The sequence below is a fragment of the Nostoc sp. 106C genome (genome assembly GCF_002154725.1).
Taxonomy (GTDB): domain Bacteria; phylum Cyanobacteriota; class Cyanobacteriia; order Cyanobacteriales; family Nostocaceae; genus Aulosira.
The window spans coordinates 1-85,593 of record NZ_MTAW01000098.1; the positions used below are offsets into that span (position 1 = coordinate 1).

General features: G+C 40.7%; 76 protein-coding genes and 2 pseudogenes. 34 read left to right on the forward strand and 44 right to left on the reverse strand.

The features are described from left to right. Both BV375_RS37590 and BV375_RS12485 read left to right on the forward strand, forming a co-directional pair. Positions 1 to 230, forward strand: a 230-nt coding sequence (locus tag BV375_RS37590) for a hypothetical protein (RefSeq protein WP_208099109.1), incomplete at its 5' end; no start/stop codon positions are given. A gap of 177 nt (positions 231 to 407) precedes the next feature. Beyond that, positions 408 to 2,411 (forward strand): serine/threonine-protein kinase, encoded by a 2,004-nt coding sequence (locus BV375_RS12485; protein ID WP_086760871.1) that lies wholly within the window; start codon positions 408 to 410, stop codon positions 2,409 to 2,411. A gap of 43 nt (positions 2,412 to 2,454) precedes the next feature. On the opposite strand, the gene BV375_RS12490 is transcribed toward BV375_RS12485, so the two are convergent. The 21 genes from BV375_RS12490 to BV375_RS12595 all read right to left on the reverse strand — a co-directional run bounded on the left by BV375_RS12490 (position 2,455) and on the right by BV375_RS12595 (position 27,384). Beyond that, positions 2,455 to 3,165 (reverse strand): response regulator, encoded by a 711-nt coding sequence (locus BV375_RS12490; protein ID WP_243713927.1) that lies wholly within the window; start codon positions 3,163 to 3,165, stop codon positions 2,455 to 2,457. Between the two features lie 578 nt (positions 3,166 to 3,743). Next, the gene (locus BV375_RS12495) at positions 3,744 to 4,361 is read right to left on the reverse strand and encodes a TMEM175 family protein (protein WP_086760875.1); all 618 of its coding nucleotides are present in this window, start codon (positions 4,359 to 4,361) and stop codon (positions 3,744 to 3,746) included. A gap of 10 nt (positions 4,362 to 4,371) precedes the next feature. Next, positions 4,372 to 5,163, reverse strand: coding sequence for a DevA family ABC transporter ATP-binding protein (locus BV375_RS12500; RefSeq protein ID WP_086760877.1), 792 nt, complete (start codon positions 5,161 to 5,163; stop codon positions 4,372 to 4,374). A gap of 167 nt (positions 5,164 to 5,330) precedes the next feature. Beyond that, complete coding sequence (devC, locus tag BV375_RS12505) at positions 5,331 to 6,500, reverse strand: ABC transporter permease DevC (protein ID WP_086760879.1); 1,170 nt, start codon at positions 6,498 to 6,500, stop codon at positions 5,331 to 5,333. A gap of 25 nt (positions 6,501 to 6,525) precedes the next feature. Next, positions 6,526 to 7,719: an HlyD family efflux transporter periplasmic adaptor subunit gene (locus BV375_RS12510; protein WP_086760881.1), complete on the reverse strand. Its 1,194-nt coding sequence runs from the start codon at positions 7,717 to 7,719 to the stop codon at positions 6,526 to 6,528. Between the two features lie 216 nt (positions 7,720 to 7,935). Beyond that, positions 7,936 to 8,988 carry an oxygen-dependent coproporphyrinogen oxidase gene (hemF, locus tag BV375_RS12515; protein ID WP_086760883.1) on the reverse strand — a complete coding sequence of 351 codons (1,053 nt, stop codon included), beginning with the start codon at positions 8,986 to 8,988 and terminating at the stop codon, positions 7,936 to 7,938. Positions 8,989 to 9,049: 61 nt separating this feature from the next. Beyond that, positions 9,050 to 10,039 carry a porphobilinogen synthase gene (hemB, locus tag BV375_RS12520; protein WP_086760885.1) on the reverse strand — a complete coding sequence of 330 codons (990 nt, stop codon included), beginning with the start codon at positions 10,037 to 10,039 and terminating at the stop codon, positions 9,050 to 9,052. A gap of 187 nt (positions 10,040 to 10,226) precedes the next feature. Further along, a complete protein-coding gene (gene hemC / locus BV375_RS12525) occupies positions 10,227 to 11,213 on the reverse strand; it encodes a hydroxymethylbilane synthase (RefSeq protein WP_086760887.1) in 987 nt (328 codons plus the stop codon). A 6-nt stretch (positions 11,214 to 11,219) separates the two neighbouring features. Then, positions 11,220 to 12,272 carry a uroporphyrinogen decarboxylase gene (hemE, locus tag BV375_RS12530; RefSeq protein WP_243713928.1) on the reverse strand — a complete coding sequence of 351 codons (1,053 nt, stop codon included), beginning with the start codon at positions 12,270 to 12,272 and terminating at the stop codon, positions 11,220 to 11,222. A gap of 31 nt (positions 12,273 to 12,303) precedes the next feature. Continuing rightward, positions 12,304 to 13,248, reverse strand: a complete 945-nt coding sequence (gene rfbA, locus BV375_RS12535) for a glucose-1-phosphate thymidylyltransferase RfbA (RefSeq protein WP_086760891.1) — start codon at positions 13,246 to 13,248, stop codon at positions 12,304 to 12,306. A 30-nt stretch (positions 13,249 to 13,278) separates the two neighbouring features. Next, complete coding sequence (gene rfbB, locus BV375_RS12540; protein WP_086760893.1) at positions 13,279 to 14,361, reverse strand: dTDP-glucose 4,6-dehydratase; 1,083 nt, start codon at positions 14,359 to 14,361, stop codon at positions 13,279 to 13,281. 64 nt (positions 14,362 to 14,425) lie between these two features. Further along, positions 14,426 to 15,580 (reverse strand): DegT/DnrJ/EryC1/StrS family aminotransferase, encoded by a 1,155-nt coding sequence (locus tag BV375_RS12545; protein WP_086760895.1) that lies wholly within the window; start codon positions 15,578 to 15,580, stop codon positions 14,426 to 14,428. Between the two features lie 2 nt (positions 15,581 to 15,582). Further along, positions 15,583 to 16,128 (reverse strand): FdtA/QdtA family cupin domain-containing protein, encoded by a 546-nt coding sequence (locus BV375_RS12550; RefSeq protein WP_086760897.1) that lies wholly within the window; start codon positions 16,126 to 16,128, stop codon positions 15,583 to 15,585. 756 nt (positions 16,129 to 16,884) lie between these two features. Next, the gene (hemF, locus tag BV375_RS12560; protein ID WP_086760900.1) at positions 16,885 to 17,889 is read right to left on the reverse strand and encodes an oxygen-dependent coproporphyrinogen oxidase; all 1,005 of its coding nucleotides are present in this window, start codon (positions 17,887 to 17,889) and stop codon (positions 16,885 to 16,887) included. A gap of 232 nt (positions 17,890 to 18,121) precedes the next feature. Beyond that, positions 18,122 to 19,501: a cytochrome P450 gene (locus BV375_RS12565; RefSeq protein WP_086760902.1), complete on the reverse strand. Its 1,380-nt coding sequence runs from the start codon at positions 19,499 to 19,501 to the stop codon at positions 18,122 to 18,124. A 57-nt stretch (positions 19,502 to 19,558) separates the two neighbouring features. After that, complete coding sequence (locus tag BV375_RS12570; RefSeq protein ID WP_086760904.1) at positions 19,559 to 20,827, reverse strand: glycosyltransferase; 1,269 nt, start codon at positions 20,825 to 20,827, stop codon at positions 19,559 to 19,561. A gap of 55 nt (positions 20,828 to 20,882) precedes the next feature. Beyond that, a complete protein-coding gene (locus tag BV375_RS12575; protein WP_086760906.1) occupies positions 20,883 to 22,091 on the reverse strand; it encodes an MFS transporter in 1,209 nt (402 codons plus the stop codon). A 139-nt stretch (positions 22,092 to 22,230) separates the two neighbouring features. After that, positions 22,231 to 23,601: a cytochrome P450 gene (locus BV375_RS12580; RefSeq protein WP_086760908.1), complete on the reverse strand. Its 1,371-nt coding sequence runs from the start codon at positions 23,599 to 23,601 to the stop codon at positions 22,231 to 22,233. A 53-nt stretch (positions 23,602 to 23,654) separates the two neighbouring features. Next, positions 23,655 to 24,968 carry a glutamyl-tRNA reductase gene (locus BV375_RS12585; protein WP_086760910.1) on the reverse strand — a complete coding sequence of 438 codons (1,314 nt, stop codon included), beginning with the start codon at positions 24,966 to 24,968 and terminating at the stop codon, positions 23,655 to 23,657. A gap of 278 nt (positions 24,969 to 25,246) precedes the next feature. Beyond that, positions 25,247 to 26,689, reverse strand: a complete 1,443-nt coding sequence (locus tag BV375_RS12590; protein ID WP_086760912.1) for an FAD-binding protein — start codon at positions 26,687 to 26,689, stop codon at positions 25,247 to 25,249. Between the two features lie 68 nt (positions 26,690 to 26,757). Next, entirely contained in the window at positions 26,758 to 27,384 is a 627-nt protein-coding gene (locus BV375_RS12595; protein WP_086760914.1) for an L-2-amino-thiazoline-4-carboxylic acid hydrolase, read from the reverse strand. 1,439 nt (positions 27,385 to 28,823) lie between these two features. On the opposite strand from BV375_RS12595, the gene BV375_RS12600 reads away from it, so the two are divergent. Continuing rightward, the gene (locus tag BV375_RS12600; protein ID WP_086760916.1) at positions 28,824 to 30,152 is read left to right on the forward strand and encodes an NB-ARC domain-containing protein; all 1,329 of its coding nucleotides are present in this window, start codon (positions 28,824 to 28,826) and stop codon (positions 30,150 to 30,152) included. Positions 30,153 to 30,256: 104 nt separating this feature from the next. Then, a complete protein-coding gene (locus BV375_RS12605) occupies positions 30,257 to 31,777 on the forward strand; it encodes an acyl-CoA synthetase (protein ID WP_086760918.1) in 1,521 nt (506 codons plus the stop codon). Between the two features lie 119 nt (positions 31,778 to 31,896). Here the strand turns inward: BV375_RS12605 and BV375_RS12610 are convergent, their stop codons facing one another. Together BV375_RS12610 and BV375_RS12615 are read right to left on the reverse strand one after the other, a co-directional pair. Further along, a complete protein-coding gene (locus tag BV375_RS12610; RefSeq protein WP_143842071.1) occupies positions 31,897 to 32,376 on the reverse strand; it encodes a hypothetical protein in 480 nt (159 codons plus the stop codon). A gap of 109 nt (positions 32,377 to 32,485) precedes the next feature. Further along, positions 32,486 to 34,753: a DUF1796 family putative cysteine peptidase gene (locus tag BV375_RS12615; RefSeq protein WP_086760922.1), complete on the reverse strand. Its 2,268-nt coding sequence runs from the start codon at positions 34,751 to 34,753 to the stop codon at positions 32,486 to 32,488. A 450-nt stretch (positions 34,754 to 35,203) separates the two neighbouring features. On the opposite strand from BV375_RS12615, the gene BV375_RS12620 reads away from it, so the two are divergent. The 4 genes from BV375_RS12620 (at position 35,204) to BV375_RS12635 (ending at position 39,234) form a co-directional block, all read left to right on the forward strand. Further along, a complete protein-coding gene (locus BV375_RS12620; protein WP_086760924.1) occupies positions 35,204 to 35,641 on the forward strand; it encodes a low molecular weight phosphatase family protein in 438 nt (145 codons plus the stop codon). Between the two features lie 268 nt (positions 35,642 to 35,909). Then, positions 35,910 to 37,283: a DUF2252 domain-containing protein gene (locus BV375_RS12625; RefSeq protein ID WP_086761003.1), complete on the forward strand. Its 1,374-nt coding sequence runs from the start codon at positions 35,910 to 35,912 to the stop codon at positions 37,281 to 37,283. Positions 37,284 to 37,631: 348 nt separating this feature from the next. After that, positions 37,632 to 38,744 (forward strand): hypothetical protein, encoded by a 1,113-nt coding sequence (locus tag BV375_RS12630; RefSeq protein WP_086760926.1) that lies wholly within the window; start codon positions 37,632 to 37,634, stop codon positions 38,742 to 38,744. A gap of 88 nt (positions 38,745 to 38,832) precedes the next feature. After that, on the forward strand, positions 38,833 to 39,234 hold the full coding sequence (locus BV375_RS12635; RefSeq protein ID WP_086760928.1) for a nuclease A inhibitor family protein: 402 nt from the start codon (positions 38,833 to 38,835) through the stop codon (positions 39,232 to 39,234). A 59-nt stretch (positions 39,235 to 39,293) separates the two neighbouring features. Here the strand turns inward: BV375_RS12635 and BV375_RS12640 are convergent, their stop codons facing one another. Continuing rightward, positions 39,294 to 40,136: a DNA/RNA non-specific endonuclease gene (locus BV375_RS12640; protein WP_086760930.1), complete on the reverse strand. Its 843-nt coding sequence runs from the start codon at positions 40,134 to 40,136 to the stop codon at positions 39,294 to 39,296. A 708-nt stretch (positions 40,137 to 40,844) separates the two neighbouring features. On the opposite strand from BV375_RS12640, the gene BV375_RS12645 reads away from it, so the two are divergent. Then, positions 40,845 to 41,114 carry a hypothetical protein gene (locus BV375_RS12645; protein WP_086760932.1) on the forward strand — a complete coding sequence of 90 codons (270 nt, stop codon included), beginning with the start codon at positions 40,845 to 40,847 and terminating at the stop codon, positions 41,112 to 41,114. Between the two features lie 202 nt (positions 41,115 to 41,316). Here the strand turns inward: BV375_RS12645 and BV375_RS12650 are convergent. Continuing rightward, positions 41,317 to 41,559, reverse strand: a pseudogene (locus tag BV375_RS12650) (methionine adenosyltransferase domain-containing protein); the annotation flags it as partial. Between the two features lie 228 nt (positions 41,560 to 41,787). On the opposite strand from BV375_RS12650, the gene BV375_RS12655 reads away from it, so the two are divergent. The 17 genes from BV375_RS12655 (at position 41,788) to BV375_RS12730 (ending at position 51,842) form a co-directional block, all read left to right on the forward strand. Continuing rightward, complete coding sequence (locus BV375_RS12655; RefSeq protein WP_243713929.1) at positions 41,788 to 42,033, forward strand: hypothetical protein; 246 nt, start codon at positions 41,788 to 41,790, stop codon at positions 42,031 to 42,033. Between the two features lie 32 nt (positions 42,034 to 42,065). After that, positions 42,066 to 42,503 (forward strand): nitrogen fixation protein, encoded by a 438-nt coding sequence (locus BV375_RS12660; RefSeq protein ID WP_086760936.1) that lies wholly within the window; start codon positions 42,066 to 42,068, stop codon positions 42,501 to 42,503. A 19-nt stretch (positions 42,504 to 42,522) separates the two neighbouring features. Continuing rightward, positions 42,523 to 42,840 (forward strand): Nif11-like leader peptide family natural product precursor, encoded by a 318-nt coding sequence (locus tag BV375_RS12665; protein ID WP_086760938.1) that lies wholly within the window; start codon positions 42,523 to 42,525, stop codon positions 42,838 to 42,840. A 40-nt stretch (positions 42,841 to 42,880) separates the two neighbouring features. Next, positions 42,881 to 43,234 carry a Nif11-like leader peptide family natural product precursor gene (locus BV375_RS12670; RefSeq protein WP_086760940.1) on the forward strand — a complete coding sequence of 118 codons (354 nt, stop codon included), beginning with the start codon at positions 42,881 to 42,883 and terminating at the stop codon, positions 43,232 to 43,234. 87 nt (positions 43,235 to 43,321) lie between these two features. Continuing rightward, entirely contained in the window at positions 43,322 to 44,578 is a 1,257-nt protein-coding gene (locus BV375_RS12675) for a nif11-class peptide radical SAM maturase 3 (RefSeq protein ID WP_086760942.1), read from the forward strand. Between the two features lie 24 nt (positions 44,579 to 44,602). Then, the gene (locus BV375_RS12680) at positions 44,603 to 44,797 is read left to right on the forward strand and encodes a hypothetical protein (RefSeq protein WP_086760944.1); all 195 of its coding nucleotides are present in this window, start codon (positions 44,603 to 44,605) and stop codon (positions 44,795 to 44,797) included. Positions 44,798 to 44,825: 28 nt separating this feature from the next. Further along, positions 44,826 to 45,023, forward strand: a complete 198-nt coding sequence (locus BV375_RS12685) for a hypothetical protein (protein ID WP_086760946.1) — start codon at positions 44,826 to 44,828, stop codon at positions 45,021 to 45,023. A 309-nt stretch (positions 45,024 to 45,332) separates the two neighbouring features. Then, entirely contained in the window at positions 45,333 to 45,494 is a 162-nt protein-coding gene (locus tag BV375_RS36845; protein ID WP_166507437.1) for a hypothetical protein, read from the forward strand. Between the two features lie 164 nt (positions 45,495 to 45,658). Then, on the forward strand, positions 45,659 to 46,792 hold the full coding sequence (locus tag BV375_RS12690; RefSeq protein WP_086760948.1) for an aminoglycoside phosphotransferase family protein: 1,134 nt from the start codon (positions 45,659 to 45,661) through the stop codon (positions 46,790 to 46,792). Positions 46,793 to 46,817: 25 nt separating this feature from the next. Next, the gene (locus BV375_RS12695; protein ID WP_086760950.1) at positions 46,818 to 47,924 is read left to right on the forward strand and encodes a T3SS effector HopA1 family protein; all 1,107 of its coding nucleotides are present in this window, start codon (positions 46,818 to 46,820) and stop codon (positions 47,922 to 47,924) included. Then, complete coding sequence (locus tag BV375_RS12700) at positions 47,924 to 48,940, forward strand: aldo/keto reductase (RefSeq protein ID WP_086760952.1); 1,017 nt, start codon at positions 47,924 to 47,926, stop codon at positions 48,938 to 48,940. The genes BV375_RS12695 and BV375_RS12700 overlap by 1 nt, the downstream gene beginning before the upstream one ends. Positions 48,941 to 48,963: 23 nt before the next feature. Beyond that, on the forward strand, positions 48,964 to 49,710 hold the full coding sequence (locus BV375_RS12705; RefSeq protein WP_086760954.1) for a peptidylprolyl isomerase: 747 nt from the start codon (positions 48,964 to 48,966) through the stop codon (positions 49,708 to 49,710). 285 nt (positions 49,711 to 49,995) lie between these two features. Further along, positions 49,996 to 50,211 carry a hypothetical protein gene (locus BV375_RS12710; RefSeq protein WP_086760956.1) on the forward strand — a complete coding sequence of 72 codons (216 nt, stop codon included), beginning with the start codon at positions 49,996 to 49,998 and terminating at the stop codon, positions 50,209 to 50,211. Between the two features lie 26 nt (positions 50,212 to 50,237). Then, the gene (locus BV375_RS12715) at positions 50,238 to 50,429 is read left to right on the forward strand and encodes a hypothetical protein (RefSeq protein ID WP_086760958.1); all 192 of its coding nucleotides are present in this window, start codon (positions 50,238 to 50,240) and stop codon (positions 50,427 to 50,429) included. 551 nt (positions 50,430 to 50,980) lie between these two features. Beyond that, positions 50,981 to 51,199, forward strand: a complete 219-nt coding sequence (locus BV375_RS12720) for a hypothetical protein (protein WP_086760961.1) — start codon at positions 50,981 to 50,983, stop codon at positions 51,197 to 51,199. A gap of 26 nt (positions 51,200 to 51,225) precedes the next feature. Further along, positions 51,226 to 51,417 carry a hypothetical protein gene (locus BV375_RS12725; protein WP_086760963.1) on the forward strand — a complete coding sequence of 64 codons (192 nt, stop codon included), beginning with the start codon at positions 51,226 to 51,228 and terminating at the stop codon, positions 51,415 to 51,417. A 167-nt stretch (positions 51,418 to 51,584) separates the two neighbouring features. After that, positions 51,585 to 51,842 (forward strand): hypothetical protein, encoded by a 258-nt coding sequence (locus tag BV375_RS12730; protein WP_086760965.1) that lies wholly within the window; start codon positions 51,585 to 51,587, stop codon positions 51,840 to 51,842. Between the two features lie 94 nt (positions 51,843 to 51,936). Here the strand turns inward: BV375_RS12730 and BV375_RS12735 are convergent, their stop codons facing one another. The 4 genes from BV375_RS12735 to BV375_RS12750 all read right to left on the reverse strand — a co-directional run bounded on the left by BV375_RS12735 (position 51,937) and on the right by BV375_RS12750 (position 57,835). Further along, positions 51,937 to 52,698, reverse strand: coding sequence for a peptidylprolyl isomerase (locus BV375_RS12735; protein WP_086760967.1), 762 nt, complete (start codon positions 52,696 to 52,698; stop codon positions 51,937 to 51,939). Between the two features lie 126 nt (positions 52,699 to 52,824). Then, on the reverse strand, positions 52,825 to 54,348 hold the full coding sequence (locus tag BV375_RS12740; RefSeq protein WP_086760969.1) for an HlyD family efflux transporter periplasmic adaptor subunit: 1,524 nt from the start codon (positions 54,346 to 54,348) through the stop codon (positions 52,825 to 52,827). A 117-nt stretch (positions 54,349 to 54,465) separates the two neighbouring features. Next, on the reverse strand, positions 54,466 to 57,216 hold the full coding sequence (locus BV375_RS12745) for a peptidase domain-containing ABC transporter (RefSeq protein WP_086760971.1): 2,751 nt from the start codon (positions 57,214 to 57,216) through the stop codon (positions 54,466 to 54,468). After that, the gene (locus BV375_RS12750; RefSeq protein WP_086760973.1) at positions 57,110 to 57,835 is read right to left on the reverse strand and encodes a helix-turn-helix domain-containing protein; all 726 of its coding nucleotides are present in this window, start codon (positions 57,833 to 57,835) and stop codon (positions 57,110 to 57,112) included. Before BV375_RS12750 ends, BV375_RS12745 begins: the two co-directional genes overlap by 107 nt. 660 nt (positions 57,836 to 58,495) lie before the next feature. Between BV375_RS12750 and BV375_RS36850 the strand changes: the two genes are divergently transcribed. From BV375_RS36850 to BV375_RS12765, 4 genes are all read left to right on the forward strand, one after another. Beyond that, positions 58,496 to 58,654, forward strand: a complete 159-nt coding sequence (locus tag BV375_RS36850; RefSeq protein WP_166507438.1) for a hypothetical protein — start codon at positions 58,496 to 58,498, stop codon at positions 58,652 to 58,654. Positions 58,655 to 58,925: 271 nt separating this feature from the next. Next, positions 58,926 to 60,692, forward strand: coding sequence for a peroxidase family protein (locus BV375_RS12755; RefSeq protein ID WP_086760975.1), 1,767 nt, complete (start codon positions 58,926 to 58,928; stop codon positions 60,690 to 60,692). A gap of 90 nt (positions 60,693 to 60,782) precedes the next feature. Further along, positions 60,783 to 61,649 (forward strand): GNAT family N-acetyltransferase, encoded by an 867-nt coding sequence (locus BV375_RS12760; RefSeq protein WP_086760978.1) that lies wholly within the window; start codon positions 60,783 to 60,785, stop codon positions 61,647 to 61,649. A gap of 127 nt (positions 61,650 to 61,776) precedes the next feature. Continuing rightward, positions 61,777 to 62,652, forward strand: a complete 876-nt coding sequence (locus BV375_RS12765) for a GNAT family N-acetyltransferase (protein ID WP_208099111.1) — start codon at positions 61,777 to 61,779, stop codon at positions 62,650 to 62,652. A gap of 58 nt (positions 62,653 to 62,710) precedes the next feature. Here BV375_RS12765 and BV375_RS12770 read toward each other — a convergent pair whose 3' ends face one another. The 6 genes and pseudogenes from BV375_RS12770 to BV375_RS12795 form a co-directional block, all read right to left on the reverse strand. Next, a complete protein-coding gene (locus BV375_RS12770) occupies positions 62,711 to 62,968 on the reverse strand; it encodes a hypothetical protein (RefSeq protein ID WP_086760980.1) in 258 nt (85 codons plus the stop codon). A gap of 295 nt (positions 62,969 to 63,263) precedes the next feature. After that, a complete protein-coding gene (locus tag BV375_RS12775; protein ID WP_015136553.1) occupies positions 63,264 to 63,614 on the reverse strand; it encodes a DUF1257 domain-containing protein in 351 nt (116 codons plus the stop codon). Positions 63,615 to 63,757: 143 nt separating this feature from the next. Then, a complete protein-coding gene (locus BV375_RS12780; RefSeq protein ID WP_086686794.1) occupies positions 63,758 to 65,269 on the reverse strand; it encodes an AAA family ATPase in 1,512 nt (503 codons plus the stop codon). A 90-nt stretch (positions 65,270 to 65,359) separates the two neighbouring features. Further along, positions 65,360 to 65,707 carry a hypothetical protein gene (locus BV375_RS12785; protein WP_086760982.1) on the reverse strand — a complete coding sequence of 116 codons (348 nt, stop codon included), beginning with the start codon at positions 65,705 to 65,707 and terminating at the stop codon, positions 65,360 to 65,362. Between the two features lie 304 nt (positions 65,708 to 66,011). After that, on the reverse strand, positions 66,012 to 68,960 hold the full coding sequence (gene pgmB, locus BV375_RS12790; RefSeq protein WP_086760984.1) for a beta-phosphoglucomutase: 2,949 nt from the start codon (positions 68,958 to 68,960) through the stop codon (positions 66,012 to 66,014). 795 nt (positions 68,961 to 69,755) lie between these two features. After that, a pseudogene (locus BV375_RS12795) lies at positions 69,756 to 70,061 on the reverse strand (heavy metal translocating P-type ATPase); the annotation flags it as partial. Between the two features lie 346 nt (positions 70,062 to 70,407). On the opposite strand from BV375_RS12795, the gene BV375_RS12800 reads away from it, so the two are divergent. After that, the gene (locus tag BV375_RS12800) at positions 70,408 to 71,118 is read left to right on the forward strand and encodes a haloacid dehalogenase type II (RefSeq protein ID WP_086760986.1); all 711 of its coding nucleotides are present in this window, start codon (positions 70,408 to 70,410) and stop codon (positions 71,116 to 71,118) included. 229 nt (positions 71,119 to 71,347) lie between these two features. On the opposite strand, the gene BV375_RS12805 is transcribed toward BV375_RS12800, so the two are convergent. The 5 genes from BV375_RS12805 to BV375_RS12825 form a co-directional block, all read right to left on the reverse strand. Further along, positions 71,348 to 71,602, reverse strand: a complete 255-nt coding sequence (locus tag BV375_RS12805) for a TIGR03643 family protein (protein ID WP_086760988.1) — start codon at positions 71,600 to 71,602, stop codon at positions 71,348 to 71,350. A gap of 241 nt (positions 71,603 to 71,843) precedes the next feature. Further along, on the reverse strand, positions 71,844 to 72,464 hold the full coding sequence (locus tag BV375_RS12810) for a hypothetical protein (RefSeq protein ID WP_086760990.1): 621 nt from the start codon (positions 72,462 to 72,464) through the stop codon (positions 71,844 to 71,846). Positions 72,465 to 72,586: 122 nt separating this feature from the next. Then, positions 72,587 to 73,402: a pentapeptide repeat-containing protein gene (locus tag BV375_RS12815; protein WP_086760992.1), complete on the reverse strand. Its 816-nt coding sequence runs from the start codon at positions 73,400 to 73,402 to the stop codon at positions 72,587 to 72,589. Between the two features lie 10 nt (positions 73,403 to 73,412). After that, on the reverse strand, positions 73,413 to 74,054 hold the full coding sequence (locus BV375_RS12820; protein ID WP_086686786.1) for a hypothetical protein: 642 nt from the start codon (positions 74,052 to 74,054) through the stop codon (positions 73,413 to 73,415). Positions 74,055 to 74,192: 138 nt separating this feature from the next. Next, a complete protein-coding gene (locus BV375_RS12825; RefSeq protein ID WP_243713930.1) occupies positions 74,193 to 75,407 on the reverse strand; it encodes a DUF4336 domain-containing protein in 1,215 nt (404 codons plus the stop codon). A gap of 317 nt (positions 75,408 to 75,724) precedes the next feature. Here BV375_RS12825 and BV375_RS12830 point away from each other — a divergent pair, with 317 nt between their 5' ends. Then, entirely contained in the window at positions 75,725 to 76,375 is a 651-nt protein-coding gene (locus BV375_RS12830; protein WP_086760994.1) for a PAP/fibrillin family protein, read from the forward strand. A 191-nt stretch (positions 76,376 to 76,566) separates the two neighbouring features. Here the strand turns inward: BV375_RS12830 and BV375_RS12835 are convergent, their stop codons facing one another. From BV375_RS12835 to BV375_RS12845, 3 genes are all read right to left on the reverse strand, one after another. Further along, entirely contained in the window at positions 76,567 to 76,848 is a 282-nt protein-coding gene (locus BV375_RS12835; RefSeq protein ID WP_086760995.1) for a hypothetical protein, read from the reverse strand. Positions 76,849 to 76,954: 106 nt separating this feature from the next. Further along, the gene (locus tag BV375_RS12840) at positions 76,955 to 79,294 is read right to left on the reverse strand and encodes a tetratricopeptide repeat protein (protein ID WP_086760997.1); all 2,340 of its coding nucleotides are present in this window, start codon (positions 79,292 to 79,294) and stop codon (positions 76,955 to 76,957) included. A gap of 523 nt (positions 79,295 to 79,817) precedes the next feature. Beyond that, positions 79,818 to 80,168, reverse strand: coding sequence for a histidine triad nucleotide-binding protein (locus tag BV375_RS12845; protein ID WP_086686783.1), 351 nt, complete (start codon positions 80,166 to 80,168; stop codon positions 79,818 to 79,820). A 55-nt stretch (positions 80,169 to 80,223) separates the two neighbouring features. Here BV375_RS12845 and BV375_RS12850 point away from each other — a divergent pair, with 55 nt between their 5' ends. After that, on the forward strand, positions 80,224 to 81,762 hold the full coding sequence (locus BV375_RS12850; RefSeq protein ID WP_086760999.1) for a YifB family Mg chelatase-like AAA ATPase: 1,539 nt from the start codon (positions 80,224 to 80,226) through the stop codon (positions 81,760 to 81,762). A gap of 747 nt (positions 81,763 to 82,509) precedes the next feature. On the opposite strand, the gene BV375_RS12855 is transcribed toward BV375_RS12850, so the two are convergent. Then, positions 82,510 to 82,737 carry a hypothetical protein gene (locus BV375_RS12855; RefSeq protein WP_086761001.1) on the reverse strand — a complete coding sequence of 76 codons (228 nt, stop codon included), beginning with the start codon at positions 82,735 to 82,737 and terminating at the stop codon, positions 82,510 to 82,512. 169 nt (positions 82,738 to 82,906) lie between these two features. Between BV375_RS12855 and BV375_RS12860 the strand changes: the two genes are divergently transcribed. Next, positions 82,907 to 85,423, forward strand: a complete 2,517-nt coding sequence (locus BV375_RS12860) for an NB-ARC domain-containing protein (RefSeq protein WP_243713931.1) — start codon at positions 82,907 to 82,909, stop codon at positions 85,421 to 85,423. The last annotated feature ends 170 nt before the right edge of the window (positions 85,424 to 85,593 follow it).

The window sequence follows — 85,593 nt, forward strand, 5'->3', positions numbered from 1 at the left end:
CATACTTTCATGCTTGGTTGTGGGATTTTCCCGTGATTGACTGCCTTGAAAATAGGGCAGGAGGCAGAAGAAAAGGAAGGGTTAAGATTTTCATTGTTCCTTGTGAACGCAGCTCATGGGGTCTCTTGCAAAAATATATTTTTGCAAGAGGGGGAAAGGGAAAAGGTAAAAGGGAAAGGGTTTTGAGTTCCTTTCCCTTTTACCGAATTCTGCAAGAAGTCTATTTGTGAAGAAACAAAGTCCATTTGTAAATCCTTCTTTCCTGTTCCCTGACTCAACGAGTAATTTCACAACTCCTACATGGATGGCTATAGGTTATTTAGGTTTTTATCTATACAAATAATTTTAGTCAGTATTAATACGCAAGCTATAATCGAATAATTCCGGATAAAACTATATTTATTTTCATGCATAGTCACCTTCTGGATGCACGTTACCGAATTTTGGCGGTTCTGAGTGTGGAAGAATTGGCGCAAACCTATTTGGTTGAAGATACTAATCTTCCTAACAGTCAATTTGTCTTGAAGCAACTACATCCTGCCAATAAAAATCCCCAAGATTTAAAAATACTGGGGCGCTTGTTTACAGGCGAGGCAGAAACGTTAGAAAAACTAGGTCAGGAAAACGATCAAATCCAGAAACTAGTTGCTTATTTTGAAGAAAATGAAGAATTTTATTTAGTTCAAGAATTCATTACTGGTAATTCTTTAACTGAGGAAATTCTCTTAGGAACACCCATAGAGGAAGACCAAGTGGTCAGTCTCTTATCAGAAACATTAGAAATTTTGGTATTCGTACATAGTCACGAGGTAATTCATCAGGATATTAAACCTACAAATATTATTCGTCGAGAGTCAGACAAAAAATTAGTTTTGATTGACTTCGGTTCGATTAAAGAAATAGTGACTACTATTGTCGGAAATCTCGAATATATACCTGTAGAGCAATTGCATGGTAACACCCAATATAACAGCGATATATATGCTTTAGGAATAGTGGCGATCGCATCGCTCATCGGTTTAACAGCAGAGGAAGTAGCTATATTACCAAGTCACAAAAATTTGCTGACAGGTGAAATTGTTTGGCGTCACCGAATTCCTTCAGTGAACCGAGAATTAGCAAGAATTATCGATAAAATGGTGTGCTTTGATTACCGTAAACGCTACCAGACTGCTCAGGAGGTTTTACATGACTTAAAACAGCTAAACAATCCTGAGAAAAAGCACGATAAGCACGAAAATAAAAAACCTTGGTTAATTTTAACAGGAATAGCTAGCTGTATTACTGTTGGCGTAGCAGCTTGGTTTTTCCTCATACCAAAATCTGTCAACGATCCAAAGTTATTATATCTACAAGGAGTGGAAAAATATGAATCTGGAAATTACAAAGAAGCAGTAAAAGATTTCAGTCAAGTTATTGAAATTAATCCCCAAAATGCTCTAGCTTATAATCGACGTGGTGATGCTTTTTATCGATTAGGAGATTACCAAAAAGCTCAATCAGACTCAAGCAAAGCTATAGAGCTAAATCCTCAAGATGCTAATGCTTACTACGATCGAGGCTTTTCTGATTATGAATTAGGAAAATATAAAGAAGCGATCGCTGACTATACCAAGGCAATTAATCTCAATGCCAAAAATCCCTATAATTACTATGGGCGAGGTCTAGCACGTACAAAGCTCAAAGATTATAAAGGCGCAATGACAGATTTCGGCAAAGCGATCGCCTTTAAGCCCAAGTATACCGAAGCATACTTGCAACGGGGTATTCTCCACCGTCGCTTGAGACATAAGCAAGCAGCAATTCAGGATTTTGATACAGCAATTGAGATGAATCCTAATGATGCTCAAGCTTACTATCAAAGAGGCTTAACTCAATTTGCATATAACCAAAATCAAGCTGCAATTCAGGACTATAACAGGGCCATTGACTTAAATCCCAAATATATAGAAGCTTACCTAAATCGGGCAGATGTTTATAGTGATATGGGAAAGAATCTAGAAGCTACTGAAGATTATAATCAGGTTTTACAGCTTAATCCCAAATTATCCATAGCTTACACCCATAGAGGTATGCACCGCTTCTCTGTAGGCGATTATCAAGGCGCAATAGCAGATTATACTGAAGCAATTAAGCTAGAGCCGAAAAATGCCGCAGCTTATAACAACCGAGGTAATGCTCATCTCGAACGCGGAAATAAAAAAGCGGCAATTGCAGATTACTCTCAGGCGATCACAGTTAATTCTAGTTATGCCTTAGCCTACTATAATCGAGGTTTGATTCGGGCTAAACAAGGCGATAAAAAAGGAGCGATCACAGATTTTCAAGCAGCAGCAAAACTATTTCAAAAAAAAGGGCAGAAAAATAGTTATCAAGATGCACAAAGAGAAATTAAAACTCTACAAAAATAGACAGTAACCGTTAAAGTTTCTTTCTCTGATATCGAAAAGTTGGTTAATAAATAGACTGCACTTTGCGCCAAATTTGTTGAGCTTGTTTACTAGCTAACTGAGCTTTTTCTATAACCTGTCGGGCTTGCTCCATAGCCAACTGGGCTTGCCTCCTAACCTGTTGAGCTTGCTCCCTTGCCAGATGAGCTTGCTTTTTTGTCTGTCGGGCTTGTTCAAGAAACTGGCAATACTCACTCTTTAACAACCGACTGTGTTGAGCGAACTGCCGCTGTTCCTGTGTTAAAAGTCGTTGTTTGTCACTTTGCTGTGCAAGTTTTGCGATCGTTGTAATTAGTGTATCTGGATGAAAAGGCTTAATAATAACCTCCTCAAACCCAGCATCGAGTGCTTTATTACGGTATTCCGGATATACATAACCTGTAAGAGCAACAGCAGGCAAAAACCTTCCTTGTTGTGCTTCTTGGTTTCTAATCCAGTTAATTAGAAAATAACCATCCTTACCAGGCATACTGATATCGCTAACGAGAACATCTGGTTTCCACTCTTGTATCACTGCTATAGCTTCATCCACAGTTTTTGCTGTCTTGAGTTGCACCTGGTACTCTTCAAGAAGAAAAACAACTAAACTCAGAGAATCATTATTGTCATCAACAACAAGTAACCGCAAGCCATCGATGGATAAAGACTTCCTTTGTGGCTTTCGCTTGAGAGATCCTCTATTTTTACGATGTGAGTTAGCAACTTTAAGTATCAAAATAGTTTAATATTTAACTAGTTAGTAGTAAGTAGCATACGTGGCAGATATTAGACAATATCTGCTAACATAACATGCATTTTTATAACATCTAAATTGAGTTTTTTACAATCCTTGATCTGAATATACATATCAGCATGGTAACTATAGCAATCCCTGTAGGATTTGTGAAATTACTCTTTGAGCCAGGGGGCAGAAAACAAGGATATACAACTGTACTTTATTTTTTCACAAATGATATAGAACTGCTATATCTATCAATAGCTTATACTATTTCACCAAAATCTGATACGGTCTATTCCTCCAGTTTGCCCAGCTTTCCCGTACTAATCCAGTTGGAGCGAATCTAGCTCACGGACTCAAGAGTGAAAAATCCGGTAGTGAACTTGTTCAAAGTTTTGTACCCAATGCCAAAGTAGTCAAAGCATTTACGATTTATGGGTTTGAAAACTTTGAGAATAATACCTATCCTGGTTTTGGAATCTAGAGTGAAAGACACGCCCTGAAAAGGAGCAAAGGTTTTATCCTGTTTAGGAGAATCAAAAGTTCGCTGATTCCCAGTCAACAATTGTCCCTAATCACATTGCTCCCGAATTCACCTTGAAGGCTTTATCGACGATAGCAGAGGTAACTGGAATTAAAAACCAAACCAAATCTGAAAAATCTGGGCTGATTATTGCGATTGGAATAGATATTAAAGCACAGCAAGGTTCAATCAAAGCCTTTGCTTTTACTAAGAGAATGATTTGACGATCTAGATTTTCATCAACTAGCCGATGTTTGTTTGTTGCGTACACCCAACTTATGAATGAAAGAAAACCAATCAAGCAAATATTAACACTAAACCAAACTTTAACAAAAACATTATTAGAAATGGTCAAGATCAGCTCATTAGAAAAAGGAATGACAAATAAACACATTAAGTAAAGTGTATGGATTATTAAATGAATTTCATTAGTTTTTTTGTAATAACTAAATTGTTGAATGTGACTAATCCAGTAAAATGCAACCAAGATAAAAGTGGTAATATAAATACCGAGTGATTTTAACTGTTCAAGAAGAAAATGATTAATTTCAATATTTGGCATTGATTTAATAGTTTCTGGCAAATTAAATCCCATAAAGGTGATTGCCATAACTAGTGCAAAAACACAATCATTTAATCTTGCCAAATGATCAATGAGATTAAGGCTCATGTTGCCTAGCCTAACAATTTCCTTGACTCTCCATTTTTCCCGCTTCTTCTACCACTCTTCCATCTTCCATGTGAATTATGCGGTCAGCAATATCAAGAATCCGGTTGTCATGAGTAACAAGCAAAATAGTGCTACCTTGTTCTTTGGCTAAACGCTGCATGATTTCTACGATATCTCGGCCCGATTTTTTATCAAGGGAAGCTGTCGGCTCATCTGCAAGGACTATTTTGGGATGACAAGCTAAGGCGCGGGCAATCGCCACTCGCTGCTTTTGCCCTCCAGAAAGACTGTCTGCGTAATAATCAACACGATCGCCCAAACCAACGGCATTAAGAATATTGATTGCCAGCCCATCTATATCTTGGTTTAGGTACTCATCATGTAGTTCCAAAGACATTCGCACATTCTGTTTTGCTGTAAGGAAGGAAAGCAAGTTGTGTGATTGGAAAATGTAACCAATCTGTCGCCGCTTTTGCATCTGTTGCCGCTTACTTGCACCGCGCATTTCCTGTCCTAAAATTGTCAGACTGCCTTCTTGTACTGAACGTAATCCACCTATTAGCGTCAGTAGTGTCGTTTTGCCAGAGCCAGAAGGTCCGGTCATAATGACAATCTCACCTGAATAAATATCGAGATTGATATCAAATAATGTCTGCTTGCAAAGTTCTTTTGTACCGAAGTAATGATTAAGATTGCGAACTGAAATTAGTAGCTTTTCGGGAGAGTTTTGAATTTCGACTTTTGGAGATTTTTGCTCTGGCGGTGGATTATTTTGAATTTCTAAGAGAGCTTCTTTAGACATTGATTTGAAGGTAATACAAATTTGTAATTCGTAATGACGCTCGTTCGCGTAACGTCTCCCCTTGGGAGCAGACTCGCTAACGTAATTCGTAAATAAGATAGCCAAATTGAATCGGGGCTTTCAGGTTTAAATTTGTTGCCAGATTTTAGAGAATTAGAACTCCAAGCTTAAAAAATATCAGCAGGATCGGCTGCTCGTAGCTTTCGTATAGCGATCGCTCCCGCACCAAAACACATGATAATTGTCAATCCCAGCACTGTTGTCGCGCGGCTGAGTTTCATGGCAAAAGGTAAAAGCGTCGCAGACTGAGCAATGGCATAAAATCCAGTTGAGATAAATATTCCAGGTAAAAATCCCAAAACTGCTAACACAAGAGACTCTTGGAGGACAACGCCAATAAAATACACATCACTATAGCCCATTGCCTTCAAGGTAGCGTATTCAGGCAAATGATCGGAAACATCTGTATAGAGAATTTGATAGACAATAACTGTTCCAATCAAGAACCCCATCGTTACGCCAAAACCAAAGATGTAGCCGATAATAGAACCTGTTTCCCAATACACACGTTCACGATTGACAAATTCAGCAAGAGTTAAAACGACTAAATCATCTGGCACAATTGCTTGTAAATCTGCCTGTACCTGCTTAACGCTTGCCTGGGATTTTACTTGAATAATACCCACATCAATTTCGTTGGCTTGACGCTGGGGAAAGAGTCGCAAAAAGGTAGAATCACTGGTAATGAGATTGCCCTCAGCCGCAAAAGAGGAACCAATCGTAAATAATCCTACAATTTTAATTTCAAAATCATTCACCTGAACGGAAAGCGAACTCTGCTTTCCCAACAAGCTAGGAACATCCCCAAGTAGGGGAAGTCCCCCAGCTTGATCAAATAGCCCTCGATTTATGAATTTCAGTTTATCCAAATATTGACTGAGTTCTGGTAAGTCAAATGCTGGCTGGTTCGGATCTATACCGTAAACAAAAATTTGCCGATTGGTTTTGTTCTCAGGGTTTCGCCAATCTGCCTGACCAATATACAGTGAGCTAACAGAGGCTACGCCGTTAATACCTGATGCCTGATAGAGATTGTCTCTGGAGAACTTTTTCACAGATTGCAGGTTATCAGACAATTTATTGATAACAAATAAATCCCCGCGAAGTTTGGCATAGGTGAGAACTTGCGAATCAAACAGTGAATCCTGGACGCCCAGTTGGACAAACATCAGCACATCTGCAAAAGTAATTCCTGCTATGGCAACTAGCAGACGTGCTTTTTCTCGGCTCACTTGCAGCCAGGCTATTGGTGTTTTGCGGAATAATTGACGAAACATGGATTCATCGGTGTTACACCGTTGACTAATTGTTAGTTAATGTTGCATTCGGTTGAATGGCAACCTGTACTTGCAAGTTGGTTAAATTAGCAACCCGGCGACTATCTTCTCGATTGAGTTGAATCCTGACTTCAATGACTTTGCGATCGAGATTTTCTCCAGGTTGACCGCTAGTAATTTCTTGTTTAATCACCTCTAGTCCAACAAGGCGAACGGTTCCACCTATTTGATTGGGAAATGATTCGCTGGTGATTACGACTTGTTGACCTTCACGAACTTTACCAATATCAGTTTGATAGACCTCTGCCACGACTTGCATCTGGTCAGTTTGTCCTAAGTCAACAATGCCTTTATCACCAACAACTTCCCCTGGTTTGGTGTAGATATTGAAAATCCGACCTGCGATTGGTGCGCGAATGTATGCTTCAGCTAAGTCAGCTTTAGCTTTATTAGCTGCCGAGATTGCCTTATCTACCTCAGCTTGGGCTGCTTGTATATCAACTGGGCGTACCTCAGCAATTTTGTTTAAGGTGGCTCTAGCTTGGCTGATTTCTTGACGAATTGTATCTACACTTTGATTTTGCTTGGCTTTAGCTTCATTAAGCTGTGTTTGTGCTGTTTCTAATGCTAGCTGCTTTTGCTCTAGCTCTAAAGAAGCGATCGCTCCTTGTTTGTAAAGTGACAAATAGCGATTGTAGTTAGAATTGGCAGTTCTCACCTCAGCTTGCCAACGAGCAATAGTGGCTTGTTGAGTAGCAATTTCACCTTTTAACTGCTCCTGTAGGCGAACAATTTCAGCTTTTTGAGCAGCAATTTCTCCAGATTTGGCTCCTGCTTTCACCTTTGCCAGTTCTGACAGGGATACCTTGACCTGTGCTTGGGCTTCAAATAAGGTATTTTGCAGGCGAGCTTGTGCATCCATAATCGCCATCACTTGGCCTGCTCTTACGCGATCGCCCCGTTGCACCAGCAGTCTCGTCACGCGATCGTTGCTCAATGTAGCAGGTACAGAGACTTTGATAACTTCCGTTGCAGGTTCTAGTCGTCCTAAAGCCGTGATTTGCCGAATAATAGGAGCAGCTTTTACAACGACCGTTGGCTTACTGGTTGGTCTTGATTGGGAAATGCCATAGAAAATGATTGTACCTGAGATAGTAGCAGCAGCCGCAATCAGGGCAAGCATCCATTGTGAACGCTTTGATAATATTTGAAGGTTCATCTTGATTCCTGCCCAAATTACGTATAAAAATATTATCCGGCTGTTTTGCCAAAACACTAGACACATCTGATGAGAAAATGGAATTTTGAAACTCAGCGTATATGCCTAGGTGCTTGTCGTTAGACATAGCCATTTCATTGCCGTCAGCCTGTCAATAAGACCCTTCTTTTTGGTGGTCAAATAGATGAAAAGCTTAATAGCAAGAGCTTTTAGTAGTCAAATTTCCTGTGCGGTAAGACTAGATGTCCAGCTAGCCCAATCTTGAGGTTTTAAGAAACTTTCTAACAACTCAGCTTCTGGTGTGTTGGGTTCTGGTTTATAGCCGTATTCCCAACGGACTAAAGGTGGTAACGACATCAAAATTGACTCAGTGCGTCCATTGGTTTGGAGACCGAAGATTGTGCCACGGTCATAAACCAAGTTAAATTCTACGTAGCGACCTCTGCGATAGAGCTGGAAATTACGTTGGCGATCGCCATATTCTATTAACTTTCGCCGCTCTACAATCGGTACGTATGCTGGTAAAAAAGCTTTTCCACACTCACCCACGAAAGCAAATAATTCTTCCCAGGTGCGCGAGGGTAGAGTACCAACTTGATTACTATAAGCAGCTGCTGCATTCTCTGGATGCGGACCCCGATACAGCAGACCTTGACCATCTTGATAGTCAAAAAATATACCCCCTATTCCCCGCATTTCCTGACGATGTTTGAGATAAAAATATTCGTCGCACCAAGGCTTAAACACTGGATAATACTCAGGATGGTGAGCATCACAAGCCTGTTTGAGGGTAGAATGGAAATGAGCGGCATCCTCAGCAAAAGGATAGTAAGGTGTTAAATCTATACCACCACCAAACCACCAAACTGGTCCTGCTTCAAAGTAGCGGTAATTGAGATGAACAGTTGGTACGTAAGGATTGCGGGGATGCAACACCATTGAAGTGCCTGTGGCGTAAAATTTATGTCCAGCTGCCTCCGGACGTTGTGCCAGAATTGAGGACGGAAGATGGGCACCCCAAACTTCGGAGAAATTTACTCCACCTTGCTCAAAAATAGCACCGTCACGCAAGACACGCGATCTCCCTCCACCCCCTTCAGAACGTTCCCATGTATCTTCTTGAAATGTGCCTGAGTGATCCAGTTGTTGCAAGCCCTGACAAATACTATCTTGCAACTGCTGCATGAATTGGCTGACTCTAGCCTTGGCATCAACTGGAGGTAAAGATTTGGATGCAGTTATTTGCGCACTCGAAGCAGTGGTAATCATCTCAACTTAATCTCCTGAAACGTGAATATCTGTGTTAACCAGTTCCGAGGGACTGCCTTGTTCAACTGCCTTTAGCTAACCAACGGGCAGCATCTTTGGCATGGTAGGTCAGAATCAAGTCAGCACCAGCACGTTTAAAGCTAGTCAATGTTTCCATAACCACTTTCTGTTCGTCTATCCAGCCGTTGAGTGCAGCAGCTTTAATCATGGAATATTCCCCAGAAACGTTGTAAGCAGCAACAGGTAAGTTAGTTGCTTCCTTAACACGCCAAATAATATCCATATAAGCCAAGGCTGGTTTGACCATCAGCATATCAGCCCCTTCAGCAACATCAAGTTCAATTTCTTTGAGGGCTTCACGGGTATTGCCAGGGTCCATTTGGTAGGTACGGCGATCGCCAAATTGTGGTACTGACTCAGCAGCATCCCGGAAAGGGCCATAATAAGATGAAGCATACTTCGCAGCATACGACAAAATTGGCGTGTCTGGGAAACTAGCTTCATCCAATCCGATCCGAATTGCTTGCACAAATCCATCCATCATTCCTGAAGGAGCGATGATATCCACACCAGCTTGAGCTTGAGAAACTGCTGTTTTCTTGAGTAATTCCAGTGTTGGGTCATTTAAGACGCGCCCAGTCAAGTCACCAACTTCCAGATAGCCGCAATGTCCATGACTGGTGTATTCGCATAAACAGGTGTCAGCAATAATAATTAATTCTGGCACTGCTTCTTTTACAGCAGTAGCGGCTTGCTGCACAATCCCACAATCATGCCATGCGCCAGTTGCTTCTAAATCTTTATCTTCAGGAATGCCAAACAAGATAATTGCCGGGATGCCGAGGTCGTAGATTTCCTTAGCTTCTTCTACGATTTTGTCTACCGATAACTGGTAAACACCAGGCATAGATTTGACTTCATTGGCAATTCCTTTACCAGGTACAGCAAAGAGAGGATAGATGAGATCGCTAGTTGTTAAAACAGTCTCACGCACCATCCGACGGAGTTGGGGATGATTTCTTAAGCGACGAGGGCGATGTATTGGAAACATAGTGATGATTCAAGATTAAAAAAGACGGATTGTAGAGGTGAGTTTTGCGATCGCAACCTTGTTTAGATTCAAGTTTTATCTACTCAACCCGCCTTTACAATTAGTCATTTATCAAACAGACTTTGATGCAACGAAACAATGCAAGCGATCCTACGTTCTTCGCAAATATGCTTCACAAGCGAATTTCTTAGCCTCGGTGGACTGTTTGAAAAATTTCTTCCAAAATCTCCTGCGCTCCTTGTTCTCGTAAACTTTGAGCTAATTGAATACCTAACTGTTCGGCATTATTAACTGCACCGATCACAGAGTCTTTTATCAACCGTTTACCATCCACACTAGCGACTAACCCTGTTAACGCGAGTGTATTTGCATTCAACTGCGTGTGGACACCAATTGGTACTTGACAACCACCTTCTAGTTCCCGCAAGAAGGCACGTTCAGCAAGAACGCGATCGCGTGTTGGTACGTGTTCAATTGCCTTTAAAAGTGACAGCACTTCTATATCGTCAGCACGGCATTCAATACCCAAGGCTCCTTGTCCGACAGCATATAGGGAAACTTCAATTGGCAAAACTTGATGAATGCGATCGCTCATCCCTAATCGCTGTAATCCTGCAACTGCCAAAATCAATGCATCGTACTCCCCAGCATCCAGCTTTGCCATCCGCGTGTTCAAATTTCCTCGCACATCTTTAAACGTGAAGTGGGGAAACTGGTGGCGCAACTGTGCCAGTCGTCGTAAGGAAGATGTCCCGATGACTGCACCTTCTGGTAGTGTATCAATTTGCTTATCTTTGTGTTTTTCATGCACAACTAAAGCATCTGCTGGGTTTTCCCGCTCTGTAACAGTTGCTAATACTAATCCTTCTGGTAGGCGAGTCGGTAAATCCTTAAGGGAGTGAACAGCAAAGTCAATCTCTTGGTTGAGCATTGCCAATTCCAGTTCTTTGGTAAACAGTCCTTTATCGCCAATCTTGGCTAAGGCAACATCTAGGATTTTGTCACCTTGGGTGGCCATAGTTTGGACTTCAAAACAGATATGAGGAAAGTGTTTCTGAAGTTCTTGTTGCACCCAGTAAGTTTGAATCAAAGCGAGTTGGCTTTTACGAGAACCGATGCGGATACTGCGGGAAGGAGTAGAAATGTTAGATGTAGTAGAGGACAATGAAGTCATAATCTTTTAGTTAAAATCATCAAACAAGTAGTTAGACTGCTTTACAGTCTCAAAGAAGAAAGCTACATTTTCTTCGGGAGTGTTTTGTAAAACCCCATGACCAAGATTGAAAATGTGTCCTTGATTTCCAGCTTTATGCACAGTGTCGAGGATGCGATCGCGGATAAATTCTTGGGAACCAAACAATACGCACGGATCTAAATTTCCTTGAACTCCAATACTGGCTCCAAGTCGTTGTCGTGCTACTGCTATATCAACAGTCCAGTCCACACTGACAATATCTACACCAGATTGTGCCATGAGTTCTAGGATGCCACCACTGCCGTTGATGTACAAGATGAGAGGTGTGTCTGGATGGGTAGCTTTGACCTGTTCCACAACTCGTTGCTGATAGGGTAGAGCAAAAGTCTTAAAATCATGGGGGCTGAGTTGTCCCGCCCAAGAGTCAAATAGTTGCACGACTTGCGCGCCGGCATCAATTTGGTAGCGGACGTAGATGGCGATCGCATCTGCGAGTTTTCCTAAAAATTGATGCAGCATTGCTGGCTGTAAGAAAGCCATGCTTTTGATAATGGCGTAGTCTTTAGAGCTTTTGCCTTCAATCGCATAAGCAGCCAGCGTCCAGGGAGCGCCAACAAAGCCTAAGACAGTGGCTTGGTCATCAACCTCATGACGTAGCGTTTTCAGGATCTGGCGAACAAATGGTAAGGAAGCTTCAGGATCGAGGGAAGTGAGCGCATCAATTTGAGCTTGAGTGCGGATTGGGTTTTCAAATACTGGGCCCTTACTTTCAATAATGTCAAACGGAATACCAATACCTGGCAACGGTGTCAGGATATCTGAAAACATAATTACACCATCGGGTTTGAAGGCATGGAAAGGTTGCAAAGAAATTTCCACGGCTAGGTCAGCGTTCTCAGAACGCTCCCGAAATGAGGGATATTTCTGACGTAAATCCCGATAGACTTTCATGTAGCGACCAGCTTGACGCATCATCCATACCGGAGGGCGGTCTAGTACCTCACCGCGAGCTGCTTGCAGTAATCTATAGTTCTCCATACATATCTCCATAGAAGAATTCCCCTTAGAATTAAGAGGCTTTATTTGTATCAGCTATTTCATAAAGTGGGATAATGCGATTGAATTGCTGAACCTGAGCAGTACTAATATCACTATGAATAATGTCTATTAAGTAACTTCCGTAGCTACTTTTAGACAATGGTTTAGCAAGTTTATAGACTTGTTCCGCATCAATATATCCCTGTCGGTAGGCAATTTCTTCGATACAAGCTATTTTGAAGCCTTGCCGTTGTTCTAGGGTTTGAATAAAGCTAGCAGCTTGGTGAAGCGATTCATGAGTACCTGTATCTAACCAAGCGTAGCCTCGACCCAAAAGCTCTACTCTCAATTGCCCTTGACGGAGATAAAACTGGTTCAAGTCCGTAATTTCTAGCTCATTGCGGGCTGAGGGTGTGAGCTGAGTGACAATCTCACAAACCTGAGAATCGTAGAAATAAATCCCAGGTACAGCATACTTAGATTTAGGAACTTTGGGCTTTTCTTCTAGAGACACAACCTGCCCTATGGCATCAAATTCAACTACTCCATAGTGCTCAGGCTCAGCGACGCGATAACCGAAGATGAGTGCGCCTTCATGCAAGTTTGCTGCATAAGTTAGCACGTCAATTAAGCCATTCCCATAGAAAAGATTATCCCCCAAAATGAGGCACACAGAGTCGTCACCAATAAAATCTTTACCCAAGATGAATGCCTGTGGTATGCCTTCAGGTCTCAGTTGTTCGACATAGCTAAACTTGAGACCCCACTGACTACCATCTTGCAGAAGTTGTTGAAATAGTGGTAAGTGAGCAGGTGTGGAGATAATGAGGATCTCACGAATCCCAGCCAACATGAGAGTGGACAGGGGATAGTAGATCATGGGTTTATCGTAAACTGGCATTAGTTGTTTACTTACTACCTGCGTGAGAGGGTATAACCGCGTACCAGAACCACCAGCTAGAATAATGCCCTTCATAGTTAATTTCTCAGATGGTTTAGGGTTTTGTTAATGCGATCGCACTGTGATTCTGTCTGCATAATTTTGTTTAACCCAACTTTGGTAAGCGCCTGATTGAACTTGCTTTACCCAAGTTGGATGGCTTAAATACCAGCGAATTGTCTTCAATAAACCGCTATCAAAATCTTCCTTTGGCTGCCAATTTAATTTTCTGCTGATTTTGCTGCAATCAATTGCATACCGTCGGTCATGACCAGGACGGTCTTTCACAAAAGTCATCAAAGAGGAGTGGCGGAAGTTGGATTTAGGAACCAGTTCATCAAGAATTGCACAAATTCTTTCCACAACTGTTAGGTTTGTCTGTTCGTTATTGCCACCAATGTTATAAATCTCTCCAATTAGACTATGTTGCAAAACGAGGTACAAAGCTTCGCAGTGATCCACCACATACAACCAATCTCGAATATTTTGTCCATCACCATAAATTGGTAGAGGTTTGTCATGCAAGGCATTGAGAATTATCAGGGGAATCAGTTTTTCAGGAAACTGGCGTGGCCCGTAGTTGTTTGAGCAGTTAGTGATTAAAGTGGGGAGACCATAGGTGTGATAGTAAGCTCGTACAAGATGGTCAGACCCTGCTTTTGAAGCAGCATAGGGACTGTTGGGAGCATAGGGAGTATCTTCTTGAAAGGCTGGATCTGCCGGATTGAGTGAGCCGTATACTTCATCAGTCGATATATGCAAAAAGCGGAATTGCGATCGCTGTTGTGGGGATAGTTTTTCCCAGTATATTTTGCTAGCTTCTAAAAGTTGGAATGTCCCTAATACATTTGTTTGGATAAACTCTTGAGGACTAAGAATTGAGCGATCAACATGGCTCTCAGCAGCAAAATTAATAATTACATCTGGTTGATATTGCTCTAGCAAACTATGCAGTATCTCAATATTATTAATGTCTCCACAAACAAAATGATATCCAGGATCATCCTGTAATTGAGCCAAGGTTTGAGGATTGCTGGCATAAGTCAGCTTGTCTAGATTAATAATATTAGCCCACTGCTCTTTTCTCGCCTTCAAAATGAAGTTAGAGCCAATAAAACCTACTCCACCTGTTACTAAGAATTTTTGCATCTTGCTGCATCCTAACTAAGTCGCAATTCTCTGTAAATCATGAATAGTATTTAATAGCTTCTAGTTAGGATGTAACCATTTGTTTTCCTGTCAATAAACCAACTTTAGTACAGTCAGCAGTTCCGCCTTCCTGTTGTAAAACTTCTATCACTCTCATGACTTCTTCATTGGCCATATGGGGACCGATGGGTAAGCTCAAAACATCTTGAGCTATTTGTTCTGTAATAGGAAAACTGCTTAAATGCTGTTTTTCTATATACGCATCAGATAAATGAGGTGGAACAGGATAATGAATTAACGTGTCAATTGCCGAATCTTTCAGGTGCTTTTCTAAATCAGAACGCTTTGGACAACGCACAACAAACAAGTGCCATACTGGATCTGCCCAAGTAGGAATAAAAGGTAAAGTTAAATCTGTGACACCGGAGAGTTGTTGAAGATACTGGTTAGCGACTTGAACACGGCGAGCATTCCACTCATCAAGCTTAGCTAGCTTCACTCTTAAAAACGCAGCCTGTAACTCATCCAGTCGGCTATTATAACCTTTAATTTCATTGAAATATTTAACACGAGAACCGTAATTTCTAAGCAAACGGATTTGATTCGCTAAATTACAATCATTCGTCGTGACTGCTCCACCGTCACCTAATGCTCCTAAGTTTTTACCTGGATAAAAGCTGAACCCAGCTGCTTCTCCTAAACCACCAACACGCTGCCCTTTGTAACGTGCACCGTGAGCCTGAGCAGCATCTTCAATCACCTTTAACTGATAACGTTTTGCAATCTCGTTAATCGGATCCATATTAGCAGGTTGACCGTAGAGATGAACTGCTAGAATCGCCTTCGTTTTTGGTGTAATTGCTACTTCAATTTGCTCTGGTTTTATGTTGTAAGTTTTCTCATCTGGTTCAACTGGAACAGGGGTAGCTCCTGCATAAGAAACTGCTAGCCAGGTAGCGATATAGGTATTAGCTGGTACAATTACTTCATCACCTGGACCAATATCCATAGCCCGTAGAATCAGATGTAAAGCTTCCAGTCCATTACCAACTCCAATACAATACCGAGTTCCACAGTATGCAGCAAATTCTGTTTCAAATGCCTCCACTTCTTGCCCAAGAACATACCAGCCAGACTCCATGACTCGTCTATAAGCTGCGTCTAACTCTTGCTGAAGTTCAAGATAATTTGCTTTCAAATTCAGGAATGCTACTTTCATACTTACTCTCTAAAAGCTTTGATGAAATCTTCGTACTCACGGTAATAATCAGACTCATCATAAAAATCTGATGCCAGAGCCATACAAACTGATCCTGAGGAAAAATTAGTAATTTCACGCCATACCATCGGGCATATATAAAGACCATAATATGCGCGATTTAAATGATATGTTGTCCTTTCATAACCATCGTCTATTAATACATCAAAGCTGCCAGACATAGCAACTAGAAATTGGTGTAGTGCTTTATGAGCATGACCTGCTCGTTCTGCGCCACCAGGAACATCATAAAGGTAGTAAACACGCTTGATGTCAAACGGAATATGTTTGTTGTTCTCAATAAATGTTAAATTACCACGGTAGTCATTAATCTTAGGAAGCTCAAGAATTTGGCATTGTTCAATGCTCCTATTACCGTAGTAATCGTTAATCTTAGGAAGCTCAATAATTTGGCATTGTTCAGTGCTGATCTTATCATAATAATTGGTAAGATTAGGAACTTTTTCGATAACTTGGTGTTGTTCAATTAGCCTTTTTTCTAGATGCATAATTCAAACAATGCTCCTTGTGTTTTTGAGTTAAGCCAATATTATTAATTGTAATATTGGCTTTTATTAGTTGAAATGCAGATATTGCAAGTAATACAAAAAAATCTTTTTAGTTACTTTTAGATTGTAAATAGATTACAATCGCTGTTTTTTCTCCTTTTCTTGCTACTACACATCAGAAACTTTGGAAGCCCCACTGAATTGAACTCCATATACAAAGCAAAATAACTACCAATGCCATATATCTACTAGCAAAAACAAAGAAGAAGACAATGTCAATTTCCTCCATAGGTTTGATGTATAAATAGCTCAACCAATGGGAATGAAAAGATTTGCTCACTTCAGTTTTCAATATGGAAAATTGAGTTGAGTTCTGCCTGCGGAATACTTTAGTAATTTTTAGCACGCAATTTCTCAGTAATGCTTCTACAGAAACTTCACCTTTTTGTTTAGCATTTGGCTAGCCAACAATTTTCGGCGTTGCATATTTGCGGGATGATTTGTCTCACGCAGAGGAGGACACTTGCGTGGGCGGCTTTGCCGACTTGAGGAGCCAGTGCGTTGGACGGGTTTCCCGGCTTGTAGACACCCGGAGGGTGGCTTCCCGCAGGGTAGCAACTGGCGTCAAAGTGTCCGTCGCGCAGAGACACAGAGAGAATGAGGGTTTCGAGATCTTGATCCCAAAATTTCATCCCTTGTTTCAGCAACGCCCAATTTTCATTAGCTGCTGTTTGTCAAGTAGACTTTTGAAGATCCTTACACCCACTCCCGAGGATTTCTCACCACCTCTAGAAGCATTGCTTCTTTGCTATCAGGCTCTGGTTGGTCATTATAATTCCAGAAAGCTTCTCCAGGCATACAATTGAGGACACTTTGCGTACTTACAATGCCACTGGCCAATCCGAAGCGAACACCTCTGTCATGCAGTAGAATGAATTCAGCGTAACGTCCGCGTCTGAGGCGTTGCCAGTACTTGTTCTGCTCTGTAAATTCCATATCCTTGCGTTTTTCGACAATAGGCATATAGGCAGGAATGAAAGCTTCAGAACAAGTTTTGACAAAGGAAAATAGGGTTTCTGCATCACGGTCTTGTAAATAATCAAAGAAGATGCCACCAACGCCTCGACACTCAGCGCGATGGGGGAGATAGAAGTACCCATCGCACGACTTCTTAAACTGTGGATAAAGTTCTAGGTCATGTTTGTCGCAAGCTTCTTTATGCACCTGATGAAAATGAACTGCATCTTCTTCAAACAGGTAAATTGGCGTTAAATCGCCTCCACCACCAAACCACCAAGAACCAGGTTCTGTACCATCACCCAGTTGGAAATAGCGGTAGTTGACGTGGGCTGTCGGTACCATTGGGTTATGTGCATTGATCACAACACTAGTACTCGTGGCGAAAAAAGGAGTACTTTTTTCATTTCCCGTTGCGTTTGCTGGATCAAGCATTACAACATCCGCTCCTTGGAAAGTCACACCAGGAGGTAACTCTCCGTGCATTGATACGTAATTGATGCCAACTTTTTCAAATACATTGCCATTGCGTAATGCCTTATCAATGTAGGTGATACCGTTATTGTTTTCACCTTCTATCCATTGACCTTTTTCATCTTTTGTCCATCGTTGTTCAGTAAATTTATTACCATCTATTTCTTCAAGAGCTTGGCAAACATTCTCAAACATATCTAGCAACACTTTTTCCGATTTTGTGCTGATGTTCGGTTGTTGTGTTGTGGGGTTTTCAAGAAGTTGAACCATAAAAAATGACCTCAAAAGGAGTACTGTTTTGAATATATTGAGAGTTTTACCAGAGAAATATTAGTTATAACGCTGCAATTTTTCTCTAGCTTTTGTTCCAGAAGATTTTGCAAATAAATCCATAAGGTCTCCTATTATGAATGAGCTATCAAGTGCGGCTAAGATTGATCAATCAGTTTAGTTTTTCTGAAAAAACGCAGAAGAAATTAATTATGTGCGTCTTTCTTGAGTTTTAACCAACATTTAGTGGTGTTGGAATACTTGTATAATTTTCTGTTTGATGATGGTAACCAGTTACCCTCATATAGATATCTTTGTCTGGGGCTACTCCTGCACCCCTACGCACAGGATTAATTGGAAGGTTATCAGTTAGCTCCAATTGATAACGTGACACAATTGTTGCTAACATTAACTTTACTTGAAAGGGAGCAAAGACATCACCAATACAGCGTCGATTACCACCCCCAAAAGGTAAATATTCATAAGAAGAAAACTGTCTTGACAAAAAGCGTTCTGGATTGAACTGTTTAGGATTTGGAAATAAGTCTTCACGATGATGAACTGAATAGATATCAGCAACAATTTGTGAACCTACAGGAAACTCATAACCCATGATCTCGAATGGGGTTCTAACTACCCGCATAGCAACGACAACTGGAGGGTACAAACGCATTGTTTCTTGAGTAGTTGCTGTGAGATAGGGAAGTTTCACAATAGCGTTGGTGTTTGAAGGATCGCTAATGTTATCTAATTCTTCCTGTAGTCGCTGACATACTTCTGGGTGTTTGTAAACACTGTATAAGCTACATATTATGGCTGAGAATATTGAATCCTTACCGGTTAGAACTGTCATCGCTTCATCACGCAGTTCTTGATCGCTCATTGGCTGACCCTCTTCATCACGAGCTGACATCAGTAATGACAGAAGATCTGCGCCATCTGCTTGGGGTTGTTGATGGCGTTGAGCAATTTCGGCATAAAGTAGCCGATCTACTTCATTGCGAAGACGGATAAAGCGTCCCCACGGACTCCAAGGCCCCAAATCTTTTTGCAGAGGTTTAACAAAAAAGTGTAATGCAGTCAGTGCAGAACTACTACACTCCAGCATTTCTTTGATTTTTTGCCGCAGTTCTATTGATAGTTCTCTTTCATCGGAGCCAAAAATAACTCGGAACATAATCTTGAGACTGAGGTCTTGCAGATATGCACTGAGATTAATTACTTCTCCCAGTTTCCATTCCTCCATCATCTCCTCTGTCAACTCACAGATGAAATTGCCGTAAGAGCGCATACGTTCGCCATGCAAGGGTGGCATCATTAGCGATCGCTGGCGACGATGGGGCTTACCATCCATGAGCATCAAAGACTGATCTCCCAAAATGGGACGCAAGATTTCGTAAATTTCTGCGGTACTAAATGTTGTCTGAGGAGCTGTAAAAATCTGCTCAATGGCTTTGGGATCATTGACAAATACAGTCAAGCCGTAACCAGGCCACTGAGAGACGAAGATATCACCGTATTCTTTACAGCTATCCAAAAACTTTGTAGGTCGGTTAGCCCACTGGTATATTTGCACAAAAGCTGGGCTGCTAGGACTTTTAGGTAATTTCATTTTGCAATTTTGATTGTTGATGTGAAAAGGTACTAAGTTTGTACTGCCTGAGATTGCTCATCTACTGCTGTAATTGCCTACAGTAATTTTTTCACTGTGCAATATGTTCTCAACTGCCTTGACAGCTATTTCTTGAGAGTCCATTGCCAGCATTTTTTCAGACAGAGCTTTGACACGAGCGTGTAGTGCTTGGTCTTGTAGCAAAGCTTGGAGTGTGGAGCGAATGACTGTGGGTGTAGCTTTACTCTTAGGTAAATGATAGGCCAGTCCCAATTTGGCTGCTTGGTGACCTGTATTTACTGTTTCTCCATAGCTGGAGATAATTAACATCGGCACGCCGTACTGAAGCGCTCTTCCCACACTTCCCGTACCACCATGTGTAACTAATGCTCTGATGTAAGGCAAAACTTCATCGAAAGGCACAAAAGTTTCTAAACGCACGTTTTCCCCAAGCCCATCTGGGATATCAGTAGCGCTAGCAGAAGTCGCAAGTATGGGAATTCCCATCTGAGCAATTGACTCTAGCATCTGACGGAATAAACCCATATCCCCACTATCACCGGAAGTAGTAGTACTAACCAACACGGTGCCGGGTTCTAGATTTGCGCCAAAGGGTTGGCGATCGCTTACCTCAGGCATCTGAAAAGCAGTTGGCCCAATGAATACTTGATTTTCTTGCAGTTTTTCAGCAGGTATAAATTCTTGAGGAAAGGTGACTAAATTGAGCAACTTAGAAACCACTATAGAAAAGAACTCGGCTGGTGCATTCTGAGGACGTGGGGGGAGACCGATTTGTTGGCGAACACGACCTAATGGAAAGATGAAGTCAACTAAGGTATGGATAATGCGCGGTGGTAGTGGTGTGGAGGAAATGAACAAAGGAATCGTATTCGCATTCATTGTTACCGTCCATCCCATTGTCAAAGTCACGAAGGGAATGCCAAGTCTTTCTGCAGCATAAGATGCACCAAAACCAAGATAGTCCGCGACTAGACAATCTACTCGCTCTCGTTTGATTACAGTTTCCAATTCTGCAACCATACATGGGATCATTTTTAATATTTCGTTGCGAAAGCTCAAAAATCCCCGAACAAACTCAGGCAACCATTTGGGCATAGGTGCGGCAGGATTTTCTAACCGATGAGCAAAGTTACAATCTGGAGACATTGGCACAAGTTCAGCACCAGCCGCTTGTACCTTGGCATAATCGCTCTGTCCGGTATGGAATAAAACTCGATGCCCTCCCTTAACTAAAGCTTCAGCTAAGGACAACATAGGTAAGGTGTGACTGGCAAGGGGTAGTGTGGTGATCAACAAGGTTGCCATAAGCTTTGAATAAAAAACTAATTACAATTGATTTACTTAATTAACTGGCTAAAATTTAGAGGATACTTGAAGCCAGCAATGCCGCGATCGCCAACCAACCCGCACCAGTCCAGTAGGGAATATTCGCTCCCAGGTAATCGAAGGTAAGACCCGCCCAAATGGGGCCTAGAATTAATGCCATACTTTCGAGTGCTTGAGATGCACCTAAAATTGAGCCTTGTTGGCTGGGAGAAACTCGATTGGATATAGTACTAGTCAGCGTTGGCTCTGCCATACCGCCGCCCACAGCTACTAGAGTCACGGCTGGGTAGAGCATCCAAACGGCTGGAGCCAAAGCAATACCCACAAACCCTAACATCATTAATACTAGTCCAGCTATGGTTAACCGTTGCTCATTGAATCGCTTCAGCAGAGGGCGAGTCAGTAATCCTTGCGCTAAGACAGAAACAATCCCAATGTAGGCAAAAAATTCTCCATTTTGCTGCGCTCCCAAGTTGAAGCGAACATAGGTGAACAGCACAAAGTTCGTTTGCAAACCACTGAGGGCAAAACTGATAACGAAGCCTGCTAGCAGAAATCGCCGGATGGTGACAGTTGCAAGTGCACTTTCAATCACTTTGAAGGGGTTCAGTTCTTTAAAAGCGATCGCTTCTCGTCGTCGTCGGTTACGTGGAAGCGACTCTGGTAGAGCGAAGAATCCGAAGGCAAAAGTTAATAGTGACAGAACTCCCGCTACAAATACAGGGGTCTGTAAACTAATCAGACTGAGCCAACCACCCAATGCTGGCCCGAGAATAAATCCCAATCCGAAGGCCACACCAATCAGGGCAAAATTTTTGGCTCGATCTTCTTCCGGAGTAACATCTGCAATATACGCTTGAGCGATGGAGATATTTCCCCCCGTTAACCCATCAACTAATCGGGCGGCAAAGATCATCCACAAGGCAGTAGCAAAACCAAATATGAAGTATCCTAATGCTGTACCCGCAACACTAATCAGCAAAAGAGGCCGCCGGCCATAGCGATCGGAGAGAATACCCAGTGCTGGAGCAGCAAAGAATTGTGCGGCAGAAAAGGACACAGCCAGTAGTCCGATTACTAGGGCATCTTTGTTAAATTGCCCTACTACGTAAGGAATTACTGGAATCAGTATTCCTACACTCAATAAATCAAAAAAAACTGAAATTAAGAGAAATACGAGTGCCTTTCGACTTACCTTTGACTGAGCTGTTGCCACTGGTTTTGATTCATAGTCTTGCTGCATAATATGGCTCTTGTTTTAAAATGGCGGCGTTACATATTTGCGGGATGATATTTCTCATGCACAGAGGATCAGGAGTTTTAGACTTCCATACATAAAATTTCAACCCTTGATTGAGTAATGCCAAAATGGCTCTAATAAGTTAAAAAGCACTGACTAGCTGAGTCACAAGATTTTGATGATAATAACCAGTCACCATCATCTTGATATCTCTATCTGGTGCTACTCCGGCGGCATGACGCACAAGATTAAATTGACGCTCCTCAGTCAGTTCCAGTTGATAACGTGACACAACTGTGGCTAACACTAACTTCATTTGAAACGGAGTAAAGGCATAACCAATACAGCGTCGATGGCCACCTCCAAAAGGTGAATACTCATAAGAAGTAAACTGTTTTTCTAAAAAACGTTCCGGCTGAAACTGGTGGGGATCTGGAAATAAATCTTGACGGTGATGAACCGAATGGATGTTTGCATAAACGTGTGTACCTGCGGGAAATTCATAACCCATGATTTGGAATGGGGTTGTAGCTACTCGCATAGCAACTACAGAAAGAGGGTACAAACGCAGTATCTCTTGGGAAATTGCCGTGAGATAGGGAAGTTTAGAAATAGCGTAGAAATCTGAAGGGTCGCTGAAGCTATCTAACTCTTCCCGTAGTTTTCGGCATACTTCTGGGTGTTTTAGAAGAGCGTATAAGGAGAATATTATAGCTGTGGCAGCTACGCCTTTACCACTCAGTACTGTCATGACTTCATCACGCAGTTCTTGATCGCTCATGGCCTCATTTTGTTCGTCACGAGCTTTCATCAACAACGAGAGCACGTCTGTACCTTCTGGTTGAGGCAGTTGTCGTCGCTTTGCAATTTCAGAATAAAGAAGCTCGTCTACTTCTTTAAGTAGGCGAAGAAAGCGTCCCCACGGACTCCAAGATCCTAAATCTTTCCGCAAAGATGGTGTCAGAAGGTGCAATACGACAAGTGGAGAGCTAAAATAATCTAGAATTTCCGAGACTTTTTGCCGCAGTTTGACTAAATGCTCTCCTGTATCCGAGCCAAAAACGACTTGAAACATCACGTTCATCGAGATTTGATCTGCCCAGGAAGTCAGGTTAATCACTTCTCCTGGCCGCCATTGCTGCATCATCTGGTTTGTGATATCACAGATGAGCTTGCCGTAGGAGCGCATACGTCCGCCGTGCAACGAGGGCATAACTAGCGATCGCTGCCGTTCATGAGGTTTACCATCCATAGCCATCAAAGATTTAGATCCCACCAACGGCCGCAAGATGTCATAAGTTTCAGCGACGTTAAACATCTGCGAAGGAGCTGTATAAATCTCATCAACTGCTTGGGGATTACTGACAAAAACAATGGGAGGAGAACCTGGCCACCGGGTCATGAAGATATCCCCGTAGCGTTGAGTACAACTATCGAGAAAATATGTTGGCTGGGTGCCCCATTGGTATACTTGCATAAACCAAGGGGTGCGCGGACGATTAGGTAACTTCACTGCCTTCTGTAGCCTCCCACAGTAATTGTTTCACTCAGATCAATTGCATCAAATCAAGTGTGAGAAGATGTTTCAGTTACAGAGCTATATTGCGCCTTTGTATCTAAGTCAAATAAAACTTGAAGAGTTTGGAGGGCAAGATGTTGAGCTTCTATATCTCGCTGCGATCGCAGTTGAACCATCGGTTGGTGGAGAATTTTATTGACAATACCTCGAGTTAAAGCTTCGATCGCTTTTTGATGTTGTTGAGCAAAATCAGACCCTAGACGAGACAGAGTTTTTTCTAACTCTTGCTCGCGAATTGTTTCTACTTTTTCCCGTAAACAGCTAATTGTAGAAAAAGTTGCTATTGAGCGGTGCCAGAAACAAAATGCTTCTAACTCTTCTTCGATCAGCACTTGTGCCTCTAATGCAGCTTGGCGGCGGTGTTCTTGGTTCTGAGTCACGACTATTTTTAAATCATCAACGTTAAATGCTTGAACCTGAGATAACTCATTGACATCTGCATCAACGTTACGCGGGACTGATATATCAAACAACATCAAAGGCTGATTTGCTGCCAAAGCAGTATCTAGTTTGGCTCGATCTAGTAGTGGTTCTACAGAAGCAGTACTGGTAAATACCAAATCTGAGGCGGCAACGACTAACATCATTTCTGTGAGAGGATAACATTGCAATTGAGCCTTATTGAACTGATCTGCCAATTCCTTAGCCCGTTCCACCGAACGATTTACAAGGGAAATTTGGGTCGTTCCTTTAGCTAATAGATGTTGCACCAACAGCCGCGACATTTTACCAGCGCCCACAATTGTCACTCGACAAGCTGATAAATTCTGTACTTTCATCTGGGCTAGCTCCACCGCAGCCGCACTAACCGAGATTGCACCTGTAGCGATCGCAGTCTCTGTTCTCACCCGCTTTCCAGTCATAATGGCTTGGTTGAACAAGTGATTAAGAATGCGTCTGATGCCATTATGCTGCTGACCTAACTTGTAAGCTTGTTTGACTTGAGCCAGAATTTGTCCTTCTCCCATGACCAAGCTATCTAGACCAGAAGTAACCCACATTAGATGTTTAATGGCATCTCGCTGTAGTAGCACAAATAGATGTTGATAGAGGTCATGAAAAGGTAATTGACTATGTTCAGCTAGAAACTCAGCGACCTCCTGAGTTGCTAGGTCAGTCTTACTAGCGACAATATAAATTTCTAGGCGGTTGCAAGTGCTAAGAATGGCAGCTTCTTCAATATGAGTACAGCTACGCAAATACGCGATCGCCTGATCAACTTTATCCTCTGGAATGCTCAGCTTTTCACGAATTTCAACTGGAGCGGTCTTGTGGCTAAGACCTACGACTGTGATGTTCATACATCCTCCCCTGAAGTTTGTTCTCTTCTCAACTAGGCGCAAGACTAATTTGGTTGATTTTGGCGACAGAGTTTAAGTGCAGACTTGGCAGTACCAAGTCCTACAAATGCCTAATATGTTGCACAGATTTTGGAAAACTTTATAATTACAGAGTGAGTACAGTAGGTTGCAACACTAAACTTTTTGGCAGCAGCTAAGTTAACCTAACTAAAGTCTTGGGCTGAAGTCGATAAAGGTAGCTGATAACTTATCCTAAATAAGCGTTATTGAGAACCTACTTATACTGCGATTCGAGATTCGCTAATCAAGTCTTCGGTGAGCTGAGTTTGGTGTTTATACGTCCGTGAATCTCTAACCTGTTGGTACTGAAAAAAGTCAGGATTGAGTATTCCTTGAGGATCATATTTCCTCTTCATTTCATTAACAGTAGACCAGTAATCACCAAACTGAACCTGCCATTGTTGAAGATCGAATTTTACCCAACCAGTCAAGTATCGTTTTGCACCCATTTTCAAACCTAAATCAGTGAGCGCTTCCAATTCTGCTAAAACAGGTTGAAGCTGAGATTTAGGAATGATTGGATAAATTCCTAGCCCAACAATGAAGTTTTCATTAGGGACACGGAACATGGGCATATTGGTTGTTTTTTGAAACAGACAGAAGGAGCCGATCAGCGTATTTCCACAGTCAAGAATAGCAGGTAAGCGCTGTAGAACCGTCTCTATGTAAGTTTTTGCCTGAGAGCCTGGAAGGAGTAAATCTATCCAGGGGTGGACAGTATTTGTAGGAACACCTACTTTTAGTGCAGGGATGACAAACTCAGCGAAATTCAGGTCTTCTGTATGAATATGACGATAAAAATTCAATCCAGAAAGAACTTCTGCGTCATTGATGCTATCTGGAGAATTTGCTTCCACCGTCACTTGCAATAAATAAAACCATTGCATGAGAGGTTTACCCACAGCTTTAGAAAATAATTCCAAACTGGGGTTAGGAACGGATAACAGATAATCAACGCGTCCTTGTTGTGTGAGAACTTGCTGATCATTTAAGAAAGCATCTAGGTTGTCGTAGAGCAGAAAATAAGTGCGTGTGGAAGGACGATAACGTCTGAGGCGATGACGCACCTGAGTGATAATGCCAAACTGACCATAACCACAAAGAACATGATGAAACAGTTCGCTATTCTCTTCTGGTGTACACCAGACAATTTCACCTGTTCCAGTTACAACTTCTAGACCAAGACAATTATCAGCTTGAGTTCCATAACGAAAGGATGAATTACCTAAGCCGCCGGCTGAATGGGTTCCTCCCAATGTTGTATCAATGAAGTTGGTAAGAGATGGCGGGATTAAACCATGAGGTAATGAGTTAACAATGACCTCTCTCCAAGTAACACCTGTATCTGCTTGGAACCACAGTTCCTCTTTTTGAATTTCATGAATTTGATTGAAGTTGCTCATGTCCAAAACGATTCCGTCTTGGTTCAAACATTGACCACCTAGTGAATTTCCCCCAGCCCTAGGAGAAATGGTTAAACCTTGATTACTAGCATACTTTACTACCTGAGCAATATCGACGGAATTTTGCGGGCGGACAACTACCTGGGGCTGTTTTTGAATAATGCGACCAAAATCTTGAGAAAAGTTACTTAAGATTTCTGGCGTGTTGGTAACTTCACCTTCTACTAGAGATTTGATATCGGAAAGGATGCTATTCATCAAAGAATTTGGCCTTTGGTTTGATCAACTACTAACTGTCTTGAGCGTTAAAGTCGGAATATTTGACTTTATTTGGTTTTAAAGAATTGGTTTTTGAGCAAATTAATCCCAATCTGGATAATTTTTGGAGTGAGTCTAATCACATCAAATAGGCGAGAAACAAAGGTTTGTGTTTCTTGGGTTTGAGGCGTAACCATTTTAGCTGGTCTTTCATACTTAAACAGACAGACACAATCGCCTTGGGATTGTCTGCTAATAATTGCAGCTTTAGTACCCGGAAATGCTTTTACTGTAGCATCTTGCTCCATCTCACAAATGACGCGACAGGGGCTTTCCAGACCGTACTCTTTGGCTAAAGAGAGAACAGGACAAACTCTTTGAATTTCTAATACAGCATCTTTGCCATTTTGGGAAATATCTACTACTTCCATCGAGAAACCCATGATGCGAAAGATGGGAATTGCATCCGTGAAGCCTTGTGCTAGGGTAGTGTTATCAATAAAAGCTCCCATAAATGCCTTCTGCTGTCCGGGATAGGCTTCCATCATTTTTTCATAAGCTGCATTCTCTCCAATTTCATCTGCTAGCTTTTTATAAGCTGCAAATCGATTTCTAAACATACTTACGGCTTTTGATGGATCCATTTTCATCACATCAGCCATTTGAATGTCGCCAATACCTACGATATTGTCCATGTTTCATCCTTAATATTATTGTGATTGAGGGCGAAATTTTAGTGGTAACAGAATCTTTACGCAGCTTAAAATCCCAGATTTCGCTTTTTACATAACTCCCTACTTGCCTAAAATGAGGATTCAAGTATTCAATACGAGTTTTTAAAATTCTCCGAGCTTAACTTTATACATCTACTTGTTAAAAGTGCGATCGCCTAATCTAAAACTTTTATATAAATATCTCCATTTTGATTTATAAAAATTATTAACTGCCTAAATGCCTTCATGTACTGTAGCTCCATAAAAGGATCTTTGCTAACGCACAGTGTGCCGTAAAGTTCAAAATATTTCCCACCTCGAACATTTCCATAGGTTAGGCTAGAACCTTAAAAGGATGTTTGAAAAGTGGGTAGTTGAATAAAAAAAGCTTTCAGGGCATAAGCTGTGAATTCTTATCATGAATGATTTATAATCTTTATATTAATCATTCAGCCTTCCTATATTTAGTTTTTTATATAAGGTAGATTTTTACCAGTGAACTTATAAAAGTTAAGGAAAATTTTAAATAAATATTTGAGCAGCGAATACCTAATTTAAATTAACTTAAAACTGAATTATTGTTAACCAAGACTTAACCAATATCCTACCACTAAACCAATTTCACTCTGAAAATGTTAGTGCTATAGCAATCCGATTTCATTTACAAACTACTCGTGGAGGCAGGCACTAGGTAATAGGCAATAGATTGGTTTGCAACTCATTTAAGATTGCTATAGTATCTGGTTAATTTTTCTGCGTAAAAGGCTCAAATAGCTTCAGGTTGGTTGCCTATAGTATTATCAATCTTGAACATAAAAACTCAATTATTTTTTATGTTCATTATTTTTATTTGGTGTATTTTTAATAAAATTTAGGTAGGTAATTGATGTTTCATTGCCAATCGCTCTGTTAAATTAAATAGAAAATAAAGTTTGGTTAAATTTAATTAAAGACAGAAGTTATAAAGTTTAGTAAACTATTTTTTTTGCTTAACAAATTTATTCTAATATTCTTTCTAACCTTTCTGTAGTTAAACAAATAGGCAAATATAAACATAACTTATGTAAAAAACATGAAGGCTAAAACCCTCTTCTATTCTGCCTTAACGATAAATATCCATACGAATTACCTATACCTAGTAAATCATTTAGATAGGATTTCTATAGCAATCCGATTTGATTTCTGAAATTACTTGCGTAGTGCGCTTCGCGCAGCGCAAGCGCGATAGGGAAGGAACAGAGAACAAGGAAAAGGAAATAAGGGAAGTAGAGGTGTACTGAATGTTTTCAAAAATCAAATAAGAGTCCTATATATTACGGCTACAGTTGATTTTTATTACTTAAAATGTTAAATAGATGAGTGAACTGAAACAGTTCATTAGTTATTTTTTTTAAGTGTTCCCATTTTTATAGAGATTATTCATGCCAAGACGTAAACGTGGAGTAGTGCTTACTGCTGAAGGTTTGAAAAAATTTCAGGAAGTAAAGCATGAGTTTGAATTTCAAAATAATTTTGGCAAGAGGTTTACTCTTGAAGAGTTGAGTCAGCGCGTTAATCTAGACGCTATAACGATCCGGAAAGTACTTAACTGTACTAAGGGAGTTGACAAGCGAACACTTGAGTCCCTATTTCTCGGTTTCCATATTGATTTATGCGAAAGCTACTACTCGGTGCCAGATTGCAATAGACGCCAAGATTTGAGAGAAGCTGTTTGTGTCTCAGCGTTTCACGGGCGTAGGCAGGAATTGAATATTTTAGATAAGTGGTTGAGCAATGATTGTTCTCGCTTAGTAACCATCATAGGCATAGGTGGGGTGGGGAAAACTTGTCTGTCTAGCAAATTAGCAGAGTTAATGCAGGACAAATTTGATTGTATTATTTGGCGATCGCTGCGTGACGCTCCCTCAATTGATACATTATTGATTAGCCTTATTCAGTTTCTGTCTGAAGAGAAAGAAACCGAGATTGAACTACCAGAAAAAACCAGTGATAAAATTTCACTACTAATAGACTATTTTCGGGATCTGCGCTGTCTAGTGGTGTTTGATAACGTAGATACAGTCTTACGTGGCGGGAGTCGGGCAGGACAATATCTTTCCGGGTATGAGGAGTATGGCGAACTTTTTGAAAGAGTTGGTGAATTAGATCACCAGAGCTGCTTATTACTAACCACACGGGAAAAACCCAAAGAAGTAGCTTTTCTAGAAGGAGAAACCTTGCCAGTGCGAACTCTGCGACTGGGTGGACTTAATGAGACAGAAGGGAAGGAAATTCTTAAAAGCAAAGGGTTGAAGGGTTCAGAGAATGAATTCAGCACATTAATTAAACTCTACACAGGCAATGCCTTAGCCCTAAAAATTGTAGCAACCACTATCAAAGATTTATTTAATGGTCATATCTCTAAATTCTTACAGCAAGAAACAACAGTATTTGGTGAAATTCGAGATCTGTTAGAACAGCAATTTGAGCGTTTGTCAGACTTAGAGAAGGATTTGATGTACTGGCTAGCAATTAATCAAGAACCAGTTACCCTCTATGAGTTACGAAAAGATTTAGTGACATCTGTTCTACAACTTAATTTACTAGAAACTCTAGAATCTTTGGAGAGGCGATCGCTCATGGAACAAAATATAGTTGGCTTTACTCTACAGCCAGTGGTAATTGAATATGTAACAAGTATTCGGTGTCAGATCCCAATAGCGCCCTTGTATAGCAGTAGAGAAATTTTGGTCTCTACTACTAAGGGATGATATGTTGCGGGTAGCGATAAAATTACAGAAGCTCAAAAAATCATTTGGGATTGCTATAAGCTTTCAGTAACTGGACTGAATCAACCATAAATTGGTAAAGAAAAGTGAATCTCCCTTTAATTACTCGTGCTCAAGAACATAACGAGAAAATAGCGATTCTCGTTCCGAGAGGCTGCGCCAACGCTACAAATGAAAGAGCATTTACCTATAGGGATTTGCTGCACACCTCCAGTCAAATAGCAACATTTCTTCTGAAGGATGCAGAAGATTTACAAGAGCAACGAGTTGCTTTTCTCATTCCGCCTGGCTTTGAGTATGTGACTACACAGTGGGGAATTTGGCGCGCTGGCGGAATAGCCGTACCTCTGTGTGTTTCTCACCCGCGACCTGAATTAGAGTATGCGATCGCAAATTCAGGAGCATCAATTATTGTTGCTCATCCCAATTTTGAGGCTATATTGCGTCCAATCGCCCAAGAGAAAAATTTGCGATTTATCCTCACCTCAGAAACGCTCCCAGATCGTGTTTGTCGCCTCCCAGAAGTAGATATCGCTAGACGCGCGTTAATTCTCTACACAAGCGGTACAACAGGTAAACCGAAAGGTGTAGTTACGACTCATTACAATATTCAAGCTCAAGTGACTAGCTTAATCAGCGCTTGGGAATGGACATCAAGCGAACGCATTTTGCATATACTACCACTGCATCATATTCACGGGATAATTAACGTCCTGACTTGTGCTTTATGGGCTGGGGCGGAGTGCCATATGTTGAGCAAGTTTGATGCCGAAGTTGTTTGGAACCGAATTTGTGAAGGTGACTTAACCCTATTTATGGCAGTACCGACGATTTATGTAAAGTTGATCGCTGCTTGGGAAAACGCTTCTAGCGAACGCCAAAAGAGAATGACAGCAGGCTGTGCGAAAATGCGCCTCATGGTTTCTGGTTCAGCAGCCTTACCAGTTCAAGTTTTAGAGAAGTGGCAGAGTATTAGCGGTCATTTTCTGCTTGAACGCTATGGAATGACGGAAATTGGCATGGCACTATCCAACCCTTTACACGGTCAACGATACTCAGGATATGTGGGTCAGCCTTTGCCGCAAGTGGAAGTCAGATTAGTGGATGAGGGTGGAGAGTTAGTTCCACCAGGGACACCAGGAGAAATCCAAGTCAAAGGCCCCACAGTGTTTCTGGAATATTGGCAAAATCCCCAAGCAACTGCAAAAGCTTTCCAAGATGGCTGGTTCTGTACTGGAGATCTTGCCGTAGTTGAAAACGGTAACTACCGCATTCTAGGCAGAATGAGCGTGGATATCATCAAAACTGGAGGATATAAAGTTTCAGCTTTAGAAATCGAAGAAGTGCTGCGATCGCATCCAGATATTCAGGAATGTGCAGTGGTTGGAGTTGCCGATCCAGAGTGGGGTGAGCGAGTCTGTGCCGCGTTGGTATTGCAACCGCAACGCCAGTTGACATTAGAATCTTTTAGGAGTTGGGCAAAAGAACAATTAGCAGTTTATAAGATCCCAACCCGAATTCTCACAGTTGAAGAATTACCGCGCAACGCGATGGGGAAAGTGACTAAGCCGACAGTGGTCGAGTTATTTCACGCATCTTCATCGTAGAGTTAGCAATTTGGAACAAAGCGATCGCCGCTTATCTTTCGGGACATAGGAGGGTAGGCGATCTGGCTTAACTAAAACCAAGCAAGGAATGGCTCGAATTACCCAAATTTTCTCATAACTTAAGAATGTTTAGATGTGGTTGTTCCTTTCCAAGTCATTATCTGAAAACCCAATGTACTCAAGAACAATCCTAAAATTGCAAAAAAATACTGTGCTTCATATCGCTCTAAAGTTAATGATTGTGTTTTGCCATCTTCGAGAAATTGTTGCGCTTTGAGTAAATCCCCCTGAATCTCTTCCAAATATAGAGTATTGCCAAACATTAAATTACTTCCTTCTCCTTTCAAACAGATGAAGTACAGGGTACTATCATAATAATTTGTCCCCTTTCCCATACGAACTGCTTGCAAATTTTTTAACTGGACTGTGTGAATTGGTATCCACCACAAGACTATTTCCTGCCTTTGACAATCCACTTGATTCACTGGTGTATGCTTACAAGTGACTGAATTAGTATGAGGTATCCCTTCCCAAACAAATAACAGGCCGATGAGCAAAAATATTCCACCAAAAACCACAGAACATAACCGCTGCCTCATACATTTTTTTCTTTCTATATAGTTTCATATAGTTTCGTATTGTTTAGATCCCATATTGCCTTTAGCTTGTCAGTTCTCAATAAGTCTAAGAGCTTGCGATCGCTTTTCCCTACCCTTTTAAAGTATCCTTAGGGTGATTCGGTGGGCACCAAAAGAGGTTTTTGCTGGACACACCAAGGGATTCGAGAATTCCGCGCATCACCTCTGTGCAGTATATCCAGTGTCCCAAATCGTCATACATGCGATCGGGATTAAACTCGACATTGTAATGGAGCACATAAGAGAGATTTAAGAACTCATCAGAGGCTTGAGGAGAAAGAAGCAGGAGGTGAAATGGCTTCCCTTGGCATTGTTTTTCCAGCTTGTTGACTAAATCGATCGCGCCACTGCGCTCGCTAATACCTGTGCGGACGAAAAGCAGTTTGTCGGAATTCTCAATTGTGTACCAAAACCTTTGCGAGCGTGCCGTGTAGCGAATGCGCATTCGTTCATGCACAGGAGACATATCATTAACAGGGTCGTCTGTGTCCTCAACTTCATGAGCAAAGGATAAACCCGTCCATTTGCTGTGGTAGATTCTGCCTGCTTCTGGATTGTAATGCAGAAAGGCAGGGTTCCACATATCATAAAAGCGGTTTTCGATGATATCTGCGATATCTGCAATATTGGTAGTGCGTGTCAAATCAAAGGGAAAGGCGGGGCCGTCATACTCCATTTTGTATAACATCATCCTAACGGCACAGCGATCGCCTAACGGCACGATTGCCACACGGCTGATGTTTGATAATTTGCACTTATACTCGAACAGCACAGCAGATTTTGGTGGTACTTTCACCCGACTTTCTAGCCCACGATCGCCAATCATCATTGTGCGGAAGGGGATATCGGGATGTAAGGGATCTTCATAGACACCTGGTGGCATAGCTTTAAGTGCTAGACGTACCTCTTGCCACATAGGTTGGATGTTGTACTCGTGATCTGATTCGTTGATCGCCCAGAGGTGGCGCTTGTCTTGTTGCAAAAGTCCGAGATGCCCGTCATAGAACAACACTTGTGAGTTGTTAGGTGCAAAGAGATTAAACGCAGCACTATATTCCACGTCAACACCAGGGGGGATCTCCACGGTTGTTGCGATCGCGCCATCCTCTTGCACGGCAAAGAATGGGAGTGTACCTTTCTGGGCATTTTTTGCAATGTAAATGCCTGGGATCAATCCGGCTTTACTTTGCAGTACGGTTTGCAGTTCTTGCCAATAGGGAACAACGGTATAGCTATATTTTGATGGATTGTTGATCCGCAAACGCTTCTCTTCAATACAGGCACAAATATAGAAGCCTGCATTGTCAAGATAAATTGGGATTTCATTCGGCTGCCAAAAGCGTTGTTTTTCTTTTGCTAATTCGGCTTTGTCAATTTGGAAAAGACTCAGTTCGATCGCCTGATACATGAGGCGATGACCAATTGTGTTGGGGTGAGCCGGATCGAAGGATATCCCCTCTCGCCAGCGTCCTTGTCCATCATCAACGGCTGCTAACCAATCCAATATGGTCACGCCCCAATTCAACATCCGGTCGTGTGTATCCTTCAAGAGCCAGTGATGTTCGGGAGAATAGTCGTTGTTGGGATAGACCCCGCCCAGAATTGGACGTGCTCCCAATGCCCGCGTCATTTGCACAAGCTGCTGCAAGCCGCTTTCAAAGAGCCTTTGTATGGCCCGTCGTTGGTGAGGGAGACAGTGAGCTAACCCTTCGTTACCCAATGACAATGCAATAATCACCACATCCGGTCGTTCTGGCGTAACTACCGATCCAAACCGAGCGATCGTTCTGCTGACATTAGCTCCTACCTCTGATACATTTACCAGTCTGTGCCCATATTGTTCCTGCAAAGCCTGTTCTAAAAGCCAAACCCAACCTTTCAACAGCCAGGCTTTATGACCTAAGGCGACGGAACTGCCAATGACTACGATTTTTAGCCCTTCAGTCCCTTTTTCTAGAGGTATTCTGACGGCAGACTCTTGAATGTATCCGAAAGGGTAAGGCTGCAAATAACCAAATGCACCATCATCCACAACAATAGTACCGGACTGCTCGTTAGGATTGATCGGCAGCCAACGGTTTGGGCCTAGAGCTTCCCATCGCCCACGGTCTTTTGCATCAAGACGTACATATTTATATTCCACTCTCTGGCGCTCGCCTGACTCCAAAGATGGCTGAATGTCGATTTCTGTGTCTGTCCACCATAAAGGATAGCGATCGCCACTTGTGCGCAGGTGAACACATCTGGCGATGTCCCACAATCCCAACTCGGGAGTAGAACCTACTAGACCAATGGATTCACCAGTTTGCGTGTATGCACTAACCTGGAATTTATACATAGATAGGTTTTTTGCTGATTTAGGGATACAATGCCACACAGTCAGGCTGAATCATTACATCTGCTTTGGCAGAGTATCATATAGAACAATAAAGTCTTTCTCTTAAAATAACCTTAAATATACTTCCGCAGAAATGATCTCAGAAATCAAACTCTTAGTCAGAGAGCTAATGAGAGTAATATCCTTTAGTCTTCAACTGACCATACTAGCCTTGCACCACTTCTTGAACTTCCAAATGCTACTCAATAAAACTCCCTTGATTCTGCTGAATAAATTATTAATTGGTATAACTTGTTTATTTGATTTTATCCCATAAAGAATTAAAAATAATTTATCTGAGATTTTTAATTCTTAGTTAATATTCATTACCAAACCTTAAATTGTAGTTAATCAATCTCAGAAAAACCCCAATACTATTATTTATATAAAATCCATAAGCAAATATAGAAAATGAAGAAAGTATTGTTTCTTTGCACTGGTAACTACTATCGCAGTCGCTTCGCTCAACATCTATTTAATCATCTGGCTAGTAAACAAGGCTTAGATTGGTATGCTGATTCACGAGGGCTAGCTCTGGAACAGGGTATCAACAATGTGGGGGCAATTTCTCAGTATACCGTTGTAGCTTTAGCTGTACGTTTAATCAATCTACCTGATGAACGTTTTCCACTGCAAGCAAGTGAACAAGATTTTTGCACAGCTGCCAAAATTATTGCACTAGATGAGTCAGAACACCGATTTTTGATGAAAGAACGTTTTCCCCAATGGGTGGATATGATTGAATATTGGCTTGTTCACGACATAGACAAAACATCTGCTTCTGAAGCTCTTGGGCAAATTGAGAAACAGCTATTGCAACTTGTAAAGCAATTAATACAAAATTACTAGCTGTGTTCTTAAGAATTATTTAACCTATATCCTTTAAGAGTAATCAAATAATCGCTGTTATTTTCATAGGTTAAGAAATGGTTGTTGAATAATTTTCTGTATTTATAGTAATCTAGCGATATCAAATTAAACCTCGTCCATTTTGAAACCTGGAGTAGTACGGGACGGAAAGCCCGCTACGAAGAGCAGAGAGGAAGATGCTCCTACTACTTTTAAAAATATGGTTTTCAAAATAGATGTGGTTTATTTACAATCTAAGTTTTCTAATATGTTAAAACGAATATTTGTAATTGCCGCTTCTGTAATCGTAACTTTAGGATTTGCATCTAATGCAACTGCTGCAACTCCCCGTTCGAGTTGGGTTGAAAATGAAATTTATCAATATAATCATCCATTTGCTGCTCAATTACCTCAAGAACTAGCAACAAAAATGCAAAAGATGACAGCTAGCCCTTTCGCCTTTTATCGAGGGACAGCGCACATCTTTTATCGCGATATGCAGACATTACCAGCTTCAGCATTCGTCAATTCTTCAACAAGAGCCATTTGGCTAGAAGGAGATATGCATATGCAGAATTTTGGGGTAATGAGAGATAACAATGGCAACAATGTATTTGATACCACCGATTTTGATGAAGGTTATCTCGGCCCCTACGTTTGGGACTTGCGACGTATGGCTGTGTCTATTCTTTTAGCAGCTAAAGAAAATGGACTAAGTTCCTCTGATGCTCAAGATGTTGTGCGCAATTTTCTGGATACTTACCTCAACAAAATGAGCGATTTTAAGGGAACAAATGACGAATTATCTTATCGCTTAGAATCCAGTAATACCAATGGTGTAGTTCAAGATTTAATTCAAGCAGCTGCAAGCAAAAGCCGTTCGAGCTTTTTAAGCAAGTATACGTTGCTCAATAGCAATGGCGATCGCATCTTCCAAACCACCTCTGAACTTCAACCTCTATCTAGCACTACCTATGCAGATATTTCTGCTGCGATGAGTAGCTATATCGCTTCAATTCCTAGCAGCAAACGCTACATCAATAGTTACTACACTCTCAAGGATATTCGGCTCAAATTGAGTTCAGGTACTGGTAGCCTTGGCAGATACCGATATTTTTTACTAATTGAAGGCCCCAGTTCCGTAACTGACGACGATCGCATCTTAGAGATGAAGCAGGAAACTAGTAGCGCTGTTGCGATCGCAGTTCCGGGTTTGTTATCGAGTTCTATCTATGACAACAATGAAGGAGCAAGAGTGACAATTGCTATGAAGGCGATGCTTTCCAATACCGATCCCTTGGTTGGTTACGCTACGGTAAACAATATCCCCTTCATGCTGCATGAGAAATCGCCTTACCAAGAGGACTTTGATTATAAATTGCTCACAACCAAATCAAAATTTATGGATGCAATGGGATATGCGGGGAAAGTTGTAGCCAAAAACCATGCTATTTCTGACAAGGATTATAACGATGCGATCGTTCCCTACAGTGTTGACAAAGAAGTAACAGATTTGGTAAGTGGGAACAAGGCTGCATTCAAAAATGAGATTGTCAACTTTGCCTTGGATTATGCAACTCAAGTTGAGTACGACTATGCAAGTTTCCTAGATGCTTACAACAGAGGGGTACCACTTTACTAAAAATACAAAGCGTCAGCTTGTTAAGCAATATCACTCAACAGATTAAACCTATGCTTCGGTTCTGATAAACATTTTGAATGAGCAAACACATGTTGTCAATTGTGCTTTGGCTTTCAGTTTGTAATGTTTATTAAGTTTTTATTTCTGTTGATACCGATCGTCTTAACTAGAACTTACGCAGCAAGTACGGAATTTAGGGGTACTAAGCCGATTAGTTCTACTTAATATCTAATCAAATAGGGTGGCAATGCCCACCAAAACCCGGATAGGGTGGGCAATGCCCACCCTACAAGTACTACGTGTATTTCAGAAATCAAATATGAGTCTTATAGATTGAGAGGATAGCAAATGCTTTTGAAAAAAGTTTTCTTAATGGCTATGGGAGTGGTTCTGGCAATAGTAATTGGCAGTTTGACAGAATTAAAAGCAATAGCCCAATCTCCTACCGATCTAGATTTAGCTCTTTATCACGCTCCAATTCACTATCAAGATACAGATAGCACTAAATACAGCGGAGACTATATCACGCGATTTAATTACGATGGAGATTGGCGAGGAACAAATAACTGGGACAATCTTCAACTATTTCCTCTGAATGCTCATGGCTATTATTCTGTAGTCGAGACTTGTACTCATTGGTTTATTACGTATTCCTTTTTTCATCCACAAGACTGGACTGATATTCCTTTCGACCAAGAGCATGAAAATGACTTAGAGGGTAAGCTGGCGATCGTTCGTAAAGATGGTTCAACTTTTGGTAAGTTAGAAGGAACTGTAACTGTATTTCACAACGACTTCTACTCGTATACACCATCTGGTAGTGCTTTGCGAAATGGTGCGGAAAGTATTGATGGGACGCTCACCATGAGCAACTATAATGGTTCCTTACATCCATTGACAACTCAGGAAGCTAAAGGTCATGGACTCAAAGCCTGGCCATACGCTGGGGATTTTACGGGAGCCAGTAACGAGGATGGAATTATATACTATCCTTCTAAAACTACTGCTGAAGTTCCTGCTTCCGGAAACGAGCGCAGCGTGCAATATTTATTAGTTGATGTATTTGCTTCTGGTGGAATGTGGCAGCATCAATTAGATGAAGCCTCTTTATCAAGTTCTTCTGCTTTAACCTACAATAGTTGGGGAACTTTCAAGGGAGATTCTAGTGGTAGTTGTGGTGCAGGTACGCCAACTTGTAGTAACAATTCTGCCAATGCACCTTGGGGTTGGGATGATTCAAATGATGGCTCAGTATATAAGGGTGAAATGGCTTTAGATCCTGCTCACCTAACTGATGTTTACTTTGATGGTCTCAGTACTTTTGATACCACATACATCCGTAACCAATTTATCCAAGATTTGAGAGATAGGGGATATAATTCAAGCAATCTTCCTCAAGGCTGGCCTACCCAAATCAATCTTAATTCCCTGATCGGTAAGCTCAAAACCCAGTGTTTCTAAGCTAAAATACATCTTCATTTGAGTTGACAGTCAACAGTTAACAATTAACTGTCAACACGATTAAAAATATCTCCTTTAAGAACAGTTTATGACTAGCGAAATTACTGAAAAGCTCAAGCAAGCTTCTAATGATTTGCTAATGATGAGTGAGTCAGATTATCCCTTTGAAGTTTTTTTCTGGTCCGATCGAGGTAAAGAAGATTTGACAAATCAAAAACTCTTACAATTAACAAGTCATTCTCAAGATACATCTCTTGAAACAGTAGACTTAGACTATTTTTTTCGGAATTGTGCTGAAGAGAAAGATTGGTACGATGAAACACAGAAACAAAATGTTCAAAAGTTTCAATTACTTATACAAACATTAAAAGATAATCTTATTGATATTAAGGTTTATCGGTTGGGTACAGTCAGTATTGATGTCTATATTGTCGGTAAAACTGTATCTGGTGATTTAGCTGGAATTGCAACAAAAGTTGTGGAAACATAACTGACAAATCACTAGCCTGTCTTTAGATATAGACAGGCTTTAGTTTCAACTAATAAGTCTTACAAAGTATCAACTCTGGCCTCAATTGTACTTTGAACAGATGAAGAGACATTAGAAAGCAAATTGTAACCCGTGTTCACTTCGATAGAGTCAACACTAACTCTATAGTCTCTCCAATTTGCACTAACACTTTGTGTATTCGGTGTGTTTACAGCAATTACTCTTGTGCTAGTAGTTACGCTACTAGCTCCATTATTTGGCCTATCTAAGACTACAATCACCTTCCAAATTCTGGATGGGACTGTAACGTTACCATTAGCGATAGTAGTTTTTGTTCCGTTTGACCCTGTTCCACCAGTGCCATAAGAACCTGAAATAATGTAGAGTTCTTTTCCTTGATTAACCACCAAATCTCTACAATAATTTTCCAGATTTGCCCATAGTCCCTGATTATTATTGGGTGCTTGGGGGATCATATTTGTCATTAAAAATGTGGCTGAGTTATTGGCTATCGTATTTGTCCTATCTGCAGAGGGAGTCATGTGACCACGGTCAAAGCCACTACCACTGTAATCAGTGCCACTTACTCGATAGCAGCTTGAAGGTAATGTAGTATCTGCACGGAAATCATCTTGGCGAGGCGCACTTCCTAACCATGATGGGTTTAACTGCCAACTTACCCAATTTGGCGTTCCTCTGTAGCAGTTATAGGAAACCGCATACTGAGTTTTGTTTAATAACAAATTATTGTAACTAGTGCCAGCACCGCTCGGATTTCCCATAGTCAAATGTACACTTGATGTTTGAGCAGTTATTGGCTTTTGTAGGTAATTCAGCAGCGTGAAAAATATTGCAGGTGCAGCTATAGGTAGAATGACCCTGAAAAGTTTAGACTTCTTCATTTGTCGTGATTTGTTTTAACAAAGTACTTGTTTCCGTAAAAATTACAGAAACCAAATAAATTTCAGCAGTTAAAATTTAAATACCTTTTAATAAGGAGAAGTAAAGAATATATCTATTTAATGTTAAAAAATAGTAATCACTTAAGTATACTAGTGATTTTAGCTATTAAATATTATTAATAAGGCAGAAGGTTTCTAACTTAAACTAACAAATCATATTATTATGAAGTTCATTTACAACACAATGCCTCGGCTAAACAAAGCCTGTGTTCGACGATCGCTAGCCTCAATCAAAAATTCCATCAAGCAACCACAAGTTTCGTTTAGCAAAAGTATAATTGAGGCTCTAAAATTTTATCTCTAAACTTGATAAAGACAAGCTGAATCATTACCAGCAAAAAATCACCTGAATGCCTATATTCTTTAATGTTTTATTAACCCAATTTTAATTGGTCTTTAAATATAAAATATTTGTTTAGAAGAATAGTATAACCTCTACTAATTAGAGATGAGTATATGATTCTGGCTAATTATCAATCTTATTTTGGCTGTCAAGAGCAAATCAGCCTTAACATCTTAGTTGCAGCCACTAAAATCAAAGTATTCTAATTGAGTCGAAGATCTAAGGCTCAACCTCTGCTTATAGTTTGTTAATTTTGAAATTATATACATTTTATAGATATATTGATTTCTGAATCAGGAGAAAAAATGACAGATAAAGATGAGTTTTTGCACACAAGTAATCGCTATTATGGCGAAATTAAACCGGAGAACTTGCTATTTAATGCTAACTTACAAGAATTTGCCAGTAAAGTCGATTACATCTGCTCTCTAGAAACTGGAGGGAAAATCAATCCTTTAGAGGCTTATGAACAAATTAAAACGCTTTGGGAAAAATTAGATTATTCCAAAAAGCAGCTCAACATAGGTAAAAACCTCTTTGACAGTGAAGACGGTAGCTCGGAGGAAGAAGCATAAACTAATTAAATAAGGCTAGATTTAGCAAAGATAGGAGCGTAAAAAAAGGCTTTATCGCTACTTTGATGAAATCGAATAATAGACTTCTTGTAAAAAATCAGAATAAGAATCAAAAAACTACAGATGCACACAGATATATATCTATGTGCATCTGTTTTTATCTGTGGTTCGGTATCTAACAAATCTGCTTATATTCAGAGGTTTATTGCAAAACCGATGCCTTATCAATTTCCTCCCAAGGCAAAACACCAATATCTAACCTACCCACATGGCCGTAGGCGGCAAGCTTTTTATAAAATCCGCCTTTAACGATCGCAGGTAAGTATCTCAGATTAAACTCGCGAATAATCCCCGCCAGCCGAAAATCAAAATTCTTTTCCAGAATTACGGCAATTTCTTCATCATCCATTTTACCTGTGCCAAAGGTTTCTACCTGAATGCTCACCAAATACTGATGAAAATTTGGATTCTATGCTTCCTATAGATTCCAATCCTACAAGCGCCTTTTTTGATTAAAGCTAGCTAATTGAAATCAGACGGCAAAATTTTAGAACATAAATATTTTATTTTTATTCAATAAAAAGCCACAACTTACGCTTAAATAATTTTCCTCTGCACTAGAATCAACAGATATTAAGCCTAAATTCAGTTATAAATTCTGAGGAGAATCAACATGGAAAAGCACAAAAAAAGCTACAACGGTCATCTAGAAATAAACAGTCTAATTGATGATGCTGTAAATAATGCGATCGCACGACGCAATCAAGGTTTGGTTTCAGAAGATGCTTTGGCAGCTGTATCTGATGAAGAAGCCAAAAATGTTGCAGGTGGTCTAGCATCTACAACTACAACCATTGGTTTGATTGCTAAACCTCCGATTATTGTAGGCATCATCGCCATCCCCACTGAAACCATTTAGCCATAAAGATTCTCTTCAATGAGGCTCAATTAATGGAAAACATTGCTGCTGAAAAAACTACACTTTGCCCCAGTGCTAGACCAGAACCTGAGAATAGTGTGGTTTTCGGTCTTATCAGTGGAACAGTAGCAGAACCCCGTGTAGCTTATCTTAAGCAGCCGCAAACACTCACGGATGAACTCATAGCCAAAGCTAGCCCAGTTACACCCGCGGAAATTTTTCGCACAGCCTCGCCTTGTGCCATAAAAGGTTGCCAACATTTTGATGGACAAGATTGTCGTCTAGCTACGCGCATTGTCGAAAAGTTACCTGCAATAGCAGAGGAATTACCCCCTTGTGCCATACGCAGAGATTGCCGATGGTGGCAACAAGAAGGTAAGGCAGCTTGTATGCGTTGTCCTCAAGTAATTACAGATAACTACAATGCCTCTGAACTAGCAATTGAAGTAGCAATGCCAACTGCTATTTAACTCATCGCAGGAGCAGATTATGTCCTTAGAAAATGTTAGATCTTTCTATGAAAGACTAGCATCTGATGAAGCTTTCCGTAACCAAATACAAAGTGTTGAAAGCAAGGATGCGGGTAGAGAAATTTTGCAAAACGCTGGTTTTGATTTTACTCCAGCAGAATTTGAAGAATATACAGAGCAATTGCTAGAAACTAATGCAGCCAATGATGATTTAAAAGATTTAAATCCACAAGAATTAGAAGCTGTATTTGGTGGAGCAATACCTGTAATTTTTCCCGGTGTTCTGCCAATCCTGATGTACGGAGTCGTAATTACCCAAATTCGTGGGTTGCTCTAATTCCTGATGGAGAATTTTGGTTTTTCTTAAGGAGAAAATTATGTCTTTAGAGAACGTCAGAGCATTTTACGAAAAGCTAGCATCTGATGAAGCTTTTCGTAGCAAAATGCAAACTGTTGAAAGTAAGGATGAATGTAGCCAAGTTGTCAAAAGTGCTGGCTTTGATTTTACCCAAGAAGAGTTTGAAGAATATACAACTCAATTATTAGAATCAAATGCTGCTGAAGGTGATCTCAAAGATTTAGGCGAAAAAGAACTAGAAGCCGTTTTTGGCGGCATTCTTGGTAAGCCCATAGTTCAACCTTTATATGGAGTGATTGTGTGGCCTCCTATTAAATGGCCGCCTATTTACCCTCAGCCTTTGTATGGAGTTGTCACCACCACTGATATTTGAGGCAACTTAAAAAAGCTCAAGTTTATGGGGAGGGATAAACTCTCATCCCTCCCCTTCGAGAACAATTGATTAAGGGAGTTTATTCTCATGACCTATCGCAGAATTAGTTATGCGGTTTGGGAAATTACCCTGAAGTGCAATCTTGCTTGTCAGCATTGTGGTTCTCGCGCTGGCCATACAAGGGCAAAAGAACTTTCTACTGAAGAAGCCCTTGATTTGGTCAGACAGATGGCGGAAGTTGGGATTACAGAAGTAACAATCATTGGCGGTGAGGCTTTTCTGCGTCCTGATTGGCTAGAGATTGCCCAAGCAATTACCAAAGCGGGAATGCTTTGCGGTATGACTACCGGGGGCTATGGTATTACTCTAGACACAGCACACAAAATGAAGGAAGCTGGAATTCATGTGATTTCTGTGTCTGTTGATGGTTTAGAAACAACTCACGATCGCATCCGTGGTAGACAAGGTTCATGGCAATGGGCGTTTAAAACCATGAGCCATCTGAAGCAAGCGGGTATTCCCTTCGGTTGCAATACGCAAATCAATCGCCTATCTGCACCAGAATTCCCTCGTATCTATGAACATCTGCGCGATGCGGGAATCTTCGCTTGGCAAATTCAATTAACCGTACCGATGGGGAATGCAGCCGATAATAGCGAAATTCTGCTGCAACCTTATGAATTACTGGATGTATACCCGATGATTGCGCGTGTTGCTCAACGAGCCAAGCAAGAAGGGGTACAAGTACAACCGGGAAATAACATCGGCTACTACGGCCCTTATGAGCGCTTTTTACGAGGCGGCGATGCTTGGACGTTTTGGCAAGGGTGCAGTGCGGGATTGTCTGCTTTAGGAATTGAAGCCGATGGCGCGATTAAAGGTTGCCCTTCACTGCCAACTACAGCTTACACCGGTGGAAATATCCGCGATCGCTCTTTGCACAGCATCATTGAAGAAACCGAAGAACTGCGGTTTAATTTAGGCGCTGGTACTCCCAAAGGCACAGAACATTTGTGGGGTTTCTGCAAAACTTGTGAATTTGCCGAACTATGTCGAGGTGGTTGCAGTTGGACTGCACACGTCTTTTTTGACAAGCGAGGTAATAATCCCTATTGCCATCATCGTGCCCTCACTCAACAAAAACAAGGCATCCGCGAACGAGTGTTTCTCCAACGTAGTGCTGATGGTAATCCCTTTGATAATGGAGAATTCGCCTTAGTAGAAGAGCCTATTAATGCTCCTTGGCCGGAAAACGATCCGCTTCACTTTACTGCTGACCGCATTCAATGGCCAGACAGTTGGCAGGAAGAACCATCACTACCATCTTTAGTTGTTTTGAGTTAAATCAAGTTCGGCAACCTGAATCTTATGAATGATAGCTCGACTGATTATCTACCTACAACAGATGGCGATCGCTCTCCATTGGAATTAGACTCTCAAGAACCTCTTTTACCTCGTTTAGCTTGGAACAGCCAAATAGCATATATGCGAGTTGTCTTTAAAGCTAAAAAGGCTTTAGATCGAATCGAAAAAGAAGCAGGGATTTTGAGCATTAACAAATAATTTTTTGATAAATCTTCAACATTGGTTTATGTCTAGACTAAAAGTTTCCGATTTAAATTCTGCTGGTTCTGAGTTTTTTCAAGATTCTGAGACTTTTCTCTTAGACTTAAAAGATGATGAACTTTGTATGCAATATGGTGGAATTTTTATTACCACTAATATCAGCGTAATTAACGTTCCTATCTCCGAAGATATTTTTGCTCCGTCTATTTCTTTCATTCGGTGATTGAACATTGATGACTGGTTTAGCGGCTATTGTTGCCTCTAACCTTACCTCTGTAAAAACCTGCCTAACCATAATCTGAAGAATCACGATTACTGAACAATACTAAAACAATTATGTTCCAAAAAAATAATTGTTTTAGTTGCTTTAACAATAGTTAAATGTCAAACTTATAAATATAGCGATTGGATAACTGATGGAATAATTTTAAAACAAATTTCAACTCAACTCAAAAACCACACCAATGTCTACCATTAAAATTGAAAACATCGCTCCTAAAGGAAGCGAATTGTTCTCGATCGAGAAAGCTATTTGGATCGGTTGTCAGAAAGCGATATTCTCACCATTCAAGGAGGATATTTAACAATTAACTATACAACAGTATTGACAACAAAAACTATAGTAACCACACCATACACCATCATAGGAACAGGGCCAATAATTCAACCAACACCTCCAGTATTCATAGCATAAGAGGTTTTATTGTTTTGTTTTTGCTGTAGGTTATTTATAATAATAAACCCTCATGGCTAGTGAGAGTTTATTACTTAATAATTTTAAAAAAATATTTCACTAGCAATATTGGGTTTTAAAACAAACATTTAAACTTATAAAGCTTGTTCGGACATTTAAAGGTTATGAAATTCATTTTAAACTCCGATAATGTTTTGACTTATTTAATTGAGCAGTACGTATGTAATCAATCTGATGCAATTCCCTGCACGATAGAGCCAATAACTGCAAAGAACTTTAATTTATTGCTAACTATTGCAGATAATCGTAAGCTTCTTGTGAAGCAAGAACGACATAACCAAGAAGGGAAAACTGCTGGTGAGTTTTTGGCTGAGTGGAGAATTCAAAAGTTTTTACAGCAATTTCCAAGTCTGAATAACTATCAGCATTTTTTACCAGAGGTACTGCATTTTGATGAATACAATTCCATTATTATCTTCAGATACCTCGATAATTATCAAGATTTAATGGATTTTTACACAAAAGGAAACTCCTTCCCTACAGAAATTGCCACAGCAATTGGTACTATCTTAGGCACTATCCATCGCGATACTTTTAACAACCAAGAATATCAAGAATTTTTCTCTAAATCTTCAGATAATTTAATGGTTGACCAAGTATCGTATTTGGTGCGGAGATTGGAAAGGGTTGAACCAGAGATTTTTGGCTTGATACCTGATGATGGGTTAAAGTTCTTTGTTCTCTATCAGCGTTATGATAGTTTGGGAGAAGCGATCGCAGAACTAGGTAATGCTGTAATTCCTTCTTGTTTAACCCACAATGACCTAAAACTGAATAATATCCTCCTGCAAAAAGATTGGCAGTCCTCCAGCAATCATACAATCCGCTTAATTGATTGGGAACGTTCTGCTTGGGGAGATCCAGCATTTGATTTGGGAACACTTATTGGTAGCTACGTACAAATTTGGCTGGGTAGCTTAGTCATCAGTAATTCTTTGAGTATTGAAGAATCTCTGCGTTTAGCAATGACACCTTTAGAACTACTTCAGCCTTCAATTGGCGCATTAACTCAAGCTTATTTAAATAGCTTTCCAGAAATTGAAAAACATCGCCCTGACTTTTTACAGCGGGTAGTGCAATTTACAGGTTTTGCCTTAATTCAACAAATTCAGGCGATGATTCAATATCAAAAATACTTTGGCAATACAGGAATTGCGATGCTTCAGGTTGCTAAAACATTATTATGTCGTCCTGTACAATCAATGCCAACAATTTTTGGTACTGCTACGGTTATATAAATCATTTCATTGCAACTAAATAATTATGCAATTATTAAATTCTACTCAATCTCAGTTAACTTTAACTGGGCGATTACTGGATGTACTGCAAGATATTGTTCGCAAAATTGAAATTAAATCTGATTTTTCCATTCACCATCCAGACTATAAACCTTTAGAATTACCATCTCAAATCATTGAACGGTTTCAAAAAATGCCAACTCAGATGCAGCAGAAATATCTGAGTCTGCAACTGCGGAGTTTTCTTTATGGGATTTATTACAACGGTTCAATGCGCACTGCGCTAGCACTAAATAGTGAAGGAAATGCTTTGCCTCTCGATTTGGAAAATAATACTGTCTTGGGTATAGATATCAGTTTTTATGAGCAATTACATGAAAGTAATTGTGGAGAAGGTTATTTCGATCCTGGTTGGTCTGTAATTAGAGAAGAAATAGATGGTAGTTTAGCTGTAACTAAAGGTGGTTTGAGGTTACATATTCAGCGACATAAGCATCTTCAAGCTATTGAACAAGCCGCCGTAGTTGGCGATCTAGTAGCTATCCGAATGCCTAAAAACAGGGTGCAAAATGGTTTTTATATGGCAGTTGGCAATCTAGGTTTTCCTGGACTTGCCAAGGATAAAAATTCCCTAGCGACTGTACGAATCTATTTCAATTTAACGCCGGAAGGTGCTGTGTCAGTTATGCAAAGCTTGACACAGAGGTTAAATGAGTTAGCGATTTATTTTAGTTTTAAGGTTTTATATAATCCCAAAGATTACGGACGATATGATTCTGGAGTTTTATACTTTGATAAAAGCGATTATCAAGTATTTCGGGGAGTTTTAGAAATTGTTTATCGGGAAAATAAGTTACATTTTCAGCCGGAAGTTCCCTTATTTACAATGCAGCTTAAACCTGGATTGGGTTTAGCAGAAGAACCAGATCAAAAGTTTGCCGAACACGAAAGCTTTGGCATGAATCGCTGCCAAATTGTAGCCAATGGGTTACTGGCAGCTTGGTATCAAAGTGATAATTCTCCAGAAGGGCGGATGCAAGCTATCCATAAGGAATTTTCGCTCATGGGAATTGATTTGCAGCGTACTTACTTAAATGCTAATTCTGAAGACATTTACCAGTTTTTGAACTGATGCTAATAACTGATCTTTCTCCACAGGTTTTAGTCACAACAAATAAAAATGCTTCTGCAAATCCTAAATTCCCAGAAACAGATTTGCCTTTCTATCGAAAACTGGGACGAACTGACCTCACAGTTAGCTGTTTAGGTTTAGGAGGCGGCGGTCATATTTCTAGTGAAGATACCCATTACGCCTTTGACCAAGGAATCAACTACTTTTTTTATTCCAGCGACCTGCATCACCATATCTATAGTTCAATGGCTGGGGCACTGCGCCAACTGTGTGGACGTAGTTCTGCAAAGCGAGAGCAAGTTATACTCGCAACAGTAACTTATATCAAAAGTCCAGAAATGGCGATCGCTGCTCTGTTCGATCAATTTGTCGATTTACAAATTGACTATATTGATGTGTTTTTCTGGGGCTGGATTGGCGTTAAAGATGGGTCGGCTTTACAAGATTGCTTGCAACTTTCTCCTGATTTAAGAGGGCCTAACTCTGTATATCAGCGCAGCATTGAAAAAATGCTTGGCATCTCAGAACGCCTGAAAAAAATGGGAGCAGTTCGCTATATTGGTGCTTCTTTTCACGATCTCAATCTTGCTCAACAGTGGTCTAATAGCCCTCTGTTGGATGTAGTCATGGTCAGGCACAATGTTGCTCATCGGTCTGCACAATCGCAGGTATTTGATCGGCTAGATCCCCAAGACCCTCATCGTCCTGGTATCGTCACATTTAAATCTACAGGCTCTCATACAGGAGTTCTTTGGGATGCGCCACAAAGCTTACCAGCAGGTTGTTGGCAACCATCAGTACCCGATTTATATCGCTACTCTTTAAGTCAGAATTGTGTCGATGTTTGTTTAGCCGGATGGCGATATCGGGAAGAAATTGATGCTGCGATCGCCGGAATCCAAAAAGGCAAGCTTTCCCCAGCAGAAATTGACTATCTCAATCTATACGGAGATTTACATCGTAATAGGCTTTCGCTGGCGGATATTCCACCAGAACGCTTAATTTATCGTTCCTAGATATCAAAAATAAACTACAGCTTATGCTAGATTCCATACCACAATTAACATTCCCAGAAATTACACCCGCTTCAGATGAGGAAATCCTGGCTTACTTACGTCATTCTTTTACAATTGCGACAATAGCAGCAGCTGCGGAACAAAATATATACATACTTAGAGTGTGCGATCGCTTGGGAATTACTGTTACTGATGAAGAATTGCAAGCAGCAGGCGACTCTTTTCGCCACAAGCACAAACTGCTAGGAGTTTCAGAAACCATAGCATGGCTGACACAGCAACGAATTAGCGCAGAAGATTGGACTCAAGGAATTCGCTTATCTCTACTCGCTCAAAAATTAAAAGAACATCTCTTTGGTGAGAACGTTGATGCTCACTACATTAACAACCGCGATAGTTATAAGCGTGTAGCTTTGTCGCAAATTTTAGTCAAGGATTTAACAGCAGCAACTACTATTGTTCAACTTCTACAAGAAAATCGGGTATCATTCCCTGCTTTAGCATTGGAATATTCACGAGGGAAACAATCAAAAGAAAATGGCGGTTTCCTTGGAATCCGCTTTCTGGCTGAATTATTGCCAGAAATAACAAGAGCGATCGCTTTTGCACAGGAAGGTGAAGTAGTTGGGCCAATTCAAACTCAAATGGGTTATCATATCCTCCGAATTGAGAAGTGGATACCCGCAAATTTAAGTGAAATTCGAGAAGAAATTTTAGAGTCTTTATTTCAAGCTTGGTTAAAACCAAACAACTTTAATAGAAACTTATAATTTTAATTGATGGCATAGCAAAATAATTTTTTTGAAAATCATCAAGCCTACCTATAACTTTTGTTTAGGTGGGTTTATTCATATATCTCTAGTTATCAAGTAATTATTTTTACCTTGAGATCATGAAAATAAAAGTAACTTTTATGTTCATAAAATAGAAGTTTATCTGTAGATATATGAATTTATTTATGGCAATTTATTAATAGAAAGCTAGAAATTCAATTGATGAGTTTCAGCGATCTATATCTCTAACCAAAAATTGTTCAAAATTCTCAGGAGATTGAAATGGCTGCTATTGCAATTCATGATTTACGTCCTGCTGGTGCAGATTTATTTGCTGGTTATGAAAACTTCATGAGTGATTTAGTTGACTCCGAACTAAATGCAGTTAATGGTGGTATTTCACCTTTAGTTATCTGGGGTGTAGCAATCACATCAGAATATGTAATTAGTGCTTTTGGCGTAGGCGTTGGTGCTGGTATTTATACAGCACTTAAGTAATTTAAAAATAAACTGAGGAGTAAACAATGGCTACAATTCGCATTGAACAATTAAGCGCTGGTTTTGAACTGATTGCTGACGAAGAAACATTTTTGGATGAACTCACTGATAGCGATCTAGATCTGAACAAAGGTGGAATCACCCCAGTAATTACAAGCCTGATCGTGTTCTCCGCAGGCTATGGTGTAGGCAGAGCAATCAGTGAAATTTTCAAATAACCGTTGATATAACTAAAGGTTAAATTACCAATAGCAAGAGCAAAAGTTATGTTTTAACATGACTTTCTGCTCTTATTTTATTTATGTATTTTTTTAGCTAATAATACCAATTTAATATGAAGATGCATATAATTTAGCCTGCCTGCGCAGGCTTTGTTTATTTAGCACTGGGCTTCCAGCCTGAGAGTGTTAATGTGCAGCTTCACAGAGAATTTGTATAAGTCTATTCCACAAATTTTTAGTGTATTTAATTGAAAAGCTTAGGACAGAAAGCAGATTTATTCATTTAGTCTGTATATCTAAGCTTTGTTTGTTTAATCTCTGGCTATAAGTCCGATAGTATAAGCTACTTAATTTGATGTCGTCTTAGCTAGATACTTGGAAAATAATAGTAACTTTTATGTTCATTAAATGGAGCATTATCTCTAGATATATCAATTTGTTTATGGCAATTTATTAATAGAAGTTAATAAAAGACTAAAAATTCAATTGACGAATTTTAGCAAACTTCTACCTATCCAAAATCCTTCAAAATTATTAGGAGTTTGAAAATGGCTGCTATTACAGTTCATGACTTACGTCCTGCTGGTGCAGATTTATTTGCTGGTTCTGAAAATTTCATGAGTGATTTAGCTGATTCTGAACTAAACACAGTTAACGGTGGTTTAACACCTGTAGTAATTTGGGGTGTAGCAATCGCATCAGAATATGTAATCGGTGCTTTTGCTGTTGGTGTTGGTGCTGGTATTTATACAGCAGTTAAAAAATAATCTAGAAATAAAGTGAAGAGTAAACAATGGCTACAATTCGTATTGAACAGTTAAGCGCAGGTTTTGAACTGATTGCTGACGAAGAAACATTCTTAGATGAACTCACTGATAGCGATCTAGACTTGAATAAAGGTGGAATCACCCCAGTAATTACAAGCCTGATCGTGTTCTCCGCAGGCTATGGTGTAGGCAGAGCAATCACCGCAATTTTCAAATAACCATTGATTATTATATCAATGGTTATTTCTCAAGTTGTTAAATTGTGAAATCATTAAAAGTAGGAGTCACAAAGATATAAGTCTAGGATTAATTTTGACTCCTGCTTTCTCAGCAAAGATGAGGCTGTAAACAAAGATTTTGTCAACACTCAAAAGAGGTAAAATTTATGTTCAGCAATCGTTCTAACCCTCTGGATATTACAATTCCCATATTTGTCATTATGGGAATTTCACAAATAATTCTTGGTAATTATGTACTCGCTGGTATTTTCCTAATAATAGCTTTAGGACAATTTGTTGTACCTAGAGTTGGAGTTAACAATTTAAATCAATTGCATAGACCTGAAGTTCTCTTTGTCTGGGCGATGATTACAACATTTACCTGTTTAGTTATCTACCAAATTTATAAAGACGCGTTTTCCTAGATTACGCCTTAGTAGCATCAACCTAGGCAATTTTCTTTAACTTTAATATAAAAAATTATCCCACCTGTTGTATCAGTGGGATAAAGCTTATTATTCAGTTATTAGCTTTAACTAAATCTAGTGGAACTGATAATAAATAATTTATAGATTCAGTCTTTTTCTTTAACCATTCAGAGAATAATTCGGTGAATATTTTAGTACGTATATTATCATCCAACTGTGGCTGAATTATTTCTTCTACAAGAATGAGATGTATACCAGAAGATGTTACAATTGGCTTAATTAGCTGTGGTGGTTGAGCAGCAAATACTGTAGCGGAAATTTCCGATTTCATATCTTTGCGTTGTACTCTACCTTTGTATCCTAATTTTCGCCTTAGTTCTGTGTCTTTAATATATTTGTGAGCAACATCATAAAAACTAACTTCACCCTCTTGAATGGCATAAAAGAGTTCTATTGCTAAATCTTCATCATCTAAGATAACTTCATACATCACAACACTAAAGTAATCTAGTTGATGTTCAAAAAAGTATGGTTCGATTTTATCTGCAAACAGATAAAGAGCTAATTTGTTAGAGATAATAGTTTGGTAAATAATCTCTTCAAAATCATCTAGTGAAAGACTATGCTTTTCAAGCCATGCCCAGGTATCATCAGCACTATTGAGTTTATTAGCTAACCTTATTTGGTCTGCTGTTTTTTGCAGTTCTTCAACCTCTACATTGATTCCAGCTTCTTCAGCAGCAGATATAATTACCTTACGGTTAAGAATTTGTTCAACTATCTCAGGAATTTTGCAAGTTAGCTTGATTTGATGAACAATATCTTCATTATTAATAGTAATAGGATGTGACATATTCCTCCTAAATTAAGTTAAGTTTATTGCTTGATTATTTTGACTAGCAAATATTTAAATTTTCATATTTGCAGATAAAAAAACTTAAAAAAGAATATTTACAAATGCATAATTAAAGTAAAATTTTTACAATTTTACTCCACCTTGTTGCAACTTTTTAAACGGATCTATAAGAAAATCGATAATACGGCGCTGGCGTACAATCACTTCAGCTGTAGCAGTATCTCCTGGATGTAAGGCAATACATTTATTAGCTGAAGGAATACAATCTTGTTTTAAAGCAATTTCTAAGTTATAAGCTGCCACTTTTCCATTAGGTGTATCTATCTCTGTTGTAGTAGGAGAAATCTTAATTAACTCCCCTGAGACGATACCATAGTCCTGAAATGGATAAGCATCAAACTTTAACTTTACTGGTAATCCTTTTTGTAAAAAACCACTTTCGGTAGTTGCCATTTGTGCCCGAACTATTAGAGGCGAATTTCTCGGTGCAATTTCCGCTACCATTGTGCCAGATTGCACTACAGAGCCGGCTTTTTGAATTGGTAACTGAAATAGCGTACCATTGACAGTAGCTCTTATCTCTCGTTGTCCTAATTGAAATTTTAATGCTTCAATCTGACTATTAGTTTGAGCAATTTCTGCTTTTAAAGAAGTAATTTCTGTATCTAATGTTTTCTGTTGATCGGCAATTTTTAGTAAGGCTAGCTGACCAGAACGAGTTAAGGACTGATAACCTCTTTCTTGTTCTTTAAGTCGTAAATATGCTTGTTCAATATCTGCACTAGCTTGGCGAAGATTTCGCTCGTAACTACTTTGTTGTTCTTCTAGACGTAACTTGGACTGTTCAATATCTGATTTGCTTTGTTCATATAATTTTTGTTTATCTTTGCCTATATCTTGCTTTTCTACTAGATTAATTTCTGGAACAATTCCTTCTTGTTTTAGCTTTCTATAACGTTCTACTTCTCGTTGTGTACTTGCTAAACTACTCTCCATCAATTTATTAACAGTTCGGCTGTTTTCAAGAGTTTGCCGTGCCTGATTTAATTGGGATAATTTTTCTTCTTTCTGTAATTCATAGGAATTTCTTAAAGTATTAATATTCTGTCGTGCTTGGTCAACTTGAGCCTGTTTTTCTAACTGTTGAGATTGATTTTGTTGTTGTTGAGTTGTCAAAGATACAAGTAACTGATTTTGAGATGAATTTAACTGTGACAACCGATTTAATTGTCCTTCTAACTTATCCTGAGCTTGACGCAACTCAGCCTTTACTAATTCCGATTCCAGCAGTAATAAAATCTGTCCAGATTTAACTGATTCGCCTTCTTTAACGCGAATTTCAGCAACAGTTCCTGCTACAGGAGCATCGAGTTTAATTGTTTTATCTTTAGGTTCAATTCTTCCTCTAGATGTACCAGTTTCATCTACTTTAGATAATATTGCCCAAGGTAAAATTATAGATACAATAATCATCAAAAAATACAGCAATCCTCTTGTCCAAACCTGTGGCAGACTTTCAAGCGATTCTTTAGTTATTTCAGACCAATCATCTTTCGTTGTTACTGGTAATGGGGGTGGTAAATTTTCTGGAGAAGATGCATTTTGTATTAATTGCGTTTTAACCCGTCCATTTAATAAATCTGTCATGATTATTCTCTGATAACGATTTTGAACTGTGGATTTGATATTTACTTTAAAAATAAGTAATAATTATCGTAACTTCCTATTTACTATTACCTATTCTTTATTTCCTCAGTCCATTGTTCACGCTACTCCTAGCAACTGCTGTTGATTGAGGTAAAAATAATGCCCTCGCTTCAACATCAATTCATCATGGGTTCCGCTTTCAATTAACACACCTCTGTCTAAGACTAAAATCATATCTGCATTCTGTACTGTAGAAAGTCGATGGGCTATTACTAAAGTAGTTCTCCCCTTAAGAATTGTGTTCAGATTTTGCTGAATAATTCTTTCAGACTCGGTATCTAAATGGGAGGTCGCCTCATCTAAAATTAGCAATCGCGGATTACCTAATAATGCTCTAGCAATAGCTATCCGCTGCCTTTGTCCGCCAGATAATAACCCTCCACCTTCACCTATTTGGGTTTCATATCCCATCGGTAATTTCTTAATAAAATCATCAGCACCCGCTAATTGTGCAGCCTCGATAACTTCTGTTAAAGGTGCCCCAGGATACCCTAAGCTAATATTTTCTCTAATAGTTCCGCCAAACAAAAAAGTATCTTGATCGACTACTCCAACCTCTTGGCGTAAGGAGCGCAAGGAAATACTAGTAATATCCTGTCCATCAATCAGTACTTTGCCATCAGTTGGAGGATATAGGCCTAAAACTAACTTAGAAATAGTCGTTTTTCCAGAGCCGCTACGTCCTACCAGTGCCACCATTTGGCCTGCTTTCACTTCAAAACTGAGGTTTTCTATAATATTGATATCACTGTCTGGATGATAGCGAAATGTGACATTCTCAAAGCGAATATTTCCTAGAATGGATGGTAAATTTTGTCGTGCTTGGTATTGTAAATCTTCCTCTGGTTCTGTATCTAGTACATCATTAATACGTTCCACAGCAATTACTACTTCTTGTAATTGATTCCACAAAACTATTAAGCGTTGAAAAGGAGTAATAATGTTATTTAATAGCATATTAAATGCTACTAGTTGCCCAATAGTTAATTGGTTGTGAATTACCAAGTATGCGCCAAACCAAAGCAAGGCAGTAGTTATAACTGCTTGTATTCCGTTACTAAAAATTTGCAGCCGATTGCTAATTACTTGTCCAGAAAAGTTAGTTTTAATCTCCTTATTTAATAACTCTTCCCAATGCCAACGTACTGTATGTTCAACCGCTGTAGCTTTTACAGTTCGCACACCAGTCAGAGCTTCTATTAGATAACTACTCTCATTGGCGATCGCATTAAATATTTCTCGGGAAATTTTTTGTAAAAAGGGCGTGGCGATCAATGCCAATAAGGCAAAAGGTGGTACGATTACTAGTGCTAGCAACGCCATTTTCCAGCTATACCAGAACATTAATCCTACATAGATAAAGACGGTAAGCAAATCTAGTAGGATAGATAATGCCTCGCCAGATAAAAAGCGTTGAATTTTGCGATTTTCCTGGACACGAGAAATAATATCTCCAACATAACGAGACTCAAAAAAACTCAAGGGTAATCGTAGGGTATGGCGAATAAACCCAACAATGAGTGCTAAGTCTATACGATTTGCTGTGTGGTCTAGCAGATATTGCCGCAACCCCATCATTGCTACGCGGAAGAGGTTAAACATTAGTAACCCTATCCCCACCGCTGTTAAAGTGAGTTCCGATCGCTGTACGACTACGCGGTCTAAAATTAACTGGGTAAATAGGGGGGTAATCAGTCCAAATATCTGAATAAATACCGAAGCAATAAATACTTCTAGCATCACCAAGCTATGAGGCTTAAGCAACTCAAAAAATTGCCAAAAGGGAGTAGAACTTTCTTTGGCATCCTTGAGCATGGCTGTCGGTTGTAGCAGCAGTGTATAACCAGTCCAGTCAGCTTGAAATTCTGCGTGACTCAAGGTGCGTTGACCAATAGCTGGGTCTGCAACAATGACGTGTTTAGGGGTAATTTCGTACACCACAATGTAATGCTTGCCTTCCCAGTGGGCAATAGCAGGCAATTTTTGCTTTGCTAATTGGTTAAGACTGGCCTTTACAGGTCGTGTAGCAAAGCCAAGACTTTCTGCCGCCGTCAATAATCCCCGTAAAGATGCTCCATTGCGGTCTACATTGGCGATATCCCGCAAACGATTGACACTAAAGTGTTTGCCCCAATAGCGAGACACCATGACCAAACAAGCTGCACCACAGTCTGATGCACTTTGCTGGGCAAAAAATGGATAGCGCCGAGTTACCTTTTGCCATAAATGCCCAACTCGCTGGCTAGGGTTAGGAAAATAAGCTTTACTAATTTTGTTCTGCTGCGCTTGGGGGACAGACGTTGACAAAGTATCTATTTTATTGCTTGGATTAGATGCGTAGGCGTAGCCCGTCGTAGACATCGCTGCTTCTGGAGAATTATCCGAGCCTATCTGTAGCAAATTACGGGATAGTGCTTTTTGCCATAAATGCTCTTTAACTTGGGGATGATCAGCCATTAATGGCTGCAACACTTCACCTGGAACAAAGCATAAGTGTAAATTGATCGAAGCCCTAGCAGCATAAGGCATTAACTCAGCCTTCGGGAACAATGTAAATTCACCAAATGAAGTTCCGTACTCCAAAGTGGTAATTAACTTATCTGCATTGTCAAGCAACCTTACCTTACCAGCAATCACAATGTAGATACCTGGTTCAACATCAGTTCCTTGCCAAAACTTACCAACCTTAGGATTAAGGACTTTAACTTGTTGCAGACAGCGTTGAAATTCTGCCTCGGAAAGTGAATACCCCAAAATATTGCTGAACTGTTCCAGAGACACTAACGGATCTGATAGATTTTGCACCATGAATCCCTGAGTCTGTTCCTAATTTTGTAAAGTTAATAGGCAAAAATTCAGTATAATCTGGCGTATTGGCTGATTTGAGGTCAGCAATTAAAATTTTGGCACCCTTCGCTTTTTCTGCTGTCTTGTCTTCAGTAGTGACAGGTTTTGGTCGAATCGATAACCCCATTTGCTTCAACAGTCGATTAATGTGGTGACCACTGACTTTGATTCCCAACTCTTTCGCTAACTGTTGACTCAACCAGTTACCTGTCCAACGTTGAAAACCATAGCCGTAATCACGGGGACTGTTACTTACAAGTTCTTTTAAACGCTCTAAATATTCCTCATTTATTGCTTTAGGACGACCAATTGCACAATCTTGCCATTGATGCGCCATACCAGTACGCGCTATGTGCATCCAATGTCTAGCTGTTGCTGGACAGCACCCCAATATCTGACAAATTGTGGCTTGAGATTTCCCTTCATCTGTCAGTAACATAATTTCAATACGCTGACGATAAGACTCAGGTAGATTTTCTTGTAAGCTCTTTTGCAGCATTTTGCGCTGAAAAGATGTTAAACACTTACCATCAAAGCTACCTGAATATTTAGTGTCAGTTTTCGTTTGGTAGTGCGACATATTTAATTAGCTATCTTCTAAGTTTTTAGGTGCGTTAGCCAAGTGTTGCTTTTATAAATTATAAAAACAAAATTAACACCACATCAATTATTAGTAAAGATAAATTATTCATGACAAAAAAGATGAAAAATTATTAACGAAAATAGTTGATTCCATTTTAATTTGAGAGCCATCTACAACTTTCAAGCAGTAACTTGAAAGTATGTCGAAGTCACTTTGTCATAGCCAATCTAGAAGCTATTGAGGCACGAATTATGCCAATATATAAATAATTAAAACCGTAATAAAGTAAAGATAAGGTTAAAAGATAGTATTTTTGTGTTTAAGCTTTACTAGTTTAGTATTATTTATCGGTGTGATGAACCAATTCTTGGTTGAATAGTTCCTTCACTGGCTGACTCAGCCGATGAACTCAAAACTCATCTTAATGGGTGAAAAACACCTATCCGCTCGCTGAATCCTTGTGAAGTTGTTCAAGAAGTTTATGGTTAGCTTTTAGGGCATTGGGCAGTACGCTCTCTCATGTTCCACGCTTGAGTACAAGCCGGGATCTCGCCTGTGCGTTTAGGTTCTACTGGTACTCTCAAGGTTATTCGTTGCAATACGTGAGTTTCAAAATGCTTCAACCGAATAACTCCCTTTTTTTGATCATGGTTGATCATGGAGATTTTGGACGAAAAAATTCCGCCTCGGCAGCACAGAAGTAATACTCGCTTAGTGAAAAAAACTCGTTTCAAATTTCCGTCTAAGAAACCTATTCATCATGGCACTGGTACTCATCGTCAGCAACTTAATTTTTCCACAATCAATACTGCTTAATTCTTAACCGAAAAGTATTGAGATCTCATCTATAAAAAATGCAATAAATTAGAGCAGAGATACTCTAAAATTTGATGTTGCATAAATTTTAATTGCGAGCGCTTCTAAATCTCAGGTAACTTTAATTTCTTCTAGACTTTATCTAATCTTTTTTGAAGCCAGTATCTAAAAAAATAGTTATATCTTGAGGAAATTACGCAATTAAGGTGTAAGTAAGAATAGCTAAAAAAGCTAGATTAATTTCTAAAAACGCACTAAAGGAAGTTGTAAAATGTTTGGAATTCCCTGGCATCGCTTACCTACACCATTAGCATTATTAAAACTAGTTGGGTTTCGCAAAGAACTCAGACAAAAAAATCTCCACGATACGTCTCAACTCCCGGATAGAGACAAGCTTCCCCACCCCCAACCTAGCCCTGATGGTCGTCATCTGGTAGCTCGTACCGCAGATGGTAGTTTTAACGACCCTCTGCATCCAGAAATGGGTATGGTTGGCACTCGCTTAGGTCGAAATGTACCTCTGACAAAGGTCAAAGTAGATCACAAAAATCTACTGAACCCCAATCCTCGTGTCATTAGCCAGAGATTGATGACGCGAGATGAATTTATTCCGGCGACATCTTTAAATATCTTAGCTGCTGCTTGGATTCAGTTTCAAAACCATGACTGGTTTGCTCACGGTGACAATCGACCAGATAAAAAAATTGTCATTCCTTTAGCAGAAGATGATACCTGGCCTCAAGAACATCGACCTTTGGCTATTAAAGAAAGCTTAGTAGATGAGAGCCGTCCTCAAGCAGAGAAATCAGAGCCGCCAACATTTATTAATAAAGTGACTCATTGGTGGGATGGCTCGCAAATCTATGGTAGTCATCTGGAGCAAGTCGATCAACTGCGCTCTCATATCGATGGCAAGCTAACTATTGGCGATGATGGACTGCTACCTGTTGACCCTGCAATTGGTATCGATCGCACAGGCTTTAATGACAACTGGTGGATAGGGTTGAGTTTATTGCATACCCTGTTTGTCAGAGAACATAACACTATCTGCGATCGCCTAAAGCAGCAATACCCAGAATGGCAAGATGATGACCTCTTCGATCATGCCCGACTGATTAACGCTGCACTGATGGCAAAAATTCATACCGTCGAATGGACTCCTGGTATCCTTGCCCATCCTGCATTACAACTTGCTATGAGTGCTAACTGGTGGGGGCTACTGGGTCAACACGTAAAAAGGATTTGGGGACGTGTCAGCGAAGATGAGACACTGAGTGGGATTATTGGTTCACCAACCGATCACCATACAGCTCCTTACTACATGACAGAGGAATTCGTCACCGTGTATCGCTTACATCCCCTGATTCCCGATGAATTTGAATTTTATTCCCACAAAAATGGTCAATTGCGGCGAAGAGGCGATTTCTTTGAAGTAGGTGGTAAACGCGCTAGGGGAGTAGTAGAAGAAATCGGATTGGCAGATCTATTTTATTCTTTAGGAATTGCCCACCCAGGCGCAATTACCTTACACAATTACCCCAAAGCCTTACAAAAACTAATACGGGACAATGGCGAAACTTTCGATCTAGCAGCTGTGGATATTCTGCGCGATCGCGAACGGGGAGTTCCGCGCTACAACGATTTTCGCGAAATTATTGGTCGAGGTCGAGTCAAATCCTTTGAAGAGATTACAAGTAATCAAGTTTGGGCACAAGAACTGCGCGAAGTTTACAACAATGATATCAACAGCGTAGATTTAGTTGTTGGTATGTTTGCAGAAGACTTACCAGAAGGCTTTGGCTTTAGCGATACCGCCTTTCGCGTGTTTATCTTGATGGCTTCTCGACGCTTAAAAAGCGATCGCTTCTTTACCAAGGACTATCGGGCTGAAATCTATACTCTGTTCGGTCTAGACTGGATTGACAATAATGGGATGTTAACTGTCCTGCAACGTCATTTTCCTACCTTGGCTCCTGCCTTATTCGGCGTCAATAATGCTTTCGCCCCTTGGCGTCGTGTGGGTGTAGCTGGTTATTAGTTATTGAGAATGGGGCATTGGTCAATAGTCCTTTGTCCTTTGTCATTGATTATTTCCCTTCCCTTACTTTCGTGCTCCCCTATCTTTAATATGCCTACTTTGAAAACCTTACAACCTGGAGATGAAATGTTGCTAGAGAGTTTTCTTTTGCAACATATTGATACTTCAATGTTTCTGCGTTCCAATTGGCGAGAGGCGGGATTAGGTGACCAAGGAGCACGCTTTCAAGGAACATACGTAGCGGCGATCGCAAATGCAGATATAGTCGCAGTCGCCGCTCATTATTGGAATGGGATGGTTGTTGTGCAAGCACCAGTGTATCTCAAGGAAGTAGTGCAAGCAGTTGTAGCAGAGTCTAATCGCGCTATTTCTGGAATTGCTGGCCCAGCTGCACAAGTCGAAGCCGCAAAGAAAGTCTTGGGATTAGCTAATCGACCAACTCATCTAGATGAGCGTGAAATATTATTTTCCTTGAAGTTGCGAGATTTGCAGATACCCCCAGCTTTAGCATCGGGAAAACTAAAGTGCCGATTGCCACATCAAGAAGAATTTGATTTACTCAGTGAATGGTGGTATGCCTTTAATATCGAAGCGCTGAAAAAATCAGAAAGTACTGATTTACAGGCATCCTGCCGCCGTGAAATAGAAGCGCGTCAAGCTAAAGCTATGCATTGGGTATTGGTAGCTGGAGATACACCAGTTGCTTATAGTGGCTTCAACGCTCGCCTACCTGATATTGTACAGATTGGTGGAGTATGGACACCGCCAGCCTTGCGGGGTAATGGCTATGCTAAAAGCGTGGTGGCTGGCTCATTATTAGACGCGCGATCGCAAGGAGTAGAACGCGCTATCTTATTTACAAATCGAGACAACTTGGCAGCACAAGCAGCTTATCGCGGTATTGGTTTTCGAGCTACTGGTGAGGAATTTGGTTTGGTGTTGTTTGAAACTAGTTAAATCAATTGCAAATCCCTATAAATATTTTCAAGGGCAAAAGTTCTTGCGCTTCCTGTGCTGAATTTGCTGGAATTGAATTTGTAACACTTGTAGTATCAAAAAGTGAATTGATCATAACATTTGGATTATGAGTTGTGATCGCTTCAAAAAATCATTTGCTGTTGACCCTTCCTTAAGCGCTAAGCTTTTTGACTTGTTGGAAATCACATTTCCTGGAATCAGCAGTGCAGCAGAATGTGGCAGAAAACTAGGTGCATCTTGGGAAGCTGCTTCGACTCCTTTTATTCGCTTTGATGATGATCAAGCAACTACCCATGTGGGAGTAGTAGAAATTCCCATGCAAATTATGGGACAAAGAGTGACTGTTGGTGGAATCCATGCAGTAGCTACCCGCCAGGGATTTCGCAGAAGAGGTTATTATCGTGAAGTTATGAATGAAGTACTGGAATATTGCGATCAAATTTATGAAACCCTGGTACTGACAACATCGCAACCAGAATTTTACCTACCTTTTGGTTTTCGCGTAGTTGAAGAACACATCTTCAAAGTCAAGTGTAGTTCTACAGGTAGCATTGATGGCTGGAGAACACTAGATTTTGCAGATGTCGAGGATTTGACTTTACTGCACAGACTTTTAGAAACACGCGTCCCTGTCTCTAATATAGTTGGAGTAGTCGAGGAAAAAGCCGTATTCTTGGTTAATGAAGGAAGTCGTCCTTTGTATTATGCAAAAGATTTAGATGCGATCGCCTGTATGGAGATAGAAGATACTCGACTTCATCTATTTGATTTAGTTACAACACAAATATATCCTTTGCAGAAAATCCTTGATAGGATACCTCAACCCATTGAAGAGGTGTTGATTTACTTTAGTCCAGAACTTCTCAATGTTAAGAATGTGCAAGCCTTTCCCTACGTAATTGATGAAGCTGTGTTGATGGTGCGTGGTAAATTTGCCGCAGAGGAGCAAAAATTTATGCTACCTCGTTCTGCGCGTTGTTGATAAAATTGATTATGCGCTTCCTTTCTTGGATAACAAATGAACCTAAGCGCTTAGTTAATCAACGATGACGAGATTTCCAGATTCCTACAGCGACAACAATTCCTAAGATTGTACCAATCGCCAAACCTATCGGAGCTAACAATGGAAAAGTTAAATCGGCTTGAGTTCCCTTGGGATAATCGCCAAATACAATCACACTTATAAACCCAATGCTTGCGCCAACAATAGAGCCAAGCAGTACCCACAATATGACATCTTGTGATCTAACCTTGGCTGCGATCGCTAGCCCAAGCGAGGTGATAATGAATCCAGACATAGCTCTAATTGTGGCCTCATAACCCACAACGGAAAGAACCCAGGAATACTTGACATCGCCTCAAGTGAGCAATTACAAAATCTCTATTCTTCAAATGCTAATTTACTAGATCTCTACAGTAGAGTTTCAAGTACAAATAACACAAAAATCCCCTGACTAACTCCAGTACAGGGGATTTTAACGTTGAAAGTTGACGGTTGACAAAGGCCTAATAATTAACCTAGTGCCAAAAAAGCGGGCTAACCGCTATTTACATGGTTAACCCGTGCAGCTTTGGGAACGCGCAGAGAAATTACTATTGCAATACCAACTTAACATTGGCATTTTGCAGACCGCGCTGTTTTACTTCAGCCAAGGTCTTGTTAACTGCATATTTTTGGTTGATGGAGTTGATCAACTCAGTTTGATTGTGCTTTTTAGCAACGCCCCACAGGTCAGCGATGAGGTCAAAAGAACCATCACTGTTGCGAGACCAACCGAGGTCATATTCGCCTTCTAACACGGCAACGATGTCAGAACGTACACGCTGACCGTTATAACCACGGACATCAGCTTCAGTCTTTACGCTGATACCTAGGTCGCGCAAGGATGCTTTGAGGATTTCTGCATCGGTGATCTTGGTGCGCAGGGTGCTAAAGTGAGACATTTGGGTTTCCTCCAAAGAGAAGATTGAGAAAAACGACAACGGTTTGTTTTTGGGGAAGCCGCGCTTAAATTAAAAGCGGCTTTTTTCTATAACTGCTAGCATTGACTGCTAGCCTTTCCCCCTGGGTTAGCAGGAGAAAGCTTTTAAAACTCCATTCGCTGATACTCAGCAACGGAGGATGCTGCGGGTCGTGCACGCTGTCTGGCCCAGTCTCTTAAAGCTGTGACCTGTTCTTGCATAGTTCGAGACAGCGGCAGGGTTGCCTTCAGTGCAGCAATAATATCTAATTGGGTGAACTCACGCTCTTGGGCAAAAGCTTCGTACATTGCCGCAACAATCGCTTGTTCAATTTCTGCCCCAGAAAAACCATCCGACATCTTAGCTAATTGTCCTAGATCGAACCGCGAGATGTCTTCACGACGCTTCGTCAGGTGGATGTTATAAATATCCTGACGTTCTTCGGGTGTGGGCAGATCCACAAAGAAAATTTCATCAAAGCGACCTTTCCTCAGGAACTCCCCGGGCAAGCGTTCCACTCTGTTAGCGGTTGCCATCACGAACACGGGAGATTTCTTTTCTTGCATCCAGGTCAGGAAAGAACCGAATATCCGACTGGAAGTACCGCCATCTGAATCACCAGAGCCAGCACTACCAGCGAAAGATTTATCCAACTCGTCAATAAACAGAATCGTTGGAGAAATTGATTCTGCTGTTTTCAGGGCATTACGCAGATTGGCTTCACTTCGACCCACCATTGAGCCGTCGTAAACTCTACCCATATCCAAGCGTAAAATTGGTAACCCCCAGAGTCGGGAAGTAGTTTTAGCAATTAGCGACTTACCACAACCTGGAACTCCTAGAATTAGCATTCCTTTTGGTTGAGGTAGACCATACTCTCTAGCTTTCTCAGTAAAAGCATTAGAGCGTTGCTTGAGCCATTTTTTCAGTTCTTCTAAGCCACCTACAGCATCAATGGTTTCATCTTCTTCAATGTACTCTAATATACCATTGCGCCGAATTAGCTGCTTTTTCTCAGATAAAACTATATCTACTTCATCTTCCGTCAACCGCCCTGTAGTTACCTGTGCCTTCCGATAGACTTTTTCAGCCTCATCTTTAGTTAAACCCAGAGCTGCTCTTAGAAGCTTTTCTCTCGCCTCTGTTGTCAGCCGTCGCCCACGATTTTGATCTAAATGGTGAGTTAAAACTTTATTTAACTCAGCCATGTCTGGTAATTGAAAGTCGAGAACTACAACTTCCTTTTCCAATTCAATAGGCACTTGCTGAACCGGCGACATTAAAATAATATTTTTAGGTGAACCTTTAAAACTAGCGATCGCATCACGTAGCGATCTTGCTGTCGCAGGCGCATCTATAAATGGATGTAAATCTTTAAGTATAAATATACCGGGTTCTTTATGTCGGATAATCCACTCAATTGCTGCCTCTGGAGAAACAGTATTGTGTTGGGTGACATTCCGGGGTTGACCATACTCCACGATGCCGTGAGTTACTGTCCAAACAAATACTCGGCGTTGGGGCTTTAATAACTGGGCGATTGTGGAGATTGCCTGCTCAGCCCGCTCTTCCTCGGAGGTCACAAGGTAGATTAGAGGGTATTGAGCTTGAATTAAAATATTGAGCTCTTCTTTCATATCGACCTACTTGAGACCTTAGTACAGTACAGACATCGTTTTGTTGGTAACGACAACCGAATTATGAATTTAATTATTCATAATTCATATCTAGCAAGGGACTAACTCTTCCTCACCCATTGGATGGGTTTTTTCTTTATCTATTTCATCAATGGAAATATCTTCTTGACCAATTACCCCTGGTTGATTATTTAAGGTAATTAGTTCTCCATCACGTAACACCAACGAACTTTCACAGTTGGGACAAGAATATACTCTATGGCTTCTTCCATAAGAAGAAGCTTCAAATTCCTCAACTAATTCTGAATTAGATAAGTAAAAAAATAGGGCACGTTCCGCAAGATCTGACATTGGCTCAGAATCAACCGCTGAACGAATCTTCAGCCTTCTGTGCAGTTCTGGTGACAAATACAAAGTAACCTTTTGCTTAGTTTGCATATAACTCTTTGACGGCCTTACCCGGGTATGTATATTACGTTATCGGTTCCCTTCTGGCTTGTCAAGCCAGCAAAACGTTTTGACGCTAATATTGTTACATTTGTTCACACATTGGGTATTGATCGTTATTAATCTCCTTTCCTGGCCTGCTGTTAATGTAAATCCAGATAACTGTTCTTGACGCGACAAGGTGGATTGAAACGAAATCCCACCCTTACACAGAGTGGGATGAACTGAAAAATAAATTATGGGATTGATGGATTGCTCTTGTTGAGAGATTCTGCCTGCATTACAACAGAGATCGTCAAACCCCTGCTTCTACTAATACAGCTTGCTTTTCGCTGTTGGCTATATACCGTTGTAAGTCTTGCCAACTTACTCTTTCTAGACTGGATAATACTACATTAGCTCTACCCAATCGCTCTACTGGTCCTAGCCCAACAGACCACATCCCAGCGGCTCTAGCTGCTTCTACTCCAGCTTTGGCATCTTCCACAACAACACACTGAGATGGTGAAACACCAAGTTGTTGGGCAGCAAACAAAAAGAGGTCAGGAGCAGGTTTTGGTTGTAAGACACTGTAGCCATCGGCTATGGCATCGAACTGATTTCCAATACCCAAGCGTTGAATTACTGTCTGAGCATTTTTACTGGAAGAACCCAAAGCGACTTTAATTCCAGCAGTGCGTAGTTCTTGCAACAAGTTTTTGACTCCAGGAAGCAAATTGTCTGTGGTAATTTTCTGAATTAATTCCAAAAAGTAACCGTTCTTGCGCTCCATCATTTCCTGAATTTGCTCTTCAGTGGCGGAGCGATCGCCTAAAATTTGTAGCAGGGTTTCTCGCCGCGGCAATCCTCTGATGGCGTCGTTGGCTTCTCGGTCAAAAGGAATGCCTTCTTCATCGGCTACTCGCTTCCAACCCAAATAGTGCAACTCAGAACTATCAGTCAACACACCATCTAAGTCAAAGATGACAGCCTTAATTTGTGGGTGTGAAGTTTGCAGATTCACATCTGCTTGTTTGTCAGCAATTTCTATCTCTGTTTCTTGCCCCAAGTCGAAGTCATACCATTCGTTGTGCCATTGCAGCCGGAATTTCAAGCGTTTCCAACTTGGAGGCAAATTAGGACAAGCAACCGGGCCAAATTGAGTCATTCTAATGCCGCCAAAACCGAATACTACAGCTTGCCATACGCCTCCAGCACTTGCTGCATGAATTCCTTCGGCTGCATTCCGCCTGACGTCTTCTAAATCTACCAAAGCTGACCGGAGAAAATGTGTGTAGGCGTGAGTTGGTTGATTGAGGTCGCAAGCTAAGATAGCATGAATTGCTGGACCGAGAGATGAACCATAGGTATGGTCGGTGCGCTTGGTATAATAATCCCAGTTGATAGCTAAGGTTTTATAGTCATAGCGCTCTCTTAGCAAATAGAGGAGCATCAAAACATCTGGCTGTTTGAGAATCTGCTTTTCATTTGTCGCTTCAATTCCCAATAAACCTTGTAAGGATTGGCTGCGTGGCTCGTAGTCAGCAAGATTGACTTCTTCAAGTTGGTAAAAGCCTTCAAACTGCTCAATTAAGCCAGTCAATTTATCTTCATTAACATATAGACGCTCTTGAATATCCGCCCATTGATGTAAGCGTTCTGTAGTCAAGTTGAGTTGTTGCGCCAATTGTACAGATTTTTCCGGATAAACTTGCTTCAGCCAGTCCCAAAGTGCTAAAGCTGATTGCAAATGCCACTGCACCATTAAATTGGTGAAGGCGTTATTATTAACGCGATCGTGGTTTTCATCAGGGCCAATCACATCCAAGATGTCGTAACCGTTACGCTCTTGATTCCTACTAACCCGACTTTCCCAGAAAACTGCTGTATCTAAAATAATTTCCGCGCCATAATCCCGCATCCAATCGTCATTATCTGTAGTCTGCCAATAGTGCCAAACTGCATAGGCGACATCTGTATTGATATGTACTTCAATATCACCGCACCAAATTCTGACTAATTCACCGTTACCGCTAGCATGAGGTACCCAGCGAGGAGTAACTTCATCACCAGTATCGGCACTTTCCCAAGCAAACATGGCTCCTTGATATCCCGCTTCTTGGGCTTTACGTCGCGCTCCTGGTAAGGTGTGGTAGCGATAGGTGAGCAAGTTACGCGCTAGGTCAGGTTGAGTTAAGGTCAGGAACGGAAGAATAAAAATTTCTGTATCCCAAAATATATGTCCGCGATAAGCAAAACCAGATAGGGTTTTGGGCGGAATGCTCACACGGTCATCGTGACGCGGTGCTACAGCTAATAATTGAAATAAATTGTAACGGACACTTAACTGCGCCTGGCGATCGCCTTCAATAATAATGTCACTGTCTTGCCATACTTTTTCCCAGGCTGCAATGTGAGCTGCTAGCAGCGTTGAGTAACGGGGTTCATCTGCTAATCTCTGTAGCGCTGCTGCGATCGGAATTTCTGTTTCCCGTGATGTAAACACGGTAACAATCTTTTCTACAGTCACGCTTTTTCCTGGTATTACCTGGAAGGTGGTTGTTAAGCTGGGAGAAGTTTCAGCATTTTCTAGGCTGACAGGTGGAGGATTTTCACCTTCTACAACCAACTTAGTTGCCATCCCTAACTTAATTTCTGAGTGGCGAGTTTGGTTATACAGCCAGATTATCTGCTCTACACCACCTTGATTGAGGATTTTCCAATGTGGTACGCCTTGTGTATGGGGTTCTGGGTCTAAATCAACTGTAAAAGAGATTTCACCTTCAAAATCTAAGGATGTAACCTGAGCACGAATTGCTAAAACATGCTGATCTGCCAGACTCGCAAACCGTTCAAAGTGAAAGTCTAGAGTATGTCCTTTGGGAGAACGCCAGCGGACATCACGGCTAACTATACCTAAACGCAAGTCTAGCCGTCGTTCGTAGTTGAGAATCTCACCACTGTCCATACTAAAGCGATCGCCTGCCACTTTGACTACCAATGGCAGCCAGCTTGGGCAGTTAACAAGTTCAGTATGGGCAATTACAACCTTGTCATACACACCGTGGATGAGTGTTGCTGTAGAATCCTGAGGATAGCCTTCCTCAAAAGTACCCCGCGTTCCTAAGTAACCGTTGCTAAGGGTAAAGACTGTCTCTTTATGATGCAGCTGTGCTGGGTCAAATTCTGTTTCAATAACGTTCCAGTCTGTAGCTTCAATCAGCGCCTGATTGTTTTGAAAATCGTGAACGGATAAGTTGGCCATGAGTAAACATACCTGTATTTAGGAGCTAGCTTGAGGTAGGATAAAATCCAATTTTTAGAAATTCGGTGAGCAATGCGCTCTTTTTCTATGTTGTCTCGACTTTGATGCAGTCTCAACAGTGGGCATAGACGTTACTGCTAATATAAACGTTCCTAATTTCATCACTCTATAGATAGATTTTATTAATAACTCATATTCTCTGGCATTAATATTAGAAATTTTACGAATATATATATATGGTTGAATTGCGTAACATAACAAAACTTATGTGTAAATTTAGCTCTAAATATCCTCATTGCCATGTTGATGAATAATTACTCTAGAAGTAGCTTGGCTAGAATAAATTGAAATAATTATTAAATTTTTGAGATAACTGCGACATGGTGAGGTTGTAAATTTTTTGTGACCTCAGCCATATATGTGGAAACACTTGCTATTACAGCTATTCCGGATTGCCATTGGCTAATCAAAAAAACGAGATATTTGTTTTTTTTATAAAAAATGAAGTTAATACAATATATTTAAAAGCCTATTTTTAAGTGTTACTATTAGCAATTCCTGAACAAGCCATCTAAGGTGTGTATTATAGGTTCATCTTTAACTGTTGGGTAAGCCGCATTGTGACAGTTCGATAAATTGACTGATGCCAGAAACTGACCATTGGTAGAAGTAGTCTTAACTTATGCTATTCGTGCTTTTGCTAGTGTGTAATTTTACTTTTTCCTAGATAATTTTTACTAGTCTAATATGATGCCAGTAAGTTGAAGAAAAAGTAGTGTATATATCGATATTGGCTTAATTAAGCAGTCTTAAACCACTAAAAGTCACTAAGACCGTAGAACCTTCATGCCCAATGACACCGATAGCTAAATTAATATTGCTGAGAAAGTCGCTTATGAGCAGCAAGAGAATAAAATTCCAGGCTACAGTTAGATTCTGTTTGACTATACATTGCGATCGCTTATTCAAATACATCGTCACAACAATTTTCTCTAATCTATCTGCCATCACCCCGACATCTGCTGTTTCTAAAGCGACATTACTGCCAGATACATCCATTGCAATGCTCACAGCCTGAGTTAAAGCAGGTGCGTCGTTAATGCTAAGTAGAACGGTGTGGAAAAACAAAACTATGTTAAGAAAAATCAAATAGGCTTAAACCCTCTTCCCTCCTGCCTCCTGCCTTCTGCCTCCTGCCTCATCCCAACGATAAATATTCACGCCGACCTACTTATCTGGCACCATTGCTACTATTTGACGCTTTTTCTGCAAATTATCGATAATTTCGAGCTTATATTCAGGTAAAAGTTCAAGCTATTGGGGTACGTCGGGACATCAAAGAAAACCATACGGGCAATCATGGTAAAAAATACTAAAGTACTTCTAGGCAAGAAGCTTCTGGTACGTATGTCCCCGACAACTGAAAACTGAGCGCGGAGTAGAGAAATTGATTAACCTCAATCGCTACAAAGTTTTAACATTCGATTGTTACGGCACCCTAATTGATTGGGAAAGCGGGATTTTAGCAGCCCTAAAGCCACTTCTGTCTACCTACGGTCATAACTTAAATGATGAACATATTCTGCAACTTTATGCAGAATTTGAGGCAGAAATTCAGAAAGGAGAATACATAACATATAAAGAAGTTCTCAGAAAAGTAGCCCAAAGGTTTAGTGAATATTTTGGCTTTACCCTTGCTTCTCAAGAATTATATTCTCTTGCTGATTCTATTAAGTATTGGTCACCTTTTTCAGATACAGTTGCGGCGTTGAAATCTCTCAAAAAAAAGTTTAAGCTGGCAATTATTTCTAATGTAGATGACAATCTCTTTGCTTTTTCTGCACAACATTTAGAAGTTGAATTTGACTGGATTATTACAGCAGAGCAAGTAAAAAGTTATAAACCTTCTCTCAACAATTTTAGAGTTGCAATTGAGAGAATTGACCTACCTCTAGAGCAGATATTGCACGTTGCTGGTAGTATTTATCATGATATTGTTCCAGCCCAATCTTTAGGAATATCCACAGTTTGGGTCAACCGAAGAGCAGGTAAAGAAGGAATTGGTGCAAACCTACCAGTAGTTGCTCAACCTGATTTAGAAGTGTCAAATTTGCATACTCTAGCTGTTTTGACTACAAGACCTGGAGATAGGGACTAGGCATTAATGAGGATACCAATCTTAAGCTTGTTGGAAGATAGTCTGTAATTCTTCATGGGACATTTTATCCAAATTTTTCCAGATAAAGCTCATTCGTCCTTAATCTTGTAGTTGCTGGCGCTGTCGGTCAAGAAAATTCTAGTAGCTTAAGTACTGATACTTACTAAGCGGTTATGAATTCCTAGTGTAAAGTAACCTTGAATTAATTACACTCGTCACTCATTTATATTTATGCTTTTTGATTTTGCGACTTAAACCTACCTGCAATAAACTCTCGCTTATTTATATGCTTAGTTTTGCGTTTGGTAACTCGCTCTCGCCACATACGGAAACTGGATTCTTTCATTTCACGCCTCATTAACGCAATTACCTGTTTTTCCAGCAGCCCAAACTGAGCTTCAATGGCATCAAACGGTGTTCTATCTTCCCATGCCATTTCAATGATGCGATCGATGGTTGCAGAATCGAGGTTTGGTAGCTTCATTTCTTTGCTTTGGCGAAATTCTAACTATATATATTCTACTTTCCGTTCTTAATTATTTGCCCATACCATCGGCTTGCGTGTTGACATTTAATTAGTCATAAGTGTGTACAGCTTCTTAAAAATGCTGCTGCTTTCCTACCTAAATGTACTCAGACGAAGCAGTTGCAGATTTAGTTACTTAAGAAGATATAATGTGCCGCTACAATTCTGTATACAATATATTTTAAAATAGACTGATGCTTCATTTTGAGGGATAATTACCTTGGAACGAATGTAGTACTTCTTCATAACAGACCAACCAAAAATAAAGTGCCATATTCAGACCGCTCAACAACTTAGGTACTCCCTCTAGTAGGTTAGGAGTTCCATCACCACTTAGGTGCAGTGAGTCCACTGTCACAGCAATAAATAATAAGCCTACACTAGCTAAAAGTATGATGTAAGAAGTTGATTTTATTTGTCGTCTAAAAGCTAATCCGTAGGATAAGGCAATACTAGAATAAATTAAGATAGTTACTAGTTTAGGAATATGAAATTGAAGAGCAATAATGTGAATACGATAAATTTCGTTAATTAAATAACCTGCTGTTAAAAGCGCAGAAAAAAGAATAAATTTATTGTTTTTACCCGAAGGTTTAATTTTCCGGAGCAAGCCAAAACTAAAAGTACAAACTAACGGAGGTATACAACATAATAGTTGAAAAGTGTGCGTTAATAACCCTGCGCTAGGATACTGTGGAGCCGGAGGTGGTAAAAATAATCCTCCTGTTGATACCTCAAATAGTTTAGTAGAAAAGATGAGAATAATAATTAGTAATAAACCTAAGCAATTGAACCAAAGAATAGTTTTGTAAGTTGACATATAGTAGCCCGATTAAAGTTATAGTAATTTTATTAAAGGCTGTCCTTGATTATTTTTTCTATCAAGAGAATCTGAATTTCTCAGAGATTGACTCAAATTATTTTTTTAGAGTAAATAACTGTTCAACCTTTAAAATCACACTTTGAAGAATCAGGCATAATAGCATCTTGAAGAATTGCACCTTTGAGATTAGCTCCCTTAAGATTAGTTCCTCTAAGGTTAGCACCTCTAAGATTTGCCCCTGCTAGGTTTGCACCTTGAAGGTTAGACCATGCCAAGTTTGCACCTCGCAAATCAGCTTCACTAAGGTTAGCTCGAAACATATATGCACTACTTAGATGAGCCTTGCTGAGATTAGCTTTATAAAGGTCAGCTTTGTAAAGGTAAGCTCCAATAACTTCCGCTTCGTGCAAGTTGGCTTCGCTGAGATCGGTTGCAATCAAGTTAGCTTCAATCAGGTTGGCAAAACAAAGGTTTGCTCGAATTAGCTTTGCTGTACCTAAATCGGCATCTCTTAAGTCAGCACCACGCAAGTCAGCCCCAATTAGATTAGCATTTGCGATCGTCGCACCTCTAAGATTCGCCCCACTCAAGTCACAGCCAATCAGGTTAGCATGAGTGAGATCTGCCTGTGTTAAAATAGCACCGCTCAAGTTAGCAACACTAAAGTTAGCTGTACTTAAGTTAGCTTCTATCAGCTTGGCACTATGAAGGTTAGCGCTACTCAGGTCAGCACCACTGAGATTTGCTCGCACGAGTAAAGCATGACTTAAATCTACCCTAGTGAAATTTACCCCTTGGAAGTTCGCACCTCTGAGGTTATCTCCAGAGAGGTTTGCGCTACTAATATCTGGTTCAATCTGGGGATTTTGATTTCTCCACTCAATCCATTGGACTGCACCAGCTTTGAGTAAAGCCAGATGCTCTCGATTGGCCATTGTCTCTCCTTTACTCCTGACGACCACTCTGGGGATTTGTACGACCTGTAACACTTTCAATTGCTGTTAATGCTCCGGCTGCACCTGCAAGAATATCTCGTTCTTGTCCACCTAAATACAGCCGTCCGAAGCTACCTACAGCTTGCACCTCAAGAATATTTATTGAGGCTGCTTTTTCCGCTTCATTTGCAGCTAGTGCAGCGTAAGCAGCAGGCTCAACTTCTAAGACATAAAGAGTTTGCCCTGCTAATAATAGCTGTCCCCGTCGCGTGCGATTGATAAGCTGTGTTTGGTAAGCATCAATGTTGCGGATAATCTGGCTAGAAACAACACGCGGTTTGATACATTCCTCTCTTCTAACGCCTAACGCCGCCAAAATAGCTTGACCAGCCGATCGCGTTTCTCCTTGGGAGCTAGAATGAACTTCTAATAAACCATAAAGTCTCTCAACTACTTGTACTCCCGGACGCACAGAGGCCGCTTTCAGAGCGATATCTGTAATTTTATTGATTTCAATCCCAGGTGAAATTTCAATCCACAAAGATGTATCCCCTGGTAATGGTAAGAAACCTTGAGCTACTGTTCCCATATATGCTGCATGTTGAGGTTGCAGGTTGTCGAGAAATACGAAACTGCGTAGTTCTATTCCCAAGGTATCGTTCTCCAATCATGGGGGTAAACGTTATCTGTTGCAATATATGAGTGTAACCCTAAACTCGCTACGTGGAATGCAAAATGCTCGAGGTCGGGATGAGGTGCGATCGCTTTTTTGGAAGATGGTAGCCTACTTTCATACTTTCTCTTTAGGTGGTGTAGCAATACCACGCTTAAGTAGGCCAGCCTCCAGTTCTTTGATAAATCGCACGTCTTCCTCTGGTAAGGGTTGGCTTACAGATGCATTCTTCTCCAAAAAAGCGAATGCTTGGCGGAATTCGCGCGGATTTGTCTTGATTGGCGAGTCAAAATGACAGCTAATAATTTGCTCAAAATCCCAGTTTGCAACCTTGTCAGCCCAGTCAAGTACTTGTTTTGGCCCTTGGGGAAGAATCAGAGTTTGCAAAATCGGCGCGACAAATGGACGCCCATCGCCTCGGAGGTTTGCAAATGACTGCTGCCAATCTTCTTGCCATCGAAAGGGAAATAACCCAAAATAAGCTCTTTTTGAGCGATCTGGTGCTTTAAGAATATCGGCAAATACCTGCCTCAATCCAGCCACCTGTAGGGCATGGGGACGAAAGTAAATGGCAAACAAGGATATGCGTTGCCATCCCTTGCGGCGGTTTGCTTGATTATCTTCAATTACCTCCAAGCCATTTTCTCTGGCATGAAATAGTAAGGGGTAGGGATCTATTTGAGCGATCGCAGGTGGATCTTCTGGCACAGAAAGTATGGTATCAGTGAGCAATAAAGTACGCGATCGCTTGTGGAAAACTGCCACTTCACCAAATGATCCCCGTCCCAAATTGATATCTAACACCGCATAGTCAAACTCATCGCTGAAAGGAAATTGGCTGTTGTCTTCTGGGATTTCCTGGGTACGGCTTTGGGGAAAGCCAAGCCAACTCAAGGGTAGATTTATAGGAAAACTCCACTGGTGAGGGGCAACGAAAACCTGCGCTTGGGGAAAGCGTCTGGCGAAGGGACCAACAAAAACCTTATGTTCTAAACCCGAACTAGTAGGCAGAATAATGTATTTAACATCACCATGCTTTGCCACCAACTCGTTAAGCAAGCGGATACACTCAGGAGTCGGCGCGACGGGTGCATAGACAAACAAGCCACCTGCTTCCAGCTTGACCACAGTCATCCGAATTGGCACGATGGTGTAGAGAATGCCGTGGGGCTGGTCGAATGTCCAGATAGTATCCTTTACTACTTCAGTGCAAACTGTCCGCCGTTTACCGTAGGGGTAGAGTGGTACAGCAGGCCAAAACGGCCATGACCAATCTCGCGGATGTATTTGTTGTGCTTGTGGCCCCTGTGCAATCATAGTTGTTCTACCCATTTCATGCTACTTTCCAATTTCTAGCATTAGAAGGGGGCAGGGAGGACAGGGAAGAAAAAGTTTATTCCTGCGTTCCTCTGCGCTTACCTCTGCGTTCCTTTGCGTTTAAATCTCAACCCTCAATTATTGCTATAAGTCAAAATTCTGATTGCTTACCACAGCACCCAGCAGTAGTATTTTCTTAAAGCCAATCTCAGCAATAGCAAGCGTAAAGCCGAGATGCCGTTTTAGCGGGACAATAAAAAAGTTAACCTCCAAAAAGCAACGAAATGGTGGTTAATAAAATCTATAGGCTATCAAAGGAAAATCAATAACCCTTGAACAATCGACTCTTCTTAAAGGAAAAATTACAAGCCTCGCTTGAGAAGATTCAAACCAATAGCGATGGCCCTGTGACGAATTTGCAGCTAGAAGAAACCATAGCCGCAGAAATTGAACAATTGACGACGGAACTAGAAAGCGTCAATCCCAATCTATATCCACTACTCAATGCTACTGCTTTGCTGGATGGAGCTTGGCAACTACAATACTCCACAGCTAGAGAAATCCGTTCTTTAGCTTCCCTACCATTGGGGTTGAAAGTGGGTAAAGTCTTTCAAGTGATTAATGTTGCCAATAAATCGTTTTTCAATCTCGCTAATGTTAAACATCCTCTTGGGCTAATCTCAGGATATGTCAAGGTAACAGCCAGCTTTGAGCCTGCTAAGGAAGATATATCGCCACCAGCACACAAACGCATCAACGTCTATTTCGACACACGTTATCTAGCAATTGAGAAGATTGTCGGCATTAACACCCCTCAACTTAACCCATTTAAGGTTGTGCCAGCGAATAATCCTAGGGATAGAATTCCCACACTCGACATTACTTATTTGGATGAAACCTTAAGAATTGGGCGGGGCGGGGATGGCAGTTTATTCATTTTGAATAAATCCCATGATTTACCTGATTTTACCTCCTCAACTTGAATGCTTGAATGCGATCGCCACATCAAAACCTCCTGCGGGAGTATAACATTCATGCACTCATGCAACCAACGTCCAAAGCGATGGCACAATCAGGGAGTATCTACGTGTTGACAACGCTCCTAAATTCAACCACAAACGGAACCCCCAGGTGATAAGTCTGGGGAATTGTCTCATTAATGAGAAGGATCTGTTTATTCCTCATTTAATAGTTCTTTTACCGCTGCATCTAAGCGTTTATTGGCATCATCCGAGAGTTTAAAACAGTATACACTGACCGCACCTGACGTTAAACCCAAAGCTGCCGCTGCTGTTGCTTCTGAAGTTTTGCCCATACTTACAGATATGGCAACCACAATGCTCAATAATGCAGTTGCACCAGCAAAACCAACAGCAACGTTAAAGCTTGCATTAGCCTGACGGCAACGTTCTTGAAACCATTGCAATCCAATGTTAGTGTTATTTTGTGTATTCATTTGATTTCCTTTGGGAAAGCTATACCAAGTTGTCAAACTAAACCAGAGGGAGCAATCTTCGGCTTAGTTTATTCAAATTAGTCCAAATTAATTCGTGATTTTTCAATCACTCAGGAGTCACAAACAAAGTAGAAATTTCTTCAACTTCCCGCATCATTCCCAGACGATTAAAATCATCCTTTGCTTCATTAGCTAACTTCCAAGCTAAGTCAGTATTTCCTAAAGCTCTCTCCAACTTAGCAGAAGAAAACTTGTAAAAAGCAAGACGGCGCTTATTTCTATTGCGTTTAGCAATAGGTAGTCCTGCATCTAAATGTTCTTGAGCTTTTTTCCAGCAACATTGCTCTATCGCGATATTAGCTAAGATATTATGAGTGTAACAATACAGTCGGTTCCAACCAATTCTCTCAGTGGCATCTAAGATTTTTTCATAGATTGCCTTAGCTTCATCGAATCTTCCTTGTTTTAAAAATATTTTCGCTCTATCTCGCATAGTATTAACTGTGCAGCGAATTATCACGCGCTCCTCAATACCATTCATATCTGCTACTAGTGCTGCTTTTTTATCTAACACTTCGTGTGCATCTTGATAGCGCTTTTGACGAATATAAAGCACGGCAGTATTGTGCGCCAAATAGTCTTGAAGTATTGTGTCTGTGCAGGCATGTAATTCCCAGGCTTCCGCGATCAATTGTTCTGCGCCATCATAATTTCCCATCATTGTTAATGTCCATATTTTTCTGGCAAGGGCATATACCAAAGTCTCGACATCACCAAAATCTCTAGATTTATCCAATAGCCAATTCAAGCAAGCTAGTCTGTCTTGCCAATATCCATATAAGTCAGCAAAATGATTCAAATCTTTCCATAAAAGTTTGACATCTTCATATCGTCCGTGATTTGCACACCAACGTAAAACAGACCAAATATTTTCCCATTCGCTTTCGAGGCGATCGTATGTAATGTACCAATCTCCCCAGTCAGCCATTCCTCCATTTTCTTGAGCAAAATTACGATACCAGAGAATCCAACGCTCTCTTGCATCTGTTTCAAAGTCAGGATATCGGGAGAGTTCTTCCAATGTATAGTCACGAGTAACAGATAGCATTACATACCTTCCCTCTTGAACAGAAACAAGAGAAAGTTGATTTAACTCAACCAGGCTGCTGTCAACTTCATACTCAGGCTCTAAATTTAAACCAGCTACGGCTACTAAAGCATTCCTTGTAGGTGCATTATGAAATAGTGCCACTGACATTAGTAAGCGATGAGCAGGAGTTTCACGAATTACTTGAATTGAATTATCAAAACAAAAATAAGCTATTTCTTTGCGGATGGGACATGGTTTGCAGACTATACTATCAATAGAATGACCACTAGCTAACTTGCCAATTGCATAGATAAAGGCAATGGGGAAACCTAAAAAACATTCATAAAGACGAGTTGCGTCATCATCGCTGATAGTAATACCTTTGTCCTCAGCTTTTTGCCTAATTAATTGATAACTTTCTTCTTCCGATAAACAACCTAAACGAATAGGGCTATAAGATTGCCTTCTCCTACGAGTAGTAATTAAAACTTTAGTACTATAAGGAACATTATCTAAAAAACTCATGATTTTATTTTGTTCCTCCAAAGTCATGTTTTGTAAGTCATCCACAATTAATAAAGTTTTTTGTCTGTTAAGACTCTCGTATACACGAATTAACTGATTTTCTAAAGTCGCTCTGTTAATCGATTCATCATTCAAAGTAGAAGCAATAGTGCGAAAGATTTCGTTTAAGGTAGAATGCCTCAATGAAGAATCAACAAAACCATCAGCAGATAAATTCTTCTCTTTGGCAGAAACAAAGATAATTGCATCGAAGATTGGTGCATTCATTTTCCGTTGACCATGTTTAGCTTCCCAGCAAAGATAGGCTGCCTCCAATGCTAAGGCTGTTTTTCCAAGCCCACCAACACCGTCTATAGTGATAATCGGTGCCCGATAATCTAGAGATATATATTGCAACAAATTCCTTAATTCATGAGAGCGACCAATAAATTCTGTATAAGGTACTCGTGGTAAATTGCAGTATGGTTTTTGCAGCAAATCAGTACGCTCACGATATAGAGAGTCATGATTATTAGCTTGAGATGATGCATATTCTTGAGGAGGAAGCATGTCAATTTCTGCAAAAGGCTCTTCAAAAAAATCAAATAAAGCTTTCAGAGAACTTTTATCCACTTTTTCTCTACGAAAAATTTTTCGCAAAGTATCAGAGCATATTGGAAAATGATTACCATTAGATAACTCAGTCTGCTTGATTAATTCAGCAAAGTTATACTCAGAGCCTGATGTACCTTGATAAATTCTTGGGAATTTCCTCGATGAGAATTTCTTAATAATTGTGCTTTGAAGCCTTATTAAAGCATCACTAGTGAGGATGCGACCGCGTGCAGTCATAGCTATTTACCTCAACCTAAGGTTTAGATGAATTAATTCTTCCTAAGAACTTTCTGGCTTTATCTGGTATAAGCCAACGCAGATATAGTTATTACTGCGATATTCCATAAATAACAACTACATCTAAGCGAAGCATTAAATAGTATCTATTTGCGCATTCATTAGATGAGTAATATACAAACGACTAAAGCAGTAACATGTATATCTTGAATTATAGATGGCAAAATCTACTCATGGGCAGCTAATACGATGTTATTCAAAAGAAGTTATTACCAGCAGAAAAACTCAGCTATAATAGTCGTTCTATCAATTATTGCTTATTAATAAAATTCTGTTTCTTCGGCTATTATTAAAAAATACTAAAATTAGTTTTATAAAGTAAATAATTATTGTGTAATTGCAGCGCGATCGCATCCACACATGCAAAAAAACCCCCAGTTGGGGGTATTCTAGTTACTTAATTGGGACTACTGCACCAAAATTGCCCGACTCAAGCACTCAAACCAATCGAGAAGAGCAATAATCAACCAGGAGGCCATTTCATCTGCCGTCCTCCCAAAATATGCAAATGTAAGTGATACACAGTTTGACCGCCATCAGCACCAGTATTGATCACAAGCCGATAACCGTTTTCTAGTCCAGCTTGTTCGGCAACGCGCTTGGCAGTTAACAAAAGATGTCCTAAAAGCGCATGATCCTGAGATTCCGCATCAGCTAGCTTGGGAATGGGCTTTTTGGGAATGACGAGAATGTGAACTGGCGCTTGGGGTTGGATGTCATTGAAAGCCAAAGCCAAATCATCCTCATAAATAATGTCGGCGGGAATTTGCCGATTAATGATTTTGCTGAAAATCGTCTCTGTGGTTTCACTCATGTCAATTTACTTACTCATCTGCTAGAGATTTTAAAGGTTTACTCTGATATAAGAAATGCTTGCTAGAGTCTGGAGTGCATCAATTGTGGGGATCGATGCCATCAAAGTAGGTGTGGAGGTCGATGTATCCGGTGGATTGCCAGGAATTGTTGTCTTGGGACTACCAGATTCAGCAGTTCAGGAATCCAAAGAAAGGGTGAAAGCGACATTGAAGAATGCTGGTTTTTCCTTTCCTATGCGCAAGATTGTGATTAACTTAACTCCTGCTGATTTACGTAAGGAAGGACCCAGCTTCGATTTACCTATCAGTGTAGGCATTCTAGCGGCTTCTGAGCAAGTTAGCGCCGATTTGTTAGGTGATTATTTATTCACCGGGGAAGTTTCTCTAGATGGTAGTTTGCGTGCTGTGGCTGGTATTTTACCCATTGCTGCTACTGCTCAAAAAATGGGAATTGCAGGTTTAGTCGTCCCATTTGATAATGCTCAAGAAGCAGCAGTGGTGGAAGGATTAACTGTTTACGGCTGCAAAAATCTATCTGAGGTGGCTGATTTATTAAATAATCCCTTACGCCACAAACCAGCGCAACTGGATGAAACTGTCGTGGCTAGTCATGGTGCTGCTGTACATTCTCGCAGTGTAGATTTACAAGACGTTAAAGGACAAGCTCATGCCCGTCGTGCTTTAGAAATTGCGGCTGCGGGTGGACACAATTTAATTTTTGTCGGGCCGCCGGGAAGTGGAAAAACCATGCTAGCACGACGCTTACCGGGTATTTTACCACCATTGAGCTTTGCAGAAGCTTTAGAAGTAACTCGCATTCACTCGGTTGCAGGGTTATTAAAAAATCGCGGTTCCTTAGTACGTGATCGCCCTTTTCGCAGTCCTCACCACTCGGCTTCTGGCCCTTCTTTGGTTGGTGGTGGTAGCTTTCCGCGCCCTGGGGAAATCTCATTATCTCATAGAGGTATTTTGTTTCTGGATGAATTGACGGAGTTTAAACGCGATGTGTTGGAATTTCTTCGTCAACCTTTAGAAGATGGCTATGTGACAATTTCTCGCACCAGACAATCGATTATGTTTCCGGCACAGTTTACCTTAGTGGCGAGTACTAATCCCTGTCCTTGCGGTTACTATGGCGACACCATCCAACAGTGTACCTGTTCCCCAAGGCAACGCGAAAATTACTGGGCAAAGCTTTCCGGGCCGTTGATGGATCGAATTGACTTACAAGTTGCAGTGAATCGTTTGAAACCCGAAGAAATTACTCAACAACCTACAGGAGAAACATCAATATGCGTAGCCAAACGAGTGCAGCAAGCACGCGATCGCGCCGTTACCCGCTTTCAAGAAGAACCAAACTTGCGTTGCAATGCGCAAATGCAGAGTCGTCATCTCCAGAAATGGTGCAGATTAGATGATGCTAGTCGTAATTTATTAGAAGCAGCAATTAAAAAATTAGGCTTATCTGCCAGGGCAAGCGATCGCATTCTCAAAGTAGCACGGACAATTGCAGATTTGGCGGGAGAGGATAAACTGCAAGCCAATCATGTAGCCGAAGCTATTCAGTACCGCACAATCGATAGAATGCAGTAGTTCAGTAAAGCTATTCAAGCGATCGCATCTCAGTAAAGCCAATGAAACTGGCGATCGCTCACAATGTGTTGGTGTATGTCATCCAAGGATGTTTGTAGGAGCACGGCACCCGAAATATTTTTCACAACAACACAATGTTACTAGCGCTCATACGTGTCAACTTAACGTGAAACCCTTGTTAAAACGTGATTTTGTATTCACTCACCTACCATTACGATCCTCGTCACCCCACCCCAGTTTTGTCTAAAGCCAAAACTTCCCCTCCCCGCAGGCGGGGAGGGGATTAAGGGGTGGGGTAAAACGTATGTGGGATAAGCGTTCGAGCTTAAGTTGACACCAATTACTAGCGCCGTGCCCCTACCGTGTAATTGATAAACGCTCCAAAGATGCTATTTAAGTAACCACGCAAAATCAATTACAGTCATTGCGAGCGTTCGCTGAAAGCGTTCCCGTTCGGCAAAGCCGTTCTCGAAGAGTAGGGTAGCGAAGCAATCGCAAGGGCTGGGATTGCTACCCTGCGGGAAGCCGCTGCGCGTCTACATTTCGCTTCGCTACATAAAGCCCTTCGGGCATGGCTTCGCTTAGCGCAATGACATTGTGTAATTAATTATGTTTAACTACTTAAACCACATCTATTTTGAGAACCATAGTTTTAAAAGTAGTGGGAGCATCTTGCTCCCTGCTCTTCGTAGCGGGCAAGATGCCCGCACTACTCCAGGTTTCAAAATGGACAAGGTTTAGCCGGATTTATCTTTTAACCTTTGACTTACTTTCATCCTTTCTCGGCTTTTTCTCCTCTAAGCTTTTGACTTTGACCAACACCGGAATATATTGTTGAATCAGCCAAGTTACAGTCTCAAGCGTTGAGTTACCTTGGTCAATACGGGTTTTGGCTTGTAAGCCAATTAGGAATAGTTGCATTGCCAGTAACAAAGCAATAGTTTTACCGAGAATATCTTGGCGTTGGGGTTTCATGTGTTTGTCCCTCAAAGAGTTGGTAGCTAAAGCATCTCGTTGAGGGTATGACCGTAAGCAAATACCCCAATCTCGGAGAAAATGCTTTAAAATCAGGATTTAAGAAGCTTGGGGTAGCGAGTTTTTATTTGGGGTAGCCCTAAACTTCCCGATCGATTTTGGGAATGCAATGGCGCGAGAACCTAGTAAAGGCCCTGTAATTCAAAAGCGAGTTAAGCGTCTGTTGGCGGCGTTGCTTGGTTTTGCGGCTGGGGAATTTGCGGAAGATAACTTGAATATTGAGTACGACTGGAAAGAAGAAGATAGTCCTAACCCCAAGCTGACTATGAAAACAACTCTGGTAACTTTGGAGTTGTTGACGCAAAAAGACGAATATCCAGGTAAGTTAACTAAAGCGCAAATCCGCGAAGCGCTGAATTTACTCAAGGATTTTGTCAAAATTCTGGAAGATAATCGGCTGCAAACCCAGGGTTCTGATGAGTGGCACTTTACTTTAAAGCTATGGTCAACAGAGAAAGAAAAGAGCCTGAAACGATTTGATGAAGTATGGCAAAGCAACAAACCTCAGAAATCTAAAGAACTAGAAGCTAATTACACTCAAGATGAGGGTGTTGCTGTTGTACCCCAAACTAAACTGGCGATATTTCAAGCACCACCTTTACCTGCACACTTTGTAGAACGCCCAGAATACAGCGATGATTTAAAGACTCGCCTTGTCACAGGTAATCGCACCTTGGTAATTACTGCGATTCACGGTTTGGGTTCGGTAGGTAAATCGACTTTAGCAGCAGCGTTAGCAGTAGATGCAGAGGTACAAACTCGGTTTTATGACGGTATTTTGTGGGCAACATTAGGTCAACAGCCTGATGTGCTTTCTCTTGTTAGTGGCTGGGTGCAAGCACTAGGAGACTATAGCTTTAAACCTACCAGTGTGGAAGCAACTACCAACCATCTGCGGACGCTGCTTTATGACAAAGCCGTGTTGCTAGTGGTTGACGATGCTTGGAATACGCAAGATGCCCAAGCATTTAATGTTGGTGGTGCGCGGTGTCAGGTTTTAGTAACAACTCGTGAAGCGGCAATTGCCGATGCTTTAGCAGCCAGTACCTACAGCTTGGATATTATGAAACCAGATCAGGCGATGGCGTTGCTGACGAAGAAATTAAGACGTGAAATTACAGGTGCAGAACGTCAGTCAGCCGAAAATTTAGCTCAAGGCGTTGGTTATCTCCCCCTAGCGTTGGAACTTGCAGCCGCCGAAGTTGCCTGTGGTACGACTTGGGATGAACTATTGGCGGATATTCGGCAAGAGGTAGCGAGATTAAAAAGTTTTGACCGACCGGAAGCGGGCGAAATTACCGATGAGGCGAGTTTAAAACGCCTGAGTTTAACGGCATCATTAAACTTGAGTGTCAAGCGAATGCCTCAAGAAAAGCAGCAGCATTTCTCTTGGTTAGGGGTTTTGCCGGAGGATGTCAACATTAATAAGATGATGGCGGCGACGCTGTGGGCAATGGATGAGCGTAATGCTGCCAAGACATTGCAATATTTACGAAATAAGGCATTGCTATTAACAGGAGTACCGCTTGCTGATGGTACGCCTACCTATCGGTTACATGACTTATTCCACGACTTAGCCTGTAATTTGTTAACGGCTGCGCCACAGCCAAGGCGGACAGGAGATTTGCCAGGGTTAGGTTTAAATTTGACTGATGCTCACGCTGCTTTTTTGGAGAAATATCGGCAGAAAACCCAAAATAATTTATGGCATACCTTGCCTGATGATGGTTACATTCATCAGCATTTAGTTTGGCATTTGGAGAAGGCGGGGTGGGTTGAAGAGATTCACTCTTTATTGCGGGAAGAGTCGGCAACTGGGAATAATGGCTGGTATGAAGTGCGGGAGAAACTAGGGCAAACTGGGGGTTACATTACAGATATTTCTCGTGCTTGGGAATTAGCCCAAGCGAATTGGGATGAGTCAACATTGCCGCAAGTGGTGGGTTTACAGTGTCGCTATGCTTTGATTACAGCATCCCTGAATAGTTTGGCAGCTAATGTACCAATAGAACTGCTGATGGCGTTAGTCAAAAATCATCTGTGGATTGCTGAACAAGGATTAGCTTACGCTTTGCAAAACCCAGATTTAAGTAAGAAAGTAGAAGCCCTGGCACAACTAGTCAACTATTTGCCGCCAAATTTAGCAAAACTAGCACTTTCAGAAGCACTTACTGCCGCACGGATGATTCAGCACGAGAGTAATCTTGCCTTTGCCCTCAGAGTATTAGCAGAAAAACTACCAGAGGTCTTACCCGAAGCACTCTCCGCTGCTCGAGCGATTCAGGATGAGTATTCTCGCGCATCTGCCCTCAGAGCATTAGCAGAGAAATTACCAGAGGTCTTACCCGAAGCACTCTCCGCTGCTCGGGCGATTCAGGATGAGTATTCTCGCGCATCTGCCCTCAGAGCATTAGCAGAGAAACTACCAGAGGTCTTACCCGAAGCACTCTCCGCTACTTGGGCGATTCAGTCTGAGTCTTCTCGCGCTGATGCTCTCACAGCATTAGCCGAGAAACTACCAGAGGTTTTGCCTGAAGCACTCACCGCCGCTCGGGCGATTCAGGACGAGAGGTATCGCGTCTGCCTTGAGAAAATTAGCCGAGAACCTACCAGAGTTTTTGCCTGAAGCACTGGCCGCCGCTATAGCGATTGAGGATGGGTCGTCTCGCACCTCTGCCCTCAGAGCATTAGCCAAGAAATTACCAAAGGTATTGCCCGAAGCACTCTCCGCTGCTAGAGCAATTCAGTCTGAGTCTTCTCGCGCTGATGCTCTCACAGCATTAGCCGAGAAACTAC

Excerpts from the sequence above, each read along its gene's own strand:
- BV375_RS12810 (WP_086760990.1), bottom strand. The coding sequence starts at position 72,464 with ATGTCAACTTACAAAACTATTCTTTGGTTCAATTGCTTAGGTTTATTA.
- hemF (WP_086760900.1), bottom strand. The coding sequence starts at position 17,889 with ATGGTTCAACTTCTTGAAAACCCCACAACACAACAACCGAACATCAGC.
- BV375_RS12845 (WP_086686783.1), bottom strand. The coding sequence starts at position 80,168 with ATGAGTGAAACCACAGAGACGATTTTCAGCAAAATCATTAATCGGCAA.
- hemC (WP_086760887.1), bottom strand. The coding sequence starts at position 11,213 with ATGACTTCATTGTCCTCTACTACATCTAACATTTCTACTCCTTCCCGC.
- BV375_RS12620 (WP_086760924.1), top strand. The coding sequence starts at position 35,204 with ATGAAGAAAGTATTGTTTCTTTGCACTGGTAACTACTATCGCAGTCGC.
- BV375_RS12700 (WP_086760952.1), top strand. The coding sequence starts at position 47,924 with ATGCTAATAACTGATCTTTCTCCACAGGTTTTAGTCACAACAAATAAA.
- BV375_RS12660 (WP_086760936.1), top strand. The coding sequence starts at position 42,066 with ATGGAAAACATTGCTGCTGAAAAAACTACACTTTGCCCCAGTGCTAGA.
- BV375_RS12575 (WP_086760906.1), bottom strand. The coding sequence starts at position 22,091 with ATGCAGCAAGACTATGAATCAAAACCAGTGGCAACAGCTCAGTCAAAG.
- BV375_RS12725 (WP_086760963.1), top strand. The coding sequence starts at position 51,226 with ATGGCTACAATTCGTATTGAACAGTTAAGCGCAGGTTTTGAACTGATT.
- BV375_RS12730 (WP_086760965.1), top strand. The coding sequence starts at position 51,585 with ATGTTCAGCAATCGTTCTAACCCTCTGGATATTACAATTCCCATATTT.
- BV375_RS12770 (WP_086760980.1), bottom strand. The coding sequence starts at position 62,968 with ATGTCTGGATTCATTATCACCTCGCTTGGGCTAGCGATCGCAGCCAAG.
- BV375_RS12600 (WP_086760916.1), top strand. The coding sequence starts at position 28,824 with ATGCCAAGACGTAAACGTGGAGTAGTGCTTACTGCTGAAGGTTTGAAA.
- BV375_RS12785 (WP_086760982.1), bottom strand. The coding sequence starts at position 65,707 with ATGCAAACTAAGCAAAAGGTTACTTTGTATTTGTCACCAGAACTGCAC.
- BV375_RS12760 (WP_086760978.1), top strand. The coding sequence starts at position 60,783 with ATGCCTACTTTGAAAACCTTACAACCTGGAGATGAAATGTTGCTAGAG.
- BV375_RS12550 (WP_086760897.1), bottom strand. The coding sequence starts at position 16,128 with ATGCATCTAGAAAAAAGGCTAATTGAACAACACCAAGTTATCGAAAAA.
- BV375_RS12720 (WP_086760961.1), top strand. The coding sequence starts at position 50,981 with ATGGCTGCTATTACAGTTCATGACTTACGTCCTGCTGGTGCAGATTTA.
- BV375_RS12710 (WP_086760956.1), top strand. The coding sequence starts at position 49,996 with ATGGCTGCTATTGCAATTCATGATTTACGTCCTGCTGGTGCAGATTTA.
- hemB (WP_086760885.1), bottom strand. The coding sequence starts at position 10,039 with ATGTTTCCAATACATCGCCCTCGTCGCTTAAGAAATCATCCCCAACTC.
- BV375_RS12495 (WP_086760875.1), bottom strand. The coding sequence starts at position 4,361 with ATGAGCCTTAATCTCATTGATCATTTGGCAAGATTAAATGATTGTGTT.
- BV375_RS12680 (WP_086760944.1), top strand. The coding sequence starts at position 44,603 with ATGAATGATAGCTCGACTGATTATCTACCTACAACAGATGGCGATCGC.
- BV375_RS12705 (WP_086760954.1), top strand. The coding sequence starts at position 48,964 with ATGCTAGATTCCATACCACAATTAACATTCCCAGAAATTACACCCGCT.
- BV375_RS36850 (WP_166507438.1), top strand. The coding sequence starts at position 58,496 with ATGGAGATTTTGGACGAAAAAATTCCGCCTCGGCAGCACAGAAGTAAT.
- BV375_RS12500 (WP_086760877.1), bottom strand. The coding sequence starts at position 5,163 with ATGTCTAAAGAAGCTCTCTTAGAAATTCAAAATAATCCACCGCCAGAG.
- BV375_RS12755 (WP_086760975.1), top strand. The coding sequence starts at position 58,926 with ATGTTTGGAATTCCCTGGCATCGCTTACCTACACCATTAGCATTATTA.
- BV375_RS12675 (WP_086760942.1), top strand. The coding sequence starts at position 43,322 with ATGACCTATCGCAGAATTAGTTATGCGGTTTGGGAAATTACCCTGAAG.
- BV375_RS12805 (WP_086760988.1), bottom strand. The coding sequence starts at position 71,602 with ATGAAGCTACCAAACCTCGATTCTGCAACCATCGATCGCATCATTGAA.
- BV375_RS12690 (WP_086760948.1), top strand. The coding sequence starts at position 45,659 with ATGAAATTCATTTTAAACTCCGATAATGTTTTGACTTATTTAATTGAG.
- BV375_RS12840 (WP_086760997.1), bottom strand. The coding sequence starts at position 79,294 with ATGACTGCACGCGGTCGCATCCTCACTAGTGATGCTTTAATAAGGCTT.
- BV375_RS12585 (WP_086760910.1), bottom strand. The coding sequence starts at position 24,968 with ATGAACATCACAGTCGTAGGTCTTAGCCACAAGACCGCTCCAGTTGAA.
- BV375_RS12625 (WP_086761003.1), top strand. The coding sequence starts at position 35,910 with ATGTTAAAACGAATATTTGTAATTGCCGCTTCTGTAATCGTAACTTTA.
- BV375_RS12615 (WP_086760922.1), bottom strand. The coding sequence starts at position 34,753 with ATGTATAAATTCCAGGTTAGTGCATACACGCAAACTGGTGAATCCATT.
- BV375_RS12670 (WP_086760940.1), top strand. The coding sequence starts at position 42,881 with ATGTCTTTAGAGAACGTCAGAGCATTTTACGAAAAGCTAGCATCTGAT.
- hemF (WP_086760883.1), bottom strand. The coding sequence starts at position 8,988 with ATGATTACCACTGCTTCGAGTGCGCAAATAACTGCATCCAAATCTTTA.
- pgmB (WP_086760984.1), bottom strand. The coding sequence starts at position 68,960 with ATGGCCAACTTATCCGTTCACGATTTTCAAAACAATCAGGCGCTGATT.
- BV375_RS12485 (WP_086760871.1), top strand. The coding sequence starts at position 408 with ATGCATAGTCACCTTCTGGATGCACGTTACCGAATTTTGGCGGTTCTG.
- BV375_RS12570 (WP_086760904.1), bottom strand. The coding sequence starts at position 20,827 with ATGGCAACCTTGTTGATCACCACACTACCCCTTGCCAGTCACACCTTA.
- BV375_RS12765 (WP_208099111.1), top strand. The coding sequence starts at position 61,777 with ATGAGTTGTGATCGCTTCAAAAAATCATTTGCTGTTGACCCTTCCTTA.
- BV375_RS12685 (WP_086760946.1), top strand. The coding sequence starts at position 44,826 with ATGTCTAGACTAAAAGTTTCCGATTTAAATTCTGCTGGTTCTGAGTTT.
- rfbB (WP_086760893.1), bottom strand. The coding sequence starts at position 14,361 with ATGCAAAAATTCTTAGTAACAGGTGGAGTAGGTTTTATTGGCTCTAAC.
- BV375_RS12590 (WP_086760912.1), bottom strand. The coding sequence starts at position 26,689 with ATGAATAGCATCCTTTCCGATATCAAATCTCTAGTAGAAGGTGAAGTT.
- devC (WP_086760879.1), bottom strand. The coding sequence starts at position 6,500 with ATGTTTCGTCAATTATTCCGCAAAACACCAATAGCCTGGCTGCAAGTG.
- BV375_RS12715 (WP_086760958.1), top strand. The coding sequence starts at position 50,238 with ATGGCTACAATTCGCATTGAACAATTAAGCGCTGGTTTTGAACTGATT.
- BV375_RS12825 (WP_243713930.1), bottom strand. The coding sequence starts at position 75,407 with ATGGGTAGAACAACTATGATTGCACAGGGGCCACAAGCACAACAAATA.
- BV375_RS12610 (WP_143842071.1), bottom strand. The coding sequence starts at position 32,376 with ATGAGGCAGCGGTTATGTTCTGTGGTTTTTGGTGGAATATTTTTGCTC.
- BV375_RS12595 (WP_086760914.1), bottom strand. The coding sequence starts at position 27,384 with ATGGACAATATCGTAGGTATTGGCGACATTCAAATGGCTGATGTGATG.
- BV375_RS12640 (WP_086760930.1), bottom strand. The coding sequence starts at position 40,136 with ATGAAGAAGTCTAAACTTTTCAGGGTCATTCTACCTATAGCTGCACCT.
- BV375_RS12735 (WP_086760967.1), bottom strand. The coding sequence starts at position 52,698 with ATGTCACATCCTATTACTATTAATAATGAAGATATTGTTCATCAAATC.
- BV375_RS12665 (WP_086760938.1), top strand. The coding sequence starts at position 42,523 with ATGTCCTTAGAAAATGTTAGATCTTTCTATGAAAGACTAGCATCTGAT.
- BV375_RS12635 (WP_086760928.1), top strand. The coding sequence starts at position 38,833 with ATGACTAGCGAAATTACTGAAAAGCTCAAGCAAGCTTCTAATGATTTG.
- BV375_RS12655 (WP_243713929.1), top strand. The coding sequence starts at position 41,788 with ATGGAAAAGCACAAAAAAAGCTACAACGGTCATCTAGAAATAAACAGT.
- BV375_RS12860 (WP_243713931.1), top strand. The coding sequence starts at position 82,907 with ATGGCGCGAGAACCTAGTAAAGGCCCTGTAATTCAAAAGCGAGTTAAG.
- BV375_RS12745 (WP_086760971.1), bottom strand. The coding sequence starts at position 57,216 with ATGGTGCAAAATCTATCAGATCCGTTAGTGTCTCTGGAACAGTTCAGC.
- BV375_RS12630 (WP_086760926.1), top strand. The coding sequence starts at position 37,632 with ATGCTTTTGAAAAAAGTTTTCTTAATGGCTATGGGAGTGGTTCTGGCA.
- BV375_RS12695 (WP_086760950.1), top strand. The coding sequence starts at position 46,818 with ATGCAATTATTAAATTCTACTCAATCTCAGTTAACTTTAACTGGGCGA.
- hemE (WP_243713928.1), bottom strand. The coding sequence starts at position 12,272 with ATGGAGAACTATAGATTACTGCAAGCAGCTCGCGGTGAGGTACTAGAC.
- BV375_RS12750 (WP_086760973.1), bottom strand. The coding sequence starts at position 57,835 with ATGTCGCACTACCAAACGAAAACTGACACTAAATATTCAGGTAGCTTT.
- BV375_RS12815 (WP_086760992.1), bottom strand. The coding sequence starts at position 73,402 with ATGGCCAATCGAGAGCATCTGGCTTTACTCAAAGCTGGTGCAGTCCAA.
- BV375_RS12645 (WP_086760932.1), top strand. The coding sequence starts at position 40,845 with ATGACAGATAAAGATGAGTTTTTGCACACAAGTAATCGCTATTATGGC.
- BV375_RS12545 (WP_086760895.1), bottom strand. The coding sequence starts at position 15,580 with ATGAAAGTAGCATTCCTGAATTTGAAAGCAAATTATCTTGAACTTCAG.
- BV375_RS12855 (WP_086761001.1), bottom strand. The coding sequence starts at position 82,737 with ATGAAACCCCAACGCCAAGATATTCTCGGTAAAACTATTGCTTTGTTA.
- BV375_RS12780 (WP_086686794.1), bottom strand. The coding sequence starts at position 65,269 with ATGAAAGAAGAGCTCAATATTTTAATTCAAGCTCAATACCCTCTAATC.
- BV375_RS12835 (WP_086760995.1), bottom strand. The coding sequence starts at position 76,848 with ATGAATACACAAAATAACACTAACATTGGATTGCAATGGTTTCAAGAA.
- BV375_RS12740 (WP_086760969.1), bottom strand. The coding sequence starts at position 54,348 with ATGACAGATTTATTAAATGGACGGGTTAAAACGCAATTAATACAAAAT.
- BV375_RS12850 (WP_086760999.1), top strand. The coding sequence starts at position 80,224 with ATGCTTGCTAGAGTCTGGAGTGCATCAATTGTGGGGATCGATGCCATC.
- BV375_RS12775 (WP_015136553.1), bottom strand. The coding sequence starts at position 63,614 with ATGTCTCACTTTAGCACCCTGCGCACCAAGATCACCGATGCAGAAATC.
- BV375_RS12565 (WP_086760902.1), bottom strand. The coding sequence starts at position 19,501 with ATGAAATTACCTAAAAGTCCTAGCAGCCCAGCTTTTGTGCAAATATAC.
- BV375_RS12510 (WP_086760881.1), bottom strand. The coding sequence starts at position 7,719 with ATGAACCTTCAAATATTATCAAAGCGTTCACAATGGATGCTTGCCCTG.
- rfbA (WP_086760891.1), bottom strand. The coding sequence starts at position 13,248 with ATGAAGGGCATTATTCTAGCTGGTGGTTCTGGTACGCGGTTATACCCT.